We start from the raw sequence: 115,343 nt of genomic DNA on the forward strand, positions 1-115,343 counted from the left end.
TGACTAAAATAATAGTGTGATACATTGCGTTGTTTGGAGAAGCATCGCTCGACTCCTGCGGGAAAGCGAGACAGACGAGACCCCGCACGAAGCGAGCGGAATGCTTCGGAAAACAACAGTAGAGTCACAGTGCCAAATGAAAAAAGCGAGGTATTCAACGATTAAATCGTTGAATACCTCGCAATGTGAAAAGATATAGACTTTTTCAGTGCCCTCTAGATAAACAGATTTTATTTTTTAATCTGTCTACCTAATGGGGAGCATATCATAGTTGAGATGTCTTTTTGATTTTATTCATTATATGCGTTTAGCGTGAACACGAAGATACTTTTCGACATCATTGTAAAGTCCTGATTGATTTGCGTATTTCACATAGTTTTTGGCAGTCCGTAACCATTCTAATGTAGATGGCTGTATCTCTTCTAAAACGTGTAATAAATCATTAGTTGTGATAGGACGTTCATCACCAGTAGCTAAAATTTCAGCAAGTACATTTTCAGTAGCTAATTCAATCGTATTTTCAATGTCTGCACCTGAGAAAAACTCAGTTTGAGCAGCTAGTGTTTCGACATCTATTTCTTCAGCATATCTTCCTGCTAGCTTCAATTTAAAAATTTGCTCTCTCGCTTTTTTATCTGGTGGAGCGACAAAGATGAGACGATCGAATCGACCAGGGCGCTTTAAGGCACTATCGATATCCCAAGGGGTATTTGTAGCAGCCATAATAAGTACTTCATCTGTGCTTGTATCAATTCCCTCTAACTCTGTAAGGAATGTGTCGATGATTCCTCGAGTATATTCAGAAGCTTTAGACCGACTCATACCAATCGTGTCTACTTCATCAAAAAACATAATACTTGGCTTTTGAAAACGTGCTTTATCAAAAGCCGCTTTTAAATTTTGTTCACTTTCACCAATATAGCGATTTAATATGTCTGTAATATGAACAGGATAGAAATTAGCCTTACATTCACCAGCGGTTGCCTTGGCAATAAATGTTTTTCCACAACCAGGGGGACCATAGAGCAGTACACCGCCGCCTACTTTTTTTCGAAACTTAGCAAATAGACCTTTGTTATAAAATGGGCTAATAATACGTAAAGTAATGGTCTTTTTTAAGTCATCAAGCCCAGCAACATCCGTAAAAGTGATTTGTTCCTTACCTTTTTTTACTGTTTTAGGGGCTTTACCATCAATAATTTTTAACCTAGGTGTAAAATCTATTATTTGATCCGACTCGGTTTCTTCACTTTTGTCTTCTCTTTCAAGCAATGCTTCTGCTGAAGCGGCAATGTCTTCAGTAGTCTCAATCATTTCATCTGACTTCGTTTGCTGAATTTGCAAACTCGTTTTTGTTAATTCATTTATGATTTCCATACGTAGTGTATCATCTGTACAGAGAGAAATGCCTGTTGAATACGATTGTATAGCTTCTAGCCAACGATCGTTTTCAGCAAGCTCTTTTCCAAGCCAGTAATGTGCTTGAGGGTCAGTTGGGCTTTGTTCCACCATTTGCTGTAACCATTTAATTTTATCCATATCTATAACCCCTTATTTTTCTTAGTCCCTTTGCCAATGGAACTGATATCCATGTATAAAGTGCAAGGATTACATAGCATTTTAAAAACAGCATGGCTATACTATCAAACCCTAGTGCTAGTAATAAAAAGGTTAGCCCAATCCCTACAAGCCAAATGATAGATGGACCCCCTAAACGCTCTATAAAACGATTAGGCGCTAGCAGAGGGTGGGTTGTAATTTCCATCTCTTCTAATAGAGCTAGTAATGTTTGATCCTCAGGATTTAAAAGAAAGGCTTGTCTGTAATATTCTTTCGCTTCTTTTTCGTTATTTCGGAAGGAGGCATTTATTCCGAGGTGCAGCAATTTTGCCACTTCACTATCTGCTGAATTCATATATTGTTCTAATGCAAGGATTTGTTGTTCTTTACTTCCATGTACACCTTGTAAAATAAAGTTTCTCCGTAATACATATGAATTGTCCGGATCTAATTCTAATGCTTTATTGATTAATAACTTTGATTTATCACGATATCCTGTTTGTTTCATTAAAACAGCATAGCCTGCATGTGTTTCTGCATTATTTGGATTTAAGCGAAGTGATTCAAGAAAGGCTTCTTCTGCTTCTTGCCATCGCTCGGTCTCCATGTATAGATGGCCGAGAAAATAAAATATGATTTCCTCATCGAATCCCAATCTCATCGCTTCATGAAATTGTTCTTCAGCCTCACCAAATTCGTTTATTGCATAGTTACTGTAGGCTAACATATACCAAAGCCGGCTATTTTCACTATTGTCATGTAATTCCTCATTAATAAGCTCAATAACTTGGGGATATTTACCTATATTAAAATAATGCTCGATAACTTCAAAGGATGGTTTTTCATATTCATCATATTCTTCAAATTCACTCAAAATATATCTCCTTTCCTATAGTGCTAGTAAGAATAACGTAACCAAAGCATCGATTAAGCCAGAGAAGATGATTGCGATAAATCCTGGCTTCCATAATGATTCAGCACCACCATCTACTGCTAAATGTTCTTTATACGGCTTGTCTAAAAATGCGAAGAAAATGAAAAAACAGGCAACCCCAAATAGTCGACCAATAAATTTAATATATTTTTCATCTATGGGGATGAGTTGTTGACCAATTGCGTAAACGACTGCAAGCTTCGCAATAATAAGTACAATACTAATAATCGTTAACAACTGTATGTGTTTTTTCTCAATTTTTAGCCATTTAGCGTTTTGTATACCTAGTATGGTAATGGCAAAAATACCACCAAATGTAGCAACAAAAAATAGATTACCAATCTCATAGCTTCTTGTCCTGTCTACTTCATTGTTTGTTAAACTAGGTTCATATAGATTTTCCATAATTCCATCAAGCTCCTGTTTCCTATTAATATGGTCCATCATCAAAAGTTGTGGTTGAGCTTTTATTAAAACGTCTACTATGTTAATAGTTGCTTGGAGTAGAGACTGGGCGACTCCTCGGGGATCAGCGATAGAGGAACGAAGGCTAAAAGCATCACATCCTGTGATAACGCCTTCGTGACCAACATCGTGTTGGCCCGAGACCCTGCAGCGCAGCGGATGTTTTCTGTGCGAAAGCGTAGTTTTAAACGTAGCGGCAGCACCAAAAGCGGCTCATCGGACGCCCCCAGGAAGCTCTGCTCTGCGCGAAAGCGAAGCGTCAGCGGCAAAGCGCCCAGTCGGAACGGAAATCAACTACATGTTTTGGTGATGATCCATTAATATCCTGATAATAGTTGTATTATACATATATATCTTTAAACTGGAAACACCTTCTTTACAGGATTGTCATGCTCCTTCATTCTCATTACAAAAATACTTGCTATATTGTTCGGGTTAATTTTTTGAATCAAATTCTATAATCAAAAAAATATTATTTTTGTTATTGAAATAGGGAGAAAATGCACGTTTTAGAATTATTCAATAAAATGAAGAGAATTATTAAAAATGTAACCGATATAATTCAATAGATGATAGAGGAGGTATGTAAATTTGAATAAAAAATTATTTTTGACAGCAGCAGCTATCCCGGTAGCTCTTATTGTACCAACAGTTGCAGGAGCGGCAGCCAATACAGTTTCCGTCACAGGAAATAATATAGTAAATGAAACGTTAAAAGCTTCTATTGAAAACTTACCAGCAAATTCAATTGTTAATGGTTATCAGTGGTATTATGTAGATGGTTCTAACGATTCAACGAAAAAACCAATCTCTGGTGCTACAACTGCGTCATTTACAATACCAGTTGAAGCGGCAGGCAAAGCAGTTTTCGTGGAAGCGACTACAACAAATGGCGATAAGTATAAGAGTGAACCCCGTTCGATTAATGACCTCAAACTTTCAATAACTGCTCCAAGAATTGATAGTAGTTCAAATTATGCAGTACCAGGTGAATTGGTACAAGTCGCAGGTGCAATTGTAACCGATGATGCCGGAGCAAAGTTACAAAGCAGTCAGATTACATATAGCTATCAATGGTTTTATAAAGTTGGTGAATCCTTCACAATTATTGATGGAGCAACTAACGACACATACAGAATTCCTAAAGATGCTTTAGAAAAAGGCATGAAAGATATCATTGTTAAAGTAAAGGCAAAGGTAGGATCTTCTTTCGTGGAATCTGATGTTTCTGCTGTGAGGTCAGTATCGAATGAACCTTCTGATTCAATGGTTGAAGACATTAAAACTTTACTAATAAATGACAACAAATATAATATGACAAGTCTAGAATCTTTTAAGTCAGCTGTCACGGCATTGGAAAGTAAATATCAGGCACTATCAACTGCAGCAAAGGCGAATGTAACAAATTATGATGTATTAAAGAGAGCAGCTGCAGATGTTGAGTTAATTAGCAAGTTAAATGAGAAAGTAGATAAGGTAAAAGAGGTTAATGAAAAAGACCTACCAAAATATTTAAAAGAAATTGATGAGGCCTATGATAAGTTTGATTTATTACAACGTAGCTTAGATCTAAATGATGCGCTATACAATAGCATTAAAAACATTTTGAAAGATCCGGCAGATATCGAAGAATTTAAAGAAGTTAGAAGAATCAATCAGACAATTGTAGCATTATTAACATATGAAAATTCCTTTGCGAAGTATGTACCTACTAGCTTAGAATCTTTACAAGCGGCAGTTGAAACAATTGAAAAGGATAGAGCAAAATTATCTCAAAATTACCGAGCAACTGTTCAAAATCAAACAATTTTAAGTGATGCTAAAGCGGATATTAAAAAGATTGAACAATTTATTAAACTTTTCGATAAGCTGTCAGAAAAAGATTCACCTAGCAAACAGGTGACTACAGCAAAATCAATACGTACGTCTTATGAAAAGTTAACTTATAAACAACTTCAACTTGTACCAGCAAAATATATGCATACATTACTTCTAGCAGAAAACGCGGAAAACAATCAAATAGACAAATTAAATAGTGAGATCGACAGTTATGTAGGCGATGTGGTTGATAGTTACCCAATTGATCCGTCAGTAACTACTTGGCAAAGTCATGTTAATAATGTAAACCGTATTATCAATGAATATAAGGGCTTAACGAAAAATTCAGCGGCTAAAATTGTCGGATATGATAGCATTGTAACCTTGCAAAAAGATTTTAAAGCAGCTGAAAAAGTTGTTAAGGATATGGACGCCTATCAAAAACTTTCAGTAACGCCAGGTGTAGCTGAAAGTAAGTTAAAAACGAACTACACGAATGTATTGAACGCTTATAATAAGTTAACTAGTCTACAACAATCACTTGTTTATAATGCAAATGATTTTTTATTAAATACACCAACTATTACAGTTAATACAAATGGTAAGGAACCTGCTGATAAAGCTGCTGCATTGGCTTTAAAGGCTGATGTGGATAAGCTTGCTGATGTAACGAAATATACATTTGTACAATTTGAATCTGCTGTTAATGCAGCAACAACAAAATATAAAAACCTATCTTCCGCTGGACGAAAGTATGTAACAAACTATTATTTATTAACAGCGGCTAGTAAAGATCTTTCTGGTGTGAAATCATTCCATAAAAAAGTGCAAACCGCAAGAGAAGAAACGGATGCTACGAAACAAGCGAAAAAAATTCAAACAGTACAAACTGCTTATGCAAAACTACCTGCAAATCAACAGTTTCTTGCAAAACAGCAATATGAAGATTTGCTCAATAATCGTTTAGAAGATGGCAATGCACCAGATATCACTAAATTAAATAATGAAATTGCAAAAATTGTCTCAAATGATACGTATACAGTTTCAATGGAAAAAATTAATGAGCTTTCAAAGCAATATAATAAGCTAAGCTCTAGCGATAAAAAACGTATTACGAATGCTTCCATCTTAACAACGGCAGTTTCTGATGTAAAAAAAGTTGAATCATTTATGAAGACGTATGAAAAATCATTTAATAGTAACCCAACTACTGTCATCAAAGCTTTTGCTAAGCTTACATCAAAACAAATGAGTTTAGTAAGTCCAGAAATAAGACAATCTATTATTGATCAAGATAAAAATCAACAACAGTCTAATGAAATTGCTTTGAAATTAGTGGAATCCATTAATTCATTGCTTGTAAATGGTGAATATATTGATGACTTGGAGACGAAAGTAAAAGAAATTCGTACAGCATATGATGGTCTTAGTGCTTCCGAAAAAAGCGTCGTGAAAAACTATTCTAAGCTAACTCAGGCCGAGAGTGATTTGAAAAAGGTAGCAGAGGTTCATGCTCTTTACGTGCCAGCTACAAACGATAATGCAGCAGCTCGTAAAGCTTGGCAAACTGCATACGGTAAGCTCTCGAAGAAATTAGAAATTTTATATAAGAAGATGTATGCAAACGATTTATAAAAATAGTTTAAACCAAAACCCCGGATAAGAAATTTATTCGGGGTTTAAATGTGTGTACCTGGAATGAGGATGTTGATATAAATTAAAAGTTGGGTGATAAAACATCAAAGTGTTCCGATGAAGTTGGATGACATTATGTTAAAAAGTATATGTGGATAAGTGATTGGAGAGAGGAAAATGGTCAGGTAAAGCTTATATGGCGAAGGCTAGTATTTTCGATGATGTCGATTTCTATCTGTTATGACTTACACCTCTCTCGCAAACTATGCGGCTACTTTTAAGTTTACAGGGAAAAGTACACATGCAGCAGCTGCACCACATCTGGGAAGAAGTGTATGAGAAGCTGTTGAGTTAATGAATGGTAGGGTAAACTATTTACGTGAGCATATCATGCCAAAAGCGCGCGTGCATTATGCGGTACAACCATAGGAGGATCGTCTCCAAATGTCGTGCAACCATATGAAAAGGTGACAGAGCGCTTAAAAAACATCAAGTATAAAATTTATCAAAAATATAAGGCGCAATGACTGAAACATCGTTAGAAATCGCCTTTGTGAGGGCAGCGTCATATTTTATTCCAAATAAAACACTGTATGATGCGATGCAAAAACAAATACTTGATTGAGAAATGCAAACTTATGAAATAGACTGCTGTTGATTAAATTGAAATCCAGCACATATTGAAGAAGAAGGAACGTCTGAATGAGGAGACTTATGATTTGCTGATTCCAGAAGGCTAAGTATACAAAACTTTAAAAAGTATTTAAAAAGTTATACCAAATAGAGTCTTCGTAGGGTAAACTATGGAGACTCTGTTTTTGCCTATTATTAAGTTTTTTCTTAGTAAAGTGTATTTATTGAGTAGTTATGGCGTAAAAATGCCGTTTTTTTGAAAGGAGATCACAAAATGCCGACAGATCATATCAATCATCATAATCACCTTGCGGCAGAATGGGTGAAACAGTTTCGTCCTTATACGAAAGAGGGACAATGCGCAAGCTATATTCCCGCTTTAGCGGAAAAAGAGCCAAATCAATTAGCGATTTCGATTATCGGTACTAATAATGAGGAAATGAAAGCTGGAGACACAACTGAACTATTTACGCTGCAAAGTGTTTCAAAAGTCATTACATTTATATTAGCGTGTATGGAACGGGGATTACCTTATGTTTTAGAACGAGTAGATGTTGAACCTACAGGTGACACCTTCAATTCCATTATTCGACTAGAAAGCCATCAGCCTGGAAAACCTTTTAATCCAATGATTAATGCAGGAGCGATTACAGTATCCTCTATGCTTGACGGTAGTTCTCCACAAGAGAAGGTTTCGAAAATCCTTCAATTTTTAGAACAAATCGTTGGCAAGGAATTAAAGGTTAATGAAGAGGTCTATCAATCTGAGTGGCAAACTGCCAATCGAAACCGTTCATTAGCCTATTATTTAATGGATTCTGGCTTTTTAGACTGTCCTGTAGAAGAAGCATTAGAGGTTTATTTGAAACAATGTGCTATTGAAGTAAATGTTTCAGATTTAGCGATGATTGGTTTAGTCATTGCCAATGATGGTTATCATCCTTTATTAAAAACACAGCTATTTCCTAAACAAGTAGCAAAATTAGCGAAGGCGTTGATGGTTACTTGCGGGATGTATAATGCTTCTGGTAAATTTGCAGCATTTATCGGGTTACCTGCAAAAAGTGGTGTCTCTGGAGCAATTTTAGCGGCAGTGCCAAGTCACGCGGGCTTAGATTCACCTTTTCCTACTGGCTGTGGTATTGGCATTTACGGACCAGCAATTGATGACATCGGGAACAGTGTAGCTGGAGTGCATTTACTAAAGCATATTGCTACCGAGTGGAATATGAATATTTTTTAATCCATTCAAAAAGATGACTTCATAAATGGAGTCATCTTTTTTATGATGTTGATTATATTGTTAATTTGCAATGAAAAAATTACTTTCTTTTCATTTTATAAATAATCATTAGTAGAATAAACCAAATTGGTGTTAATAGTAATGCGGTACGTGTTGCCTCTGAAATGAACATGACTACTAATAAAAATGCAAAGAAGGCAAGTACTAAATAGTTCACGAACGGAGTAAAAGGTGCCTTGAAAATCGATGCTTCATGAAGTGCGCGATTTTTACGTTTATAAATGATATGAGAGATTAATATAATACTCCACACCCATATAAAGCAAATAGCACTAATCGTTGTCACAACACTAAAGGCATTTTCAGGCATTAATTTACTTAGTAATGCACCAGCGGAAACTACAATTGCAGAAACAACGAGTGCGTTACTTGGCACACTGTTTTTATTGAGCTTTGCAAACTTTGGCGAAGCTTGCTTGTTGTTTCCAAGATTAAAAAGCATGCGGCTAGTAGAAAATAAACCACTATTACCTGCTGAAGCAGCAGATGTAAGAACGACAAAATTAATAATACCTGCAGCAATTGGAATACCAGCTAGTGTAAATACTTGTACAAATGGGCTACTTGATGCAGACATTTCATACCAAGGATTAATGCATAAAATAACAAATAACGCTCCTACGTAGAATAATAAAATGCGTAATGGAATTTTATTAATGGCAGAAGGAATATTTTTTTTAGGGTTGGCCGTTTCTGCAGCAGAAACTCCTACTAATTCGACACCAACAAAGGCGAAAACAACCATTTGGAATGCCATTAGGAAACCGTATAGGCCGTTCGGGAATAAACCGCCATTTGTCCAAAGATTTTCAACTGTCACTGTGCCAGAGCTTGTTTGAAAGCCTGTAAATAACATGATTAGGCCAATAACAATCAGTGCCACAATGGTGATGACTTTTATAAGGGCAAACCAAAATTCTAGTTCGCCAAATAGTTTTACAGTTAACAAATTCAAAATTAGTAACAGTACTAAACACCCGATTGCAGGCACCCATTGAGGTATATCAAACCAATAATGTGTATAAACGCCGACTGCAATAATATCTGCCATAGCGGTCATGATCCAGCAGAACCAGTATGTCCAGCCAGTGATGTAACCTGCCAAAGGACCTATGTATTCGGATGCAAAATCGGTAAATGATGTATAGCCAGCATTCGATAATAATAATTCACCTAATGCCCGCATAACAAAAAATAAGGCGGTTCCGACAATGAGATAGGCAAAGATGATGGAAGGTCCCGCTAAAGCAATGGCTTTACCTGAACCTAAAAATAAACCAGTACCGATTGTTCCACCGATCGCTATGAGCTGCACATGGCGATTTTTTAATTCACGTTTTAATTGTTGTTGTTCCACGTTGATCCCCCTCAAAGATACGTAAAAACTATGACTGGAAAATAAAAAAGAGACTAGTAATGACACTAGTCTCGTAAACGACAGAATAACAAATACCGATTACGGATGTTGTATGTAAATACAGAAAAACATTCGTATGGTATAGCTTTCGTGTTGAAAGTTAATATTACTCCTCTGTCCTTTTGCCTGAGATAGTGAACCCTTCGGCGACGCAAAATGCGCTCTCTCCAGAACTGCTCCTGCTATAGTGTTATCCATAGCATTCATAGCTTATATTGTATGTCTGTATGACATTATTTTAAGATATTATAAATCCTATCAGTGCCTAGTTAATTATTCAAGGGTAAATTTCAAACATTTTCAGAAAAAAAGAAGAATGGAGTTCATCTAGGTAAATACTTTACGAAAAATAGTATTTTTAGACATACGTTAATTTAAGGATACTATTTAATTCGTAGTATAAAGTGGCGCATCTACGAAAATTATGAATGACATTTTATAAGTCGATTGGAGAGGAGACTAAAGCGACTTCTTGAGGATTAGCGGGTCATCGGACGCCCCTAGGAAAGGGCTGAGTCGGAACGAAAAAATCAACCACATGTTGATGATGGGAATGTGAATGTAATGAGTATATTACCTCACGTTGTTTTATCCTTTTCTGTAGAACTAACTTGTCAGACGTTAAACAATATATATAATATAGTAGAAACTCAGAATTTTTTGCAAAAAGAAACCATCTCATAGTCATCTGAGATGGTTTACATTTTGTTTAAAACAAAATTGATATAGGTAAATACAAATAAATTTACTTTGTTTCATGAGTAGATGTATTTATATTAGTCACTAATGTCTTATTGATTTGTTAATTTTGTTTTTTGGACTTTACTTTACCTGTCCAAGTACGGAAGCCGCCTTGAAGTTGGTAAATTTGGTTGTAGCCACGTTTTTTAAGAAATAGAGCAGCACGTGAGCTACGGCCTGTATTTTGACAGTATAAATATACTGGTAAATCTGGGCGAATTTCTTTGTGACGTTGACGTAGAGTAGTCGAAGGAACATTGCGTGCACCAAGGATGTGACCAGCATCAAATTCTTTTTGTTCACGTACGTCAATAAGCTGTGCTTTACGATAGCCTTCAATAAATTGTTCTTGTGTTAGGTTTGTTACGGCTTTTTTTAGTCGTAGGGCATTAATGCCGATATAAGCAATTACAACTACTAAAATAACACCGATTGTGATAAGTATGTTCAACAAAATTTCTTACCCCTTTCTATCTTCTTTATTATTATAAAAGATGCGCTAGCGATAGTCCAATGAGTTTGATAAAATAAATTACATTGTGGCTAGAATTAATCTATCTAAATTTCTGGATGTTATTAGTGGAATCATCCCACTACATTCATAGACTAGGGTGGACGATTACTTCAATAAAAAATAGAACTAAACGCAGAGTGTCAAAATTTTGAGAAGTATTGTTTTTTAATCATCACCTAGAGTAGGATGACATTTGTTAAAACGTATGCCATATTCAGGTTGATTGGAGTGAAGGCAGGGGGACTCCTTGAGGATCATAGCGTCACAGATGAGATCCTACAGCGAAGCGGATGTTTTCTGTGCTGAAGCGAAGCGACAGCAACAAATGTTTTAACTGTGCGAAAGCGAAGCGGCAGCAACAAAGCGACCAGCCGGAACGCCCACGTTATGGTGATGAGACTTATTTTTGTACACGTTGCTAATGTTCAATTAAATATTTGTAGGAGATGAAAATATGACAACTTGGTATTTTCTAAATTCAGGGAAATGTAGCCCTTCTTTTAATATGGCGTTAGATGAAGCATTACTTGATTGGCATAGTGAAGGTTTAATTCCACCAGTCATTCGTTTTTATGAGTGGGAGCCAGCAACACTTTCGATTGGCTATTTTCAGCAAGCAAACAGAGATATTAATCTAGAAGCGGTACGAGAACAAGGACTAGGCTTTGTTCGTCGTCCAACAGGTGGTAGAGCTGTTTTACATGAACATGAATTGACATATAGCGTCATTGTATCAGAAAGCTATCCAAATATGCCTGAAACAGTGACAGAGGCATATAGAGTGTTAAGTGAAGGTATATTGCAAGGTTTTCATAATCTAGGTATGGATGCTTATTTTAGTGTACCTGATACAGAAGAACAAAGAGCAGACTTAAAGAAACCAAAAAGCGCAGTTTGCTTTGATGCGCCAAGTTGGTATGAGCTTGTCGTGGAAGGTAAAAAAGTAGCTGGTAGTGCACAAACACGTCAAAAAGGTGTTATTTTACAGCATGGAGCTATTTTACTTGATTTAGATCAAGAAAAATTATTGTCTGTCTTCAATTTTTCAAGTGAAGAGGCGAAGGACCGTATGCGTAGAAAGATGCCAGAGAAGGCTGTTGCTATCAATAACCTTGTTAAAGAACCAGTGACAATAGAACAATGTGTGACAGCATTTAGAGATGGTTTTGCAAAATCGTTGCAAATTGATTTAAAACCATTTACACTTTCTGAGGAGCAATTAGAATATGTACATGCACTAGAAGAAAAAAAATATGCATGTGATGATTGGAACTTCAAAAAATAAAAAATGGTATAAGAAAAATATTTTTTTATCGTTCAATCCTTGTAATAACAAGCAGTTCGGGTTCTATTCGAAATTGCAAGAGTTGAATTGAAAAACTATATATAGTATCTTAATTAAAGAAATATACACAATATGTAGTGTTTAGCGACACATGATATTGTGTATTTATTTTGTAAGGTAGAGAATAAGGGAGGCAAAACGATGGTACTCACAAATCATCAACCCGAAGTAAACAAATTTAAACAGTTAAACAAAGACATTGAACAATTTCCACAGGTTCATCCTGTAACACCTGATATGCACATTACGCATAAAGGTGTATCAAGACTTGTAATGATCGATCGCTACTCGTTTAAGGATACGGAGAAGAAAACGTTAAAAGCCGGTGATTTTGTCGTATTAACAGTGAAGTCAGATCCGAAATTCCCTGCACGTGGTTTAGGGACAATTCAAAAGCTTGATATGTCTACGAAAACAGCAGAAATTTTGATTGAGGAAGATTACCGTAGTGCTTTAGATGATCCGAAAGAGCAAGAGACGGGTGTGATTACACGTTCAATTGACGTGCTAGAAAAGCCTCTTGAAATATTTTATGAACAAATCGCAAAACGAAATGCAACAGGACTTGCTGCTGTTGAAAAAACACCAGAGAAACGCCAAGAATGGTTTGAGAAGTTTTATGAGCAGTTAGTATCATTAAAATTCATTCCAGCTGGACGAGTTATTTATGGAGCAGGATCTGAAACAGATGTAACGTTCTTCAACTGTTACGTAATGCCATTTGTAGCAGATTCACGTGAAGGAATCAGTGATCATCGTAAGCAAGTAATGGAAATTATGAGCCGCGGTGGTGGTGTAGGGACGAATGGTTCGACATTGCGTCCACGTAACACTTTAGCACGTGGTGTAAATGGTAAATCATCCGGTTCCGTTTCATGGTTAGATGATATTGCGAAGCTGACTCATCTTGTCGAACAAGGTGGTTCCCGTTAACCGAAAACGGCGGGATTAAAATCTCGTGAATTGCTGGAACACCCTGAGAGCTTTTCTTGCTACAACGTAAACTGTGAAGTTAGGCGTGAATGCTTGAAAAAAGAAAAGATTGGGCAATCAGCAGCGAAGCATCTATGGAAACGTAGTTGAACGTTCAACGACTATTGAACCTTCCTAAACTTTGAACCACATCGGAGGTGGAAGCATGGAAGAAGTAAATCGTAATGTACGGAGACGTCCTTACGAGGCGCGAGACAAAGAACGATTGATTAAAGGAATTATTGAGTTGCATGAAAATGGTATGAGCCAAGTTGATATTGCAAAAACACTTAACATTGGAAGAGGAACAATCTTTAGATGGAATAAAGAGCTAGATCTTTTTAAAGCAAGAAAGCCTGGTCAAGCAGGAAAGCTGAAAAATAAGAAGTATCATTATGATGAACACTATTTTAAAAATATTGATACTGCAAATAAGGCTTATTTAGTAGGTTATATTACAGGTGATGGTACTATAAATGATCGTGGTAAATCGAAGCGGATTATTTTATCACTTGCTGAACAGGACCGGCAACTACTTGAAGATATCGCAAAAGAATTATCTATGCAAGAAGCGATTAAATTCCGTCAACGCTATGCACCGAATGAACAAAACAAATACTCTTTAACAATTAATTCAACAGAAATGTGCAATGATTTAATGAGGTTGGGTATTACACCTCGAAAAACAGGTTTTGAAAGTTGGATTGATTTTAAAAATGAGGATTTGCAATGGGCTTATTTAAGAGGGTTTTTTGATGCAGATGGCCATTTTTCCAAGCGTGGGAGAATAGGATTTACAGGTAATTGTCAAATGCTTTTATCATTACTCCAATTTTTGCATAATCAACAACTAGCTTTAACCATCCATAAAGTTTACCCAAAACAAGGATGCGTTGACTTATTCATTTATCGAAAAGCTGATGTGTTAAAGATTGTTCGAAAGTTATACGGTCATGGTTCCTTACAACTCAATAGAAAATATGAAAAAATCAAACCCTTCTTTGATGATATAGTCTGATCTTATGTGAAAGCATAAGAATGTGGCAGAAATGACCACATCGGAAAAGTATTTTAAAATATTTTTTTGTAACAAAAAGCGTGGGGCACAAATGATTATGCTGGCAGATTGGCATCCTGATATCGTGGAATTTATTATTTCAAAAATGCAAAATCCACGTATTCTACGATACCTAATCGAAAATACAACGGATAAAACAATTATTCGTCTAGCAAAAGAAAAATTAAACTTTAAGCCTCTTTCATTCCAAGAGGAAGCGATGTATCAAGGTATTGTTAACTATAAAGGTATCGAAGGCTTAGGTGGTTTTGATACGGCTATTATTCGTGAAGCGGAAAACAAACTGCGTGATGGTGGTACTTATACGGTTCACAATCCAGAGTTTTTAACTGGTGCAAATATTTCTGTAACATTAACAAAAGAATTTATGCAAGCTGTAGAAAATGACGCTGACTTTGAGCTTCGTTTCCCAGCTGTTGAAGAATATACAAAAGAAGAGATGGCTATTTACAACAGCGAATGGCATAAAGTTGGCGATGTGCGTGAATGGGAGAAAATGGGCTATAAAGTACGCACTTACCGTACTATTAAAGCGAAGGAATTATGGAATTTAATTAACGTTTGTGCAACATACTCTGCAGAGCCAGGTATTTTCTTCATCGACAACGCTAATGACATGACTAATGCAAAAGCTTATGGTCAAAGCGTTGTAGCAACAAACCCGTGTGGTGGACTTCGCCTCACGTTAAAAATTGCGGGATAAAGCGGGAAAGCTGAGATGCTAATCCGAACCGAAGGCTAAAGGTAAAACTTCAGTCAGGGGCAACGCATACCCGGTGATCCTACTTAGTAGACTATAACCCGGGCACGAGACCGCAACATTACACATAACATTAGACTGGCCTAATTAGAGAAAGGCTGTGATCAAATGAACAGAGGTTATGCAGGTTTTTATAAATCATATTATTTAAGAAGTTCATATGAGTATGCATATGCCAAATTTCTAGATTATCATTCAATTTCTTGGGGCTATGAAGACAAAGTATTTAATATTGGATTCAAATTTTATAAACCTGATTTTTTCTTCTATAATGATAACGGTGATATCATAAAGATTGTTGAAATTAAGTCTCGCGATATTACGGCGAAAGAAAAAGCTCTAGAAGCTTTAAAGGTTATTGAAACAACTTATGATATTAATTGCGAATTAATTTCTTATGAAGATTTGCTCGAAATGTATAAACTTGTACCATTTTCGTTAACTTCAACGATAACAGAATGGATAGAATCAAAAAATACAACAATAAACAAAGCTAATTATGGCAAGTTAAATGCTCATTTCAATCAACAACATAATGAGCATACTAAAAAAATAATTGGACAACATACAAAGCGATTGTGGGAATCTAATAGTCCGGCGAAAGCAAGAATGATTGAAGGTTTAAGAAAATCTGGCTTGGCTCAAAAGGGTAAGCAAAAGAAACCTAGGGAACAAAGAATCTGTAAAACTTGTGGGAGCAAGTTTGAAGTTATTGTTTCTTCATCCAAATGGTTTTGTACTCAATCATGCGCTGGAAGTTCAAATATTCAAGTTGCCACACAAACTTATGTTGAAAAGCGAGCAAAAGTTCATCAAGAAATTAAACAGACTGTAATTAAATGGGCAATCGACAATCAGAAAATTATTACTGCAACCCCCTTTAATCAAATAAAATCAACTCTCCAACCATTAATTGAAAGCATTTATCAAGAATTTGGAGTTAAAGATTTTAGAGTGATTTCGAAATCAATCTTTGGGGAAGATAGAGGAAGAAAAGAACTACTTAGGTTTATGAAAAAAATGTGTAATGAAAATGTATGCTGAGCTTACAGGAATTGAACTGTAAGAACTAGAGGATAAAAAGCCTTTAGGATAACAATAATTGGAACAACCACTTGCACCATATTCTGTGTGTAACTTAGCAGCTGTGAACTTAGCGCAGTTTGCAAATAAAGAAGATCAAACAATTGATTACGAAGCACTACGTGAAACAGTTCGTGTTGGTGTTCGTATGCAAGATAATGTTATTGATGCTACACCATACTTCTTAGAAGAAAACCGTGTACAAGCTCTTGGAGAGCGTCGTGTTGGCTTGGGCGTAATGGGCTTAGCGGACTTACTCATTTATTGTGAGAAAGAATATGGTTCAGAAGCTGGTAATGAGCTAGTCGATGAAATCTTTAAAACGATTGCTGAAACTGCGTATGAGGCGTCAACAGAGCTTGCAAAAGAACGCGGTAGCTTCCCATTCCTTGTAGGAGCAACAGAGGAAGAGACAGCACGTTTACGTAAAGCATTTACTGAAACAGGCTTCATGCAAAAAATGCCTGCACATATTAAAGAGCAAATTTTAGCAACTGGTATTCGCAACTCGCATTTACTAACAGTAGCTCCAACTGGTTCTACTGGGACGATGGTTGGCGTGGCAACTGGTCTTGAGCCATACTTCTCGTTCACATATTACCGCTCAGGTCGTCTAGGTAAATTCATCGAGGTAAAAGCAGAGATCGTACAAGAATATTTAGAACGTCATCCAGAAGTGAGTGAGAACGAACTTCCTGAATGGTTTGTGACGGCGATGGAGTTAAAACCAGAGGCGCATGCTGATGTACAATGTATCATCCAAAAATGGATTGATTCATCCATTTCAAAAACGGTAAACGCACCAAAAGGTTATACAGTACAACAAGTTGAAAAAGTGTACGAGCGTTTATATAAAGGTGGCGCTAAAGGTGGTACGGTCTATGTAGATGGTAGCCGTGATTCACAAGTACTGACACTAAAAGCTGAAGAAAATGATATGGATCAACTATCATTCGAGGAAGAATTAGTAGAAGTACCAACGAAGCGTCCGGTTGTATTAGTAGATACGATTCAAGCGTTAGAATCGACAACAGTTATCGGTTCGGATGTAGGGAATACTTGCCCTGTATGCCGTAAAGGAACTGTAGAGGAAATCGGTGGCTGTAATACTTGTACAAACTGTGCTGCACAGTTAAAATGTGGCCTATAAAATAATGAAAAAGTGTCTATCTCGTCAAAAAGACGGATAGGCACTTTTTTTATCTTCATTTATTTATCAAAAAATTAAATTTAGGAGGAATTAACTTGAAAAAATCTTATTCAGTACACTATTGTTACTTTCACTAGTTTTAGTAGCATTTTCTCCTTTAAAGGCTTTTGCATCAACTGACGTAATAGCAGAGCCGACATTAGGTGAAACTACTGATATAGTTCCTTTTGCCAAAACTAATGCAGTTGCTGGTTTAACTATTTATGCTAGTTCAGACGCAGATAATGGGAGCTCGATTCCAAGTACCTCTGGACAGGCATGGATAACAGTATCTAATTATAAATCAACTTCAATCAGTGTCGGCAAGCTTAGTGGTATAGCGCAATATAAATTAATATCTGTAGGGACATGGGAAATAAATCTGAACATACTGGTTTATGGTATGGATTAGAATCAAAATTTGTTTCTCAAGGAGCTTATTCAAATCGAGTATCTTTGAGTATGGATTTAACACAGGCTCAATTAGATACAATAAATTCAAAAATAATTAATGGAGATTCTTGGTCAACATTAAACAACTGCTCTAGCTTTGCTGTAGATGTATGGAATTCAGTTTCTTCTGTTAAACTAAGTGCAGGCTCAACAATAAAAACTCCTACAACTTTGGGAGATAGTATCAAGAGTAAAACAGGATATGTGAGTGGACTAGGTTTTACACATACGTATAAAGTCTATTATGCAAATGGGACAGGATCACCCTCACAAAGTACTCAGTGGAATTAAGTCTCTATTAAACTATAATAACAATTATAAATTTAGGGAAATCGAGGTGGGGATTGTATGAAAAAGGGCTTAATAATTACCTTAATAATAATTATTTTAGCTGTAGGAGGTATAGCCATGATTTTTTTTACGACAACGGTATCACCTGAAAGTATTGCAATAAGTGAAGTTAATATAGGAGATGAGAAAATTTTAATTAAAGGAAGTATTGCTGAAAGTGGTTCCTCTTATTCTGGTGAAAAAATATGGGAAAAAGATGGTGTAATCTATATTAATATTAAGTCTAAGTTGATAAATTTCGGTAACTCTCTTGATAATTTCAACATTTCACTAGAAAAGAGAGATTATGGGGATTTTTCAGAAGTAGTTTTAATAAAAGATGATAACAAAAGAACAATATGGTCAAAATAATTAATTGAGTTAATTTCATAATTTTAATCCCTTAAAATATCAAGGGTTCTAAAATAAGCGACCAAACTAAAACCATATTTTTTAATGAGGGGGATGCCCTAAGTTGTGGGGGCAAACAAAAAATTTGAATTTTTTAGTAGGATTTTCAGGAACTCTCTCGAAATATTTAAGTATAAGGGGGAGAGTGTATGTCTAGTTTACCAATTATAGTAGCTCCGATGTTTTTAGTTTCTAACCCTAAGATGGTTATTGAAGCTAGTAGAGCAGGGGCTATCGGTTCATTTCCATTATTAAATGCAAGACCCGCTTCAGCATGTGCTGAGTGGCTAGAAGAAATAAAAAAGGCGCTACCTACTGAGCAATGGGCAGTCAACTTTATATGTCACCCTGTAGCGAATCCACGTTTTGAGGAAGATTTACAGTTAATTGAACAATTCCAGCCACCAATTGTCATTACTTCATTAGGTAATCCTAAGAGAGTTATAGACATTGTTCACGGCTATGGAGGAAAGGTCTATGCAGATGTTGCGAACGTTAAACATGCCGAAAAATCTGCGGCAACAGGTGTAGACGGACTAATTCTTGTTTGTGCAGGTGCTGGTGGGCATGGCGGGCAACTGAACCCATTTGGCTTTGTATCTGCGGTTAAGAAATTCTTTACGGGAACGATCATTTTATCAGGCTCCATCTCTAGCGGTGCAGACGTATTAGCCGCTCAAATAATGGGAGCAGACTTTGCCTATATGGGTACTCGTTTTTTAGCTTGTGATGAAGGAAATGCGCCTGAGGAGTACAAAAATATGGTGATTGACAGTGATACCTCTGATATTTTATATACCGACGCCTTTAGCGGTGTCCATGTAAATGTGTTAATTCCATCCTTATTAAAGGAAGGCATTGATCCTGCAACATTGAAGCCGAGAGAGGACATTGATTTAACACATCTAGTAAATGTCAAGGCATGGCGAGATATTTGGTCTGCCGGACATGGCATCACAAACATTGTCAAACGCGAGTCCGTTCGTGAAATACTTAAAACTTTGGAAGTAGAGTACGAGAAAGCAAAGCAGCAAATAATTGCTGTACAGTCATTATAAAAACTATAAAAAGGGGCAAGTCCAACTAAATATGGACTTGCCCCTTTAACTTTAAGTGGATGTTCATTCATCCGCCTAAATAGTGGAACTCTGTGGCTAAGTGACCAATATTAGCTGGCCTAAAGCCTCCGACAGATGTCGGAATTATGCCGAGGCATAATTAATTAATCATGATTCAAAGTAGCGGCGATTTCTGGTTGCTGCTCAACTTGAAGCAGCATATTGAAGGAAGCGATAGCTACTTCTACTTGTTCATCCTTAGGCTCACGTGTTGTCAGTAATTGTAGCCATAAGCCTGGATAGCCAAGGAAGCGTAACACAGGAATATTACGGCATGCATTTGTCGCTTGAAGTACTTCAAATGATATACCAAGAACAACGGGAATTAAGAGAATACGGTCCAAAATGCGTAACCAAAGTGGATCAGTTGGTACGAAGAAATATAAAAACATGCCTACAAACACAGTGAACAGCATAAAACTACTACCGCAACGATAGTGTAAGCGTGATTGTGCTTGCACATTTTCCACTGTTACGTCCATACCAGCTTCATAGCAATTTATAACCTTATGTTCTGCACCGTGATATTGGAACACTCGTTTAATTAGCGGAGTTAAAGATATAAAATACAAATAGGTAAGTAGTAAAAATAGCTTAATGCCGCTTTCAAGTAAAATTTGACCGGTTTTGCCCTCTATCCATTTAGAGAAAAAATCTGCAATAAATACAGGAATTAATGTAAAGGCAAATTTACCAAATAAAAAGGAAAGGATACCTACAACTGCAACTCCTAAAATCATTTGAAGTCTCGAGCCTTCCTCTTTATGCTCTGCTTCTTCGCCAGGTGTAACGTCGTAACGGTCTCCTGAAAATTGCATATGGCGAGAGCCTAAACCGGCTGATTCAATCAGTGCGACAACGCCCCGTACCAATGGAATTTTTTTAAGCTTTTGTAAAATAGGGTTTTGAACTTTTTTAAAATGATAATAATCAATGGAATCATCGTTACGGCGAATAGCGGTAATCGTATGTTCCTTTCCTCCGAACATTACACCTTCTAACTGTGCTTGTCCCCCGTATACAGGTGAATTGCTCAAGGCTAACACCACTCTCTTTATATATTTCAACTGTACCATTGTACTAAATTTAGTGAAAAACCTCTAGAGTTACGCATAGTAAAATTTTTATATGGTTACACTAATCGTACAGTTTAGGAAATGATTAACGTTTGAACATATACTCGGGTACAAGTTAGGAGGATTTTACTTGAAAGTAGCTAGTATAACATCGCTCGTTAGCGCACTAGTTTTAGCATTGTGTTTAAAGGGACTTCAATACTTTCATCTTATTAAATGGAATCCAATAGGTTTTTATAAGAAGTGGGATATATTTGAAGGTAGCTCAAAACTATTTCAATGGAGCTTTCTCATCCTAGTCTTATTTTTGATTGGATTTTTATTATTTATTACATTGAGATATGTCTATATTATCCCAGCTGTGCTATCTTCTTTTTTACTTGGTCTTTTTTTGTCCATCACATTAGAATGGATTGTTCTGGATTTGCCTTTACAATCTTCTTCCTTTAAAAAACTCTCGATCCCTTTCATAGTCATTGTTATTTGTCTATTACGTTTCTTGCTTGAAACTGCGAATTTTCATCAAAAGGAGCACACAGCACAAAAAGGAAATTAGTTGCTGTATGCGCCTTGTATGATAAAATAATGGCAAGTACATAGAAAGAGGCGAATATGCGTGAAGTTATTATGTTTGAATGGACCTAATTTAAATCGACTAGGTAAACGAGAGCCACATATTTATGGTTACGAAACATTAGAAGATGTGAAAAACAATATTCAGAATCTTGCGGCGTCTTTAGGTGCCACTGTCGAGTTTCGTCAATCTAATCATGAAGGGGTACTTGTTGATTGGGTACATGAAGCAGAGGACGAAAAATATGATGGTATAATCTTTAATCCTGGTGCATATACCCATACAAGCATTGCGTTACATGATGCAATAGCAGGGATTTCTGTGCCGGTTATAGAAGTACATATTTCAAATATCCATAAACGTGAGGCTTTCCGTCATCATTCTTATCTCGCTCCGGCATGCCTTGGTCAAATCAGTGGACTAGGTACGAAAGGCTATGAACTGGCACTACGCACATTTATTGAGAGGGAGAATTGATTATGATGAAATTACAAAAGCTTCGTAAGGCACTTCAAGAACAAAATATTGACGGCATTTTAATTACAAACGAGTACAATCGTCGTTATATGACTGGTTTTACAGGAACAGCGGGCGTAGCGATTGTGTCTCAAAATGATGCTGTGTTTATCACGGATTTTCGTTATACAGAGCAAGCAGCTGCGCAAGTACAGGACTTCCGAATTGTAAAGCATGAGGCGACGATCATTGAAGAAATTGCAACACAAGTAAAAAATATGGGTATCAAATTATTGGGCTTTGAGAAAGATACTGTTAGCTATGGCACATATGAGCTGTATAAAAATAAAATTCAAGCTGATTTAGTGCCGATTTCTGGGCTAATTGAAAAAATTCGCTTGATTAAGACGCAACAAGAGATTAATATTATTAAGGTTGCGTGTGAAATTGCTGATCACGCATTTACACATATCTTAAACTTCATCAAGCCTGGTAAAACAGAGCTTGAAGTTTCGAATGAATTAGAATTTTTCATGCGTAAACAAGGAGCAACTCAATCCTCGTTTGATATAATTGTTGCGTCTGGTCTTCGCTCAGCTTTACCACATGGCGTTGCAACGAATAAAGTGATTGAAAAAGGCGACTTTGTCACATTAGACTATGGAGCATTGTACAATGGCTATATCTCGGATATTACACGTACTGTTGCAGTTGGCGAGCCATCTGAAAAATTAGTGGATATGTACAACGCAGTACTTGCTTCCCAGCTTTTAGCACTTGAAAAGGTTGGCCCTGGCTTCACAGGGATTCAAGCGGATGCGATTGCGCGTAACTACTTAACAGAAAAAGGATATGGCGCGGCATTTGGTCATTCATTAGGACACGGGATTGGTCTTGAAGTACATGAAGGCCCTGGCTTATCAATACGTTCAGAAGCGGTGCTAGAGCCAGGTATGGCCGTAACGATTGAACCAGGAGTTTATTTACCGGGAATCGGTGGTGTACGTATCGAGGACGATATTTTAATCACAGAGACAGGTAATGAACTGCTTACTCATTCGTCAAAAGAACTTATTATTTTATAAACTATGGAGGAACACAAATGATTTCAGTAAACGATTTCCGTACAGGTCTAACAATTATTGTAGATGGCCAATTATATCGCGTGTTAGATTTCCAACACGTTAAACCAGGTAAAGGTGCTGCGTTCGTACGCTCTAAATTACGTAACTTACGTAACGGTTCAGTAAATGAAAAAACTTTCCGTGCTGGTGAGAAAGTTGAAAAAGCACAAATCGATAACCGTAAAATGCAATACCTTTATGCACAAGGTGACGATCATGTTTTCATGGACTTAGAATCATATGAGCAAACTGAACTTTCTTCAGCTGCAATTGAATATGAATTGAAATTCCTAAAAGAAAACATGGAAGTTCATATTCAATCATACCAAAGTGAAATGCTAGGTGTTGAATTACCAAACACTGTTGAGCTAGAAGTAACAGAAACAGAGCCTGGTATCAAAGGTGATACAGCTTCTGGTGGTACAAAACCAGCAACTCTTGAAACTGGTCTTACTGTACAAGTGCCATTCTTCGTAAACCAAGGTGATAAGTTAATCATCAATACAGAAGAAGCTTCTTACGTTTCTCGTGCGTAATAAATAAAAGCATTCAGCCTACTCTTTTTTAACAAAAGGGTAGGTTTTTTTAACTTCTTACAGCGGGTGCCCCAAATATCCTTTGAAATAGAGGAAGTCAGTCACAACGGAAATCAACCACACATTTTGGTGATGATCCAGAAAAATAGCAACCTCTTTGTATAAAAAGAGTTTTTATTATTTGATATGTGGTCATATTTGGAAAAGTTGTTTACAATAATAGTAAGGAGTGAATGCTATGTTACAAACAATTTTTGAGACCACGTCTCCAATAATACAGGCTCCAATGGCCGGTGTAACAACGCCAAAATTTGTTGCTGCCTGTGCAGAGGAAGGGATTTTAGGTTCTATTGGAGCAGGCTATTTAGATGGGAAGCAAACAAAAAGTTTTATTCAGGAAGTTAAAAAGCTAACGAAAAAGCCATTTGCTGTTAATTTATTTGTACAGGAAGAGCCGCGTATTGATATCGATGTACTTCAAAAAGCTCGAATGGCTTTACAACCGTTTTATGATGAGCTTGGACTTTCACCTGTACAAAGTGTTGTGTCCAAGGAAGTATTTGCAGAACAAGTACAAGCTGTTCTTGATGAAAATGTCGCCATTTGTTCCTTTACGTTTGGCATTCCTTCAGCAGAAGTTATTCATCGTTTAAAGGATAACAATGTTTATGTTATTGGTACAGCTACTACATTAGAGGAAGCAAAGCGTGTAGAACAAGCAGGGATGCAAGCTGTTGTCCTTCAGGGTGGTGAAGCTGGTGGTCATCGGGGTTCTTTCACTGAACCAATGCAATTAATTGATTTGCATGATTTACTGCAGCAAGTAGTAGGACAAATTGCCATACCGATTATTGCTGCTGGGGGCGTTGTCACAAAGGAAGATGTAAGTAAAGCACTAGCAAGGGGTGCCCAAGCGGTTCAAATTGGTACAGCCTTATTAGTAGCGGATGAATGTGAAATTTCACCTCTTTATAAAAATGCCTTGCTTGAATCGACAGCGCAGCAGACGACAATTACTCGTGCTTTTTCTGGTAAACCAGCAAGAGGCTTAGCAAATGCTTTTACCGAACGTATGAAAGATGCTGTTGTAGCACCTTATCCATTGCAAAATGATTTAACTACTACTATTCGTAAAGAAAGTGCAAAACAGGGCAAAGCCGAATATTTATCGATGTGGATGGGTGAAAAGAGCTATTTAGTGAAACAACCCGGTACTGTGAAAAGCATTATTGCCAAGCTGCTGTAACTTCTTTCCGATTCCGGATGAAGTGATGCTGAGGCATCATTAATTTCATAAAAATACTAAGATCTCTATACGTATGTATGGAGGTCTTTTTTTGAGGGTAGCAACATATATTGCTGTACACGAGGGGGCGTATGAAATGGAATTACAAGACGTATTAAGAGTCGCTGGAGTGGGACTAGTAGTTGCGCTTCTTCATGTCTTCTTTGATCAAACAGGAAAAAAGGAATTTTCATTTTTCCTATTTTTCATTGCCTACTTATATATGACAGCGGAATTACTGCGATTTTTACGTCTATTTTTCAATGAAATTCTTACATTCTTTCAATGGCTAACCTCTTCCGGGTAGTGTAAATGGAAATTGTCATTGTTGCTGTTGTCATGCTGCTTTTATTATTGCTTATAAAAGAAGTCATAAAGCCACTCCATGCGCTGATTAGTGTAATGTTTTCGTTTTTGCTGTTTGGTATGTTGTTTTCTACACTCCTATTGCCATTCATCAAGCAATTGCTTGAGACATTAGCTTTTTTGCCATATGCAAAAGCAATTGTAGTAAGTGCTAGCCTTTTCTATGTAGGGCAATGGGTGTCTTTTTTACTTGTGGAACAAAGCTATAAAGTACTCGGGCATATTGTCTATGATGGGGTCAAGATTGTTATTTTGTTGTACTGGTTTAAGGAATTTTTGGCTGTTTTACAGGAGGTGTCGGCCATTTTACAACGGCTAAACTAAGGGGCGAAGACATTGCTAGAGCAAATAGTTTCGTTTTTAACTGATCCATTTTTCCTATTGCTGAAGATGACGCTTATTTTGTGTGGCTATGTCATTATTATTTTGATCGTAAATATGATTTTACCAGAATTTGAAAGAGGGACAAGGATACTTTTCTTTCTTATTGTACTGGCAACTATTGGACCAGTTGTTGTGAGTTCATTTAATTTAATAGACGAAATAGCACAGGGGCTTGCTCATATATTTACTGCATTTTATCCCATTCTTACTTCAAGTTTTCTTTTATCTAGCAGTATTACAGCGATTGCGTCTTGGCAGCCTTTTTTACTTTTCTTTGTACAAGTCTTAACGATTATTAGTAGTAAATGGCTTATTCCAGGAGTGCTTTTTGCCATTGTGTTTGATGTCTGCAGTGTCATTGTTAAAGAAATTTCGTTTACGAGAATTGCCGAATTGATTCGTTTTACCATAATGAGCATCGTCTCGGCATCTGTAATTTGTTACATCATTTTAATGTCTGCGAGTGGGGTGGCTGCATTTAGTGTCAGCGCAGCTGTTGCAGAGCCTGTGAAGAAATTAATAGAGGAAAATATTCCAGTTGTTGGTTCCTTTATAGTAGATAGTTTTTCGATGTTCCAGCATATGACACAATTTTCCTCTTCTATTACTAGTATTTCTGCTTTTATAGCGGTTATTACCGTGTCGTTCATTCCAACAGTTCAGCTTGTTATCAGTGCGTATTCATTGAAAATGTTAGCTGCTATTTTAGAACCAATTGCTTTTGATGATATTTGTAAACTACTTGATCATGTTAGTAAGTCTCTATTTACCTTATGTGCTGTATCATTTCTAATTGCTTTTTCATTTATGTTTTCTTGTTTATTCCTCATCGTTTTTGTGCAAGTTATGGCTGGGGGGAGATAGATTGATTCTTTTATTAGCGATGCTCTTTATCTGTCAGATATTTGTGTTTCTAACAGATGATAAAGAAATAATTTCACTTACAAAGCTTGTTATTACGTTAGTATTTTTGCAATTGCTATTAAAGATTCCATTTATCAATTCATAGGAGGAAACAAGCGTACATACACTTGAAAAAGAGAAGATGAAAGGAGGCAATGTACAAGTGATGTGGAAAAGAAACGAAAAAAAACAACGTCATTTATAGTCTTAATGCTTATTGCTGCCTCCGTGGGAATTTTCATCATTTTACCAATGTATCAAACGGGTACAACGAATGGGCAAGTAACATCGATGACCAATGAAGCAAAACTTGAGCAGACACTGAAGGCTATGAAAGGTGTTGGGGAGGTTAAAGTCTATTTTTATTACGGAGATATGACAGCTGAGAAGGATGACAATAAACTATTCAGTCAATATTTTCGAGGAACTGAACAAGGTACGAAAGAAGTAACAGGGATGCTAATTGTTTCAGAAGGAGCATCAGATATCTTTGTGAAAAATGAAATTCGTGCTGTTGTTAGTCAAGTAATGCAATTGCCGATTCATCGAATTATTATCGTTCCAATGGAAAATAAGGAGGAAAAGTAAATGCGCGTACGTAGAAGAACAGTTTGGTTTATGACATTATTAAGTCTAGTAGCGGTTATCTCAGTGTATTATTTGGTTGATCCAGCAAAACAATTTAATGGACTAACTATTTTCACAGATGACGCATTACAGCAAACTGCGGTAACGGGTGTGACTGATCAAGAAGCAACGAAAGAGGGAGAGACGAAGGAAGTATCTTCTCCAAGTCATTTATTTGAAGAAATGCGCATGCAAGTTAGTGATGAAAGAAGCCAGCTTCGTTTGCAATTAGAACAGAAGATCGGTTCAAAAGATTACACAGCAGAAGAAAAAAGTAAGGCGTATAATGACATGGATAACCTTATTAAACAAGAATCCTCTGAAGCAATGTTAGAAATGCTCATTAAATCTTTAGGTTACTCTGATGCGTTTGTACGAGCAGATAGTGGTAAAGTACAGGTAACTGTTATGGCGGAGGAGCTGTCAAAAGCTCAAGCAAATGAAATTATTTACTTGGTAAAAACAGAGATGGAAGGCGCAAATGACGTCCAAGTAAAATTCAGCGCGAATAACTATTAAAAAAATAGAAAGATAAATAGGAATTTTCCGTTTATTTGAAACTGTTGTTATATATCAGTATAATGAAAAGGCTTTCGTTTATTAAAGGAAAGCCTTTTATTTTGTTCATATTTACTTAATTTGCATTAAAGTATTTCAAATTGTTCGAAAAAAATATAAAATAGTGTTTGTAGTAGATTTTATTTCATAAGGAGAGTTAGAAATGTTCAAAATTCAAGAAATTCGCGAAATTATTAAATTAGTAGATTCTTCTTCGATTGACGAGTTCGTTTACGAAGTAGATGGCGCAAAAGTTAAATTAAAAAAGAATGTTGTTGTTGTTACTGATACTGTAGCACCTAAAAAAGAAGCAGTTGCACCTGTTATACAACAGCCTTCGCCTGTAGCAGCTCCTGTAGCACCAGCTACTCCAGCAAAAGCTGAAGAAGCACCAGCAGCAGCACAAGCAAATAACGACCCATCGTTACATAAAATTGTATCACCGATGGTTGGAACGTTTTATCAATCTCCAAATCCAGATTCACCAGCTTATGTTAAAATGGGGGACAAAGTTGGTAATGAAACAATCGTATGTATCGTAGAAGCTATGAAACTATTCAACGAAATTGAAGCAGAAGTTCAAGGGGAAATCGTTGAAGTACTGGTTAAAGACGGTGAATTAGTAGAATACGGTCAACCATTATTCCTTGTAAAAGCTGAGTAAGGAGTGCACAACCATGAAAAAAGTTTTAATTGCAAACCGCGGCGAAATCGCTGTGCGTATCATTCGTGCTTGTAAAGAGTTAGGCATTCAATCTGTTGCCGTATACTCAGAAGCAGACGCTGACGCATTACATGTGAAATTAGCAGACGAAGCATATTGTATCGGGCCAAAGCTATCAAAAGATTCATATCTTAGCTTCCCGGCTTTACTGAGCGTAGCAGAAAAAACGGGTGCAGACGGTATCCATCCAGGTTACGGTTTTGTATCTGAAAACGCTGACTTCGCTGAGGCTTGTGAAAACGCAGGCATTAAGTTCATTGGACCTTCATCTGATTCTATTAAAATTATGGGTATTAAAGACGTTGCACGTACAACAATGGAAGCAGCAGGTGTTCCACTTGTTCCGGGTACTGGTATTGTTCCAAATATCGAAACAGGTAAAGAATGGGCTGCTAAAATTGGTTACCCTGTGATCATCAAAGCAACTGCTGGTGGTGGCGGTAAAGGTATCCGTGTAGCTCGTACAGAAGAAGAACTTGTAAAAGGCATTGAAATTACGCAAAAAGAGGCTGCTGCAGCATTCGGTAACCCAGGCGTCTATTTAGAAAAATTCATCGAGTACTTCCGTCACTGTGAAATCCAAGTATTAGCGGATGGCTATGGTAACGTTGTGCATTTAGGTGAACGTGACTGTACCGTTCAACGCCGTATGCAGAAATTAGTAGAGGAAGCTCCATCTCCAGCGCTATCTTCTGAGCGTCGTGCTGAAATGGGTGCCGCTGCGGTTAAAGCTGCACAAGCTTGTAACTATGAAGGTGCCGGAACAATCGAGTTTATTTATGACTATCAAGAAGATAAATTCTACTTCATGGAAATGAATACTCGTATCCAAGTAGAACACCCAGTAACTGAAATGATTTCTGGTGTAGATCTTGTACAACAACAATTAAAAATTGCATCTGGTGAAAAACTTCCTTTCACTCAAGATGATATTCAATTAAATGGATGGGCAATTGAATGCCGTATTAACGCAGAAAATGCTTATAAAAACTTCATGCCATCAGCTGGTACTGTAGATACTTACGTAACTCCAGGTGGCTACGGTGTACGTATTGACTCTGCTGTATATGCTGGCTATACAATCCCTCCATACTATGACTCTATGGTTGCAAAACTAATTGTTCATGCCAATACACGTGAAGAAGCGATTGCGAAAATGAATCGTGCGCTTAGCGAATTTGAAGTATCTGGTCCTGGGATCAATACAACAATTCCATTCCACCAAGCATTGATGAACAATGACGTTTTCAAATCAGCACAATTCAATACGAAGTTCCTAGAAGAGAATGATGTTTTGGGGACAAGCAAGTAAGGTGTATCAGCGGCTTAACCGTCTCGGCTAATAGTCGGGAAGCTTGCGCAATAGTTATGCGATATTTGTCAGCAGAATAGTTGGCGGAATACAATTAGGAATAAAACAAAACGGAATATCCGATTTTTAGACCCTTTAACGAAACTGATGCGTTAGGGGGTCTTTTTTATGCGTAAAAATAGTCATCGTACCGGTATTTTCGATATAGAAAATATCTATTGAATGAAAAATGAGCCTAAAAATGAAAATAATAAACCGCTAATAACAGCGCCAACAATTATGATTGACGTTAATTTGGGTGTTTAAAGATAATCGTATTTGTGCATATTCGGCGCGCCAATCATCGTTAAAGAACAAATGCGCTTATCGGGCACGCAAACAAACGATTAAAGAATACGACTGATCGTTGCACCAACAATGGCCAATGAAAGCTAGGTGCGCCAAGCTTTTATTAGTTTTCGTTTGTTTAATAAAATTTTGAAACAGTCTTACAGTATTCTTCTAACTCACTCAATGTAAATAGTAATGTAATAGGGAAATCATTTGAAGTTTCTTTTGAATATGTTAAATGAACAACAGCATATTTGTTTAGCTTTTTAATCCAAAAAATAACATCATCATTATCTTCTCTTCTAGCCATTGCTACAGCTTTTTTTCCGTAGAGAATGTGTTTTAGTGAAAGTTCTTTCTCTAACTCTTTCGTTAAGGATTCAGACATACTTGTTGAAATCAACCACCAGGGATCGTTTATAAAACTTTTTAATTTTTCTTGCATTTTAGATGACCACTTCCAATTAATTAATTTTCTAAACTTAATTCAACGTTTTATTTTAATATTCCTTCTTGTGACTAAATAGTTGAATGCGGAAGATTTTTCAGAAGTAAGCCTTGAAGAACACACTAACAACACATCGATTTGCCTTTAAATGACCGCCTAAATCAATGGTAAGACAGCGTGGATCCATCGAGGGAAGTAGTTAAATGTTTTTACAGATATCTTGTCTGAAAACGGTATTATGCTCGGGTATAAGTAATGAGGAAGCATTACGCCTTTATTACGCCTTTATACGTAGTTAAAACCGGTTTTAAATCGCCAGTCGACGTATTTATCATCTTATGTGTTTCGACGCTTAAACAAACGGAATTATAAGGGGGATTAAATGGAATGAATATTGCAGTTAGTATTATTAATATCCAACGCAAACTACTCGAACGGACTGGGCGTAAAACAGACGTATATTACAGCGAAGGTCAAGGCGCTTTATATGTATTCATGGGAGAACCTTTAACGGTCAACAACGTAATTTACGCAGCGTCCGAAATCGAGCTAATGATGGACGTTATTTAAGATGGGAGTTGGCAATTTTTACGGAATCATTAACATGCACGAAAAGCAGCTCGGCGTTTTTGAAAATAACAATCGTTTTGGTTTAACGGACATCGTTGCCCGGTTACCTCTCGGATTTCGCCTTTTATGAAGTATGTTATTTGGATGTGTTATAATCAAAAATATGAAGCAATCTATACTAAACGTGCAGTGTTTAATGAAATAGGGGGCCAGATGATGGATAATCAATATGTCGTAGGCTGGGGTACATTAGCGTTGATCAATGCTGCACTTGCACAAGGAAAAAATAGAACGGGGTTTAATTGGTTTTTACTTTCTCTTGTGTTAGGTCCATTGGCAACACTAATTTTATTATTTGTTGATAAGAGACAGTAACACTACATAATTACAATAATTTATATAAGTTAATAAAGTGAGAATTGGGGTGTTTAATAAGTCGATTATTGATCGGCTTATTTTTTATATACTCAAGTAGTTATTAACGCTTGAATAAAATATTTTTTTGGAAAAATGATACAATGAATATAATTCAGGTCAACATCAAAATATGTGTACTTGCAATTTAATAGACTAAATATGGAGTGGAAGGTGGCGAGTTTTTGTACCGAAAGCAAAGTGGCAAGTACAGGAAAACTGTGCCTGCGGAAAGCATTCATCTGTAAAGGAATATACAGCCAAGCATACATTTTGGTGAAGAACTATAATTCAAAAACTAAATTGTTCCTTATTTCAAACAACGCGGTAAATACACGTGGAACAAAGTGAGAGTAAGGAAGGAGAAGAAAATGAAAACTCAAGTGTCAAACTATATAAAAATTGGCCCTTCAGAACAATATATCTCTATTTTTGGTGAAGATAACAATCTGCCGCTTTACCACTGATTTATAAATATAATTCCGAGCTTGGAAAAACTTTCTTTCCTATCCCCGCTGTAGTACACAGATGATCATAAGCATTTCGTATTTGGATTCCTCCACCTAATTTTGTCCAATTCCTTGCTCTTGCTAGTTCACCATGAAGATTCATTGATTTATCATGTGATTTTAATTGAATTAAATCTATATAATTATTTTGATTTAGGTATGATAAAATTGTTTGTTCTTCATCTGTTTTTAAATCTTCTACAGAAACAGTTATTTTTTTGTCAATCAAATCAAGGTCTGTAATTACAGATTTATCTTCAATTAACCCTTGAACAGCTAGTGCTACTTCGTCTTGAATTGTTCTAACTCATTAATACTATATTTTACTGATTCAAATTTAATTAAATTATCTTCATCTATAACCTGAAGAGAAGCCTTAAGAGTATTTAATTTTTCATCTGAAATGCCTGTTAATCCAATAATTATTTCACCATTATTTGATAGATATATAGTGCCTATATCGGAGAACGCTTCGTAACTTCCGAATACTTTGTCGAGAATATTAAAAACATCGTTCATTTCTGTTGCTTGTGTTACAAGTTTCTTTTGAACTTCTAAAGGGTATTGTTGGATAGTGTTTTTTGTACTTGTGTCTAACTTACTAAAGTTACTCAAATCTTCTAGCTTTTTTGCATAAGTAGAACTGACATTGGTGTTAAGTAACAATAAAGCAAAGACAAAAACTAAAGGTACAATAAAAACTTTGTATTTGGTTATCATTTTTAATTCCCACTCCCTTTTAGTAGTATTATCTTGAATTTAAACATAATTATTTAATATTGTAATCAATTAACGGAAAATTCTGTTAACTGATTAGGAGGAGTGGGAACTAAACAAAAAAATGAAAGGAATTTTCTTCTATCCTAATTGAAACTATTTATTTCTTTTTTGTTCATAATATTTTTGGGAAATATGATTCATGAAATTGATTCATATATAGTGAATTATAGCTTATTATGATTGTTTATTGAAATTAAAATGGAAAAAGATGAAATGTTTTGATGTATTATCGAAAGTCGTAAGTGATAAAATCAACGCTAGGTTTCCTGATGCAAAATGGCTAGTAGGGAGGATTCACTCTAATTAAATTTGGTTAATTTACTAAGAGGGAGGGTGAAAAATATATTTATGAGGTAGCGGCTGTTTTCACTTTTCGTTTTTATCGAGACGTTATTGAATTTATCAATGTTAACCTGTCCTAAATAAATTAAATCGGCTTTACGAAGCCAAACCTTCCTTTTTATAGTATAATAAGCGTAAGTACAGCATTTGTTTGTGATGTGTAAGGGAAAGGATGATATTTGTATGGCAGAGAAAGTAGGACAATCTTTCGTACAACCAACGCCTTCTGGAAAAGAAGAACTTGGGAAAATTGAAGTAGCAGCGGAAGTAATCGAGGTTGTTGCTGGAATAGCAGTGAACGAGGTAGAAGGAGTCGCGGCAACTCGTGGTAATATTGCTACTGGCGTAGTAGAACGCTTCGGTAAAAAAGTTCACAATAAGGGCATTAAATCGGGTGTTACTGAAACTGGTGAGATTGCCATTGATGTATTTTGCTCTGTAAAATACGGCTATACAATTCCGAAAGTGGCGAAGGAAGTACAAACTCAAATTCGCCAAGCGATTTATAATATGACAGCACTTGAAACAGCTGAAGTGAATGTACACATTACAGGTATTCACTTTGAAAAAGAAGAAGTAGCCGTACAAGAATAAAAAGAAGGGTTGCCTATAGGGCAATCCTTCTTTTTACGTTGTAACGGAAATTGATCAGCAGTGATTAGTATCGCTACTTTATTATATTTCAATTTGCTTTGGCTTTCTCCAGAACAAAGCAAGTATTACGCCGATTGTTATAACAATTGTCGCAAAGTAATATGGGTAGTTTAAATTTATATCGAACAATATCCCACCTAAAATAGGACCAAAGATATTCCCGAGACTTGTAAACATGGAGTTCATACCACCGACGAATCCTTGTTCATTACCAGCTATTTTCGATAAATAAGAGGTAACGGCAGGACGGATTAAATCGAAGCCGACGAAAATAAAGAATGTGACAAATAAAATTGCGAAATAGTGGCTAACAATGGTCATAGCAAATGTTAAAACAGCAGAAAGGATGAGTGAATAACGGATAAGATTAATTTCGCCCATTTTCTTTGTCAGCCAATCGAATAACATCAGCTGAGCAAGGGCCCCGACTACCCCACTCCCCGTAATAATAATCGCGATATCTGAAGGCGTAAATGCGAATTTATGATCCACAAATAGGCTAAATAACGATTCAAATGCAGCTAAACCAAAGGACAGTACGAAAATAAGGACGAATGGAATAAGGTATAGTGGGCTAAAAATACGTTTTACACTGCCTAAAATTGATGGAGCAGACTCTACATCATCTGAAGCACGTGTCGGCTCTTTTAGTAATAGTATTGACAAGATAGCTGCTAAAAATCCAAGTATACCTGCAGCGTAGAATGGTATGCGTGTTCCGATTTCTGCCAAAAATCCACCGATCCCAGGTCCGATAATAAAGCCAGTACTAATCGCTGCACTCATAAAGCCCAATGCCTTTGAACGTTGTGACAATGTTGTAATATCAGCAATATAGGCAGTCACCGCCGGCATGATAAAGGCAGCACTTACACCACCTAGCATACGCGAGATAAAGAGTATTTCAACTGTGCGTCCGAGCCCGAATAGTAGCTCTGAAAAACCGAATATAAAAAGACCTGCAACGATCATAATTTTTCGGCCAATAGTATCCACCATTTTACCAGCAATCGGTGAAACAATAAGTTGCGTAATAGCAAATGCTGCTACCATATAACCAACGACAGAGCCTGAAATTTTTAGCTCATTCATGAGTGTTGGTAGCACGGGTATAACTAAACCAATGCCTAAAAAGGCAATGAATAAATTCGATAATAAAATACTTAAGGTTAAAATTTGTTGCTTATTCATTTTGTTCTCCTTCAATCTTTCACGATACATGAATCTAAATCTACTAGAATATTTCCATGTAATACAATAAACCCTATAGTAACTATAGGGTCAAAAGATTTGTTTTATTTTTTCAGTTTTTTATAAGTGTGGAAGTATTAGTTCGCAGTTATACAGGTGGCACGATAAATTTTTGTTCATACTACGTTGTTGCTTCTATTAGTAATGGCTAAAGAAATTTCTTATGATATCAAAACGATTTTATTTACAATCCTCGCAGTAAAATAGGCAGGATTTGCGTTCTTTTTATTGCTTTATTTTGTTCCTCGCCTTCATATAGCTTGAAAGTTCTTTTACAGCTTGTACAAATAACTTCATAATGCATAATGAACACCTCGGAAAATGAGATTATTTTCCTTGATTATAACATTCTTGTTATTTAAACAATAATGATGGATTTTCATTTTTTAACATTAAATTTCATAAAGTTAATTGAAGGGTGTTAAAATAAGCAAAAACTTGCTTGAAAAAGGTATCAGATTATTGAAAACTTGCTTGAATTCGTGTTTCTCGTACGAATTTATGCTATTATAAACCTTAATGCCACTTAAGAAGGAGAGCTTTACATGAAACGACATGAGGCACGCGAAAAAGCGTTGCAAGTTTTGTTTCAGCTAGACAATACTGAACTAACAGTAGAAGAAGCAATGGGCCATATTAAAGGCCAACCAACAAATGTCTTCTACGAAAAGATTGTTACTGGAACAGTTGAACATTTAGAGGAAATCGATGCTACTATAGAGCAGCATCTTGAAAAGTGGTCACTTGCCCGTTTACCAAAAATTGAAAGAACGGTTTTACGTCTAGCTGTATACGAGATTTTATACATGCCAGAAACACCAAAAAGAGTAGTACTTAATGAAGCAATCGAGTTATGCAAAACATTTGGCGACGATGGCTCGTCGAAATTTGTTAATGGCGTACTTTCTAAATTTACAGAACAATAAAATGTGTTAAATTGGAAGGAGTAACTAAGGTCTATGTCAAGTGCAATTATTAATGGTAAAGAAATTGGTCAAGAAATTCGTAATTCAGTAGCAGAGCGAGTAACGCGTTTAAAAGAGCAAGGATTAACACCAGGCTTAGCGGTTGTTTTAGTAGGAGACAACCAAGCCTCGGCTACATATGTGAGAAATAAGCAAAAATCTTGTGAAGCCATTGGTATGTTTTCTGAGTTAATCAAACTGCCAGAAGAAACTACACAGGATGCACTATTAGCACAAATTGAATTACTAAATAATCGTGAAGATATTCATGGAATTTTAGTACAATTACCACTCCCTAAACATATTGATGAGGATACTGTTATTGCCACAATTGCTGTGGAAAAAGACGTTGATGGCTTCTCACCAGTAAGTGTTGGGAAAATGATGCTTGGCCAAGAAACATTTTTGCCTTGTACACCGTTTGGCGTAATGAAACTTCTTGAATATTCAGGAATTGAAATAGCAGGAAAGCACGCGGTCATCGTAGGTCGTAGTCATATCGTGGGGAAACCAATGGGACAACTACTACTACAAAAAGATGCAACCGTTACATATACGCATTCCAAAACACCAAATCTACCTTCATTCACTAAACAAGCAGATATATTAATTGCGGCAGTTGGACGTGCAAACTTTATTACGAAGGAACATGTTAAAGAAGGCGCAGTTGTTATAGATGTTGGCATTAATCGTGATGAAAACAACAAGCTTTGCGGTGACGTAAACTTTAGTGAGATCGATGGTATTGCTTCTCACATTACACCTGTACCAGGCGGTGTAGGACCAATGACAATTACTATGCTTCTATTCAACACAGTTCAAGCAGCAGAAAATAAGCTTGCACATACAGTTAAGTTATAATTTTGAATGACTCTTTATAAAAAGCTATCTCAATTTATTGAGGTAGCTTTTTGTATGGTTTATTTTCTGAGTATTTCAAGAACTTTCGCGTTGTTTTTAACGTCTAATATAACGTTTGGGCCATACATATGAATAGGGAGGTTTTTATGGAAAACATAGATTTAATACTGATCATTAAACATATTATTATCGGTCTTGTACAAGGGTTTACAGAGCCAATTCCTGTATCATCTAGCGGACATGTTATGATTGCAAGTGAAATTCTTGGTCTTGGTGAGCAAGGTTTTACTTTTGCTATTTTAACGAACACAGCTTCTTTACTGGCTATTGTCTATATTTATCGAGAGGATATTGTCCGACTCATTACGAATTTTTTCCTGTATCTGAAAACTGGACAGAATCGTTATAAAGCTGATTTTCGTTTCGCCATATTCATAGTAATTGGTTCTATTCCAGCGGGGGTTTTAGGTGTTTTGTTAAGCGATGTTATTGCGGATAATGTTAGTATGACGACGATAGCACTTATGCTATTTGTGACAGGGATTGCTCTATGGCTAATCCGTAATATGCGTGGTACGAAAAGGGATGCGGATTTGACTGCGAAAGACGCCATCATCGTAGGTCTTGGTCAAGCTGTAGCATTAACACCTGGTATTAGCCGTTCAGGAGCAACCATTATTTCAGCCATTGCAGTTGGTATGAAACAGGAAACCGCTTTGCGATTTTCCTTCATGCTCTATATTCCTGTAAGTCTTGGTGGAGTTGTCCTTGGGATTTCTGATTTTTTAGATGAGCCAAATAAAGGTGCATTAGTAATTCCTTATGCTGCGACATTTATTGTGACATTATTTATGACTTATTTTGCAATGCGTTGGTTTATGGGCATTATGAAAAGTGGCAAGCTTAGCTACTTTACATATTATTGCTTTCTTGTAGGGACGCTTCTATTAATATTTTATTAATGTAAAAGCCTCATAATTTTATTCAGTTGTGAGGTTTTCTTGTTTGTTAAGAAAATCAAATAGATCCGTCGTTTCGCTTTTATTCTGACTCTTTTATCAGCGATTCTGGCTCTTTCAAGTTTTAGCGGCGTTCCTTGCTTGGTTAGTGGCGGAATTTCGTGTTTTAGCGGCGTTCTTCCTTTGGTTAGCAGCGCAACTCACACTTTTAGCGGCGAATTCCAACATAAGCTGGACAGTTTGACAAAACTAAAGTCAGAGTTGAAGAACATTGTATAGAATTTTACACAATATTAAGGACTTGACTTTCATACCGTCGCTTCGGGGGTTCTTACCGTCACTTGGCCTGTTTTATCCGTCGTTCTGGCAGATCTATCCGTCGTTTCGCTTTCATTCTGCTCTTTTATCAGCGATTCTGGCTCTTTCAAGTTTTAGCGGCGCAACTCACACTTTTAGCGGCGAATTCCAACATAAGCTGCACAATTTGACAAAACTAAAATCATACCGTCGCTCCGGTGGTTCTTACCGTTACTTGGCCAGTTTTATCCGTCACTTCATTTTCATACCGTCGCTCTAGTGGTTCAATCAGCCACCTCCGTAGATAAATCAGCCACTCCGATTCTTCTATCCGCTCCCCCAGCAAAGCACTCAGTCAAAACGCAACTCCACCGTTTATTTCGCCGAAAAGACATATTTTATCTAATACGAAATCTTAAGATATGTTATAGTAAGATTTTCAATTCAATACAAGACAGTCGTTTTTTCAACCGAAACTGTATTTTGGCACGTCATGCGCAATAAAAAATGTTATGATAGGTGTAGTTTTGTGAAAAACTTGATTTTAGTAAAGGAGCCGGGAAAATGTCATCTGCTTCTTATTTAACTGTAAAAGCATTAACAAAATATATTAAACGGAAATTCGATGCTGATCCGCATTTACGTGAAGTCTATGTAAAGGGAGAGCTATCCAATGTCAAAATTCATCAATCAGGGCATATTTATTTTACATTAAAGGATGATGGAGCACGAATTGCGGCCACCATGTTTAAAACAGCAGCCACAAAATTAGCGTTTGAACCAAAGGAAGGTATGCAAGTATTTATCCGTGGAGATGTAAACGTTTATGAAGGCTACGGTACATATCAATTATATGTACAGGAAATGCAACCAGATGGAATAGGTAGTTTGTTTGTTGCTTTTAACCAACTGAAAGAGCAGTTACAACAAGAAGGGCTTTTTAAACCTGAGTGGAAACAACCAATTCCGAGGTTTCCAGAAAAAATCGGTGTTTTAACGTCGACAACAGGTGCTGCCATTCGAGATATCTGTACAACATTAAAGAGACGCTATCCACTTGCTGAAGTTTTTATTTATCCAACCCTTGTACAGGGAGCGCAAGCAGCGCCGAATATTGTTCACAACATTGAACGAGCAAATATCGATGGGAGTTGCGATGTACTGATTGTAGGGCGTGGCGGTGGATCGATTGAAGATTTATGGGCATTTAATGAGGAAGCTGTTGCACGAGCGATTTTTGGAAGCCGGATCCCTATTATTAGCGCAGTAGGTCATGAAACCGATACGACTATCGCGGATTATGTAGCTGATTTGCGCGCTCCGACACCAACTGCAGCGGCTGAAATGGCTGTACCTGATCAACAAGAATTATTTCAACGGGTGCTTACACAAAAATCACAACTGCATCAAATCGTAAGAGCGCAACTTATGGCAGAACGTCAGCGTCTAAATAAGCTCCAACAATCTTATCCGTTGTCAATGCCAGAACGCCTATATCGACCATTTACAGAAAGGCTAGCACAACTTGAAACGGGATTACAAAAAGCCATGCAGGTCGATTTGATGAAGAAAACAGCGCGGTTTCAACAATTACATAGTGCGGTAGAGCAGCACTCGCCAAAAAAGGCATTGGCTTTCCATCAACGAGAGCTAGAAACTCATGTCCAACAATTAACTCGTGCTGCAACTCATTATGTAACGAAACAAAAACAACAATTTGAAGCAACTGTCAGAACTTTAGAAGCATTAAATCCACTTGCCATTTTAACAAGGGGCTTCACGGTAGCTTATAAAGATAATCAAATGTTAAAATCATCAGTTGATGTAAAGCCACAGGATCAATTAACACTTTCCTTCCATGATGGAAAGGTTATTGCTGATGTGGTAAAGATCTTGCCGAAAAATGAGGGGGAATAATTGTGGCAGAGAAACAACAAACTTTCGCAGATGCAATGACGGCACTTGAGGAAATTGTCCGTCAGTTAGAGCAAGGTGATGTGCCTCTAGAAAACGCGATTGATTTATATAAACAAGGTATGGAGCTATCACAATTTTGCCATAGCAAACTGCAACATGCTGAGGAGCAGTTAATTTCTATTGTCCAAGAGACAGGTGAGACTACGGCATTTGATCCACTAAAGGGAGAGAACTAAAAAATGAACGAGCAATTAAAACATTTTATTGAAAGCAACATACCTCAAGTTGAAGCTGAAATGTTTGCACTAGTCGAGAAAATTGATGCACCAGCCAATTTAAAAGAATCAATGCTTTATTCATTAAAAGCTGGAGGTAAACGTATTCGCCCACTCTTCGTATTGGCTGTTCTTGAACTTTACAATAAGGGTTTGAAGGATGGTTTAACGGTAGGATCTGTAGTTGAAGTCATCCATACGTATTCATTAATCCATGATGATTTACCAAGTATGGATAATGATGATTTCCGTAGAGGGAAGCCAACAAATCATAAAGTTTATGGTGAAGCATTAGCGACACTTGCAGGCGATGCATTGAATACACTTGCGTTTGGCATTTTAGCACGCATGGATGTATCAGCTGAAAAACGCATTGAATTAGTCAATCTGTTAAGTAAAGCAGCTGGTGCAGAAGGTATGGTTGGGGGTCAAGTACTCGATATGGAAGGTGAGAAGCGTCAGTTAAACATAGCTGAGCTTGAGCATGTCCATATCAATAAAACGGGCGCTCTATTACGATTTAGTATTGAAGCGGGAGCCGTGTTAGCTGATGTAATGCAAGAAGAACGCGAAACTTTAAAGGAATATGCGCATCATATTGGTCTTGCCTTCCAAATTCAAGATGATATTTTAGATATTGAGGGTACTACAGAAGAACTAGGTAAAACTGCAGGTAAAGATGTAGCAAGTGACAAAAGCACATACCCAGCTCTATTATCTTTAGAAGGGGCAAAAGAAAAGCTTGCTGAGCATTATCAGCATGCCATTAACGCACTAGATAAATTGGAAGTAGATGCCAGCTTATTACGTGAGTTTGCAGCCTATATTGTACATCGTAAAAACTAGGGGAAAAACGAGGCGTTAAAGGCACATAATATGCTAGAATAGGTGAAGGCGTTTGCCAATGTGCAAACAATAAAGTGTTCGTACTTTTAGCATATTAATAACACTGTTATAATAGTGGAAACACAATTACGGTGAATAATTTATTGAAAAGGTGTGTGAGAAAGGTGGATTTTAATAATATAACTAGTCCAGCCTTTTTAAAAAGCTTAGATAAGAAGGGTCTTGAGCGACTTGCACAAGAAATTCGTACCTTCTTAATCGAAAAATGTTCTGTCACGGGTGGTCATATTGGACCGAACCTAGGTGTTGTGGAGCTAACGATTATGCTCCATAAAATGTTTGACAGTCCACAAGATAAGTTTTTATGGGATGTTGGCCACCAAGCTTACGTGCATAAAATTTTGACAGGTCGTGCAAATCAATTTGATACATTACGTCAGTTCAAAGGGCTTTGTGGTTTTCCAAAGCGTGTGGAGAGTGAACATGATGAGTGGGAGACAGGTCATAGCTCGACATCTTTGTCAGGAGCCATGGGTATGGCAGCAGCACGAGATATCAAAAAAGAAAAAAACTTCGTGATACCAATTATTGGAGATGGAGCTTTGACAGGCGGTATGGCGCTGGAGGCGTTAAACCATATCGGCCATGCTAAAACAAATATGATTGTCATTTTAAACGATAATGAAATGTCAATCGCTCCAAACGTCGGAGCGCTACACAGTGTACTAGGGCGTCTTCGTACAGCTAAAGAATATTCAAAAGCTAAAGAAGAGCTGGAATCGCTCATTAATAAGATCCCAGTGCTAGGCGGTAAGCTTGCTACAACTGCTGAGCGCTTAAAGGATAGCTTAAAATATTTAGTAGTATCAGGTGTGTTCTTTGAGGAGCTAGGCTTTAAATATCTTGGTCCGATTGATGGACATGATTTCGATGCTCTTGAGTCAACATTATCACAAGCTAAAAAAGTGAAAGGCCCAGTGCTCGTTCATGTCATTACGAAAAAAGGCAAAGGTTATAAACCTGCTGAAGATGATACAATTGGTAATTGGCATGGGACAGGTCCGTATAAAATTGAAAACGGTGCCTTTGTAAAGTCTGAGGTGAAAGGTCCAGCATGGAGTAGCTTGATTGCTGAGACTGTCCGCAAAATTGCTCATGAGGATAAACGCGTTGTCACGATTACCCCAGCAATGCCAGTAGGTTCAAAATTACAAGGGATTCAAACGGATTTCCCAGAACGTTTCTTTGATGTAGGGATTGCTGAACAACATGCAGCAACGATGGCGGCAGGTTTAGCGACACAAAACATGAAGCCGTTTTTAGCCATTTACTCAACATTCTTTCAACGTGCCTATGACCAAGTACTACATGATATCGCACGTCCAAATCTAAATGTCTTTATAGGAATTGACCGTGCAGGCTTAGTTGGCGCAGACGGTGAAACACATCAAGGCGTATTTGATATTGCATTCCTTCGTCATATACCAAATATGACAATTATGATGCCAAAAGATGAAAATGAAGGTCAGCATATGGTGAAAACAGCCATTGACTATGATGGCGGTCCAATTGCATTACGTTATCCTCGAGGCAATGGTATAGGCGTTCCGTTAGATGATGAGCTTATGGCGTTACCAATTGGTAGCTGGGAAGTGTTACGTGAAGGTAAGGATGCAACGATTTTAACCTTTGGTACGACGATTCCTATGGCAATGGCAGCAGCCAATATTTTAGCGCAGCAAGGTGTTGAGATAGAAGTAGTCAATGCACGATTCATTAAACCAATGGATGAGGATATACTTCACCGTATATTAACAAGCCGTAAACCAATTTTGACGATTGAAGAGGCGGTACTGCAAGGTGGTTTTGGTAGTGGTGTATTAGAATTTGCCCATGACCATGGCTATTTAAGTGCAATAATTGATCGTATGGGAATCCCTGATCATTTTATTGAGCATGGTAATGTAGATCAGCTTCTCGCTGAAATTCATATGACGGCTGAGGATACAGTGGCACGTCTGCATGTGTTACTTCAACAAAAACAACAAGTAGGTTTGAATAAATAATGACAAAACAACCAAAAGAACGTGTAGACATTTTACTTGTAGAGCGTGGGCTATGCGAAACGCGAGAAAAAGCAAAGCGCTCTATTATGGCAGGGCTTGTTTTTTCTAATGAAACTCGCATTGATAAGGCGGGAGAAAAAATTGCTATAGATGCACCACTACAAGTAAAAGGCTCTGATTTAAAATATGTTAGTCGTGGCGGCTTGAAACTTGAAAAGGCGCTACAAATTTTTGATATGTCTGTAGAGGGGAAGCTAATGCTTGATATTGGCTCCTCTACAGGAGGATTTACAGATTGCGCATTACAGCATGGTGCAAGACATTGCTATGCATTAGATGTTGGTTCTAACCAACTAGCATGGAAGATCCGTTCTGATGAACGTGTAACTGTTATGGAAAAAACAAATTTCCGTTATACGACAGCGCCAGATTTAACAGAGGGCTTGCCAGACTTTGCTACAATAGATGTTAGCTTTATTTCATTATCGCTTATTTTACCTGTCTTAAAAACATTGTTAATGCCAGGTGGCGATGTAATGGCATTGGTGAAGCCTCAGTTTGAAGCTGGGAAAGAGAATGTCGGTAAAAAAGGCATTGTTCGTGATAAAAAAGTACATTTAGCAGTTTTAGAAAAAACTGCTGCAATGGCGACAGAGGTTGGCTTTGTCGTTAAGGATGCTTCGTTTTCGCCAATTACAGGAGGCGAGGGAAATATTGAATTTTTATTCCATTTAGTGAATCCTATAGGTAATGAAGAAATTCCTGCGTATACAGCTTTTAATGCACTCGTTGAAGAAGCGCATAGTGCACTAAAATAACACGTGCTCATTTACAGAGCCGTGTTTTTTCTTGTGCTTTTATGTTTAAAATGGTAGTGTAAAAATACAAATATTCAACTATTTATAAGAGGTGACCGATATGAATAAAGGACAGAGGCATATACGAATTCGGGATATTATTGCCAATCATGAAATTGAAACACAAGATGATTTAGTCGATTTTTTAAAGGATGCAGGCTATAATGTGACACAAGCAACAGTATCACGTGATATTAAAGAGCTTCATCTTGTGAAAGTACCTTTACAGGATGGACGCTATAAATATAGCTTGCCCGCAGACCAACGTTTCAATCCAATACAAAAATTACACCGTGCGTTAGCCGATGCTTTTGTCAGCATTGATGGTGCATCACACTTTTTGGTAATGAAGGCTCTTCCTGGTAATGCCAATGCTATTGCATCACTACTTGACCATTTAGATTGGCCTGAAATTTTAGGTACTATTTCTGGAGACGATACTATTTTAATTATTTGTCGTAACGAAGATGAGCGTGAAAATACAAAAAATCGCTTATTAGACATGCTGTAAAATAGCAGGGTAATTTGATACAGAGGTGACAATTTGTGTTAAGAGAGCTTAGTATTCGAAACTTTGCCATCATTGAGGATTTAACAGTTAGTTTTTCAGATGGTTTAACAGTTTTAACAGGTGAAACGGGTGCAGGAAAATCAATTATTATCGATGCCGTGCACTTACTTGCTGGCGGCCGAGGGAATTCCGAATTTATTCGTCATGGAGCTAAAAAGGCAGAATTAGGTGGTTTATTTCAAATTTCAAGTTCTGGGCATCCTGTTTATAAGAAACTTGAAGAGGCAGGCATAGAAATAGAAGAAGATACCATTATTTTGCGCCGCGATTTAAATGATACTGGAAAAAGTGTTTGTCGAGTAAACGGAAAACTTGTGCCATTATCTGTACTACGTGATATTGGGTCTAGCCTCATCGATATTCATGGACAGCATGAAAATCAAGAGCTTATGGATGAGAAGCAGCATATCTATTTACTTGACCATTTTGCTGAGGAACAACTGACACCTATTCAAAATTTGTACAGTTCTAAATACGAAGAATATCGTTCATTAAAAAAAGAATTAGCTTCGATTTCGATTGACGAACAGTTAATGGCGCAACGTATTGATTTGTACCAATTCCAAATGAAAGAGCTGGAGGATGCCAATTTAAAACTTGGCGAGGAAGATGAGTTATTGGATGAACGTCGCCGTTTAATGAATTTCAATAAGATTTTCGAACGCTCGAGTGCTGCATATGAAGCTATTCAAGGTGATTCTAAAGGCCTTGACTGGATTGGCAATGCGATGGGTGCATTAGAGGATGCTGCGACAATTGACGAGCAATTTAAAGAAGCATCGGAAACTGTCACGACTGCATTTTATGCATTACAGGATGCTGCTTACCAGGTCAAAAATGTATTGGATGAATTAGAATTTGATCCGGCTCGATTAAATGAAGTTGAGCAACGTTTAGCCTTAATACAAAATTTGAAGCGCAAATATGGTTCAACAGTTGAAGAGATTTTAGCGTATTACGATAAAATTAAAACCGAGTTAAATGAGCTTTTAAATCGAGACGAAATTTTACAAGTAAAAGAACGAAAAGTATTGGAAATGGAAGCAGTATTAAATGAACTTGCTGCAGAACTTTCTACTGTTCGAAAGGACGCTGCACATAATTTAAGTGAAGCTATTATGGCCGAACTACGTGAATTACATATGGAAAAAGCAAAATTCATTGTTAATTTTGATGAATTGCCTTACTTTGATGCAAATGGGAAAGACCAAGTAATTTTTTATATTTCTACGAATGTAGGCGAGCCGCCAAAATCTTTACCGAAAATTGCTTCTGGTGGAGAATTATCGCGTATGATGCTTGCGTTAAAGACGATTTTTTCATCCTCAAATGGCATAACATCTATTATATTTGATGAGGTAGATACTGGTGTAAGTGGTCGTGTAGCACAAGCAATCGCAGAAAAAATTGCTGCAATATCTGTTAATTCTCAAGTTTTATGTATTTCGCATTTACCGCAAGTGGCTGCGATGGCCGATCATCACTATTTTATTAAAAAAGAAGTCGAGCATGATCGAACATTTACGTCATTGCTGGAAATAGATACGAATGCTCGTATTGAAGAAATCAGTCGCATGATATCTGGAGCGGAAATTACAGATTTAACTTTGCAACACGCCACAGAGCTTTTAAAAATGGCTAATGCACGAAAAAAACAAATGAGATAGCAAAAGAATCCAGAAACATTCGTTGTTTCTGGGTTTTTTCTTTTTGCGCAAATATTTACCGCTTATAAGAACGCCACAAAAACACATAGTAAAAAGACAAAAACAAAAAGGAGGTGTCGTATGTATCGTCGTTGGCGTCAATTTGTCATTTTGCCTATGCTCATCGTTTTATTATTCATGCCCGTAAAGGCTTTTGCCGCAAAAAAGCTAATTCCGATGGGCGAAGCAATTGGTATTCAACTTCAGCTTTCACATGTATTTGTAGCACATGATGTGCTGTTAGCTTCCAATCAGTGGATGAAAGGAGGCGCTGTAATTGAAAAAATTAATGATATTACAGTAAAAACACTTGTAGATGCCAAAAAAGCTGTTGCTCGGCAAGGACAACAGAAATGGACGATAAAAAGTGAAGGAAAAGAAATGACACTTGATTTACAGGAGCAAGAAGCAGAACATGTTATTTCCTTTCTAAAAGATGAAACAGATGGAGTAGGAACATTGACATACATTGATCCAGAGACAAAAAATTACGGTGCATTAGGCCACCAAATCGTTGATTCAACGTTACAAGAAGCCCCTATTTTCCATGCTGGTTCCATTTTTTTAGCTTCGATTCAACAAATTCGTAAAAGCATACCTGGTCAGCCTGGCTATAAAATATCCTCCATTGAAAAACACCATAATCGATTAGGGAGTATCGATAAAAATACGGTTTATGGAATTTTCGGCCGTTGGGAAGACGGTTATCAACAAAGTTTGCCAAAAGCAATTGAAATTATGCATGAAAAGGATATAAAAACAGGGAAGGCTGAAATCTATACTGCGATTGAGGGCAGTAAGGTAGAAACTTTTTCAATTGAAATTACCAAGGTTGAAAATGAACGCCTTGAATTCATAGTAACTGACAAAAAGCTCATTGAAAAAACAGGTGGTATTTTGCAGGGGATGAGTGGCAGTCCTATCATTCAAGACGGTCTTTTTGTAGGTGCAGTTACACATATGTTTGTGGAGGAGCCAAAAAAGGGAGCAGCGCTTACAGTAGCAGAAATGTTAAAAAAATCATCTTAAACGAAGGAGCTGCCAAAAAGGTAGCTCCATTCTTTCATAAAAATATCTTGTTCATCAAGTATTTCGTTTATTTATGAAGTGATTAGCGACACTTTAAAAAAACTGTAGTTTTATCTCCGTTTTTTCACTAAAATAAATGATATAAGCATTCGAAGCTTTGCAGGTATTTATCATAACTTGTCGATATAAAAAGAAAGTATCGGACTACATACTCATTTTTGGAAATTGAAAAGGTTTTTAAACCAAAAATGTCGAAAATTCCAAAGTGTGCAAAAATTGCATTAGGGGATAGGTGACGCTTTGGGGTAATTCAAAGCACAGTTCAAAAGGAGGAATTTAAATGACAAAGGTTAAAGTAGCGATTGCAGATGATAATCGTGAGTTGTTAAAAACGATGGAGCAGTATTTTCAAGGGCATCCTGAAATTGAAATAATTGCAACTGCTTCAAACGGGAAAGTTTGTTTACAAATGCTAGAAGAATTCACACCAGATATTTTGCTTCTAGATATTATAATGCCGCACCTTGATGGGTTAGCTGTTTTAGAGTCGATGTATCAAAATGAACGAATGTCATCAATTCAAGTTATAATGTTAACTGCTTTTGGCCAAGAAGATGTGATGAAACAGGCTGTAGACTTAGGTGCATCCTATTTCATGCTAAAGCCATTTGAATTTGATCAATTGGTTCAAAAGATCTTACATTGTGCTGGGCAGAAGGCTACACTTCCTAAAAAGACAAGTGTTTTACAACCAGCGGCACCTCAAAAATTAAATCAACATCAATTAGATAGCACGATTACAGCCATTATTAAAGAAATCGGCGTTCCTGCTCATATTAAAGGTTACTCTTATTTGCGAGAAGCTATCCAGATGGTGTTCGAAGATATCGAGTTATTAGGCTCTGTGACAAAAATTTTATATCCAGAAATTGCTAAAAAATTCAATACAACGCCATCACGAGTTGAACGTGCGATTCGTCATGCCATTGAAGTCGCGTGGAACCGTGGCAATTATGAATCGATTTCGTCGATGTTTGGTTATACGGTACATCATTTAAAATCGAAGCCGACAAATAGTGAATTCATCGCCATGATTGCAGACAAGATTCGCATCGACATGATGGCGAGTTAAGGTTAGAGCTACAAGGGATTACAGGACTTATAGTTGATATATTATAGATTTATTTACCGATAAATCACTTTTTGAGCCTTTAAATATAAGCGGGTAAGTATTAACGCACACTCATTTGTTGAGTTTACGGAAATTCGATTGATGGAGGTGTGTTTTTTTTGCGTAAGATCTATTTGATTACAGTTGGATCCCTTTATATTGCATTGTGAGCTAAACATCTTTCACCAAAAACCATTTTATGAACAGACCTTAATGCTATTCAGAAATTTCATGGTACAAGAGTTCAAAATTGAGGATGCAGGGAAGGTGAAATTTTCTCATGTTTGACAATACATCATTACTTCCGAGAGCGGGAAAGTACGCTGTTTCAAAAGCCTATGTAGGATACGACAATAGCGAATTATACAAGGATTTGAAAGTATTCTTTAACTTTTTGAAATCTTAACTTGAGATAACAGTTAATCCAATGTAAACAGTAGAACAGATTAAGCCAAAGCATAAACAGAAAAACTGCTTCCAAATTAAATTAATGCTTGGTGCTTACAATCTTACAAATTTCAAAACAAAATCTATTCTTGTCAAAAATACTAAGTAAGGACATAAATTAAAATATCAGTCGTTTTAAGACGTTGGATACAACTTTGAGATAGAAATTTCAAATTCATCATATCTATTTCCTACAAGCAGAGGAACAAGATTATATGTAATAATTTTGAAGCTACAGTGAGAGTTTAAGTGTTGGTTTATCTATTCATCCAAATTTAACTACGAAATAACGTCAAATGTTACCTCATTGAAGAAAATTGTGATTTTGTGTATATCGCAACCTAATTTTGAGCCAATTGTTAACTGAGTCAGTGAGCCACTTTACACTGTCTGTCTTTTCCGGAAGAACACCTCGGCTAGTGGCGGGCATGATACCCTGGTGCGGGCGTTAAATTACTGATACAACGGCTTTTAAGTGCGAATTATGCCCGTAGAGGCTCCATGTAAAGCCCACAGAAAAATATGCTGTGACATTTAACTTGTCCACTGAAATGGACTGACTGTTCAATTGTGAAGTGGCTCACTTTTCATTTACGAAATACAATTTTGCAACGTTGAGTAGAATTAGAAAGCTTTGAGATTGTGAAAACAGTTAAAATTGAAAGCGATAAAGTACAGGACAAAAAACTGTATAGATAACTCGACTAAGCGAGTATAAACAGGCATTAGGCTTAGTGCGTTCTCATATTGTCCTAGTGACGATGTGAGAAATTGCAATAGAAAATAATAGAAAATCATTGAATAAAAAAGTCGTTAGTGCAGGGAACACTAACGACTTTTAATAAATATAACTACTGTAAAGCAAAAAGCATACACACCAATGTAAAGCTATTTTCAGCATATTCGAAAAAAGATTCAATGTCTAGATTTATCTAAGTGTGCTTATTTTCGGTAGTCGAACGTGAAAGTCTAGTAACATGTTTTCAAACTAAACTTGACAGGTTTGTACGATAGCTTAAGTAATAATTATCGTTTGGACTCTATGTAAGCGTTCCTTGTTTCGCTTTGAGTGAATTGGTGGTGACTCCGTTAAAGGTCAGGAGTGGAAGGTCTGAGTGGCTAAGCTACGCTACGCAGAACACATCATACAATATAATTTAAATATGTTCCATAAAATAGTGGGATAAGTATTTATGGCGCTTGTCAGGCTAGCTAATTGGAATTATCGGGGGCAGAAGCGGATAGTAGATGTGTAGAACTGAAGTTCAGGTTTAAACAGGGTAAAAGTAAAAGATACGGGTTCAACGAATGAGGATTAATGGAGCTATGAAGTGTGTCTGTCTTTTTCCTTGAAGTTATTTGAAAACAAGGCAGTTACTTTTGAACGATTGACAAGCATTAAATGCTCTTAGGGCGTAAATGTGTACTAAATTGGTACAGTATTTAGACCCTAGTCTATAAGAAATGTACCAATTCGGAACAGTTTTTAGATAAGAGTGTCTAAAAAGTATACTTAATTGGGACACATTATAACAAGTTTAAAGAAAGAAACTATTGTAAAGAAATAAATAGGGTTAAAGAAAAAACTATTGACGGGCTTGCGTCCTAGTTTACTTGCATAGATTAATTTTGATTGAACAAATGAGTTTTATGGATTTCCAAAATATATTCTTTATTACAAGACGACAAAGACGAGATTAAGTCAGAAGGAGAGCAGTTAATTCTAGTGATTTGATGGCGAGGATGAGTACCATTCTCTCGGGGGAAGTAGTGTATGTACCTATTTTTTGTAGATGTTTTTTTATGAAAAAAGTATTACTAATATTTTTGTGATGATAATATTTCGATAATTAATTTCGGGAAAAGAGTTGGTGAAATAATATATAATGAGAACTAGAGAACAATAATTACGATAAATTAAAAGGAGCATTTTTAATGGATTTAAAACAAAAAATAGAACAACACAAATTAGGCAAATATGACTTAGCAACAGAGCTGATAAGCATGGGCGCAAATATTAAATATGATTTGTCCTTTCATTTGGTGACAAAGTATATGTACAGTTACATGAAGACGAAACGAAAAGCAAAGGCAGAAGTTGCAGAGGATTATATAGCAATCTATATCAATTCGCTACAACAACGATACGCAAAGTATGTGTACAAAAAGTATCTGTCAAATATTGAGAGAACACATGATGACATGAAAGCCACAGACTATATTTATTACTATTTGTCACAGATTGGCGAGTATTATCACGTTGATGACTTTGATAAGATACCTGATAAATTGTTGAAGCAAGTAGAACATGAAGAGTTTTATGAGTGCTTTAACGACATATTAAGGGTATTACCGTATGTCAAAAAAGAAAAAGCTGAAAAGATTGCTGAGACAGTTGAGCCTTTAAAAAGAGTGTTAAATGAAATTATCCCTAAAGTCGATACAACGAAAACGGACAAAGAGATTGTAAAGTATATCAATCATGGTATTAACAAAAAAATATATCGTGAGATTGCTAAAGCAACAGGTACTAGAGAGTTTAATATAGATGGAGAACGTTATTTTATCAATCAAAGTGATATGAAGTTACTCAAAAATCAAACAAACTTTCGTAAGATATTTAAGTTTGATTTCTTAAATTTGTCGGAAAGGCAAAAGGAATTTACAAATAGGTTGCTAAATCACTTGCAACTGGCTTTGGACAGCAAGCTAACAGATGTATTTACATTTAACCAAAATGGCGAAATTATCGACTTTAACAAACGCCACTTTGCTAGATTGATGGGGCTGGAGGAAAGCAACTTCAAAAAAAGATTAAAGCGTGTTCAGGATAAGTATGACTCTTGGAGATGACCTGAATTCAAAAGTCACACTTTTCGCGTACAAACTGTTCCTTATAAGAGGATAATTTTCCTCTTGAATTTTTGATTTGTTGAGGTTTTACTAGAGCCTTAATATAATTTCAGAAATAATCAAAAAATTGATAACTACTGAACGTATTTATCACCATTGTTTGAGGGCTACTAATTGTAGTCCTTTTTTTATTGGTCATTATTCAAATCTTTAACTGAGCATGTTCATATTATCTATTGAATGAGTGACAGCTTGGAACACGACCTGTGAAGTCTTATGAGCGCAAATAATTCAATCTGCTGATTCAGATGGAGATTTTTATGAGTGGTTTACTCATAACGCTCAATATGACGTTCTAAGGGTCTATATGGAGTGATGGACAATTAAGCCATGAGCAGTTGCTTATTGGCTTTTTTAGTTTGTAGAAATACGGAAAATATCAAATCAGAAGGAGATTATTAATGGAAAATTTACAAACAGCAGAAGCCATTGAAAGAGAATCTATTGAGGTTACTGAGGAAGTTGAAGTAACTGAACAGGAACAGAATGTAAATCCGTTGGAACAAGAAAAGCAGGAGCTACAAAAAGAAACCAAGCGTTTAGAGCGAGAAAAAATTGAATTAGAAAATCTAAGATTACAGCTACAGCTTGAAGAACGAGGGTTTGGTTTTGCAAAGGAATTTGTAGAGACGTTTGGTCTTGCTAAAACGCCAATAGAAAAAGTTGACGCTCTAACAGAGTTAATAAATGAAGTAAAACTTGATATGGGCTTTAAGCCTAAGGAAGTTGCTAAGCAAGATGACTATACAGCTCACAAGAAAAATGGTGACGCTAAAGGCATGATTGCTAGTAAGTTCACAAAAATATTTAAGTAAAACAAATTAACGGGAAGAAGGAAATTATTAATGTTTAAATCACAATCATTTACAGAATCAGAACGCGTTTCATTAGCAAATGAGATTGCAGTAATTGGGGTTCAGGCAACACCCTTTACATCATTACTTATGGCTAAAGGCAATATTGAAAAAGCACTTAGCACTGTGTACTCCTGGCGAGAAAACTCACTATCTAATGATGAAGATATTTCAGCGGTTGAAGGAGCAGACACAACAGTATTCTATGAATCTGCTAGAGCGGAACTAAGTAATATCCTTGAGATTTTCAAGAAGGGTGTTCAGGTATCAGGTACAGCAGAAGCAATGCAATCAACTCAGTTCTCAGCAGAAGTTGCTGACCGTTTACTAGAGTTAAAAGTTAACATGGAAAAGAAATTTATTAATGGTCTTAGAGCAGATGGTTCAAAAACACCGTTTAAACGCCAATTATCAGGTCTAATTGAAATGGCTGATGCTACTAATGCTGTAACAGCTCCGATTGATGAAAATGCAATTAAGCAAGTTATGCGTAATCTTTGGAATCAGGATTTAGCAGAAGGTCAAGTATATGCCTTTGTAAATGCTGATATTAAAGAAAAAATTGACGCTATCTATAAGGATAACTACTCTTACAACCATGTGACAACATCATTTGGCTTACTAGTAGATGAAATTAACACTAATTATGGTTCAGTAAAATTTGTTTTATCAAAACATGTTCCTGCTGACAAAGTTGTGTTCTTCAATGACACTTATGTTGATGTAGCATATTTGCGTGAGCCACACTTTGAACCACTTGCAAAAACAGGTGATTCAGTGAAAGGTCAAGTAATTGCAGAAGCAACTTTAAAGGTTGGTTCAAAGAAAGCAATTGCAGTATTAACACAGGGTTAATAATCCCTTAGACACTCTCAGAAATGGGAGTGTCTTTTTCAATTCATTTCATGAAAATTTTTAACTAGAAGAAAGGAAGTAAGACCTTGACACAAATAGAGCTGTTCTTAATGCGTAGACGGAAGCAAATTAGGCTATCTGATATTGCTAGGCACATTGGTTGCTCAATCGCTTTGCTCTCAAAATATGAGAATAACAAAGTAGCTATGGAAGCAAACAAAGTACAGAAATACAAAGAATTTATTCTGAAAAACTAAGTGTTCAAATAAGCAGATAGGAGTTTATAAAATGACAAACTTAACTGAAAAAGACTTTTTCTTTTGCTTCACAAAGAAACTTTCAATCTATCTAAAAGAAGAAGGAATTTCTTATATCATAAAAGCTAGAAGCATTAAGGATAATGCGATTTACACAGTATATCAGAAAACTGATGAACTACAGCGAGCATTAGATAAATATAAGAAAATTAACTAGGTAGTTACCAAGAAGGTGACTTCTTTTTTATAATAAAAATACAATCACACAGGAGTTTTTACATGATGGAATTTATTATGATTAACAATCAACTTATTTCAGATGGAAATGAGTTTCAACTAACACCGCAGGAGCTATATGTCTATTCGTTACTTTCAATAAGTAGGGACTATAGAGAGGATATTTATATTTCAGCTTCATTGCTTCATGCCAAAGGACAAATTGAACTTGCAAGCAACAAAAAGCGAGCAGTTAAAGCAATCAAAGATACTCTTATTTCTTTGAGAGATAAGAAGGTCATTAGATTTACTAGTATTGATGGTGAGCTTGTGGGTGAATTTAATGCTAATGACATTCTTATTGCTGAATTAGTGGAATTTGAAGATATAAGCCATACACAACTTAAATTTGATGTGTTCAATGAACTTACAGACATTCGCCAATTATATGTATATCTTACTACCTATAGATGGGCAAACAGTGAGAATGGTATTTTTACTTGTTCTAAATCACGTTGGGCGATGATTTTAAATTGTTCAGAGTCAACAGCAGTCCAAGCTGTAAATGAAACAATTGAAGCAGGTCTAATTCACAAGAATATTGGTGATTACAACGATACAGGTAAGCAAAACACCAACCAATATAGAACAACACCTTTTGAAGATGATGAAATTACACATCATTCGTTTAAGAAAAAGTATGCTGAAAAAGTAGTTGAAGAAGAAACAGACCTAGAGCATATCACTGTAGAACAGTTGAAGGAAACAGAGCAGCGATTCAACAAATTTAAAGATGAAAATGGTGAAGATGTATTCCCTATTGAACAGGATTATGTTGCTGTTTTAGACCTGCGAAAACAAAAAAGAGAAGTAGGTTTAACTGACATTGAAAAAAGAGTCTTGAGAGCAGGGGAAAACCGCATTAAGAAACTGAAAAAACAAGACTATTTAATAGATGAGTATGGCAATGAGTTTAAAATTGTTGATAGACATATTGAAAATGCAAAACTTTACATCCAAAACAGGGATGAAATGAACACTGAATATCACTAAAAGAGAGGACTGATATTTATGGATATTTACAAAGCACTTGAAGCAGTTCCATACAAGAAAAGGGAATACTTTAAATGGAGGTTTGACCTATATGTTAATCGCACTGAAGAACTCTCAGAAGAAGCATTGTGTCAAAAATTAGATGTGAAAACATTGAACCACATGAAGAAGTGGGAGAAATCTTCTGAGTATCTGATGTTGACTAATTTGTATCTTGAATCACGCATGGCGAATGATTTAGAGCAAATTTATCAAGTCACAGCAGAAAGAGCCACTGAAGGTGATGAAAAGGCTATTAAGCTTTTATTAGACCTTCAAAAGCAGGTCAGAGCATTTAATAAAGAGTTTAAGGCTACTCAGGTCTATGTGCCACAAGAAAGCAATGCTTATGATGAATTGGTGATGTAGCACATGGCAACTAAATCAAATAAACTTGAAAAAGTTCTTAGTGAGTTCCCACTTTTTGCTAAGAACTTTATTTTTATTACAGACAACGAAAATCAGGTCATTAAATTTGAAATCAATGAAGCACAGCAAGAAATTGAAAATCTTATGCTAGGGAATCGCTTTGTTGTGATTGGTAAAGCAAGGCAAGCAGGTATTTCAACATTTGTGCTAGCTAGGGCATTATGGAGAGCATTAACCAAGCCTAACGAAAATATCTTAATTGTGAGTTATAAGGGTGATTCAGCAAAAGCGCTTTTTGAAAAGTTGAAGCAAATGAATGACGCTGTTCCAAGAGAAAAATTCCCTAATGTATTCCCGAAGGTTCGCAGGGATAACAGAAGCGAGCTATTGTTCACTAATGGTTCAAGAATATCAAGTGTTACAGCGGGGAACAAAGATATTGGGCGTGGTTCAACATACACCTATGTTCATTTATCTGAGTTTGCTTTTTATGCGTCACAGGAAACTCAACTACTCTCGGTTGAACAATCCCTTGCAAAAGGGGCTGAGAGCCAATTAACAATTGAAACAACCTCCAATGGTACAAGCAACCATTTCTACCGCCTGTATATGCAAGCCCTCAAAGGTAAGTCTAAGTATGTTCCTTATTTCATTCCTTTTTACCACAAGCTATACAAAAAGCAATTTGCCCATGACTATGATGAAGCTGAGCGTTGGTATAAAGCGACCAATGGTGGCAAGCGTCTTGCTTCTGAAGGCTTAGAAGAAGATGAAGTAGCCCTATATACAGCGGGGGCAACCTTAAGGCAATTAATGTGGAGAAGATGGAAGGTTCAGGACATGGAAAATGAACAGCAGTTTATGCAAGAGTACCCCTCAAATCCCTTTGATTCTTTTGTTTCTACAGGTAGAAGTGTATTTGATCAACATAAGGTATTAACTAGGCTTTCTTATGCAATTGAGCCGTTACCTAAAAATGAGGTGCTGTCAGAAATACCTGAGAGCGTTCGAAAATACATTGGTAAAGGCTTAGACCTTTTCAAATATCCTGAGCGCAATATGAAATATTATTTTGGAGTCGATACAGCGAGTGGCTCAGGAAATGACTACTCAACAATTACTGCATTTGATTCAGAAGGACATCAAGTCATAAGTTTTTACCATAATAAGATTGCAGTCTATGAATTTGCTCAGGTTATCTATGACTTGGGGATTTTTTATAACTATGCCTTTTTGACAGTGGAACGCAATTCATATGGTTTACCTGTTATTGAACGCCTACGCAAAGAGCGTGGCTATCTTAATATGTATAAGATGAAAACCTTTGATGAACGAGGAAAGAAGAAGTTGCAAATAGGCTTTATCACTTCTGAAAAAACAAAGGCGATAATGATAAGTGATATGAAAGAGCAATTTGAGCTTGGACTTATCAATATCGAATGTAAGACAACCTTACAGCAAATGCAGATGTTCGTTGAAACAAATGGTCGCTTAGGAAATAAGCGAGGAAATAGTGAATTGCACCACGATGATAGCGTTATTTCAACAGCATTGGCTATTCAAGGCATGAAAATAAATAAATGGTATGTATAGGAGAATCGCAAAATGGAAGCATTTAAAAAGTATCGTGATAGTTTAAACAAGCATAATTGAGCAACGGTTGTCCAATGAAAAGAATAAGTTAGGTTTTGAGAATGAATCTCATAGAAGGCGATTAAAAGAGTGTTAGAAGGAGATTGCTTTTTCTTTAAGTGCAATGTACCTAAAAGAGATTCCTTTTGTTCCTGTTGAAACTATTGAATATAAGCGGAAGCAATTGGCTCAACTAGAGAAAGCTATTCGATAGTATTCAAATCCTTTTGATTTAAATTATTCTATACCATTTGCTATTAAGGTAAAGAGAAAATGATATATGAAACAAATTTTGGTTAGAAGGATTCACAATAAAAATATAATTGTATTAGGTACTGATAAGATGAACAACAATAAAGAATTAGTTTTAGATTGCATTAAGATATTTCTTTCAATAGTGAGGATATAATTAAGTACCAATTGGTAAATGTATAATTTAGATGAAGATGTTTGAGAAGTAATATTATACGCTAAGCATATAAGAGCGCAGACAGAACAGGGATTTTTATCAAACTTAAAGTGTATCAAGACAGAGATTGGTACGAGAGATAGTAGTTTCAGTCATACTCATTCAGGGTGTGGCATTTTATTTTTAATAAGAAAGGAAAAAGAAGATGGACTTATATAGATTTTTACAATTAAAGCACAAAGGTAATCCCACTTGGTTCTTAGAGGAAATAAACTCTTATGACAACCAAGTGCGTTTGCAGGATGTGTTTAGTAAGAAAAAATATTTAGATGGTCAGCACAAGATACTACAACGTGATTCATTTAAGTACAATGGTCAGTTAATTGAGCCACGCAAGATTGTGATTCAGTTGGCTAAGACTATTTTGAACTTCCAAACGCAATACCTGTTGAAGAACAGTGTTAATATCATTGGAGTTGAGAAAATGGTTGAGCAATTTTTGAAAGTAAATAAGCTAGGTCGCTTTGATGATAAGAATGTTATTATCCTAAACAAATTAATCAAGTTTGGTCAGGTAGCTGAATACCTTTTCATTAATGCTAAAGGGAGAATTGATTCAAAAATTATTGACGCAGAGGATGGTACACCTGTGTTCAATCATCATGGGGAAATGATTGCCTTTGTTGAGCATTATGTCTTTGATGGTATTGCTTATTATACAATTTATACTGATAAGTTAGTCCAAGAATGGTCAAATGAAGGTGGAGAATTAAAGCTAGTTGCTCAGTATGCTAATCTAAGTGGCTTACCTGTCCTATACAAGACTAACAATGAATTTAGTGATACAGAAGGTCGCTCAGAGTTAGATGATTATATGGGGATATTGGATAACATGGAGGATGTATTATCTAAGTATGTTGACAGCATGTATAAGTTTATGAATCCTATTCCTGTTGTGGTTGGTCAGCAACTTAAAGACTCGTTGCCTACTAATATTGTTGGTGGAGGCTTAAACCTTGATGATGGTGCTGACTTCAAAATGGTAACTAACCAATTAGATTCAAAGTCTTTTGAATTAGTCTACAAGACGCTACAACAGGCTTTATTAGATGTAAGTTCAACGCCTGCTGTTTCCATGAACAAAACTGATGTAAGCAATCTATCCGAGGTGAGTATTAAGTTGCTGTTCTCATTAGCAGATACGAAAGCAGGATTAAATGAAACATACTTAAAGCAGGGCTTTTATGAGCGTTGGGAAAAGGTTTGTAAGCTGTTGAGTTACAAAGGGGTTCATATTTCAGAAGATGATTTTATGACGCTTGAGTTTAACTTCCAATACAACACTCCATCTAACCATGCTGAGATTATTGATAATATGAGTAAGCAACATGCAATGGGCGCTTTAAGCGCTGAAACAGTTCTTGAGCAGTCACCTTACGTGAATGATGTTGCACTTGAGATGAATCGAATACAAGATGTGAAACCATTTGAACAGGTAGAACACAGTAATCATGATGGCTCAAGTCACCTTGCTGAAAAGGTATCATAAAGATGGATAAAACAGGTGTCTATATTTAAAGGAAATCATAAAGATTTTTATTGTATGTAGGCGTTTTTATTTTGGTGAAAAATAGTGTTTTTTCGGGTGTGGAGAGTTGGAGAGAGTATGTCCAAATTTTCACGCCTGTTACAACAATTGTATTGGAGGTGAATGAACAATGGAGAAAATGAGTTTATTCACTATCCTAGCATTGACAGTAACATCATTATCCTTCCTTATTGGTGGGTGGCATGTATCATTGACTGTTCTTGTTGCGTTTATGGTCATTGATATTGTTACAGGCGTAATGGTGTCATTTGTGCAAAAACGTCTATCCTCAAAGGTTGCTTTTGTCGGCTTCTTGAAGAAAGCCACTATTATGATTGTAATAGTCTTAGCGAACCTATTAGACGTACTTACAGCGTCAGGTGTGCCAGTCTTTAGAACAATGGCTATTTACTTCTATATCGGCATGGAAGGGTTGTCTATAACTGAGAATCTAGTTAGGATAGGTGTACCGTTGCCTAAAGGGATAAAGGAACGGCTGATGCAGTTAGCGAATGAGGAAAATGAACAAAAATATTAATATATTAAATCGTTGTTTTTTATGCAAGATTTTCAATAGCCTTACAGATATGTAGATGGAAGAAACCTTGATGTATCAATGTCGAATAAATAGCATTTCTGTAAAATTTAAAGAATGTTGTTGTATCAGTGTTTATTACTTATTCCAGTTTACATAACTAAGGTTATTGGAAGTTGAAATTGAATATAAAATGAATTAATTGGAGTGATTATCGAAAATGAACAATTTACAGCGCTTACAGTTGGAAACAAAAGGTATAGACCTTGAGCAGAATGAGTTGATGATGTATCTTGCTGAAAACGGTCTTGATGCTTATTCAGAGTACAATTCGCAGTCTATGACAGACAAGAAGGCAATCTATTCTACTGCTCTCGGTATGCTTGAATCAGTAGCTAACAATCCAACACTGATGAAAGCCGTAAAAATAGATGATATGACAGTCAGTGAGTTCCACGAGAACCTAATGAAGCGTATTGACCAATTAAATTATAAGGTTAGAACCATGAGAACTGAAAATAATAACTCAGATGTGTTCATGCTGTATGTGTAGGTGGTGGGTAAGATGAAACTATTTGATGCTGAGACACTCACAGAAACGTTTTCAAGGCTTGTTCAACCATACATGAAGAATGAGTTGACTGTTACTCCAAGCACAATAGAGGGCTTTATGTCAAATGCTACGCTGTCAACTAACAGCACGTTTTACTTTCATTCCTTGAACGAATTCAAGCGTGGCGATTACTTTACTATTAACGATAGTTACTATCTTGTGACAGGTGATGTAGTAGTTCAGAGAGGGTTCAAATATAAAGCCCTAGTGGAATATTGCAACTATGTCATTGAGCCAACTACTACTGTAAAAATCAAAGTAGGAACTGACGCTATGGGTAGACCAATCTACAAAACAGAAACAGTTATAGATCGCTCTGAGCCTGCTGTGATTAGCTATAAGGAAATGACAGTGGATGAAGATTCCATTGTAATGGCTACTAAAACGCTTGTTATCAATGTGCAAGATAACGCTAAGAACCGAGAGGGATTCCAAGTGAATAGTACACTAGCAATTCATGGGCGAATATATAAAGTAATTAACGCTGAGATTGTAAAGGTTGGGCTGATAGAGTTAAAGGTTCAGTCAGAAGATGTATTGCTTCCACTTTTAGATGGTAAATAACGATACCCTTATTTGAGTTTCTTCTATATATCCCTTACCAATTTTTACACGCATATAAAAAAATATGAAATATTATTCTGTAATTATGTATATTATGGTAATATATAGTTCTATAATATATTTAGGAGTGGTAGTTTTGGAAGAAAAAGAAATAGTTCAGAAGTCACTAGAGGAAAGATTCAATGAACAGAATAAGAATAAACAATCAAAAGCACCATATACGCTTTTTAGTGTTATAGGTTTTATTGGCGCTATCGTATCAATTAGCATGGGCTTTTATAAATTGTGTATTTATGAAAACAATGATAGTTTTAGAAGCTCTAGTAAAAATGTCTACGTTGGCGGTGATGCCTATAACTACATTATCAACGGTACATATGCAACAAGTTATTTTGTGTTAGCGGTAGTATGTATGGTATTTGCTTGTTCAATGTTAATCTTAAAGAGTATTAATCAGAATAAATAGGAGTTTAACTTTAATGAAGAAAATTACTGTAGGTTTTTTATTAGTGATTACAGCTATTTTTATTAGCGCCTGTGGAAATAAAAGCAATGCACCTGAAAATGTACGTGAGGATGTATGGAATAATGGAATACAATTTGCTATCTTTATGAAAGATACGATTAATGAAGAAAAAAATATCGAAGGATTCCATGAAGCTTTCGAAGATTACTTTACAACTTATAAAGAAGATGCAACAGAAGAAGAAAAAAAAATATTAGATGCTTTGAAAGCTACACAGCTTATTTATGGTGTGACTAAGGCGATTCAAAGTGGAGGTGGTTTTGCCACTGATGAAGGATTTAATGAAATGTATAAACATGTAGAAGAAGCGATAGGGGTTTCAAATTTAGAACATAAGAATTATGATAAAGAAGCAATGAAAAAGACGCTTTCAAAATACGAATAGATATTTAATTAAGAACATTAAAAAGGTAGGGCAATTGCTCTGCTTTTTTTTTGGAGAATTTTATCTTAAGGGTAGTAATTAATTTGGTAGGAGTAGTGGTATTAAAATTTATATAGAAGATAGTATATAATGTGAAACTATTTAACTACCAATAAATAAATGAAACTTTAGTTAAATAAAGTGTTCGAAAACCTAGATATATCAACATTTCAATTTTAAATTTGTATTATCCCTTAAGACAAATAGTGAATTCATCGCCATGATTGCAGACAAGATTCGCATCGACATGATGGCGAGTTAAGGTTAGAGCTACAAGGGATTATAGGACTTATTTAGAGAGAATTCATTGGATTTATACCGACTAATTACTGAGATCATATAACTTAATGTTAATTAATTGAATTAAACTATGAAACACATTCATTTATGGGGAATTCCCATTCATGGAAGTGTTTTTTTGGAGTTCTATATTATTTTTGGGGGTATTCATACAATTACACGCATAAAAAAAGCACAGATTCACTGATTTATATATACTTGAATTGTCGAGAAACAAGAATAGGAAGGTGAACTGTGCAAATGAATTTTAACATGAATATCCCACGATTAAAAAGAATGTAGAGATTACCAAAAGTGACGAAACGGAATGCATATGGCTTTCGACGCTGCGATCACTTTTTAAATTTGAAGTATAAAAAAATCGGAGTTCATTTGGGTTAGTGTGCTAAAAGATGACACCCCGACATTTGACTAAGAACCAATTTAATTTGCGAAGAGGAGCGATAATTTATGGATTATTTTTTAGGAATAGTAAAGGAATTTGATATACCTACAATTACAAATGAAACTTTATTGACTAATGGAAAAACAGCTTCAACCTTTTTATTGCATACAAAAACTTCGGAAAAATATATTTTGAAATCCGTTGATACGAAAGAGCAGGCTTATTTTGAATATAAACTTATACAACATATTAGAACAAAAAATAAAAACATTGTGAGTGAGATTTTAACTTCAAAGTTTGATGAGCCATTTACTCAAATAGATAAAATTTTATTTCAAATACAGATTTACGTACCTTCAGTAAACGAAAAAGCTCCTTTGCAAAAGGTTTTAAATACTTATCAGATGTTACAAGAATATTTAAGGGATTTTCATTATGAACCAGCGCGTCATAATCGTTTTGCATTAGATAGGTTATGGATAGATACAAAAGAACTTTTACATGAAAACTTACCAAAAATTTATGATGAACTATGCCCATCAATTGAAAAATTAATGGTGTTGGATCATAATCAGACGAATTGGATTCATGGAGATTTAGGTACGTGGAATATTTTATTAACTGCTGAACGTAATGTTTGCTTCATCGATTTTAGTGAGGCACGGAAAGGACCTAGATATTTTGATTTAGTAGCAATTTTTGCGTCATATTTACCTCAGAATTTAGAGGAAATTGATACATACACTCAAGTATTTTTAGCAGAATATGAAGTTTCGGTTAATTTGAATGAGTTCTACCAAACGTTAGAACTTTGGTATGTTAAAGGAATTTTAAGTTTATTGAAAGTCGATACTCAATCAACTAAAGAGCACATCCTTTATTTTTATAAAATTATTAAATATATAAGAAGCTTATAGCAGTTCTGACTACAGCGGATTAGATTCTGTGTCATATACCGGTTACTCAGCGCTTTTCCGCAAAGGCGAACGCGTTTTAACTGCGCGTGAGAATCGGGAATACTCGGAGGGGAAAGGTGGAAACGGCTTTGGCAGAGGAATAGTTATCTCCGGCAATCAGTTCACCGTCCGTGAAGAAGTTGACATCGAAAAGATTGCGTATCAACTAGCGAAATTAATCGAAAGGCAGGCGACACAAGTTGGATAAAAACCGTATTGAGTTTTGGTTAAAGGATTGCAATGAGTTTTGGTAGATGAAACCATATTTTTTCGATTTCATGTATAATTAAACATAAGATATTTTAAGTAAATAAGGAAAGTAAAGGTGATTAGGGGTGATCTAGATGGTTAGTTTGTTTGCGTTTATTTGTATTGTTGTAATGCCGTTCTTAGGGATTGTTTTTTGTTTAAATCTTGTAAATATAATTAGAAAAATTAAGAATGATAAAGAAACTAAAGTAAACACTTTTTTTCTTACCCTCTCATTCGTTCTTATCATATGGTCTATATCAGTAATGATTATTGTGTAATATAACGGGCAGGTATTTGCTTTTATAGCGGTGCTTGCCCTCTTTTTAAAGAAGGTGATTAGGTGATACTCGGAAAATGATTCTAGAAACCGTATGTGGTATCAGTAACGTAGCGAAAATTTTAACGCCTTTTTTAGACAGTTTGCGCCGACTGTTTAAGAGGGCGTATTTTTAATGTCTAAAAATCAAAATTGAACGTATATGTGGGATTGTTCTGTAAAAATCTAAATGTACTTACTTTTTTAAGCTGCCTAACCTGACGTTTTATGCTAATACACGTAGGTAAAGGTTAACTGCAGCAGATTTACATTGAATTTATGGAAAAATAATCTCATATTTTAAATGAAGAATGGACATTTGGAGGAGGAATTAAAATGGGTTTATTTGATGGGATAATAGGTAATGCAAGTGAAGTAAATCTAGAAAAATTACGGGAAGAAGTTAAAGATTTATTAACACCTCACGAAACAATTAAACATGCCTATAAAATTATAAGAGACACTTTTATTTTTACGGATAAAAGACTTATCTTAATCGATAAACAAGGAGTAACTGGGAAGAAAACGCAATATCATTCAATTCCATATAAGAGTATTCTTCATTTTTCAGTCGAAACTGCGGGAACGTTTGATTTAGATGCAGAGTTGAAAATTTGGGTTTCAGGTAGTGAATTACCGATTCAGAAAAACTTTAATAAATCAACTAACATCTATAAAATTCAAAGTGTGTTAGCGGAATATGTATTAGGAAAGTGATAAATATAACTTCTTTCAGCAAAAGTCTCACATCTATTGGTGGTGAGATGAATGTTTAGTTACTTTTCAGCGGGTATCCACCTGTACCTGTCGCTACCAAAACACTTGCTGAAAGAAGTAAAGCCTCCGGCGGATGCCATGGAATCGGAAAGTAGTTCTTGGTGAAGCATCGATTCCAGACGCAATTATGCCGAAGCATAATTGATCGGTCAACAATACTGTGGATCGTTTATCTTTGCTTGAACGTATATAATTATATTGGGTGATAACATATGAAAAGTGTAAACTTACAGCTTGACGAAAATAACTCGTTAGAAATAACGCAGATAGAAGAAAATTTATTTGAGATGCGACTTGGAATTAATGGAAGCATTAGTGTGTACTATATGACACGTGAACAGCTCCTGAATTTCGATCAACTTGGCGCTCATATTCGCATTGAGGCTTTTCTAGAGAATGACTCGTAGCTATATTTTAACTCAATTCGAAGCCTATATGAGTAGTTGATAAATGGTTTTCAAGACATATTCATTTAGTATTGAAGGCCTAATGTAGGTTTATGAAAATTAAGACAGATACATTAGTATTATTTCAATTTATTAAAGATTTTGTGAATTTCCTGATTATTAACGGTGGGATTTATTCAATTCGTGAAAGGGAATTTTTGAATTTGAGTAAAAACATACCTTTTTATAGTATAAACCGACTAATTTTGATATAAAAATTAAAGGTATATATAAATACATTGCTTACAAAGTATGGGTAAAATCTTTCTTGGTAGTGACAATTGTCTCTAAACAAATGTAATTAGATTGTATATACTTACTGTTAGAGGGAAGGAGGAGGTAACTTGATACTAGTTCGAAATGATAAATTCGAAATATCCGAGGAAAATGGTAAGGTCTATATGATTACTTACAGTGCTGGCTATCCATTAAAAGAATTTGATAGTATTTTACGTAGTCATCCCCGACTTAAATTATCAAATTTTTCAATATTAAAAAATGTCTTAGCAACAGAAAACACTAGCCCTGTTGAAATTGGACGCTGGCTTCCTAATGTTGAAGCAGAAATTGCACGAGATAAAATGTCTGCCTCAATATTTGTATATGAAACACATGATTATATACAAGAGAATAAAGAGAAATTAACTCAACAAATTCTGGAAACAATTGAGAGCGAAGGAATTGTTTATGGAATATTAGATTTTGATATTTCTAAAATTGATCCAGGAAAAGCATTTTTAATTGCACAAGGCACACCACCTGTAGCAGGAACAGATGCACAAATTACATACTTACCTAAACCAGAGAGAAAGCCAGTAATTCGCGAAGATGGGAAAGCTGATTATTATGACATGAACTTTATTTCTGAAATTTCAGAAGGTTCTTGGCTAGGTGAAAAAATCCCTGCAACATTAGGTAAACCAGGGAAAAATGTACTAGGAGAAATTATGGCTGCTGTACCAGGTCGTGATTTTCCTATACGATACGATAAAAAATCGGCTTATGAAGTAGAAGAGGATGGGAAAACTGTCATCCGTTCTAAAATAGCTGGTGTATTAGATGATGTCAAAGGTATGATCGGCGTTAATAGACATTTGCCGATTAATGGAGACGTTGGCGTTGAAACAGGGAATATCGAATTTAATGGCTCTTTAAGTATAAAAGGAACAGTTACATCAGGCTATACAGTCATTGCTACTGGAGATATTTCCATCGAGGGTGCTGAAAGTGTAAGCGGTGCCAAAGTTATTAAATCCATTGAAGGAGACGTTTATATTCGTGGAGGGATTTTTGGTTTAGGCTCAACTATTGTAGAGGCAGGCGGAAATATTTTCGTTAAGCATGTCAATGAAGCAAATCTCGTTGCAGCTGACAGCATTCATATAGGATTTTACGCATTAGGATCACAACTCACTGCGCATTCAATTTTTGTGGACGAACGGAAAGGGAAAATTATTGGGGGCCGTGCGGTAGCTAAGAATACAATCGTCACTGCCATCTCAGGAAATCGTTTAGAGCGTCGGACGGACTTAATCATTGAAAGCGTTAATAAACAAGAAAGATACTCTATTATGCAAGAGAGGGCTACACAGCTTAAGTCGCTACAATCAGAAATCTCTGAGCGAGAGGGGAAAATTAAAAGCTTACTGCCTTTCCTTGATAAAATGTCTAAGGAACAAATAGCTACATTTGAAGAAACAAAACAAAGCTTAACAAAATTGAAAGCGGATGCAGTAACAATCGATCATGAGGTTAAGCTCATAATGGATGAGATGCGTCATGCTGGAAAAGAAGAAATTATTGTGACGAAGGAAGCTCATCCTGGTACCTATATTCAAATTGGCAAAAAATCATCCTTATTAAGTAAGGTGACAAATGGTAAATTTCTTCTTGAATATGGTGAGTTAAATGTCTAGGGAATCATTCATTCCTGTATTTGCACATCGAGGGGCTTCAGCGTATACACTTGAAAATACTTTGAAGGCTTTTGAAAAGGCTTTAGAGCTTGGTGCAGATGGAATTGAATTAGATATCCAGCTTTCAAAAGAAGGTATTCCAGTTGTGTATCATGATCCACAGCTGTCAAGATTGGTTGGCATCAATAAGCATGTGAACGAATGTACGATAGAAGAGCTAGTAAGCTTTAAACTTGGGAAGCCTTGGAGGCGGTTGTTTTCAACGTTTAAAATCCCGACGTTTGATGTAGTTTTAGCTTGGGCAAATTCACAACAGCTACCCCTTAATATCGAATTAAAATCTACAATTCTTAATAATAAAAGCGCACTTATTCAAATGCTTCATGGGCTTACTTTGCCAGTTGGCAGTCATTTTTCATCGTTTCACTATGAGCTACTGGAGATTGTGAAACAATATAAGCCAAACTATGAAACAGCACTTATAGCAACAAAAAAATTAAAGTGGGATTTGCTTAGTGATTACAAAGCTATTGACAGTGTTCATATGCATAAAAGGTACTATAAGCCAAGATATTTGGAGGCTTGTGTAGCGAGTAATAAAGCATGTCGTTATTATGCAATCGATGGGGATGAAACATTTTTATTGAATCCGCATCCTTCTGTGATTGGTTGGATTACTGATTTTCCTGATAAAGTAATTGCGAAACAGCAACGTTAATCATTCTGATGAATGAAGATAAAAATAGCTATCCAATAAGTCTTTTGAACTTAAAAGGATAGCTATTTTTATTTTTTTTGGAAGCGCGGAGCCACTTTTCCATTTTTTCGATCGCGGTGGAGTAAGAATCCTGCGAAAAAGCCAAAGCCTATAACAAAGAGAATAATGCCAACGACGAATTGTAGCCATAAAAATGGGAAAGGTGAAATGAGCTTACCAAATAATGTATCACGCATAAATTTAATGCCACCTGCAGCCATAAGACCTGGAATAAGCATTACAATAAATGCAGCTAAACGAGCCATGCATGTCCCCCCTTATTCCTAATTTTAATTGTACCTGTGGATATTGGAATGTCAAGGAAGCTATGTTACTGATATACCCAAAAACTAGTAAAGACATAATAGAATAGATGTAACTGAATGTTTAGAAAATTCTTACTTAAACAAGAAAATGTAATAATAGTTGATAAATTGCGAAATTGTGAGTATTGTAAAAATAAATGGAGCATTATTATCCATTGTTAAACAATTTTAAATTCTTTCAGCTGGTGTTCAAATACTAGCTGAAAGAATTTAAAGCCTCCGGCGGATGTCATGGAATCGGAAAGAAATTCTTTGTACAGGCACAAAGCCGTTTCCGGACGCAATTATGCCGAGGCATAATTGATACACTTATTATACTGAATTGGAATGGGCATTTGGGGATGCACTTTCAAAAGCAAAGGGGCGAGTTTTCATGGAAATCTTCAAGTATATGGAAAAGTATGATTATGAACAATTGGTATTTTGCCAAGATGAAGCATCAGGGTTAAAAGCGATTATCGCTATCCATGACACAACACTTGGGCCAGCACTAGGCGGGGCACGTATGTGGACATATGCATCAGAAGAAAATGCGATCGAGGATGCATTACGTTTAGCACGAGGGATGACCTATAAAAATGCTGCAGCTGGTTTAAACCTTGGCGGAGGAAAAACGGTTATTATCGGTGACCCATTTAAAGATAAAAATGAAGAAATGTTCCGTGCACTAGGACGTTTCATCCAAGGGCTTAATGGTCGCTATATTACGGCAGAAGACGTTGGTACAACAGTGACAGATATGGATTTAATGCATGAGGAAACAAATTATGTAACGGGAATTTCCCCTGCTTTTGGTTCATCAGGAAACCCATCTCCAGTAACTGCTTACGGAGTATACCGTGGTATAAAAGCAGCGGCAAAAGAAGCATTTGGATCTGATTCACTAGAGGAGCGTACTATTTCTGTACAAGGTTTAGGCAATGTAGCCTACAAGCTTTGCGAATATTTACATAATGAAGGTGCAAAACTTGTTGTTACAGATATTAATCAAGCGGCAATTGATCGAGTTGTGAATGATTTTGGTGCGACTGCTGTGGCACCAGAGGAAATCTATTCACAGGAAGTTGATATTTTCTCACCTTGTGCATTAGGAGCGATTTTAAATGATGAAACGATTCCGCAACTAAAAGCAAAGGTTATCGCAGGTTCTGCCAATAATCAGCTACAAGATTCTCGCCATGGTGATTATTTACATGAATTAGGGATAGTGTACGCACCTGATTATGTGATTAATGCGGGTGGAGTAATAAATGTAGCTGATGAATTATATGGATATAACCGTGAGCGTGCGATGAAGCGTGTTGAAGGTATTTATGATAGTATCGAAAAAATCTTCGAGATTTCTAAACGTGATGGCATTCCGACATATGTTGCGGCTAATCGTTTAGCAGAAGAACGTATCGCTCGAGTATCGAAGTCTCGTAGCCAATTTTTAAAAAATGAAAAAAATATTTTACACGGTCGTTAAAAACCGTTTATTCGTTTAAAGAAGTCGCATTGTCGACTTCTTCTAACTTTATAGTAGCTTAGTAGATTTAATCGTTTAAATGAATTTAAACTGCAAGGTCAGATCATTTTTCTTAGTACCAAAGGAACAAGAGTTTTCTCAAAAGGGGGAATCCATATGGCTCAAAATTATGATGTTGTCATTTTAGGCGGAGGTACAGGTGGCTATGTTGCAGCAATTCGAGCTGCACAGCTGGGCTTAAAAACAGCTATTGTTGAACGTGAGCGCCTAGGCGGAACATGCTTGCACAAAGGCTGTATACCGAGTAAGGCCTTACTTCGAAGCGCAGAAGTGTATCGTATGGCAAATAAAACAGCTGCTGAATATGGTGTTGATATTGAAGGCGTTACATTGCAATTTGACAAAGTGCAGGTAAGAAAGCAAACGATTGTTGAGCAATTGAGCCAAGGTGTGAATACACTTATGAAAAAAGGCAAAATAGACGTTTATCAGGGAACAGGTCGAATTTTAGGACCTTCCATTTTTTCACCAATGCCTGGCACTATTTCAGTTGAAATGAATAATGGCGATGAAAATGAAATGCTAGTTCCAACAAATGTGGTCATTGCCACCGGATCAAAGCCAAGAGGAATGGCAGGACTAACAATTGACGGTCAATATGTGATGAACTCTGATCATGCACTGGAAATGGAAAATTTGCCAAAGTCATTATTAATTGTTGGCGGAGGCGTTATTGGAATTGAATGGGCCTCTATGCTTTGTGATTTTGGGGTTTACGTAACGGTCATTGAATATGGGCCATCCATTTTACCTGCAGAGGATACGGATATTGTAAAAGAGGTAACTAAGCAGCTTGAAAAAAGAGGCGTCCGAATTGTGACTAACGCTCGCCTAGATACAGGGACCTTTAAAATTGAAAATGATAACGTTTTCATTTCTGCGAAAGTCGATGATAAGGATGAATTATTTGAGGCAGATAAAGTATTGCTTTGTGTTGGGCGTGAAGCAAATACACAAGATATTGGATTAGAAAATACAGAAATAGAAGTTGAAAATGGGTTTATCAAAGTTAATAATTCGTATCAAACGCAGGAATCACATATGTATGCCATTGGGGATGTTATCGGTGGCTTACAATTAGCTCATGTTGCTTCGCATGAAGGGGTATCTGCGATTGAGCATATTGCAACGGGGGAAACAGAGGCGCTAAATGTTCTAAATGTACCAAAATGCGTTTATTCTTACCCTGAAGTTGCAAGTATTGGCTTAACAGAGAGGGCTGCTCGAGAGCAAGGTTATTCATTGAAAGTCGGTAAATTTCCTTTCAAGGCGATTGGAAAAGCGCTAGTTAATGGAGAGACAGATGGCTTTGTGAAAATGATTGCCGATGAAGAAACGAATGATATTTTAGGTATTCATATGGTAGGACCACATGTGACAGATTTAATTGGAGAAGCATCACTTGCTAAATTATTGGACGCAACGCCTTGGGAAATTAGTCAGGCTATTCATCCACATCCGTCACTAAATGAGGTACTAGCGGAATCAGCATTAGCAGTGGATAATCGCGCCATTCATTTTTAATTTCTTTTTTTGTAGCGAAAGTGAAACGTCGGGAAGGGGTGTTCGTATGCAAAGTGTTCAAATTAAGTACGAGGATTTAGGTTTATCAAAAGAAGATGTACTTGCAATGTTCGAAACGATGTTAATGGCGAGAAGACTAGATGAACGCATGTGGTTATTAAACCGTTCTGGTAAAATTCCATTTGTTGTTTCTTGTCAGGGACAGGAGGCAGCACAAGTAGGGGCAGCCTTTGCTCTTGATAATAATAGAGATTATATTGCACCCTACTATCGAGATATGGGCGTTGTTTTACATTTTGGCATGACACCAAGAGATTTGATGTTATCCGCATTTGCTAAAGCAGAGGATCCAAACTCGGGTGGGCGTCAAATGCCAGGTCACTTCGGGCATAAGAAAAATCGTATTCTAACAGGCTCTTCTCCAGTTACTACACAAGTTCCGCACGCGGTGGGAGTTGCTCTAGCAGGCCGTCTACAAAAAGAAGATTTTATTGCTTTTGTTACGCTAGGTGAAGGCTCTTCAAACCAAGGTGATTTCCATGAAGGTGCGAATTTCGCAGGAGTCCATAAGCTGCCAGTAATTATAATGGTAGAAAATAATCAATACGCAATTTCTGTGCCTGTAGAACGTCAATTAGGCTGTGCAAAAGTATCAGATCGCGGTATTGGCTATGGTATGCCAGGTGTTACTGTTGACGGGAAAAATCCGTTACAAGTTTATAAGGTTGTGAAAGAAGCAGCTGATCGCGCGCGTAGTGGTGATGGACCGAGTTTAATAGAAACAGTGACTTATCGCTTAACGGCTCATTCTTCGGATGATGATGATCGTCAATATCGAACAGCCGAGGATATAGCAGAAGGAAAGGCAAATGATCCAATTCTGTTGTTTGAAAAGTACCTAACGGATGCAGGAGTTATGACAGAAACACTACGTGCTGAAATAGAAGAACGTGTCATGGCAGAGGTGAATGAAGCAACAGATTATGCAGAAGCTGCTCCGTATGCAACACCAGAGCATGCTTTGAAATATGTATATGCACCAGCGGACGGAGGTGATGTGTAATGGCAGTGATGTCTTATATTGATGCGATTACATTAGCGATGAAGGAAGAGATGGAACGTGATGAGCGTGTTTTTATTTTAGGAGAAGACGTTGGCCGCAAAGGCGGAGTTTTCAAAGCAACAGCAGGTCTTTACGAGCAATTTGGTGAACATCGTGTACTTGACACGCCTCTTGCCGAGAGTGCAATTGCAGGGGTTGGTATCGGTGCTGCGATGTATGGGATGCGCCCGATTGCCGAGATGCAATTCGCTGATTTCATCATGCCTGCCGTTAATCAAATTGTTTCTGAAGCAGCAAAAATCCGCTATCGTTCAAATAATGATTGGTCTTGCCCAATGGTTATACGTGCACCATTTGGCGGCGGGATTCATGGAGCGCTCTATCATTCGCAGTCTGTAGAGGCACTTTTTGCAGGAACACCAGGCTTGAAAATTGTTATACCATCAACACCTTATGATGCAAAAGGCTTGTTAAAAGCAGCAATCCGCGATGAGGATCCAGTACTGTTTTTTGAGCATAAGCGTGCATATCGACTCATTAAAGGTGAAGTACCTGTCGACGATTATACATTGCCCATTGGTAAGGCAGATGTTAAGCGGGAAGGGGAAGACGTTACTGTCATTACGTATGGTTTAGCTGTCCATTTTGCATTACAAGCGGCAGAGCGCCTAGCAGCAGATGGTATTTCAGCGCATATTCTTGACCTACGCACGGTATATCCACTTGATAAAGAAGCGATCATTGAGGCGGCAAGTAAAACAGGTAAAGTTTTACTTGTTACTGAAGATAATAAAGAAGGTAGCATTATGAGTGAGGTTGCAGCAATTATTGCAGAGCATTGTTTATTTGAGCTCGATGCACCAATTCAGCGCCTTGCAGGACCAGATGTTCCAGCTATGCCTTATGCACCAACGATGGAAAAATATTTTATGATCAATCCTGATAAAGTAGAGCGTGCGATGCGAGAACTTGCAGCATTCTAATATAAAAAGTTCTATTTCTGATATCCACTCATGTGGTAAATAGAAGCTTTAAAAAGCTAAAATAAATGTGATTGTTTAACTATGCGGCCATAGATAATGTCACAGGTATTTTAAGGCACTTCATCAAAAGTTCGGGATGACATTTCTTAATTCGTTATGTCATGTATATAAGTTGATTGGAGTGGAGACTGGGCGACTCCTTGGGGATTAGCGATAGGGGAACGAAGGCTAAAGCCATCACATCCTGTGATAACGCCTTCGTGACCAACATCGTGTTGGCCCGAGACCCTGGAGCGAGCAACGCGAGTGAAGCGGCTCATCGGACGCCCCCAGGAAGCTCTGCGCGAAAGCGAAGCGTCAGCGGCAAAGCGCCCAGTCGGAACGGAAATCAACCCCCACTTTATGGTGATGAGTATTTTATAAATATGATAGTAATTTGATAGATCCAATTACACCTAGGCATAATATTGATGGGAGGAATAGATGATGGCTATTCAAAATATTACAATGCCACAGCTCGGCGAAAGTGTAACAGAAGGTACGATTGAAAAATGGCTTGTTAAGCCAGGTGATACGGTAAAAAAATATGATCCATTAGCAGAAGTTGTAACAGATAAAGTAAATGCAGAAATCCCGTCTTCTTTTGAAGGAGTCATTACAGAGCTACTTGTAGAGGAAGGGCAAACGTTACCAGTTGGTGCAGTCGTTTGTTCCATTGAAATAGCAGGTGACAGTGAGTTACCTCCTTCTCCTCCTCCGAAAAAATCAGCGGTAAGTACGGCAATTTTAAATGCAGGTGTACAAAAGAAACAGGAGACACAGCAGCCAACTACAGCTACAAGAGCATCGCAAAAAACAGTTCGACAGGATAAAGTGCGTTATTCACCAGCTGTTCTTCGACTTGCACAAGAGTATGAAATTGCCCTTGATAAAATCACAGGTACTGGTGAAGGGGGACGTATAACAAGAAAAGACCTAATGCAACTGATTGAGGCAGGAAATGTGCCAACTTCTCTAGTGGAAACACCTCCTGCAATCGATTCGGCCGTACCACAGTCAGTACCTTTTGAAGCATCAGCATCACAGGAGAATAAGAAACCAGCCACATCTGTACAACCAATTCAAGTGGGTGATATTGAAATTCCGGTAACAAAGGTGCGCCGTGCGATCGCCAATAATATGGTACGGAGCGTTCATGAAGTGCCACATGCATGGATGATGATGGAAGTAGATGTTACGGATTTAGTAGCATATCGTGATAACATCAAGACAGAGTTTAAGCAAAAAGAAGGCTTTAATATTACGTATTTTGCTTTCTTCGTAAAAGCAGTTGCTCAAGCTCTAAAGGAATTCCCAATGATGAATTCCATGTGGGCAGAAGACAAAATCATCCAAAAACATGACATAAATATTTCCATTGCAGTCGCAACAGATGATGCATTATTTGTTCCTGTTATAAAACACGCTGATGAAAAATCAATTAAAGGTATTGCTAAAGAAATTAATGAGCTTGCAGTGAAAGTTCGTGCAGGAAAACTGACGATGGATGATATACAAGGTGGTACATTTACGGTCAATAATACGGGTGCATTCGGCTCTGTACAGTCGATGGGCATCATTAATTATCCACAAGCGGCTATTTTGCAAGTGGAAAGTATTGTAAAAAAACCGGTTGTTTTACCTGGTGGAATGTTCGCTGCACGAGATATTGTGAATTTATGTTTATCTTTAGATCATCGCGTTCTTGATGGACTTGTCTGTGGTAAATTCCTAAATAGAGTAAAAGAAATACTCGAAAATACAAATAAATCTTCAATATCAGTCTACTGATGACTTCTCGGAAACCTGTTATATAACGGTTTCCGATTTTTTTTTGCTTTCCGAGTCGCAATTTGTCATGTAGAATAACAAATAGAAACTACTAAGGGGGGAAGCTGATTAAGCGTCCGCATGTCAAACAACATGAAAAATATTGAATTTGAAAAGCCGTCCTATTCAGAATGGCAAGATGCAGCAATCAAGGCTTTAAAAGGGAAACCATTCGAGTCTCTTTTAACGAAAACGAGTGAAGGTATTACATTAGAACCTCTTTACACCCAAGAAAGTTTAGTAGCAAAACTTGGTGAAGAACTTGATAAACAAGTTGCTACAATCCGTTCCCTACAAAATAACGAAGCATTTCAAGTGGCACAACAAATATATGCTGATACTAGTGAAGCATTTTTTGCACAGCTTGATGATAGCTTAGCTCGAGGCAATGAAGTAGTAACAATTGATAGCCGTGTAAATTTCGAATGGACTGAAGAAGTATTGGTACAATTAGGGACTTATTTCTCAGAATATTCGTTTAAAATTGTGGTTGAAAATTCAAATGATCCATTATTAGCAGTGTTCGACAAAATAGCAGTTAATCAGCGAGAAACTGTCAAAGGTTTCATCGTATCTAAAAATCCTATCTCTTTAAATAATTTCCCGAGCGTGCGCTCAATCGGTGCGGATACGACGATTTATCATAATAAAGGAGCAAATGCTGTGCAAGAGTTAGCATATGCACTTGCATTAGCCGCAAAATACGCAAAACAAGAAGAAAGCTTTGAAGCGTTCGCGAAGAAATTTTATGTATCTTTTGCAGTGGATACACCGTTCTTTACAGAGATTGCAAAACTCCGTGCTTTTAAAGTACTTTGGAAAGCGTTCTCATCCGCTTATGGAGTATCTAATAGCGTAAAAGTTCCAACTATTGCTGAAACATCATTAAGAAGCTTCTCTAAGCTGGATGTTTATGTAAACTTATTACGTTCAGCGAATGAAGCTCTTTCTGGCTTAATTGGCGGTGCGGATGTCTTTACAGTTCACCCTCATGATGCATTAACGAAGCCAACCGATCAATCGGTTCGTATTGCACGGAATGTATCGTTAATCTTAAAAGAAGAAACAAATGTTTTAAAAGTTATAGACCCAGCTGGTGGCTCTTACTTTATTGAGTCATTAACAGCAGATTTTGTGAAAGAAGCTTGGGCATTATTCTTAGAAATTGAAGCAGCTGAAGGTATTGACGCTTACATTGCATCTGGAAAGCTTACGGAGGAACTAGAAAAATCCTATCAAGCTCGTATAAAAGCGGTACAAACGCGTAAGCAATCATTAATAGGTACAAATATTTATGCTAATCCAGCAGATGTACTTGAAAGCGCAACAAACCCAATGTTTGCAGAAATTAAGCGAATTGCTATACCTTTTGAGCAATTACGTGCGGTAATGACTACGTCAAATGTGAAAACTGGAATCTTATCATTAGGCACACTTAAAAGTTCAAAACCACGTGCTGATTTCGTGTCAGGTTTCTTAAACACTGTAGGTCTAGTACCAGAAAAAAGCGAACCAGTTGCTACAGCTGAAGAAGCATTAGCTTGGTTAAACGCTACAGAAGCAACATATGTGGTAATTGCAGGTAATGATGACGATACAAAAGAATTAGTACCAGCAATTTTAGCAGGCAAACCAGCTAACGTAATTGTTGACGTTGCCGGCAAATTTAAAGACGAAGAAGAAGCTTGGTTAGCAAATGGCTTAAACGGCTTTATTTTCGCAGGACAGAACATCATCGAAAAATTAGACTCAGTGTTCGCTAGCATGAAGGAGGTCCAACGATGAGCAAGCCAAATTTTAGTGCAGTTGAAATCGAAAAAATTTTAGCAGTCGAAGCTCCTCAAGCGTCAGAAGAAAAATTTATGACTAATGAAGGTATCGAGATTAAAGATGTATACACAAAAGAAGATATTAAAGAGGCAAAACATTTAAACGATGTAGCGGGTATAGCGCCAAATACGCGCGGTCCATACCCTACTATGTATGTTGCTCGTCCTTGGACTGTTCGCCAATATGCTGGTTTCTCAACAGCTGAAGAATCAAATGCATTCTACAAACGTAATCTAGCAATGGGTCAAAAAGGTCTTTCTGTTGCCTTTGACTTAGCAACTCACCGTGGCTATGACTCAGATCATCCTCGTGTAACAGGGGATGTTGGTAAAGCTGGTGTTGCGATTGACTCTGTAGAAGATATGAAGATTTTATTTGATCAAATTCCTTTGGATCAAATGTCAGTTTCTATGACAATGAATGGTGCTGTATTACCAGTTCTTGCATTCTATATCGTTGCTGCTGAAGAGCAAGGCGTTACACCAGACCAATTAGCGGGTACAATCCAAAACGACATTTTAAAAGAATACATGGTTCGTAACACATATATTTATCCACCAGCGATGTCTATAAAAATTATTGCAGATATTTTTGAATATACAGCGAAATTTATGCCGAAATTTAACTCAATTTCAATCTCTGGTTACCATATTCAAGAAGCGGGGGCAACAAATGACATCGAACTTGCTTATACACTAGCAGATGGTCTTGAATATGTTCGTACAGGGCTAAAAGCTGGAATCGATATTGATGCCTTTGCTCCTCGTCTATCATTCTTCTGGGCAATTGGTATGAACTATTATATGGAGGTTGCAAAAATGCGTGCTGCACGTCGAATTTGGGCACAAATGATGTCAACGTTTAATCCGAAAAACCCTAAGACATTAGCACTTCGTACACACTCACAAACATCTGGTTGGTCTTTAACAGAGCAAGATCCATTTAATAATGTGGCACGTACACTAATTGAAGCGAATGCGTCTTCAATGGGGCATACGCAATCTCTTCACACAAATGCACTTGATGAAGCGATTGCTCTACCAACTGATTTCTCTGCACGTATTGCACGTAATACCCAGCTGTTCCTACAAGAAGAAACGGCAATGACAAAGGTTATTGATCCTTGGGGCGGTTCATACTATGTGGAAAAATTAACAGACGAAATTACAAAATCTGCGTGGACATTAATTGAAGAAATCGAAGAACTAGGCGGTATGGCGAAAGCGATTGAAACAGGTCTTCCAAAAATGAAAGTCGAAGAGGCTGCGGCAAAACGTCAAGCGAAAATCGACTCTAAAACAGAAACAATCGTAGGTGTAAATAAATATCGTCTAGAAAAAGAAGAACCTATCGAAATTCTTGACATTGATAATACATTAGTTCGTCAAAAGCAAATTGAACGTTTAGAAGCAATGAAGGCAGCTCGTGATGAAGCAGAAGTACAAAAGCATCTAGCTCGATTAACGAAAGCTGCGCAAGATGGTGAAGAAAACTTATTAGCGATAGCTGTAGATGCAGCGCGTGCTCGTGCTTCTTTAGGTGAAATTTCTGATGCAATCGAAGTTGTTTCAGGTCGCCATAAAGCAGTAATTCGTTCAATCTCTGGCGTTTACTCTGCAAACTTCTCAGATGAGGAGCAAATTGCTGAAATGAAGCAAATGACAGAGGAGTTCCTTGAAAACGAAGGTCGTCGCCCACGTATTTTAGTAGCGAAAATGGGACAAGATGGACATGACCGTGGTGCGAAGGTTGTGGCAACAGGGTATGCTGACTTAGGCTTTGATGTAGATATTTCACCACTATTTATGACACCTGCTGAAGCAGCTCAAATGGCTGTAGAAAACGATGTTCATGTCATTGGTGTATCTTCATTAGCAGCTGGTCATAAAACGCTTGTTCCTGAATTAGTAGCAGAGTTAGAAAAACTGGGCCGTGAAGATATCATTATTATTGTTGGAGGTGTTATTCCAGCACAAGATTATGAATTCCTTTATGAAGCTGGCGCGGTAGCGATATTTGGACCTGGTACAGTTATTCCTGTATCGGCACAAAAGATTATTGAAGAGATTTATAAACGTTTAGGCTATGAGGAAGTGTCTGAATAATGGACAAAAATAAAGGAATGCCTGAAAGTGCGCTATTTGTTATGGACGGAGTAGAGGCAACTCACGACGGAATGCAATATGGTACACCGAAAAAATTCCGAAAGAAAAAAGCAGACAATTTAAACATTCAGGAGCTTGCACAAGAAGTACGTGCAAGCTCTCGTACACACTTGTCAAAAGCTATTACTCTCATTGAAAGTTCAAATGCTACACATAAAGTGCAAGCACAAGAACTTCTTCAAGAGCTTCTACCACATACAGGAAACAGTGTCCGTATTGGGATCACAGGCGTTCCTGGTGCTGGAAAGAGTTCGTTTATTGAGGCTTTCGGAACGATGCTTTGTGAGATGGAGAAAAAAGTGGCAGTTCTTGCGATTGATCCAAGCTCTTCTTTATCGGGAGGAAGTATATTAGGCGATAAGACTCGAATGGAGGAGCTCGTGAAAAAGCCTAATGCATTTGTTCGTCCCTCTCCATCAGCTGGTACCCTAGGGGGTGTTCATAAGAAGACACGTGAAACGATGCTTGTTTGTGAAGCGGCTGGCTACGATGTCATTTTAATAGAAACAGTCGGTGTTGGACAAAGTGAAACATATGTCCGCGGTATGGTTGATTTCTTCTTGCTGTTAGTTTTAACAGGTGCCGGGGACGAGCTACAAGGCATGAAAAAGGGCATTATGGAGTTAGCGGATGCCATTGTTGTTCATAAGGCTGATGGTGATAATGTTCGTCTTGCTAAAAAAACGGTATCTGAGTATAAGCAAATTTTACATTTCTTACAGCCTGCAACCCCAGGGTGGATGTCCACAGCAATGCCGGTAAGCTCGTGGGAAAAACGTGGTCTCGACAAAGTCTGGAGTACAATAGGGGAGTTCAGACAAATTGTTGAGGCAAATAATTACTGGTCAATTAGACGCCAAAATCAGACGAGAGATTGGTTCCAATCGATGATTACCGACCATTTAATCGATATGTTTTATGGTAATCCAGAACGTAAAGCACAGGTACAACTTTTAGAACGTCAAATTTTAAATGGACAGTTGACAGTCACACAAGGTGTAGATCGTTTGTTTAGCGATGAACAATCACAGAAATAATATTACCTTTGTTATGAGCAACTAGGTGCACAAATTCGTCGCTAACTGCTATGATAGGAGATGAAATGTGCGTCCAATATCTAAAGCTATTAGTTTAAGATGGCGCGAACTTGAAAGGAGCTTATCGCTATATGAATATGGATTACGATTTATTTATGCAAGAAATTTTAAAAACAGCACGTGCAGAAATTGAGGGTGCTGGTTATGAGCAGCTTCGCACGCCAGAAGCTGTTGAAGAGGCATTTGCCCGTCCAGGTACAACTTTAGTCATGGTAAACTCTGTATGTGGCTGTGCAGGAGGTATCGCACGTCCAGCAGCAGCACAAAGCGTACATTACGATAAACGTCCAGACCATCTTGTAACAGTATTTGCTGGTCAAGATAAAGAAGCAACTGCAGCTGCTCGTTATCACTTCGGTGAAGATCATTTACCATCTTCCCCATCATTTGTGTTATTAAAGGATGGACAAGTAGTAGCAGAAGTTGGACGCTATGAAATTGAGGGACATGACCCAATGTCAGTAGTAACAAACTTACAAGCAAACTTTGAGGAATATTGCGACGAACTTTAATTTTATTCTTAGAAGTTAAAAGAGAAGCTATTCTATAAGTATGTTGCCCCGCAGCTACAAAATATCTGCGGTGGCTTACTACTTGGCCATGCTAATTGATCCTCGATTAGCATGGTGTTATAGCTTCCTTTTATTTTTCAATATACCTGGCCAATTGACGTTCGAAATATTTGTAATATTGGCTAAATGAATAATCTGAAATTCGAAATCAATAAAATTAACAGGTGTGTTGATAAGCAATATTGGGCATTATTTGTGGTGAAATCCTTTATTTTTCTTGGACTACTTCAATTGTCGCTCGTCGCCAAAAGTTATTGATGACATTTGTAAAACGTATTCAATGAATATTGTTGATTGTAGTGGAGGATGGGCGACTCCTTGGGGATCAGCGTCACAGATGAGACCCTGGAGCGAGCAACGCGAGTGAAGCGGCTCATCGGACGCCCCTAGGAAAGCGCCCAGCCGGAACGGAAATCAACCACACATTATGGTTTGAGCCTATGTTTGTGAAATAAGGCTAATCAACACGTATGTAAAATTAGAGTACTAAAAGATAGGAGGCAGTCGACTTGAAGAAGTTTTCAATCGGCTATCGTACATTAAAAACGGCCTTTGGTGCAGCAATCGCTATTGCCATTGCCCAATACTTTGAATTAGCTTCTTATGCATCTGCTGGTATTCTAACAATATTATGTGTACAGCCAACGAAGAAAAAATCTCTTCATGCTGCTTATACACGATTCGTCGCAAGTATTATCGGTATGCTTTATGCATTTTTGAGCTTTGAGCTATTTTCCTATCATCCGCTTACATTTGCAGGTATGCTGATCGTATTCATACCAACAATTGTATCTTTGAAGGTTGCAGATGGTTTTGTCTCTAGTGCAGTAATTATCATGCATATTTATGCAGCTAAAAGCTTTTCATTGGCACTAGTTTCTAATGAATTCGCATTAATGGCAATTGGATATGGTACGGGAATAGCTATAAATATGTATATGCCAGACATTCAAAAGGAATTAAATTACTATAGAGTTAAAATTGAGGAACTTTACAGTAAGATTTTTTTAGAAATCGCCAACTATTTAAGAGAAGGCGATACATTGTGGGATGGGCAGGAAATTATTGACGCCATTAAAGCATTAAATAGTGCGAAATCCCTAGCATTTAAAGATGTTGAAAATCATTTTACGAGACGTGAAAATGACTACTACGTATATTTTGATATGCGTGAACAGCAACTAGAAATTATCGATAGGGTTCTTCCGAAAATAACGGCACTTCCTGTTATAGTACAAGAGGCGGTGATCGTCGCTGACTTTTTACAAGACCTCGGTGAGCATGTTCATTCAGGAAATACGGCTAGTCATTTTAGGGGGAAGTTAGAGCAGGTAAAGTTAGATTTCGCCCAATTACCTTTACCAAAAAATCATGAGCAATTTTTAGCACAAGCGGCTCTCTATCAATTTATTGAGGAAATGGATCGATATTTAGAAATTAAGCAGTCTTTTAAGGGCTTAAAGGTAAAGAAAAAGCGCCCGCAGTAATGCGGACGCCTAGCTTTCCATTACACTAGCATTGATAAGCCGAATGCTAGAGATGAAATTACCATGATTGCTATCATCGTATAAACGACAATTTTTTGAAATTTTTTATTACTCATATGCTCGTTCGCTCCTTCTTTTCATATAAATAGTTTAGCAAATCTGAAAAATTTCTCAAGTAGTAGAGTTTTTACGAAAAAGTCTGTAAAATAGATTATGTACCATAACAGAAGGAGATGTCACCATGGAGAGAGTAGATCATATTGGGATTGCAGTCCGCGATCTTAATGAACGCATTACATATTATACAGAAACTTTAGGCCTAAAGCTGCTGAAAGTGGAAGAAGTAGAATCTCAACAGGTTCGTGTTGCATTCATTGATGCGGGTAATGTAAAAATTGAGTTATTAGAACCGATGAGTGAAAAAAGTACTATTCACGGATACATCGAAAAACGTGGAGAAGGTATCCATCATGTAGCTTTCGGTGTAACAGGTATTCGTGAGCGTATGGCTGAGCTTCGTGAAAAAGGCGTCCGTCTTTTATCTGAAGAGCCAGGACCAGGTGCTGGTGGTGCAGAAGTTGCTTTTATGCATCCGAAATCATCTTTCGGTGTGTTATATGAATTATGCGATAAAAGTGGAAAAGGGGATAAGTGATCAGTATGGATATGTTCGATAAAATTAATGACTTGTATGACCGTAAGACAGTAATTGAACTTGGTGGCGGCTATGAGCGCATCGAGAAGCAGCATGATAAAGGCAAATTAACTGCTCGTGAGCGTATTGAATTATTACTAGACGAAGGTACATTTTTCGAGATCAACCCATTCATTACACACCGTACAGTAGACTTTGGCATGGACAAGATGGAAGGTCCTGGGGATGGTGTAGTAACTGGTTTCGGTAAAATTAATGGACGTTCAGTATACTTATTCTCTCAAGATTTCACAGTATTTGGGGGAGCACTTGGTGAAATGCACGCAAAAAAAATGGCAACAGTAATGGATTTAGCTGCAAAAAATGGTACACCATTTATCGGTATTAATGATTCAGGTGGCGCTCGTATTCAAGAGGGTGTACTTTCACTTGATGGTTATGGTCATATTTTCTATCGTAATGCAATCTACTCTGGGGTAATTCCTCAAATCTCAGTTATCATGGGACCATGTGCTGGTGGGGCGGTATATTCTCCAGCAATTACAGACTTCATTCTAATGGTTGATAAGACATCTCAAATGTTTATTACAGGACCGAAAGTTATTGAAACAGTAACAGGTGAAAAAATTTCTGCTGAAGATTTAGGTGGTTCAAAAGTAAACAACGCTGTAAGTGGTAATGCACACTTCCGCGCACCATCTGAAGAAGAAGCTATTGATCAAATTAAGAAACTATTAAGCTACTTACCACAAAATAATAAAGAAAAAGCTCCTCGTCAGGCACGTCCAGAGGGTGATGACTATCGTCCGGAAATCGTGGATACTGTACCGATTGAAACAACTCGTCCTTATGATGTACGAAAAGTAGTCGAGCAAATAGTGGACGAAGGCTCATTTATGGAAGTTCATGCAGAATTTGCGAAAAACGTTGTAGTTGGTTTTGCGCGTATTGCTGGTGAATCGGTTGGTCTTGTATGTAACCAACCTAAAGTATTAGCTGGTGGATTAGATATTGACTCTTCAGACAAGGCTGCTCGTTTTATTCGTACTTGTGATGCTTATAATATACCAATCATCACATTTGAAGACGTTTCTGGTTTCTTCCCAGGCGTTAAACAAGAGCATGGCGGTATCATTCGTCACGGAGCGAAAATCCTTTATGCATACTCAGAAGCAACTGTACCAAAAATTACAGTGATTCTGCGTAAAGCATATGGTGGTGCGTATGTTGCCCTTAACTCTAAATCAATTGGAGCAGACTTAGTATTTGCTTGGCCTAACGCAGAAATTGCTGTTATGGGTGCGGCAGGTGCAGCTAACATTATCTTCGCGCGTGAAATTGCAAAATCGGAAGATCCAGAAGCAACACGTGCAGCGAAAATTGAAGAATATAAAGATAAATTCGCAAATCCATACGTGGCGGCATCTCGCGGTATGGTAGACGATGTTATCGACCCACGTGATACACGTATTAAGCTAATTCAAGGGCTAGATATGTTATCAAACAAACATGAAACACGTCCAGAGAAAAAGCACGGAAACATTCCTCTATAAAAATTGTACAAGCTTAGTATCCTTTGGGGTTACTAGGCTTTCTTTTTACGAACATTTGATAATAAAAGATCTATTGGAAATAACAGATAATTGAAACATTTCCTATTTTCATTCGTACATATATATAAGAGGAGTTGAGATGGATGGAATGGAAACAATTACAAAAAGAGCAAGAAATGATTCATGCACAATTAAGAACTGCTAGTAGGTTAAGTGAACAAAAGGATTTAATTGAAAGGCAAATCGAGCGTGCACAACAGGAAATTTACAAACATTCTAAAGCACTCAATCAAATTCGTTTGAAACTCGATAAGTTAGAAGGTTTTTCTTTTATGAATACGATTCGTACGTGGGCAGGGCAACAAGATGAGCTACGTGCAGAAAAAATTGATGAAGCAGCTATTCTTGAATTAAAAATAAATGAAGCAAAGAAGATGGAACTTGATTTGACAGATGATTTACGGCAAATAAACACTAAACTTACTCAAATTAACGAACAAGAGTTGCATGAAGTTTTAAAGCAATTAAATGCTAAAAAGAAAGGCTATTTACAAATACATGAGCCTGAACAGGCAAAAAGGCTTGAACAATTAGCGCACGAAGAAATGTTAACGAAACAACTTATTATAGAGATAGGGGAAGCAGAAGAAGCTGGTGAAGCAGCACTTACTAAGCTTGGACAAGCTGCAGAGTCCTTGCATTCTGCAAGTGGTTACTCAGCATGGGATACGTTTTTTGGTGGGGGTCTCATTGCTACACATTTAAAGCATGATGCACTTGATGAGTCCGAAAATTATCTTCATAATGCTCAAATTGCATTACAGCGCTTCCAAAACGAACTACTGGATGTACAAGATATGTCTACGAAATCGTTAGCAGTTGAAACAGATGGATTTGTAAAATTTGCGGACTATTTCTTTGATGATATTTTTTCAGCTTGGTCTGTCCATTCTAAAATATCTACCGCCAGAGAGCAGGTTTCCCGTGTACAAGATGATGTACATAATACGATTTTGCGTCTACAGGATAAACATAATAAGGCAGATGGCTATTTGCAGTCTCTACATAAAGAAAAAGAAGCGATCTTTCAAAAGTAATCTGTGAAAAGACTTTCCCTTTAACGGTAAATTAGTAATAACATAAAAAGCAGAAAAAAACGCTCAATAATCTGAGCGTTTTTTTGTGTAAAGCCCCTGTTTGACTGACGAAGGTTATTAAGTATCACCGTAGTATTCTGCAAAATGCAAAAATCCAAATTTCCTCACAAGAAAGTTTCTTAATTCGCCATGAGTAGCTTTTTCTATTGGAGGATTTGTTAGGGTGTATGCTTTGGCATTTAATTCAGCAAATTTATCTTTATCTACTGCATTATGTTCTTTATCTTCAATAATCCCTGAAGAAATTGCGGCTTTTGGATAACCCATTAAAAATATATGTGTTCTTAATGCCATACTTGGTGTTGAATGCAACAATATAATTACAACCAATAAGGAAACAATAATTATAACTTTTTTCTTCAAGTCACCGCTCCCCAAAAATTGACGTGAATAATCTATAAAATATTTTAACATAAATTTTCCATTTATCTTCAAAAAAGTAGTTCGCTAAAAGAAGCACTTTTACCCGTCTATAATTTGCGAATTGAATTGAATTGAAGAGGATAATTATAGCCCAATTGAAAAACAATGTAATCGTTTTATTTTACCAAACGCAGCAGTATGCTAAAATATAGAAGATAACTATGACGTGGATAACACGTAAACTAAGGGAGTCCTACAACATGACAAGTCGTTTAGTAGAAGAGTTTTTTGAGCTCGTACAAATCGATTCAGAAACAAAACATGAAGAAGTGATTGCGCCGATTTTAATCGACAAATTAACAGCACTTGGTTTTACAGTAGAACAAGATGATGCACATACTCGTAACGGGCATGGAGCAGGTAATATACTTGCTACGCTAAAGGGTTCATTAGATATTGACCCAATTTATTTTACTTCTCATATGGATACAGTTGTCCCAGGTAAAGGGATTAAACCATCTCTTCGTGAAGATGGCTATATCGTTTCAGATGGTACAACTATTTTAGGTGCTGATGACAAAGCAGGTCTTGCCGCATTATTTGAAATGGCTAAACGCTTAAAAGAGCAAAATATTGAACATGGTGATATTGAATTTATTATTACAGCTGGCGAGGAAAGTGGGCTCGTTGGCGCTAAAGAGTTAGATCCATCTAAAATTAAAGCGAAATACGGCTTTGCTGTAGACAGTGATGGCAAAGTAGGAGGAATTGTAACAGCGGCTCCATTCCAAGCAAAAATTTCTGTTAAAATAATTGGGAAAACAGCACACGCTGGTGTCGCTCCAGAAAAAGGAGTGTCTGCGATTACGGTTGCTTCCAAATGTATTGCACAAATGAAGCTAGGTCGATTAGATGAAGAAACAACAGCTAATATTGGTCGCTTTGAGGGTGGGCAGGCAACAAATATTGTATGTGACGAAGTAACAATTCTTGCGGAGGCTCGTTCGATCGACAAAGCGAAGCTAGATGCCCAAACGAAGCATATGCAGGAGACGTTCGAGCAAGTAGCTGCTTCGTTAGGTGCGAAGGCTGAAGTTGAAGTGAAGCTAATGTATCCTGGATTCCGTGTAACAGAATCAGATAAAGTTGTGCAAGTGGCAATGGCAGCTGTACACAACATCGATCGTACACCAAAGCTTGGTATTTCAGGCGGAGGTTCCGATGCTAATGTAATTGCGGGCTTTGGCATCCCTACAGTAAATCTTTCTGTTGGATACGAGGACATTCATACAACAAATGAAAAAATCCCAGTCGAAGAATTAGAAAAATTAGCGGATTTACTTGTTGAAATCATTAAAGAGTCTGCGAAAAAATAACTACAAAAATCGAGGATGTGACCGCATGGAAAGTGTAAAGGCAGTAGTTTTTGCTTGTGGTACAGAGGAATATGCAGTACCTGTAGAACAAGCGATTTCGATTGAAAAGTTAGAGCAAGTAACACCGATTCCTCACTTGCCTAATTATCTTCTAGGCTTCACAAGAATTCGTGGCGAGCTTGTCCCTGTGCTTGATTTTGAGCGTATTCTTTATAATCGTTCTTCTAATGCTGCAACAGCACGGATTATAGTATTGAACACGGATGTTGTGAATTATGGATTACTTGTAACAGAAGCTCGTGAAATTCTTGATTTTGATGAGTCGGTATTAAAGCAGATGGGACTTGTTAATTATTCAAAAACACGCTATTTTACAGCTGTGGCTAATCTTGAAAATCGTATGATCACATACGTTGACCCGAAGATACTTGTGAATTCATTAGAAGGTATACGTGAAATAATTAATTATTTACACAAAATGCTTGAAAATGAAAAAGAAAACGTAGAGGCATAAGTCTTTGTATGATTAAATCATTCAATACAATATTTCATAGATAATATTTGAGACAGAATTACAAATGTGTGATTCTGTCTTTCTTTTTAAGTAGCTTTATTAAAAGGAAACTGAATACCTATGTCGAATATTAAGCTTATCACTAAAACGTGTCGTTGATTTTCGTTCCGACTAGTAGCTTTCATTGGGACGTCCAATGAGCTGCAAAACAAATAAGTAAATAATTCTTTTTTGAGGAGGTATTTGTCATATGAATACAGAGAAAAAGCAAATACCTGAAGAAAAAAGAGAACACTTAAGGCAAAGTGAATTAAAAAACAATCCTACTGGCTCTTTAAACGATGGAATAAATAGGGGAACTAGCGGAAATTTAAATGGTATGGGTTGGAAAGAGACGTTAATATTAGTTTTAGTGTTATTCATAGGCTACATTATATACAAAATATTTTTCAATTAAAGATATGAAAGGAATCGATATATCTCCATAATCTTCTATCCATGATTTTTCAATCGCTACAAGTTATCAACATAATTACTTATTTCTAACATAGTAAAAATAACCTGTGTTCATATGCACATATTTGAAAGTTAACAATAAAATTATGCGATTTACCTACTGACATATCCATACTAACATCGTATTATGTATGGTAAGAAAACTACTGTAAAAGGCAAACTTCACCGAAAGGGAAGGACGCAAAGCCATGAGTCTAAACACTATTTTAGTGCATGATTGTCAGGTTGCCAGGTTCTATTCTATGAGCCTCGGCCAATAGAATGGAGATGTAATATATGGGAAGTCGTTCACTATCAAAAGCGATCATTGTTTTTATAGTAGCAATTGTAAGTACGCTAGGATTAACAATGGGAAAGGTAGACGCAATGGCCATGCAGGATAGGGCTACTTGGTTATGGGACACGACAAAGATTGTTGAAGATGAATCAGGAGTACTTTCATTTTTAGAAAGCAAACAAGTTAATAAATTATATTTACAAATTAATAGTGATATAGCAAGTAATTTTTACAAAAGTTTTATCGATAAAGCAACGGCAAAAGGGATAAAAGTATATGCGTTAGATGGTTCTGCAAGTTGGGTTTCAACAGAAGGCTATAAAATGCAGGATCAGCTATTTGATTGGTTACAAACATATAATGGAAATGCAGCAGCAACAGAGCAATTTTCTGGCGTTCATCTTGATGTAGAGCCCTATTTAAATAGTGGCTGGAGCTCGAACCAAGCGAAAACGATTGAATCCTATCAAGCGCTTCTTACTAGAGCGAAAGGGGATACCGACCGATTACTATTGCCATTGGAAGTTGATATGCCATTTTGGTTTGACGAAATTACTTACAAAAACCAATTATTAGCTGACTGGGTAATTGACCAAGTGGAAAGTGTTTCAATAATGGCTTATCGAGATGCTGCTAAAGACATTATTAATATCGTTGAACATGAAATAAATTATGCAAAAAAAGTAAAAAAGTCAATTGTTATTGGTGTGGAAACAGGAGCCACTGATGAAGGGAATACTATTACCTTCTATGATGATGGAGAAGCCTATATGAACAAACAGTTAGCACAAGTTCATCAATATTATGCCAATAAAAAAAGTTATAATGGTTTTGCCATTCATGATGTTGATAGTTGGATGAATATGCAGCCGTAAAAAATCCTCTCCAGCATTAAGTTGGAGAGGATTTTCTTTGCCTTATGAAAGTCGGCCGCTATAGTCTTCGAATTTAAATTCACGAATGACTTTAATGCCTTCTTCATCGTTATAAGAAACGATTGATGGAAGATTTACGCCATTAAACATATGATTTTTCACCATTGAGTAATGTGCCATATCTGTAAATACTAGACGATCGCCTGATTGTAAAGATTGTTCAAATGAATAATCACCAATTACATCACCAGCCAGACAAGTAAGCCCGCCTAGACGATACGTGTAAGCTAGCTCATTTGGTTGACCAGAACCAATAATCATTGGGCGGTATGGCATTTCTAGAACATCTGGCATATGGCAAGTTGCCGATGTATCTAAAATTGCTAGGTCCATACCGTTTTTCTGTACATCGAGAACAGTTGCTACTAAATAACCTGTATTAAGTGCAACAGCTTCACCTGGCTCTAAATAGACGAGAAGGTTATACTTGTCTTGAATGTAATTAATGATATTCACAAGCTTTTCTACATCATAATCCTCACGAGTAATATGGTGACCTCCACCAAAGTTTAACCATTTCATTTGATGTAAAACATCACCAAATTTTTCTTCGACAACTTGTATAATACGCTCTAACGTATCGGAGTTTTGCTCACACATTGCATGGAAGTGTAAGCCATCAATACCGTCAAGCTGTGACTTGTCGAAGTTGGCTAATGTTGTGCCAAGACGAGAATTCGTGTAGCAAGGGTCGTAAAGTGCTGTTTCAATTTCAGAGTACTCAGGATTGATACGAATACCACATTCAATTGTTTTACCAGCGGATTTTACTTTGTCCTTATATTGATTCCATTGGTTAAATGAATTAAATACAATATGATCAACGTAGCCAAGAAGCTCGTCCATTTCATGTTCGACGTAAGCTGGTGCATAGACATGAACTTCCTTGCCCATTTTTTCATAGCCTAGTCGAGCTTCAAATAATGAGCTGGACGTAATCCCTGCTAAATATTCACCCACTAAAGGGAATGTTGAATGCATTGAAAACCCTTTTAAGGCAAGTAAAATACGGCAGCCTGTGCGATCTTGAATCGATTTTAAAAGTTCTAGATTTTTTGTTAATAATCGTTCATCCACTACGTAAGAAGGGGATGGAACTTTTGAGAAATCAATTGGCTTCATCGATTTAATTCCTTTACATCTAACTCAAGGTCAAGTAATTCTGGATTATGGCTTTCTTGCCATGGTAGACCCCATTTATTTAGTGCATTCATGAATGGATCTGGATTGAAATCTTCGACATTCCAAACGCCAGGTTTACGCCATTGACCGTTCATCACAAGCATTGCACCAATCATTGCTGGTACACCTGTTGTGTAGGAAATTGCCTGTGAACCAACTTCGTTATAGCATTCCTCGTGGTCACACACATTGTAGACATAATAAGTTTTTTCCTTACCATCTTTTAGACCACGAATAATACAACCGATATTAGTTTTTCCTTTTGTACGTGGTCCAAGTGATGCTGGATCAGGCAGTACAGCTTTAAGGAAGTGAATTGGTTGAATCATTTGTCCTTCAAATTCAATCGGCTCAATAGAAGTCATACCAACATTCTCTAATACTTTTAAATGTGTTAAGTATTTTTCAGAGAATGTCATCCAGAAGCGGATTTGCTTTAAACCTTTAATGTTTTTAGCAAGTGATTCTAGTTCTTCATGGTATAAAAGGTAAATATCTTTTGGTCCGATTTCTGGTAAGTTATAAATCTCTTTTTTCTCAAGTGGTGCAGTTTCAACCCACTGACCTTCTTTCCAGTAACGACCATTCGCAGTAATTTCACGAATGTTGATTTCTGGGTTGAAGTTTGTAGCGAAATGGTAACCGTGATCACCAGCATTTGCATCCACAATATCTATGTAGTGGATTTCATCAAATTCATGTTTTTGTGCATGAGCTGTGAAAACGCCCGTTACACCTGGATCAAAACCGCTACCAAGTAAAGCAGTTAAACCAGCTTTTTCGAACTTCTCTTTATAAGCCCATTGCCATTTATATTCAAATTTTGCCGTTTCAGGTGGCTCGTAGTTTGCAGTATCCACATAGTGTACACCTGTCGCTAAGCAAGCATCCATAATCGTTAAGTCTTGATAAGGTAGTGCTACATTAATAACAACTTGTGGTCCGAAGGCTTTAATTAGCTCAATAACCTCTTCCGTATTGTCTGCGTCTACCTGTGCGGTATGAATCTTTGTTTTTCCGCCATCTAGTTTTTCTTTTAGAGCGTCACATTTTGAAACAGTTCTACTTGCGATACAAATCTCCTCAAACACGTCCGAATTTTGAACACACTTGTGTACCACAACACTGGCTACTCCGCCAGCTCCTATAATCAATGCTTTACCCAATTGTCTACCCCCAAATTCATATAAGTATTGTCAAACAAGCTGATTATACAGAAAATTGAATTACTACTCAATCATTCTTTTTAAATTTTCTACAAAATTTTTTATTTTTCAACAATAATGTAGCGTATTCAGAGGGGAATGCCACGAAAAAAGAAGCATTTCGTGAAAAAAATTCCCTTAACTCTGATGTAGAAAAGAGAAAATCATTTATTGTTCAATGGCAGCGTTTGGGGAAATCTGGGGTGACTTCAAAACTGTAGTCTGAAACCACCCGAGTTATTTAAAAAAACGATTCGATATTTGTTGTTTTTCATCCCCCCATAAATAAAAAAAGATCAGTAGTAATGTGCTTAAAAACCCCATCACAAGGGCATATGTGCTGAGGGCCACATCTACTTGACTTTGCATAGCGTAAATGAAAATAGCTCCTAGTGTTAACAAATTTCCAATAATAAGCGATACAAAATGAAATCGTCTATTCATAGCACAAGCCCTCCAATATACATGTTCTCAAAAAAAGAAAATTCACTTCAATTATCTCACAATTCAGAACTTTGTCCAATGTTTTTTATCTGGGGATTGACTTAGCGGCGGAAAGCATGTCCAAGCAGTGGAAGGTCATGACCAAGCGGCGAAACCCCGTGCCGAGTAACGCGAGTATCGGACACCCTCGAGAAAACGCCCAGTCGAAACGGAAATCAACCCTCGTTATGTGATGAACTATAATGTGGTCTACTGATTCAATATTAAATTAAAAGAATTGTAGAAAAATTATTTCTATTTAGTTTGTTTTAGATTTAAAGATGGTAAAATACCTATAATACTTTTCTTTTGGTGAAGGTGAGGATTTTAATAGTGATTAAACAGTTTGGTGAGCAAGTACAACAGATAAATGAATTATTTTTAAATGGTCATGTGAAAGAGAGCTATCAATTAGCCAAAGCATTGTTAGCTAATAGTGCGTTTACAGAACATGAATCTTTTCCAACAATTCAACAGCACGTCGCATTGTTGGAAGCGAACGGTTATGCAAATATGCCTATTCCTTCTGCTGAAAAAGTGAAGCAAAGTGTTGAACGAACAGATGGCTCCTACCCAGAGCGTGATGTACTCGCTGCATATATAGGAAGTGAGGATGAACAGCAATTCGGTAAAGTAGTAGATGAATTATTAGCTGGATCGGTCGAGGCACAAGCGAATGCTTACTATACAATGGCTGAATATTTTGCTCTTGCTAAGGAGCATGATAAAGCACTTGTACAATATGCAGAAGCGATAAAACTACAGCCAAATAAAGCTCTTTACTGGGGAGCATTCGCACAGTTTTTGAGTCGAAATGAAGGCAGTCCGTATTTGGCACTTCGTCTTATTGAAGAAGCTATTCAGTTAGATGGCATGAACCCTCGCTGGTATTACATTCAAGGAAATATTTTTTTACAGCTAGTCGCTACTACAAAAAATTTAAGCTATTTACCTGCTCTAGAAGAAGCATGGGAAAAGGCTAAAAAGCGTTGCTCTGCCAAGCAAGTGGGATTAAAGGTGGACATTGCGAAATCTAATGACGTGCTAGCGCAATGGAAAAAGCAAATGCTGTAATCACGTTTTTAGTAGAAAAAAGCTCAGATAAGAATATAAAAACTTGAATAACAAATAAGAATAGGTGCCGCAATAATATCATACAAATAAATTAGTAAAGCATCCGCATACAAAAATGAATATTTATTAGAAAAAATGACCTTTTGTGTATTTTTATGCTATTATACAATTATAAACGGACGTATGAAACCTATCTTATTGCATGAAAGAAGTGTTTAGTTGAGTCTATATGTAGCGTATGTATTGGTAGGACTTGCGATTGCCATGCCTGTTGGGGCTATTACAGTAGAAATGACAAAGCAAGGACTAAAAAATGGCTTTATGCATGGTTGGGCTGTCGGTCTTGGTGGTATGACAATTGATTTTGTATTAGTTTTTGCATTGTATATGGGACTAGCTTCCATTTTAGCAATGCCTATCATTCAAATTCCTATGTGGATTATAGGAGCGGGCTTTTTATTCCTTTTAGGGCTGGACTCTATAAAAAATGCTGATCATGGTATTACGCTTGCAGGAGAGAAAGTGACAAAATCATTTTTTACTTCTTATCGTAATGGTTTACTAGTTGCAATTTCACCTGGAAATTTAGTATTCTGGGTAAATGTTTTCGGTGTTGTACTAGCTAAATCATATGGGCAAGGACAGACAGCAAACTTTTTAGTGATTGCGGCAGGGGTTCTGAGTGGTATATTGTTGCATGATATTGGCTTGATGACCATTGTTTCAGTTACCCGTAAAGCGATGAGTCGTAAGGTCATTAAGTCACTCACGATGGTTGCGGGCGTTTTATTAATAGGCTTTGCCGGGTATTTTATTTATGAATTTATACAAGCTATTAAGAGTTATATATGAAAAGTGCGATCCAATACGATCGCACTTTTTCAATGATCCTGTATTGCTGGTCAGTAAAGATGATAGTCTCACTATGCTGAAATCTCGGTATTTTCATGGATACAAACTAAAATTTCTTCTGCTACTTGATGTGCTAAAGAAAGCTCAGAAGTGAAGCCTACACATGAACAATTCATTTCCCCTAAAATATAGCAATCTTCGCCAGCTTCGTTTGTATCAAGCATGAAATCGGCAGTCCATATAAGTGGTAAAGCATAATTGCCCAGTAAACTAGTTACGCGTGGTAGCTGAGTTAAAAAGTTTTGGACAAGCTCTTCCCAATCCTCTGGTGCATCATAGCGATATTGCGCACCCGAGAACAGTGTCGCACTAAATGCGTCCTCGGAATTTGCCGGTTTTTTATGAACTACGTTAATTGGTTTATTTCGTAACATAAATAAGCGGATTTCGCCCTCAATAATATGAGGAAGGAAGCGCATATCAATTAGCATGCCATTTGGACCAGTAATATATTGCTCACAGAACGTCATGAAATCGCTTAGTTTCCAATATTCCACATGATTATCCCGTGCTTCTGTACATTTAATCTCCGCATCAAGTGGTACTTCTGTAATTCCCTCAGCAAGAAGTTCAACCAGTTTTACTCGCCATATACCTTCTCCCGTCGATCCACGATTTTGTTTTAGGACGCGTTCAGTAATAGCAAGAGAGGTAGGGAACTGCGCTTTAAATGCTTCAATTGTATAATATGCAAATGTATCATCAGGCACTAAATTCGTTGAGGACAGTTTTGATAATGCATCTTTAGAACCATAACTAATCATTGCATCAGGGTGTGGTATACCGATAACACCTGTCTGACAAAGTTCACGCAACATATCGAAGTACTCTTGTTCATGCTGTGAGTTTCCTGGATTAATACGTGATACATAGGCAATACCATGCTCTTTGACGTAATTAAAAATTTCCTCTTTTTTTGATACATCAAAGAAAATGACTTCTGCATCCTGTCCACGTTGTTTTAGTGCATTCACCATTGGCATTGTATCTTGTCGGTAGCCGTCAGGGCCTTTATCTGTGCCACCACGGACCTCGAAAAAAATAACCTTTTTATCCATAAAAATACCCCCTTGAATGATGATATTTTCAGTATAATAAACAGCGAAGGAAAAAAGATATATATAATATGTAAATTTTATGTGGAAATTCATAGTTTATAAAATTGTATAGGGATTTATGACTGATTATTTCGAAATTATCCTAAATTGGTTAAGGCTTCCGGACGATTCTTTTTCTGAAAAACTGTAAGATATAAGATCATGCAGAGAATCAGCATTGTCCCAATAAACTGAAAGCTCCCAAAGGCAATTTTAAGCCAGAAAACACTTGTAATAACGGCTGTTAGAGGTTCAAGACTACCAAGTAAACTAGTTTCTTTTGGCGATAAATAATGCAAACTTGCAATATAAAACCAAAATGCCAACATTGTCCCGAAAATTACGATAAACAGAAAGTAAGCGATTGTCGAAAATGCCCAGTTTGACAGATCAATTTGCCATGGCTGATGGAAAAGACTCATTACAATCCCGCCAATAAGCATTGACCAGCCTACAACTAACAATGAATGAAACTGCTGTAAAAGCGAAACGGCATATAGCGTATAAAAAGCAGCCGATAGACCAGATAATATCCCCCAAAATACGGCCATCGTTGGAACAGAAAGTGTAGACAACGAGCCATTTGTTAGTAATAAAAAAGTACCAATAAGTGTTACCGTCACAGCTATTCCATCCTGCCTTGTCAATTGACTGTGCTTCGTGATTAAATAATAGGCCATAATAAAAAGCGGTGCTAAGTATTGCAATAATGTTGCTACAGCAGAGTTGCCTATAGCTATGGACATCATATACGTATATTGAACGGCCAGCATTCCAAGTAAACTAAATAAAATTTGCCTAAAAGCATTGCTCTTTGTTCGCCACATCACAAAAATAGACTCTTTACGATGCGTAATTTTATAGGCAGTTATGAGTAAAAGGCCAGCTAAAAGAAGACGACTAGAAACAAGCCAGCCAACCTCTATATTTTCCTGCTGAAATAGCTTTTGTGCGACGGTACCCCCAATACCCCAAAAACTTGCCCCTAGAATGACAAGAATAAAACCAAGAGTACGATTTTTCTGTGCAGATTGATTCATCTTAAAACATCTCCTAAACTATCAATATAAAGAAATTATAAGGAATATTTAACACAAGAAATATCGATTTATTGAATTAAAAATATCAATATATTGAGGTGAACAAAGTAATGGTGTTAACACATATCAAAATTGCTAAAGATTTACAAGAACTAACGTTACATGGGACGAAGGAATTTCCAGTTGCCTTATACGAGACGGTTTTGCGATTAGATAGTCTGGATTTTTTACCGTTGCATTGGCATAAGGAAATTCAATTTGTCTATGTGAAAAGCGGTTGTGTGGAATACCGAGTAGGAGCAGATGTCTTTGTACTTGAGGAGGGTGAGGGACTATTTGTCAATGCATCAGGTTTACACGAAGCAAAGCCGTTTCAAATAGAGCGGGCTACAATTTTCTGTATTAATGTGGACCCATTGCTATTAGGCGGACACAAGAGCAGTATTTTTACTACTAAATATGTACTGCCGTATATAACGAGCAATAGACTGCCCTATGTAAAGCTATCAGACCAATTGGCGCAAAAAGTTGAAATTGTGGCGAAATTACTGCAAGAGCAAGCCGTATTTTATGAGCTAAAGGTATGGAGAGAGTTATTAGCCATTTGGGAAACTATTTTGTCACAATCAATGCTAACAGAAGAAATACTTGACCCAGCAATTATTGTCCAGCATGAACGAGCGAAGGATATGCTTGATTATATACATGCTCATTATCAGGAGAAAATTTCTTTGGAAAATTTAGCTGCACATGTGTTTTTAAGTCGTGCAGAATGTAGCCGTTTTTTCAAAAAAATGGTCGGCATGACACCATTCACATATTTACTACACTATCGTCTTCGCAAAAGTATGGAGCTATTACGTGATAGTGAGGAATCTATCACCACAATTGCTACAACAACAGGCTTTAGTACAGTAAGTTACTATATTGATAAATTTAAGAAATATACAGGATACTCCCCACATGTTTATCGTAAACAATTTTTTGATAAAGGATAGCAGAGTATAAACGTGCGAGCGAAGCAAGAGGATATCCGCGGGAGAGAAGCGAATACCGCGAATGAGAAGTGAAGATGTGATAAATTCTTGAAAATTATCGGAATAGACTATACTGTTTATATCTAGAATTATTGACAATGATAACCATTTAAAATAAAGTAAAGTTAATAATAAAGTTACCTTTACTATTAACTTTACTTAAAAGATGGATTGAATGATGACAAAGGATAAAGAACTTATATATATGCTTGTGGAGGAAATAAATGAAGCTATTTATTCAATGGATAGCCATTTCATCAAGTTACATCACTCGGCAAATAAGCAGGTCTTTTTCGCATAAAAGGCCCTCCAATCACATTACTGCCATTGGAAGGCCCTTAAAAGCGCGCAGTTAATCGCCTGCCAAATAAATTAATGATTTAGCAGTAAGATTAATTTAAACTATCGGCCGATAGTGTGGTAAAAGATAATTCTATTGTTAGAGATTGCTTCACATTTGCCTGAAATTTGGATATCGGTATAAAGAAACATATTCCCTGTCCACCAAAGGATTAACCGTTCTTCCTATTTTAGATGGAATGTATAATTGGGGTAAAGTATTTGATAGTTAATGATATTTAACTGCTATTTTTTAATACAATATTTTCCTTGAAATGTTCTTTTTATACTATCAGCATAAAAGAGGGACTAATGTTATTCTGCTAACCAGTTATCATTACATTTTTGTAATCATCACTCGTGGGAGGGTGGTGAGAGAAATTGTTGTTTTCGCCCGCCAAGGGAAATTGCATTGTGGATGGCATCCTCGAAATCCATACTTTCAAGAAAAGCGACAATCGCTTGGGGCAGTGTCTTGATAGCTTTTATTAAAAGTATTATCGCTTGTACATATCCATGTCCATTTGATTTCTTATTCGGGTTAACCTCTCTTGGAAATCTTTTTTGTAGTCATCTATAAGCGTATCAGTATCTAAATTTGAAGCCTGGGCCTTTTGATATAGTTCGTCGATAGGCCCTAATGTTATGTTTTCATATAAGTCATAGCACTCGATCATTTTTAAATCACTACCCGCAGCTTTCGATATAGTTATTTTAAGCACTTCTGAGGTGGTTGTTTTGTTTGTATTTTGTTCAACATATAATTCATTATTATAAAACCAGCTTCTCTCGACACGGAGATACATAAGGATTTCCGTTTCGCTTTCCACCCATTTTTCTGTCAAGGAAGGCGTTACAGAAATTTGATAATCTCTGTATGTGTATCCAAGTGTTTTGTTTTGCATTTGTCCAAGTTCAATTTTTGCATTAAGTAATTTTATCGTATCATTCGATACTTCCTTTGAAAAATCGTTGTTTTCTCCAAGGTCTTTGTTCTTGTAATACTTCTCAACGATGTCTTTCGCAAAAGTCATATAACCATCGTTTGTAATTGGTGTTTGATTATTAGATGAACTCGTTAAAGTGGTATTTTTGATAATTTCATTATTCATTACATAAGTATCATCAATATAATCAAAATTTATCTCTTTATTGTATCCCAGATTGTCTGCAACAGAACTACTTTTTGTTAAAGGTTCTGCATTTGAAACGTCTATTCTAGCCAAAACTGCGATACTCGTTATAACAGTAATTATTGTAATTAAAATAACCCAAATTGTAGGTTTTTTAAAACTGAACAAATTTATTACTAGAGACTTAACGTTAATGTTAGAACCCATTTTATTGCCTCCTCAAACACTGTGTAGCATCCGATTTAAGGGCTGCCTTGTATTTTAGCAGGACAGCTATTACTAAGTATTAGTAAGTTCCTTCTAAGTGCAGCAGCCTTTGCGTGTTATAGATTTTAGTTGCTGGTACATTGTTATTATTGGTATTTGGATTAGTTCTACCTGTGACTAATAAATCCGGGTATTGGTAAGCAGTTATTACAGTAGAATGTCTCCATATACTACCGTTATGAGCTTGAACGATATCGCCTCTAAATCCATTCGCCCACGTGAGTGCCTTTTCTGTTACATATGGTCCGATATTACTGGTACCAGGATTACTCCTTGTTAAGAATGAATACAATTCGTTTACTCCAGCCCACGACTTCCAACCTGAGAAATCGCTGCTACAGTATCTGTTCCAAAAAACGAAAGTGAATTGGTGCTTGAACTCTGACTCCATGACTTTTCATGTATCCATTTTGTCCCGCTTTTCCGCTCAAGCGTGAAGGTCGCAGCAATCTTTGTAGTACCGGATAATGCCCTTATTTTGCACATCCTTTCAAGATTTAGTAGGGCTTCACTTAACCGCCCTCACTATATAAACGCACGAAAGAACATTTTCCCTACAAGAAAAATATAAAAAAAATAATATTGCTTTTGTTAATAATTACTAATCCACGGATTGCGCAATTTTTATAAGTTCATCTTTAGATAACTTGCTCCAGAGGCTTAAGGTATAACCCTCCATGCTCCATATAACTCCATTTTCAAATTCTTCGCTGGTTGCCTTTATGATATATGTCTTCTGCCCATTAATGGTTTTGCTTTCTATTTCATGGTTTTCGTTATCAACAGAAGTATTTGTATCGTTTTCTTCCGGTCTGTATGAAAGATAAACTATATTACCTTGAGGATCTACATATTCAATATTCGTTGATTTTCCGAGCTTTTCAACAATATTTTCATGATATCCAGTTGGTAAATACTCCGGTCGCCATTCATTCTTTTTATTTGTGTCGGAAGCTTCACTCTGAAAAATAAACGAAGTGAATTTAATACCACTCAACAACCGTGTTTTTAACAGCCGCCCTGACTTCAGGATTGAAGAGCCGCATACCAAATATTTTAGTAGTTGTTATGACAAAAACCGCAGCTACTCGCTTACTATAAAATAAGACTTTTTTATAGTAGCCCTTTCGCTTCTCGCGAGCGAATAATCTTTTCATCCTTAACTCAAATTCAGGAGAGAATGATATAGTTTTTATCAGTTCCTCTTTTGGCGGGATTGAATCAATTTCTTCATTAAACTCATCTATAATGGCTTGGCGAAACAACGCTTCAAATACGGAGTCATTGATCTTATTCATCTTTATTTGTTCTCATCCCTTTAATAATGTCGTTTTTAGAACTCTCGTTTTCCACAAGTCTTCTTACCTTTTCTTTGGCTCTAAAAATCCTTGTGTCAACATGTTTAGGCGTCATACTCTGCGTTTCACCGATTTCCTTATATGACATGCCAAGAACATATTTCATTAAGAGCACCTGTTTGCTGATTTCATCAATGCTTGACATATGCCTTCGAATAGCGGCATATTCCGATGAAATAATAACCTGCTCATCTATCGGTTTCTCTTTTGACTCAAGAAAAATTTCTAACTCGTCCATGGGAATATCCACATACCTCCTCTCTTTCCTCAGCAAATCAATACACTTATTCTTCACAATAATAACGGCTAAGTAACGAAAATCCCTACTGTCTAAATGAAAATATTTTTCTTTTTCATTTATTATGGAGATAAAAGCATTATGTACAGCCTCTTCAGCCATCTCTTGATTATGACTTGTTATTTTCAAAGCATACTTAAGAAGAGAGTGTCTATGCTCTTCATATATCTCGGCCATTTTGTCTCGCTCTTGCTCGGTTTCAAGCATACTAATATAAAAAGCTAACAACCTATCCACTCCCTTTCAAATATCTTTAAATGTGGTCTAAAAAATCGGCTCCATGCGCGGAATACGATATGTAACGCCCATCAAGTTGGATATAGTGCATTTGATGCGGCCACTCGGCGTTCTTGTTTGGATCAGGATACGGGAATCAAATCCCGTACTCCCAACTTGGGAAGCTGGTATTCTGCCACTGAACCAATTCTACATACGCCTACAGAATAGAATAAAAAAACTTGATGTAATCTTTTATACAGTTACCGACCGTTTGTCAAGCATTTTTCCCTGCGTAATCCCGCGAAATCGCCGCGCCGATGTTGAAAGAGCCGGTGCGCAATAGCATCGAGGAGACGACCAATCCCCGACCAACGCTACGAAGTACGAGCGCACAGAAGGGAGGCAGGGTTACCGTTCTGGGCAAGGATAAGGCTACTTTCCCGAATCAATTTAGCTGATTATTTCATGTTTCCGCTAACTGGCAAGCAGGGCAAGTGTCTTGACACTTGCACATTTTTTGTATCTTTTGAAAACCCCTTGCTATGCGAGGGGTTCTAAAGAGCTTCTAGCTATGGACAAGAAAAAAACCCCAGTCGTACAATGAATTCAGGTCTGGTCAACCGACTTCGTACGAAAGGGGATCCAAATGGATAATAAAAGTTTAGCACACACAACATGGAATTGTAAGTATCACATCGTCTTTGCGCCAAAATATAGAAGGCAAATTATTTATGGGCAAATCAAAGTAGATGTAGGTAGAATTCTTTGCCAGTTATGTGAAAGAAAAGGAGTAGAAATTATTGAAGCAACAGCATGTCCTGATCATATTCATATGTTGGTAAGTATTCCACCAAAATTAAGTGTTTCATCGTTTGTGGGTTATTTGAAAGGGAAAAGTAGTTTAATGATATTTGATCGACATGCGAACCTGAAATACAAATATGGAAACAGGAAGTTTTGGTGTCGCGGATATTATGTAGATACAGTAGGAAGAAACAGAAAAATCATTCAGGAATATATATAAAATCAATTACAAGAGGATATTCTTGAGGATCAAATGACCATGAAAGAATTCATTGATCCATTTACAGGAGAAGAAATAAAAGCAAAAAAGCGAAGATAATAAAACCACTTTAGTGGTAACGTGAAAACGGAGTGCGGTTGGCGGACCTTTCAGTGTGTCTTTAGACATGGGTCAGTACCCTAGCGTTTCACGCGTAGAGCAAACCACCAGTTAGACTGGTGGGTTCTGATTGCAAGGCAAACATCAATCTGCGCTTTTAATTTCTCTTGAAATGTCGGCAGTTTATTCCCGCCAAACTATTCCCCGTAATGCTTGAATTTTCCCTTGCTGTGGAGCTTCGGATTGGTAATAATAGATAGCCCGTTTTCAAGGCAAATGCGGTCAGAGAGCCGCCGCACTGCACAGGCTGAACCGATAAAATTCCGGAATTTCCGTGTAAAGTCCAGCGAGGTTTAGTTGTAGTAAATATGGCAATGGGGGTGGGGGCGGTCTGCATGGGAAACCACAAAAAAGGCGTGTCGGCCTTTCGTCCAGCGCATGGCAAGGTCATAGCTTATTTTGAGGGCGGTTTCCGGGTCTGTTTCGCCGGGCCGGAACGCCTGCCGGATTTGGTAATACAGCACATCATTATCCCGTTTTTGTTCTCGGCCCGTGATGGCCTTGTACTTTGCTTTTGAGAGTAAAAATTCCACGTCAGCCGTGGCCGGGTCACATTCATAGGCAAGAGTCAAATCACCATTGCGGGTCTTATTGGGATTTTTCCCGTAGTCAAAACCGTCCTTCAAGGTTACCGTAATGGTCATGCCGCTTCCTGTATGACAGGTCATAAGGCGAGTGGTTGCGGGAATGTCCATGGGTTTAGGTGCTTCCGGCCCGTCCTTATCGGATTCATGCGGGGCGGCTCCGTCCTCATGGGAAAGTGTCGCTGTTTCCTCGGCGGTCTTTTCTGGGGCCGGAGCTTCGCCGCCAATCTCCGACATGGGCACGGGAGTGGTTTTTGCTTCTGCTGTGGCTTCCTGTGCCGGGGCAGTTTTTTCTTCGTCCGGCTTGTTTGGCTGATTTTTTGCCATGCGCTTTACCTCCTGTTCGTTTTATGGCATGAAAAAAGGGCCTGATTTTTCAATCAGACCCTACGGGATATTTGCAATCCCTCCTTTCGACTTCGGGCCAACTTGTCCCGAAGTTCCGCTATCCACGCAAAAACGCCGCCCATAGTCCCACTAAGGCGGCGCTTAGTTGTAGGTTAGCTCTCTATTTTCGGTTTTTATTTTATGTTGTACATTGTAAAAGGAAGGAATTATCCATGAAATAAATAATAAGGGAGAGATTTAACATGGTTGCATTAAAGAAAAAGCAAAATATATGGCTAGCATTTTTGTTACTCGTACTTGCCAGCAATTACACGCTTTATAACACTGAACTTGGTTTATCGATTTTACCAACTGAAACAAATGGAGTTGTTATTGGCTCATTAATTGATTTTGTTCTTGTTATCCCTGTTTTATTTCTGCTGTATAAAGGAAAGTTTTCTATAAAACAAGCGGTTATTTTAGCAGCAGCTGGTTGTATTGCGGCCCGATTTATTATTCCGATAGAACATCTGCAGCCATTTGTAGCAGTGACTTGGACTGGGTTTGCGATTGAAGGTACACTTATATTATTAGAAATTTTACTAGTTGCAACGCTTGTTCGTTATATGCCAAGAATTCTAGCGGATGTACGATCAACTACTATACCCGATTTGTTTTCATTTCCAAAAGCAGTTGAAAAACATGCACCGAAGCATCCTATTATCCAGATGTTTTGCGCAGATTTTGTAGTATTTTACTACGCTTTTGCAAGTTGGAAAAGAAAAGAGCGACCTGGTTTAACCTTGCATAAAAACTCGAGCTATATTGCATTTATCATTATGCTAATCCATGGGACAGTCATTGAAACAATAGGGATTCATTGGTGGCTACATGAAAAATCACTAGTTCTTTCGATTTTATTACTTATTTTAAATGTATACACTGTTCTATTTTTTATAGCGGATATGCAGGCCATTCGTTTAAACCCTGTCCATGTAACATCTGAAAAATTGTATTTGTCTTTAGGATTGATGAAACGAGCAGAAATTCGCTTTGAGCAGATTGAAGAACTTATTGAGGATAAGGAACAATTGGAAAGAAAATTATCCAAAGATACAATTGATTTTATAGCACGTGATTTTGCAGAGGCATATCCACAGTTTATTTTAAAAATGAAGGAGCCTGTGGAAGTGACTTTCATGTTTGGCCTGAAAAAACGTTATAACAATGTAGCCATTAAAGCTGACCAAGCACAGGAATTTAGAAAAATGCTTATCCAAGGAATTGAAAATAATAAATAATAAACAACGGGTGCTAGCAAACAAAGCTGGCACCTGAGCACCTTGCGCTTTTAATTCTTCTAAAATCATTAAGAGCCAGCTTGCGCATTGCCTGTGTATCTAACCCCATAAATGGTCGATCTAAAATATAGGTAGAATGCTTGTCGAGAAATGCTAAAATAGAATATCGTTTAGCGTTTACTGATAGGGGATATTCCGGTGGCTAAAGAGAAATAGAAATAGAAGTTTTTGCAATAACCCACCTACTTAATCTAGGTGGGCTATTGCATTTAATATGTCTTCACACACCGCATCCCAAAATTGTTGCTGTACAGAATCGCAATACACATATAGCTCTTTATTTAGGACATGCTCATATAGTTCAGAAATCGCTTCTTTATGAAAATGGAGTCGATGATTTAATGCATCTCGTTCTTCCTCAATACAAAACGATTTATACATATCTCCGAGACGTTTAAGCTTTGCTAATTTTTGTTTCGTTCCTTCGTATTGTGTTTGATGAAATCGTCCTGCTGCGGTAGTCATAGAGATCTTTGCCCGATGCTCGGTATTTAACGTTCGCAATTCTTCCTGACGAATAGCCACACGATACCAAAACTCATAGCGAATAGGTAAGTCTTTTAGCTCGTATGTGAGCAAGGATTTTAAAATAAAACTAACATGCTCATAAGAGTCTATAGTCTTTTCTGATTCTTTAAACATACCAAACATACAGCCACCCCCGTTTAGTTTAATACTACGAATGAAGAGTAAAACCCTTTAAATTTCCTGTAATATTCAGGGAAGTAATGAAACAATAAAAATCCCTGGATATTAATAGAAAACCAGCTAAAATACAAGCTTAAAAGAGTGTTTATAAAAAAATAAATCTTGCTACATTTACTTATGTAACAAGACTTTAAAAGTTGAATTATAAAATTAAATTAAGTTTATATTTTGAGGTTTACTTTTTTTTATTATTCCCACTACTAACAAAATCCATAGAAAACTATTTCCAACAGAATGGGTTACAAAAGAGGCCCATGTTGAATTAGTAAACTGGGCGATCCATGGAGCAATAAGCATGCTAGGAAGCATATTGATAAAATGCAACTTCAGACAAGCATGAATAACCCATGCCCAAAGTAATCCATTTACTACCCAAGCCCAGTTTCCGAAAATCTCTTGTTGAATAGGAAGGAAAAAACCTCTCCACATTATTTCTTCACTAAGCATAGCAAAAAGGTGTAACGGAATAAATATGGTTATCATTTTTTTGTTAAAACGTCTACTATGTAAATAGTTGATTGGAGTGGAGACTGGGCGACTCCTTCGTGACCAACCTCGTGTTGGCCCGAGACCCTGCAGCGAAGCGGCTCATCGGATGCCCCCAGGAAAGCGCCCAGTCGGAACGGAAATCAACCGCACGTTTTGGTGATGATTCAAAATATTTTGCCATGTCCAAGTAGTATTTCCCTCTAAATGATACAGTAGTAATGATACTGGAAATAAACTTATTACAGGAAACCATAGAAAGAACCAAAAAGCATAAATTAATGGTACACCCTTTTTAATTAATAGTGGTGTTCCGTAATAAACACCATAGTATACTAACGAACCTGTTATGCCGAAAATGAGTAACTGCAAAAGATAGGACATGTGAAGTCTCCTTCTTAAAGAGGATATATTTACAAATAACATATAAACATAAATTGTTATATTTTTCTATATGTATTTTTTTGTCATAGTTACATCTAATATACATTTACCAGCACTAGATTTTGCCACACGGTAAGAATCTAGTGTTTTTTATGATGAAAAAACGGATGAGTTATCACAAAATTCTCTATCTTTTGCATAGAAAAGGGCTGTTTTTGAAGAAATATGGAAATAGCATTTACAAAATAAAAATAAATGTGTTAACTTTAAAAATGTAAACGGTTAACTTAAAAGAGGGGGAGAGTTAACGATGCAACATTTTTGGGTTGTTGGAACGGACACAGATGTCGGTAAAACGGTTATCACTACATTACTGATGCGTCAATTACAAAAGCATGATTTACAAGTCACACCTTATAAGCCCGTGCAAACTGGCGAAATTAATGAGAATGGGCATTGCTATTACTACGATACAGCAATGTATGAAAAGTATTCATTACAAAAACTAAAGCAAGAAAATTTAAATGGCTATTCGTTTAAGGAAGCTGCATCACCACATTTTGCTGCACAACTGGAGGATCAGCAAATAAATGTGGAGCATTTATTACAGCAAATGCAGTTGTTACAGCAAACATACGATGTCGTGATTTGTGAAGGAGCAGGTGGACTTTATGTCCCATTAGATACATATGGAGAAAATACGCTTCTTGATGTTATCGTTCAAAGTAAGCTTCCAGTCGTACTTGTCACGCGAACAACACTAGGAACGATTAACCATACATTGCTTACACTCGAGGCGTTACATGCTCGTAATGTTGAAGTTCTTGGCATTGTATTTAATGGAGACACAGGTAGTCAGATGGAACAAGATAATGTGAATACAATTCTACAACATCATGAATTGCCATATGCGACGATCCCAAAGCTTGGGGATATTTCACTGATTGTTGACTACTCTATTTCACACACTTCTTTGTTTGAAAGGTTGGTCAAATATGAAACAAGCATTAACTGAATTACAGATGAGAGATTTACAGCATGTTTGGCATCCGTGCTCACAAATGAAGGACTATGAGCAATTCCCGCCAATTGTTATTCAAAAAGGACAAGGGGTATGGCTTTACGATGAAAATAATAATCGCTATTTAGACGCCGTATCTTCCTGGTGGGTCAATTTATTTGGACATGCGAATCCGCGTATAAGTCAAGCATTAAGCGATCAAGCGTTTACATTAGAGCATACAATTTTTGCGAATTTTTCACATGAACCTGCCATTAAGGTGGCAGAAAAATTAGTCGCTTTAACGCCAGATGGTTTAAATAAAGTATTTTTTGCAGATAACGGCTCTTCTGCAATAGAAGTCGCATTAAAAATGAGTTTTCAATTTCATATGCAGACGGGAAAAACGACGAAAAAGCGTTTTTTGGCGTTAACAGATGCTTATCACGGTGAAACACTTGGTGCCTTATCTGTTGGTGGAGTAGGGCTGTATAACGAAGTGTATCAGCCGCTTTTATTGGATACAGTACGTGCACAAGGACCGAATTGCTTCCGATGTCCTTTTCAAGAGAATCCAGGAAGCTGTCAAGCCCAATGTATACAGTTTGTTGAAGAGGAGCTTAGTCAGCACCATGAAGATATTACAGCTATTATTATTGAGCCACTCATTCAAGCAGCTGCAGGCATGAAAATGTATCCCCCACTATATTTGAAGCGATTACGAGAGCTTTGTACAAAATACGATGTGCATTTTATTGCAGATGAAATTGCAGTTGGGTTTGGACGAACAGGTACATTATTTGCCTGCGAGCAAGCGGATATTGCTCCAGATTTTATGTGCTTATCAAAAGGTTTAACGGGTGGTTATTTGCCACTATCTGCAGTTTTAACGACTGATAATGTATTCAACGCTTTTTATGATGATTACGGTACAATGAAAGCGTTTTTACACTCTCATAGCTATTCCGGTAATACACTTGCTTGTCGTGTAGCCTTAGAAGTTTTGACAATGTTTGAAGAGGAACATGTGATCGATATGATACAAAACAAGGGTGAACGTATGCGAGAGTTAGCTATGAATGCATTTGGGGAGTTGCCGTTTGTTGGGGAATATCGACAAGTAGGACTAGTTGGTGCAATAGAATTAGTCGCCAATCGTGAAACAAAGGAGCCGCTACATAGTGAGGAACGAATCGGTTATCAAATCTATAAATGTGCCTTAGCAAAGGGCTTACTCATTCGTCCTCTCGGAAATATATTATATTTCATGCCTCCATACATTATATCTGATGATGAAATGAGTTTTATGATTGATACAACAAAAGAGACGATCATGCAATTTTTTAAGGAGCGGGAGGGAGTAAGTTGTTCAAACGACAATCAACACTGTCACTTGTGATGATTGCGATGTTTGCCGCTTTAACCGCAATCGGTGCATTTATTAAAATACCGCTACCAGTAGTGCCTTTTACATTACAAATAGTTTTTGTATTTTTAGCAGGCAGTTTGCTCGGCAGTCGCAATGGATTGCAAAGTCAGCTTGTCTATATAGGGGTTGGTTTAGTTGGTCTGCCAGTTTTTACGCAAGGTGGAGGCATCACTTATGTATTGCAACCAACATTTGGCTTCCTTATCGGTTTTGCACTAGCCGCTTTAGTAATTGGTTTCATGATTGAAAGAGTGGATACGCCAACAAAAAAACATTTTATCGGTGCAAATATTATCGGGCTTTTTATTATTTATGCGGTAGCAGTTCCATATTTATATGTGTCATTGAATTTTTGGTTACATATGAAAACGAGCTGGTCACATATTTTCGTAGTTGGCTTTTTAAACAGTATTGGTGCAGATTTTTGCTTAGCGATCGCTTCTGCATTTTTGGCCGAGCGACTTTACAAAGTATTTAATTCAGCAAGATCAATTACTTCTTTCAGCAGTAATCTCCCACCTCTATAGATGTGAGAGGAATGCAGATTTAAGTTATTTTCAGCAGATATCAAACATCAGCTGATATAGCCTCAGGAGGATTTCACGCAATTATACCGAGGCATAATTGATAAATTATACAAGTAGAGAGGGAGAATGTTAAATGAATTGGTTACAGTTAGCAGAGGAAGTTATTGCAGGGAAAATCATTAGCAATGAGGAGGCTCTTGCCATTTTAAATAGTAATGATGATGAACTTTTAAAGGTAATGGACGGTGCCTTTACTATTCGTAAGCATTATTATGGGAAAAAAGTAAAATTAAATATGATTATGAATGCTAAGAGCGGTTATTGTCCAGAGGATTGTGGCTATTGTTCACAGTCATCTAAATCAACTGCACCGATTGAAAAATATCCATTCATTACGAAAGAGGAAATTTTAGCAGGGGCAAAACGAGCATTTGACAATAAAATTGGCACTTATTGCATCGTGGCAAGTGGTCGTGGGCCAACTCGAAAGGATGTCAATGTTGTAAGTGAAGCTGTTACAGAAATTAAAGAGAAGTATGGTTTAAAAGTATGTGCCTGTCTTGGCTTATTAAAAGAAGAACAGGCACAGCAATTAAAAGAGGCAGGGGTGGATCGTTACAATCATAACTTAAATACATCTGAACGACATCATTCCTATATTACTTCGTCTCATACGTATGAAGATCGTGTTAATACGGTTGAAATTGCGAAAAAGCATGGAATATCACCTTGCTCAGGTGCCATTATCGGTATGAAGGAAACAAAGGAGGATGTCGTGAATATTGCGCGTGCACTTCATCAGTTAGACGCGGATTCCATCCCGGTTAACTTCTTAAATGCGATTGATGGCACGAAACTAGAAGGGATCAAGGAATTAAATCCACGCTATTGTTTAAAGGTATTAGCGTTGTTCCGTTATATGAATCCAACAAAGGAAATTCGTATTTCTGGTGGTCGTGAAGTCAATCTTGGGTCACTTCAGCCACTAGGCTTATATGCAGCAAACAGTATCTTTGTTGGGGATTATTTAACAACTGAAGGACAAGAAGCAAACAGTGATTATCGTATGCTTGAGGATTTAGGCTTTGAAATTGAATTAACGGAAAAGCAAGCAGCAATTTGCTAAATAAAAACTTATGGAATAAAATCTACTACTACTTAATTATCATCGAATTGGAAAGTCGTATGTGCGTCGTGGAAAAGGCGTACATACGGCTTTTTCTGTTGGACGGATAACAACGAGAAATGCTCAGGTAGGGTAATGTGCTCAGGTTCGTCGTGGGAACGCTCATGTAGGCGAGAAAAATGCCCGGGTTCATCATGGAAACGCTTATGTAGTAAGAAAAGTGCTCAGATCCGTCGAAAACCCACGATTGGCATATAAGAGATAAAGTTAGGCTAAAACGAAAAGAACTGTTTTTATGCCTTAAAAAATCTGGTTTTCACAAATTGTTCAATGAAAGCGTTTTGAAATTGAACAGTTTGTGAAGGGCTTCACATAATACTTTATTTTTGAAAAAAACGGCGTAAAATAAGAATCAAGTAAGAGAATGTTATAAAACAGTTTGAAAAAGTATCACGGTTTTTAGTGGTTGTTATATTACAAAAACGAATTAGAAGGGAGAATTTAGCATGTGGGTTATTACAGTTTTTGATAAAAAGGACGTTCGAATTTTTGAGTATACAAACAAAGATGAGGCGACAAAAGCTTTAGCGAAATTTAAGAAAAATGCAGTTTTAACGTATACAAAATAATTTTAGATGAAAATAAAGCAACCCTTTTCGACGCTATAGCGCACGAAGCGGGTTGCTTTTTACGTTATATAGATTAACCTTTTAATGAACGAGAATCGAAATCGCACTATTCACTAATAAAAGAGCCATCAAAACCAATTAGAGCCAGCCGATTATGATGATGTTCATAATAATGTAGTTTCAATAATATAATCATCGTCATGTTTTACGTTCTGTGAATAATTTTCTGTCAAAGACTAAAGATGGCTTTGAACATACATGTGCATTATTTAAATTTCCTCGCCTGCGTGAAAAAATGGTTATTGCTTTGATGAAATATTTCGAGTCAAGTTGTCATTTATCTGTTGGGAAAGAAGTTAATATGATGAGAAATAAGAAAAGATGGTGTGAAAATTTCACACCATCTCTTATCAATAACTTTTAAACGACTTTATAAAATGCTACCTAAGCGTTTAATACCTTCTCGGATGACTTCAGGTGTTGCATTCGTATAATTTAGGCGCATTGTATTAACATCAGTTTTTGATGTATAGAATGGATCGCCAGGTACGAAGGCTACTTTTTGTTCCATCGCTTTATGGAAGACATCTACTGACGAAGTTCCATTGTTCATTGTAGCCCAAATGAACATTCCACCGTCTGGTCGTGTGTAGTCCACATGTGCTGGGAAAAACTCTTCCATTGCATTTAGCATAGCATCTGCTTGATTTTTATATAACGCTATAATTTTTTGAACGTGTTCCATATAGTCATTGTTTGCTAGATAATCATAAATGACATATTGAGCGAAAATATTTGTGTGCAGGTCAGTTGCTTGCTTCGCTGTTTCGATATGCTGCAGTAATTCTTTATTTTTTGTAATGATAAAGCCAAGACGCATTCCTGGTGTGACCGTTTTAGAGAAAGAACCTAGCAAAATACTATTTTCTAATTTACCAGCACCAATGTACGGTAGTGGCTCACCTTGGAAGCGTAATTCTCCATACGGATCATCCTCAATTAACGCTACATCCTTATATTTTGCCATGATTTCGCAAATTTGCTGACGTTTTTCTTTAGAATACGTAAGGCCTGTTGGGTTTTGGAAATTTGGAACTGTATACACGAATTTTACATTTGGTTGTTGTAGTGCATTCTCTAACTCTTCTAAGTTTAATCCATCATTTTCGAGTGTTACACCATAGAAAGTTGGCTCACTTAATGTGAAGGCTTGAATGGCACCTAAATAACCGGGCTCCTCGATGACGATACCATCACCTTTGTTAATAAGTACTTTCCCAATTAATTCAAGAGCTTGCTGTGATCCAGTTGTAATAAATACATCGTCAGCATGGATATCTAGTCCGTGCACACGTTGATATTTTGCAGCAATGTACTCACGTAAAGGCGCATACCCTTGTGTAGAAGAATATTGGAATAGACGACTACCATTTTCCGTAATGGCATGGTTCGCAGATGCCTTTAATGCTTCAATTGGGAAAGAGATTGGGTTTGGAAGCCCCCCTGCAAAAGAAATGACATCCTCAGATTCAGTTACTTTCAAAATATTTCGGATGAATGAGGACGGGGTATTTAAAATCTTTTCTGAAAATTTCATAATTTTTCATTCCTTTTTTCTGATTTTTTAAAAATTATATCATTGCCATCATATGCATACAATATTATCATTGTATGCAAGACAATTAAATATTGTATGCAAAAATTGAGAGAGAAGGAGCTTAGCTTAGAATATGCCAGTTAATTCGTTTGAAGAATATCCAATGAGTTGGAAACCGGACATTAGTAAAAGTTCGGCTCCATTATATATAGCAATAGCTGAACGGCTGGAACAAGATATAAAGGATGGGAAATTATCGCCAGGCACCAAACTACCTCCTCAACGTGAGTTAGCTGATTTTTTAGATGTTAATTTAAGCACGATCACGAGGGCTTTTAAACTTTGTGGCCAGAAGGGGCTTATTTATGCTTCTATCGGAAATGGTACATTCGTTTCATCTGATGCAGCGACAAACAAAATGTTATTACCAACAAATAAATCTTCTCAGATGATTGAAATGGGCCCTGTATTGCCAGAAAATCATGCGAATGAGGATATTACACGTTATATGAAAAAGATGATGAATGATCCTCATTTTAGTAAATTATTTCAGTACGGACGACCGGAAGGAAATGTGTGGCAAACGGAAGCGGCAATGAAGCTTTTGGAAAAGGTCAATTTTCAAACAGATCAACCTGTATTGCTTGGAGCGGGGGGACAAAATGCCATTGTTGGCACGTTAGCTGCGTTGTTTCAGCCAGGAGATCGAATTGGTACAGATCCCATTACATATGCAGGTATAAAAACAGCTGCAAATCTGCTTGGTATTCAATTAGTGGCAATCCAACAAAAAAACGGTGAAATGACAAGAGAGGGGTTATTATACGCTTGTAAAAATGAGTATATAAAAGGTCTTTATGTTATTCCTGATTTTCATAATCCAACTACCCATACAATGTCAATGGAGACAAGAAAAATGATTGCGGAGGTTGCGAGGCGGAAAGGCTTAATCGTCATTGAGGATGCGATTTATAGTTTTCTTAAGGAGAAGCCGCTTGCACCAATAGCGTCCTATGCTCCTGAAAAGGTTATTTATATTGCTAGTGTATCAAAAACCATCTCACCTGGCTTACGACTATCCTATATCGTTACACCGCCAGCGCTACGAAAAAAAATAATGGAAACACTGTATAATATAAATATTTCAGTGTCTCTCATGATGGTGGAGCTTACAGCAAGGATGATTCACGATGGCGTTGCACAGACAATTTTAGAGAAGCACCGGTTGTATGCCAAGCAACAAAATGCCCTTGTCGATCAATATTTAGGGGAATATAACATTTTAGGAGAAGAAGAATGTATTTTCAGATGGCTTATACTCCCCGAAAAATTCACCAGCGTTCAGTTTGAATTACTAGCAGCAAAAGCTGGTGTGCAAGTGTATGCTGCCGAACGTTTTGCCGTAGGAAATGCGAAGCTAGTTAATGCAGTTCGTTTGGCTATCACTGCACCTGAAAATCAGCTTGAACAAGCACTTATCATTTTGAGGGAATTACTTGAAAGTGATGGTGACTATACATTTGTTGATTAATGTAAGGAAAGCTTATAATAAAAGTATGTAAAGAAAATTGTCATACAATAGCGCATAAAGGACGTAAATGAATAGTTTTTATGTGTCAATGAGTAGGCGCATGACCCTAGTCTAAAAGGTAAGCCAAAGTAAATGAGGAGATAGAACATGAATAAAGGAAGAATCATTTTACATATCGACCTTAATTGCTTTTATGCCTCTGTTGAACAAATATATGATCCCTCATTAAAAGGGAAACCCGTAGCCATCGCAGGTAATCCTAAAGAGCGTAGAGGTATTATTATTACGTGTAGTTACGAAGCAAGAGCAAGTGGTGTTTATACAACTATGAATGTCGGAGAGGCGCGGCGAAAGTGCCCAGAGTTAATAATACTTCCTCCTAATTTCGAACGGTATAGAGCTGCGTCCAAATCATTTTTTAATTTGTTGAAAGAGTATAGCGACATTCTCCAACCAGTTTCGATCGATGAAGGATATTTGCAACTTCCGATAGTAGAAGGCCAAAATGTACTGCAGCACGTACAAAATATGCAAAATAGAATCTGGAACGAATTGCAACTCCCTTGTTCAATTGGTATTGCACCGAATAAATTTTTGGCGAAAATGGCAAGTGATATGAAAAAGCCAATGGGTATTACAATACTCCGAAAGCGTGATGTTCCGACAATATTGTGGCCGATGAATGTCATTGAGATGCATGGGGTTGGCAAAAGTACAGCGGAGAAATTGGAGAATTTAGGTATCCGAACAATTGGAGAACTAGCTACAGCTGATGAATATGTATTAAAGCAAAACTTCGGCATTAATGGTTTACGGATGAAGCAAAAGGCAAATGGTGAAGATGATAGGCCTGTTGATCCAGAAGCTATATATGATACGAAAAGTGTAGGGAATTCAACAACACTTTCTCATGATACAACAGATAGAGATGAACTATATAAAGTAATTGCAACACTTTCTGAAAAGGTAGCGGACAGATTAAAGGCCAAGAAACTTGCTGGCGTTACAGTAAGTATCATGATCCGTTCAGCAGATTGGGAAACTTGTACACGAAGTAAGTCCATCAATAACGCAATTCATTCAAAAGAGGATATCGTTGAGCATGCCTGGTATTTATTTAATAAGCATTGGGATGA

111 protein-coding genes, 4 pseudogenes and 2 riboswitches (1 of these 117 running past the window's edge) are annotated in these 115,343 nt (G+C 37.0%); of the genes and pseudogenes, 87 read left to right on the forward strand and 28 right to left on the reverse strand.

All coding sequences use genetic code 11. The features are described 5' to 3' along the window. Positions 1-297: 297 nt before the first annotated feature. From ACIPKN_RS12750 to ACIPKN_RS12760, 3 genes are read right to left on the reverse strand one after another with little or no spacing between them, the layout of a single operon-like run. Complete coding sequence (locus tag ACIPKN_RS12750) at positions 298-1,539, reverse strand: AAA family ATPase (protein WP_400936518.1); 1,242 nt, start codon at positions 1,537-1,539, stop codon at positions 298-300. Beyond that, positions 1,532-2,434, reverse strand: coding sequence for a tetratricopeptide repeat protein (locus ACIPKN_RS12755; RefSeq protein WP_400936520.1), 903 nt, complete (start codon positions 2,432-2,434; stop codon positions 1,532-1,534). The genes ACIPKN_RS12750 and ACIPKN_RS12755 overlap by 8 nt, the downstream gene beginning before the upstream one ends. Positions 2,435-2,449: 15 nt before the next feature. Next, on the reverse strand, positions 2,450-2,899 hold the full coding sequence (locus ACIPKN_RS12760; RefSeq protein WP_400936522.1) for a hypothetical protein: 450 nt from the start codon (positions 2,897-2,899) through the stop codon (positions 2,450-2,452). Between the two features lie 651 nt (positions 2,900-3,550). On the opposite strand from ACIPKN_RS12760, the gene ACIPKN_RS12765 reads away from it, so the two are divergent. Both ACIPKN_RS12765 and ACIPKN_RS12770 read left to right on the forward strand, forming a co-directional pair. After that, a complete protein-coding gene (locus tag ACIPKN_RS12765) occupies positions 3,551-6,412 on the forward strand; it encodes a hypothetical protein (RefSeq protein ID WP_400936524.1) in 2,862 nt (953 codons plus the stop codon). A gap of 907 nt (positions 6,413-7,319) precedes the next feature. Continuing rightward, positions 7,320-8,288, forward strand: coding sequence for a glutaminase (locus tag ACIPKN_RS12770; RefSeq protein WP_400936526.1), 969 nt, complete (start codon positions 7,320-7,322; stop codon positions 8,286-8,288). 79 nt (positions 8,289-8,367) lie between these two features. Here the strand turns inward: ACIPKN_RS12770 and ACIPKN_RS12775 are convergent, their stop codons facing one another. Both ACIPKN_RS12775 and ACIPKN_RS12780 read right to left on the reverse strand, forming a co-directional pair. Next, positions 8,368-9,705 (reverse strand): amino acid permease, encoded by a 1,338-nt coding sequence (locus ACIPKN_RS12775; RefSeq protein ID WP_400936529.1) that lies wholly within the window; start codon positions 9,703-9,705, stop codon positions 8,368-8,370. Positions 9,706-9,869: 164 nt separating this feature from the next. After that, positions 9,870-9,946, reverse strand: a riboswitch (glycine riboswitch). 621 nt (positions 9,947-10,567) lie between these two features. Continuing rightward, complete coding sequence (locus ACIPKN_RS12780; RefSeq protein ID WP_400936849.1) at positions 10,568-10,957, reverse strand: rhodanese-like domain-containing protein; 390 nt, start codon at positions 10,955-10,957, stop codon at positions 10,568-10,570. Between the two features lie 517 nt (positions 10,958-11,474). On the opposite strand from ACIPKN_RS12780, the gene ACIPKN_RS12785 reads away from it, so the two are divergent. The 10 genes and pseudogenes from ACIPKN_RS12785 (at position 11,475) to ACIPKN_RS12830 (ending at position 19,699) form a co-directional block, all read left to right on the forward strand. Further along, positions 11,475-12,305, forward strand: a complete 831-nt coding sequence (locus ACIPKN_RS12785) for a lipoate--protein ligase family protein (protein ID WP_185903368.1) — start codon at positions 11,475-11,477, stop codon at positions 12,303-12,305. Between the two features lie 201 nt (positions 12,306-12,506). Next, positions 12,507-13,295: pseudogene (locus ACIPKN_RS12790) on the forward strand (ribonucleotide reductase N-terminal alpha domain-containing protein); the annotation flags it as partial. Between the two features lie 208 nt (positions 13,296-13,503). Then, the gene (locus tag ACIPKN_RS12795; RefSeq protein ID WP_400936531.1) at positions 13,504-14,355 is read left to right on the forward strand and encodes a helix-turn-helix domain-containing protein; all 852 of its coding nucleotides are present in this window, start codon (positions 13,504-13,506) and stop codon (positions 14,353-14,355) included. 76 nt (positions 14,356-14,431) lie between these two features. Next, positions 14,432-15,085 (forward strand): annotated as a pseudogene (locus ACIPKN_RS12800) (vitamin B12-dependent ribonucleotide reductase); the annotation flags it as partial. A 198-nt stretch (positions 15,086-15,283) separates the two neighbouring features. After that, positions 15,284-16,219 carry a restriction endonuclease gene (locus tag ACIPKN_RS12805; protein WP_400936533.1) on the forward strand — a complete coding sequence of 312 codons (936 nt, stop codon included), beginning with the start codon at positions 15,284-15,286 and terminating at the stop codon, positions 16,217-16,219. A 61-nt stretch (positions 16,220-16,280) separates the two neighbouring features. Beyond that, positions 16,281-17,408 (forward strand): annotated as a pseudogene (locus tag ACIPKN_RS12810) (ribonucleoside-diphosphate reductase); the annotation flags it as partial. 121 nt (positions 17,409-17,529) lie between these two features. Then, positions 17,530-17,859, forward strand: coding sequence for a hypothetical protein (locus tag ACIPKN_RS12815; RefSeq protein WP_400936535.1), 330 nt, complete (start codon positions 17,530-17,532; stop codon positions 17,857-17,859). Positions 17,860-17,909: 50 nt separating this feature from the next. After that, positions 17,910-18,191 (forward strand): hypothetical protein, encoded by a 282-nt coding sequence (locus ACIPKN_RS12820; RefSeq protein ID WP_400936537.1) that lies wholly within the window; start codon positions 17,910-17,912, stop codon positions 18,189-18,191. 57 nt (positions 18,192-18,248) lie between these two features. Continuing rightward, entirely contained in the window at positions 18,249-18,602 is a 354-nt protein-coding gene (locus ACIPKN_RS12825; protein WP_400936539.1) for a hypothetical protein, read from the forward strand. Between the two features lie 188 nt (positions 18,603-18,790). Continuing rightward, complete coding sequence (locus ACIPKN_RS12830) at positions 18,791-19,699, forward strand: NAD(P)H-dependent flavin oxidoreductase (protein WP_274068888.1); 909 nt, start codon at positions 18,791-18,793, stop codon at positions 19,697-19,699. Positions 19,700-19,863: 164 nt separating this feature from the next. On the opposite strand, the gene ACIPKN_RS12835 is transcribed toward ACIPKN_RS12830, so the two are convergent. Beyond that, positions 19,864-20,835 carry a DUF1385 domain-containing protein gene (locus ACIPKN_RS12835; RefSeq protein ID WP_400936541.1) on the reverse strand — a complete coding sequence of 324 codons (972 nt, stop codon included), beginning with the start codon at positions 20,833-20,835 and terminating at the stop codon, positions 19,864-19,866. A gap of 130 nt (positions 20,836-20,965) precedes the next feature. Between ACIPKN_RS12835 and ACIPKN_RS12840 the strand changes: the two genes are divergently transcribed. The 13 genes from ACIPKN_RS12840 to accC all read left to right on the forward strand — a co-directional run bounded on the left by ACIPKN_RS12840 (position 20,966) and on the right by accC (position 29,684). Then, positions 20,966-21,391: a hypothetical protein gene (locus tag ACIPKN_RS12840; RefSeq protein ID WP_400936543.1), complete on the forward strand. Its 426-nt coding sequence runs from the start codon at positions 20,966-20,968 to the stop codon at positions 21,389-21,391. 60 nt (positions 21,392-21,451) lie between these two features. Next, a complete protein-coding gene (gene aroQ, locus ACIPKN_RS12845) occupies positions 21,452-21,886 on the forward strand; it encodes a type II 3-dehydroquinate dehydratase (RefSeq protein WP_142507187.1) in 435 nt (144 codons plus the stop codon). A 2-nt stretch (positions 21,887-21,888) separates the two neighbouring features. Beyond that, on the forward strand, positions 21,889-22,950 hold the full coding sequence (locus ACIPKN_RS12850) for a M24 family metallopeptidase (protein ID WP_132356678.1): 1,062 nt from the start codon (positions 21,889-21,891) through the stop codon (positions 22,948-22,950). Between the two features lie 17 nt (positions 22,951-22,967). Continuing rightward, a complete protein-coding gene (gene efp, locus ACIPKN_RS12855) occupies positions 22,968-23,525 on the forward strand; it encodes an elongation factor P (protein WP_142507186.1) in 558 nt (185 codons plus the stop codon). A 238-nt stretch (positions 23,526-23,763) separates the two neighbouring features. Continuing rightward, positions 23,764-24,771 (forward strand): NAD(P)H-dependent flavin oxidoreductase, encoded by a 1,008-nt coding sequence (locus ACIPKN_RS12860; protein WP_400936547.1) that lies wholly within the window; start codon positions 23,764-23,766, stop codon positions 24,769-24,771. A gap of 136 nt (positions 24,772-24,907) precedes the next feature. Then, on the forward strand, positions 24,908-25,117 hold the full coding sequence (locus ACIPKN_RS12865; RefSeq protein ID WP_012295089.1) for a hypothetical protein: 210 nt from the start codon (positions 24,908-24,910) through the stop codon (positions 25,115-25,117). Between the two features lie 5 nt (positions 25,118-25,122). Further along, complete coding sequence (locus tag ACIPKN_RS12870; RefSeq protein WP_248716406.1) at positions 25,123-25,500, forward strand: hypothetical protein; 378 nt, start codon at positions 25,123-25,125, stop codon at positions 25,498-25,500. A gap of 12 nt (positions 25,501-25,512) precedes the next feature. Next, on the forward strand, positions 25,513-26,424 hold the full coding sequence (locus ACIPKN_RS12875) for a stage III sporulation protein AE (RefSeq protein WP_400936549.1): 912 nt from the start codon (positions 25,513-25,515) through the stop codon (positions 26,422-26,424). Between the two features lies 1 nt (position 26,425). Continuing rightward, the gene (locus tag ACIPKN_RS12880; protein ID WP_166672062.1) at positions 26,426-26,569 is read left to right on the forward strand and encodes a hypothetical protein; all 144 of its coding nucleotides are present in this window, start codon (positions 26,426-26,428) and stop codon (positions 26,567-26,569) included. Positions 26,570-26,631: 62 nt separating this feature from the next. Beyond that, complete coding sequence (locus ACIPKN_RS12885; RefSeq protein ID WP_142507182.1) at positions 26,632-27,051, forward strand: hypothetical protein; 420 nt, start codon at positions 26,632-26,634, stop codon at positions 27,049-27,051. Beyond that, positions 27,052-27,609: a SpoIIIAH-like family protein gene (locus ACIPKN_RS12890; RefSeq protein WP_142507181.1), complete on the forward strand. Its 558-nt coding sequence runs from the start codon at positions 27,052-27,054 to the stop codon at positions 27,607-27,609. It begins immediately after the preceding gene. A 202-nt stretch (positions 27,610-27,811) separates the two neighbouring features. Beyond that, positions 27,812-28,312 carry an acetyl-CoA carboxylase biotin carboxyl carrier protein gene (accB, locus tag ACIPKN_RS12895; protein WP_400936552.1) on the forward strand — a complete coding sequence of 167 codons (501 nt, stop codon included), beginning with the start codon at positions 27,812-27,814 and terminating at the stop codon, positions 28,310-28,312. Positions 28,313-28,325: 13 nt separating this feature from the next. After that, positions 28,326-29,684 (forward strand): acetyl-CoA carboxylase biotin carboxylase subunit, encoded by a 1,359-nt coding sequence (gene accC, locus ACIPKN_RS12900; RefSeq protein ID WP_400936554.1) that lies wholly within the window; start codon positions 28,326-28,328, stop codon positions 29,682-29,684. Positions 29,685-30,150: 466 nt separating this feature from the next. Here accC and ACIPKN_RS12905 read toward each other — a convergent pair whose 3' ends face one another. Then, positions 30,151-30,459, reverse strand: coding sequence for a hypothetical protein (locus ACIPKN_RS12905; RefSeq protein WP_400936556.1), 309 nt, complete (start codon positions 30,457-30,459; stop codon positions 30,151-30,153). A 390-nt stretch (positions 30,460-30,849) separates the two neighbouring features. On the opposite strand from ACIPKN_RS12905, the gene ACIPKN_RS12910 reads away from it, so the two are divergent. Together ACIPKN_RS12910 and ACIPKN_RS12915 are read left to right on the forward strand one after the other, a co-directional pair. Then, positions 30,850-31,032: a hypothetical protein gene (locus tag ACIPKN_RS12910; protein WP_400936558.1), complete on the forward strand. Its 183-nt coding sequence runs from the start codon at positions 30,850-30,852 to the stop codon at positions 31,030-31,032. A 126-nt stretch (positions 31,033-31,158) separates the two neighbouring features. Continuing rightward, positions 31,159-31,407: a hypothetical protein gene (locus tag ACIPKN_RS12915; protein ID WP_400936861.1), complete on the forward strand. Its 249-nt coding sequence runs from the start codon at positions 31,159-31,161 to the stop codon at positions 31,405-31,407. 507 nt (positions 31,408-31,914) lie between these two features. On the opposite strand, the gene ACIPKN_RS12920 is transcribed toward ACIPKN_RS12915, so the two are convergent. Next, complete coding sequence (locus tag ACIPKN_RS12920; RefSeq protein ID WP_400936560.1) at positions 31,915-32,184, reverse strand: hypothetical protein; 270 nt, start codon at positions 32,182-32,184, stop codon at positions 31,915-31,917. A 53-nt stretch (positions 32,185-32,237) separates the two neighbouring features. Next, complete coding sequence (locus ACIPKN_RS12925; protein ID WP_400936562.1) at positions 32,238-32,675, reverse strand: hypothetical protein; 438 nt, start codon at positions 32,673-32,675, stop codon at positions 32,238-32,240. Positions 32,676-33,260: 585 nt separating this feature from the next. On the opposite strand from ACIPKN_RS12925, the gene ACIPKN_RS12930 reads away from it, so the two are divergent. After that, on the forward strand, positions 33,261-33,671 hold the full coding sequence (locus ACIPKN_RS12930) for an Asp23/Gls24 family envelope stress response protein (RefSeq protein WP_132356667.1): 411 nt from the start codon (positions 33,261-33,263) through the stop codon (positions 33,669-33,671). Between the two features lie 81 nt (positions 33,672-33,752). Here ACIPKN_RS12930 and ACIPKN_RS12935 read toward each other — a convergent pair whose 3' ends face one another. After that, positions 33,753-34,922: an MFS transporter gene (locus tag ACIPKN_RS12935; protein ID WP_400936565.1), complete on the reverse strand. Its 1,170-nt coding sequence runs from the start codon at positions 34,920-34,922 to the stop codon at positions 33,753-33,755. Positions 34,923-35,527: 605 nt separating this feature from the next. Here ACIPKN_RS12935 and nusB point away from each other — a divergent pair. From nusB to ACIPKN_RS13085, 30 genes are all read left to right on the forward strand, one after another. Next, positions 35,528-35,908 (forward strand): transcription antitermination factor NusB, encoded by a 381-nt coding sequence (nusB, locus tag ACIPKN_RS12940; RefSeq protein WP_142507174.1) that lies wholly within the window; start codon positions 35,528-35,530, stop codon positions 35,906-35,908. A 33-nt stretch (positions 35,909-35,941) separates the two neighbouring features. After that, positions 35,942-36,808: a bifunctional methylenetetrahydrofolate dehydrogenase/methenyltetrahydrofolate cyclohydrolase FolD gene (gene folD, locus ACIPKN_RS12945; RefSeq protein ID WP_274068878.1), complete on the forward strand. Its 867-nt coding sequence runs from the start codon at positions 35,942-35,944 to the stop codon at positions 36,806-36,808. Between the two features lie 146 nt (positions 36,809-36,954). Further along, entirely contained in the window at positions 36,955-37,770 is an 816-nt protein-coding gene (locus ACIPKN_RS12950) for an undecaprenyl-diphosphate phosphatase (RefSeq protein ID WP_400936568.1), read from the forward strand. A gap of 858 nt (positions 37,771-38,628) precedes the next feature. Then, the gene (gene xseA / locus ACIPKN_RS12955) at positions 38,629-39,981 is read left to right on the forward strand and encodes an exodeoxyribonuclease VII large subunit (RefSeq protein WP_142507171.1); all 1,353 of its coding nucleotides are present in this window, start codon (positions 38,629-38,631) and stop codon (positions 39,979-39,981) included. 2 nt (positions 39,982-39,983) lie between these two features. Continuing rightward, a complete protein-coding gene (gene xseB, locus ACIPKN_RS12960; RefSeq protein WP_053483717.1) occupies positions 39,984-40,217 on the forward strand; it encodes an exodeoxyribonuclease VII small subunit in 234 nt (77 codons plus the stop codon). Between the two features lie 3 nt (positions 40,218-40,220). Next, positions 40,221-41,102, forward strand: coding sequence for a polyprenyl synthetase family protein (locus ACIPKN_RS12965; RefSeq protein WP_400936571.1), 882 nt, complete (start codon positions 40,221-40,223; stop codon positions 41,100-41,102). Between the two features lie 164 nt (positions 41,103-41,266). Next, positions 41,267-43,168 (forward strand): 1-deoxy-D-xylulose-5-phosphate synthase, encoded by a 1,902-nt coding sequence (gene dxs / locus ACIPKN_RS12970; protein WP_400936573.1) that lies wholly within the window; start codon positions 41,267-41,269, stop codon positions 43,166-43,168. Continuing rightward, complete coding sequence (locus ACIPKN_RS12975; RefSeq protein WP_400936575.1) at positions 43,168-43,986, forward strand: TlyA family RNA methyltransferase; 819 nt, start codon at positions 43,168-43,170, stop codon at positions 43,984-43,986. The genes dxs and ACIPKN_RS12975 overlap by 1 nt, the downstream gene beginning before the upstream one ends. A 100-nt stretch (positions 43,987-44,086) precedes the next feature. Then, positions 44,087-44,536 carry a transcriptional regulator AhrC/ArgR gene (gene ahrC / locus ACIPKN_RS12980; protein WP_053483721.1) on the forward strand — a complete coding sequence of 150 codons (450 nt, stop codon included), beginning with the start codon at positions 44,087-44,089 and terminating at the stop codon, positions 44,534-44,536. Positions 44,537-44,571: 35 nt separating this feature from the next. Then, positions 44,572-46,263: a DNA repair protein RecN gene (gene recN, locus ACIPKN_RS12985; protein WP_400936577.1), complete on the forward strand. Its 1,692-nt coding sequence runs from the start codon at positions 44,572-44,574 to the stop codon at positions 46,261-46,263. A gap of 120 nt (positions 46,264-46,383) precedes the next feature. Continuing rightward, entirely contained in the window at positions 46,384-47,331 is a 948-nt protein-coding gene (locus ACIPKN_RS12990) for a SpoIVB peptidase S55 domain-containing protein (protein WP_142507166.1), read from the forward strand. 340 nt (positions 47,332-47,671) lie between these two features. Further along, positions 47,672-48,463 (forward strand): sporulation transcription factor Spo0A, encoded by a 792-nt coding sequence (gene spo0A / locus ACIPKN_RS12995; RefSeq protein WP_053483724.1) that lies wholly within the window; start codon positions 47,672-47,674, stop codon positions 48,461-48,463. A gap of 2,421 nt (positions 48,464-50,884) precedes the next feature. Continuing rightward, positions 50,885-51,802, forward strand: coding sequence for a hypothetical protein (locus ACIPKN_RS13000; RefSeq protein WP_400936579.1), 918 nt, complete (start codon positions 50,885-50,887; stop codon positions 51,800-51,802). 461 nt (positions 51,803-52,263) lie between these two features. Further along, positions 52,264-52,677 carry a hypothetical protein gene (locus ACIPKN_RS13005; RefSeq protein WP_400936581.1) on the forward strand — a complete coding sequence of 138 codons (414 nt, stop codon included), beginning with the start codon at positions 52,264-52,266 and terminating at the stop codon, positions 52,675-52,677. A 30-nt stretch (positions 52,678-52,707) separates the two neighbouring features. Further along, positions 52,708-53,571, forward strand: coding sequence for an SU10 major capsid protein (locus ACIPKN_RS13010; protein ID WP_248716386.1), 864 nt, complete (start codon positions 52,708-52,710; stop codon positions 53,569-53,571). Between the two features lie 288 nt (positions 53,572-53,859). Next, the gene (locus tag ACIPKN_RS13015; RefSeq protein WP_132356652.1) at positions 53,860-54,045 is read left to right on the forward strand and encodes a DUF5659 domain-containing protein; all 186 of its coding nucleotides are present in this window, start codon (positions 53,860-53,862) and stop codon (positions 54,043-54,045) included. Positions 54,046-54,107: 62 nt separating this feature from the next. After that, a complete protein-coding gene (locus tag ACIPKN_RS13020; RefSeq protein WP_400936584.1) occupies positions 54,108-55,097 on the forward strand; it encodes a hypothetical protein in 990 nt (329 codons plus the stop codon). Positions 55,098-55,115: 18 nt separating this feature from the next. Continuing rightward, positions 55,116-55,505 carry a hypothetical protein gene (locus ACIPKN_RS13025; protein WP_248716384.1) on the forward strand — a complete coding sequence of 130 codons (390 nt, stop codon included), beginning with the start codon at positions 55,116-55,118 and terminating at the stop codon, positions 55,503-55,505. A gap of 3 nt (positions 55,506-55,508) precedes the next feature. Further along, entirely contained in the window at positions 55,509-57,098 is a 1,590-nt protein-coding gene (locus ACIPKN_RS13030) for a terminase large subunit domain-containing protein (RefSeq protein ID WP_400936586.1), read from the forward strand. A gap of 653 nt (positions 57,099-57,751) precedes the next feature. Continuing rightward, positions 57,752-59,095 carry a phage portal protein gene (locus ACIPKN_RS13035; protein ID WP_400936588.1) on the forward strand — a complete coding sequence of 448 codons (1,344 nt, stop codon included), beginning with the start codon at positions 57,752-57,754 and terminating at the stop codon, positions 59,093-59,095. A gap of 169 nt (positions 59,096-59,264) precedes the next feature. After that, positions 59,265-59,672 (forward strand): phage holin family protein, encoded by a 408-nt coding sequence (locus ACIPKN_RS13040; RefSeq protein WP_132356647.1) that lies wholly within the window; start codon positions 59,265-59,267, stop codon positions 59,670-59,672. Between the two features lie 217 nt (positions 59,673-59,889). After that, positions 59,890-60,222: a hypothetical protein gene (locus tag ACIPKN_RS13045; RefSeq protein WP_400936591.1), complete on the forward strand. Its 333-nt coding sequence runs from the start codon at positions 59,890-59,892 to the stop codon at positions 60,220-60,222. Between the two features lie 12 nt (positions 60,223-60,234). After that, complete coding sequence (locus ACIPKN_RS13050; RefSeq protein ID WP_400936593.1) at positions 60,235-60,846, forward strand: hypothetical protein; 612 nt, start codon at positions 60,235-60,237, stop codon at positions 60,844-60,846. A 136-nt stretch (positions 60,847-60,982) separates the two neighbouring features. Further along, on the forward strand, positions 60,983-61,312 hold the full coding sequence (locus ACIPKN_RS13055; protein WP_323655084.1) for a hypothetical protein: 330 nt from the start codon (positions 60,983-60,985) through the stop codon (positions 61,310-61,312). A 13-nt stretch (positions 61,313-61,325) separates the two neighbouring features. After that, positions 61,326-61,757 carry a hypothetical protein gene (locus ACIPKN_RS13060; protein WP_400936595.1) on the forward strand — a complete coding sequence of 144 codons (432 nt, stop codon included), beginning with the start codon at positions 61,326-61,328 and terminating at the stop codon, positions 61,755-61,757. Between the two features lie 789 nt (positions 61,758-62,546). After that, the gene (locus tag ACIPKN_RS13065; protein WP_400936597.1) at positions 62,547-63,398 is read left to right on the forward strand and encodes an aminoglycoside phosphotransferase family protein; all 852 of its coding nucleotides are present in this window, start codon (positions 62,547-62,549) and stop codon (positions 63,396-63,398) included. Between the two features lie 943 nt (positions 63,399-64,341). Continuing rightward, the gene (locus ACIPKN_RS13070) at positions 64,342-64,722 is read left to right on the forward strand and encodes a PH domain-containing protein (protein ID WP_132356642.1); all 381 of its coding nucleotides are present in this window, start codon (positions 64,342-64,344) and stop codon (positions 64,720-64,722) included. A 272-nt stretch (positions 64,723-64,994) separates the two neighbouring features. Further along, positions 64,995-65,189 carry a hypothetical protein gene (locus ACIPKN_RS13075; RefSeq protein WP_400936599.1) on the forward strand — a complete coding sequence of 65 codons (195 nt, stop codon included), beginning with the start codon at positions 64,995-64,997 and terminating at the stop codon, positions 65,187-65,189. 383 nt (positions 65,190-65,572) lie between these two features. Continuing rightward, positions 65,573-67,144 (forward strand): flagellar assembly protein A, encoded by a 1,572-nt coding sequence (locus ACIPKN_RS13080; RefSeq protein WP_400936601.1) that lies wholly within the window; start codon positions 65,573-65,575, stop codon positions 67,142-67,144. Further along, a complete protein-coding gene (locus ACIPKN_RS13085; protein WP_274068519.1) occupies positions 67,137-67,862 on the forward strand; it encodes a glycerophosphodiester phosphodiesterase in 726 nt (241 codons plus the stop codon). The genes ACIPKN_RS13080 and ACIPKN_RS13085 overlap by 8 nt, the downstream gene beginning before the upstream one ends. A 68-nt stretch (positions 67,863-67,930) precedes the next feature. Here the strand turns inward: ACIPKN_RS13085 and ACIPKN_RS13090 are convergent, their stop codons facing one another. Continuing rightward, complete coding sequence (locus tag ACIPKN_RS13090) at positions 67,931-68,167, reverse strand: DUF2627 domain-containing protein (RefSeq protein WP_132356638.1); 237 nt, start codon at positions 68,165-68,167, stop codon at positions 67,931-67,933. A 433-nt stretch (positions 68,168-68,600) separates the two neighbouring features. Between ACIPKN_RS13090 and ACIPKN_RS13095 the strand changes: the two genes are divergently transcribed. The 10 genes from ACIPKN_RS13095 (at position 68,601) to ACIPKN_RS13140 (ending at position 82,345) form a co-directional block, all read left to right on the forward strand. Next, on the forward strand, positions 68,601-69,695 hold the full coding sequence (locus tag ACIPKN_RS13095; protein WP_132356637.1) for a Leu/Phe/Val dehydrogenase: 1,095 nt from the start codon (positions 68,601-68,603) through the stop codon (positions 69,693-69,695). A 156-nt stretch (positions 69,696-69,851) separates the two neighbouring features. Then, complete coding sequence (gene lpdA / locus ACIPKN_RS13100) at positions 69,852-71,279, forward strand: dihydrolipoyl dehydrogenase (RefSeq protein WP_400936602.1); 1,428 nt, start codon at positions 69,852-69,854, stop codon at positions 71,277-71,279. A 46-nt stretch (positions 71,280-71,325) separates the two neighbouring features. After that, complete coding sequence (locus ACIPKN_RS13105) at positions 71,326-72,342, forward strand: thiamine pyrophosphate-dependent dehydrogenase E1 component subunit alpha (RefSeq protein ID WP_400936604.1); 1,017 nt, start codon at positions 71,326-71,328, stop codon at positions 72,340-72,342. Next, on the forward strand, positions 72,342-73,325 hold the full coding sequence (locus ACIPKN_RS13110; protein ID WP_142507157.1) for an alpha-ketoacid dehydrogenase subunit beta: 984 nt from the start codon (positions 72,342-72,344) through the stop codon (positions 73,323-73,325). Before ACIPKN_RS13105 ends, ACIPKN_RS13110 begins: the two co-directional genes overlap by 1 nt. Before the next feature lie 486 nt (positions 73,326-73,811). After that, positions 73,812-75,155 (forward strand): dihydrolipoamide acetyltransferase family protein, encoded by a 1,344-nt coding sequence (locus ACIPKN_RS13115; protein ID WP_400936852.1) that lies wholly within the window; start codon positions 73,812-73,814, stop codon positions 75,153-75,155. Positions 75,156-75,287: 132 nt separating this feature from the next. After that, positions 75,288-76,979 carry a methylmalonyl-CoA mutase family protein gene (locus tag ACIPKN_RS13120; protein ID WP_400936606.1) on the forward strand — a complete coding sequence of 564 codons (1,692 nt, stop codon included), beginning with the start codon at positions 75,288-75,290 and terminating at the stop codon, positions 76,977-76,979. After that, positions 76,976-79,129 carry a methylmalonyl-CoA mutase gene (gene scpA / locus ACIPKN_RS13125; RefSeq protein ID WP_400936608.1) on the forward strand — a complete coding sequence of 718 codons (2,154 nt, stop codon included), beginning with the start codon at positions 76,976-76,978 and terminating at the stop codon, positions 79,127-79,129. Before ACIPKN_RS13120 ends, scpA begins: the two co-directional genes overlap by 4 nt. Next, complete coding sequence (gene meaB, locus ACIPKN_RS13130; RefSeq protein WP_400936610.1) at positions 79,129-80,226, forward strand: methylmalonyl Co-A mutase-associated GTPase MeaB; 1,098 nt, start codon at positions 79,129-79,131, stop codon at positions 80,224-80,226. Before scpA ends, meaB begins: the two co-directional genes overlap by 1 nt. Positions 80,227-80,357: 131 nt before the next feature. Next, positions 80,358-80,798 carry a BrxA/BrxB family bacilliredoxin gene (locus ACIPKN_RS13135; RefSeq protein WP_370081645.1) on the forward strand — a complete coding sequence of 147 codons (441 nt, stop codon included), beginning with the start codon at positions 80,358-80,360 and terminating at the stop codon, positions 80,796-80,798. Between the two features lie 569 nt (positions 80,799-81,367). Then, positions 81,368-82,345 (forward strand): aromatic acid exporter family protein, encoded by a 978-nt coding sequence (locus ACIPKN_RS13140; RefSeq protein ID WP_400936613.1) that lies wholly within the window; start codon positions 81,368-81,370, stop codon positions 82,343-82,345. Positions 82,346-82,365: 20 nt separating this feature from the next. Here the strand turns inward: ACIPKN_RS13140 and prli42 are convergent, their stop codons facing one another. Continuing rightward, complete coding sequence (gene prli42, locus ACIPKN_RS13145) at positions 82,366-82,461, reverse strand: stressosome-associated protein Prli42 (RefSeq protein ID WP_156304613.1); 96 nt, start codon at positions 82,459-82,461, stop codon at positions 82,366-82,368. 125 nt (positions 82,462-82,586) lie between these two features. Here prli42 and mce point away from each other — a divergent pair, with 125 nt between their 5' ends. The 3 genes from mce (at position 82,587) to ACIPKN_RS13160 (ending at position 85,650) form a co-directional block, all read left to right on the forward strand. Next, positions 82,587-83,000 carry a methylmalonyl-CoA epimerase gene (mce, locus tag ACIPKN_RS13150; protein WP_132356629.1) on the forward strand — a complete coding sequence of 138 codons (414 nt, stop codon included), beginning with the start codon at positions 82,587-82,589 and terminating at the stop codon, positions 82,998-83,000. Between the two features lie 5 nt (positions 83,001-83,005). Then, positions 83,006-84,553 carry an acyl-CoA carboxylase subunit beta gene (locus ACIPKN_RS13155; RefSeq protein ID WP_400936615.1) on the forward strand — a complete coding sequence of 516 codons (1,548 nt, stop codon included), beginning with the start codon at positions 83,006-83,008 and terminating at the stop codon, positions 84,551-84,553. 143 nt (positions 84,554-84,696) lie between these two features. After that, entirely contained in the window at positions 84,697-85,650 is a 954-nt protein-coding gene (locus ACIPKN_RS13160; protein WP_400936617.1) for a hypothetical protein, read from the forward strand. 117 nt (positions 85,651-85,767) lie between these two features. Here ACIPKN_RS13160 and ACIPKN_RS13165 read toward each other — a convergent pair whose 3' ends face one another. Beyond that, complete coding sequence (locus ACIPKN_RS13165; RefSeq protein ID WP_400936619.1) at positions 85,768-86,073, reverse strand: hypothetical protein; 306 nt, start codon at positions 86,071-86,073, stop codon at positions 85,768-85,770. A 260-nt stretch (positions 86,074-86,333) separates the two neighbouring features. Between ACIPKN_RS13165 and ACIPKN_RS13170 the strand changes: the two genes are divergently transcribed. The 4 genes from ACIPKN_RS13170 to ACIPKN_RS13185 all read left to right on the forward strand — a co-directional run bounded on the left by ACIPKN_RS13170 (position 86,334) and on the right by ACIPKN_RS13185 (position 89,631). Beyond that, a complete protein-coding gene (locus ACIPKN_RS13170) occupies positions 86,334-87,449 on the forward strand; it encodes a M20/M25/M40 family metallo-hydrolase (RefSeq protein WP_400936621.1) in 1,116 nt (371 codons plus the stop codon). 25 nt (positions 87,450-87,474) lie between these two features. Continuing rightward, positions 87,475-87,963 carry a chemotaxis protein CheW gene (locus ACIPKN_RS13175; protein ID WP_053483746.1) on the forward strand — a complete coding sequence of 163 codons (489 nt, stop codon included), beginning with the start codon at positions 87,475-87,477 and terminating at the stop codon, positions 87,961-87,963. 250 nt (positions 87,964-88,213) lie between these two features. After that, positions 88,214-88,420 carry a DUF6366 family protein gene (locus ACIPKN_RS13180; protein WP_400936623.1) on the forward strand — a complete coding sequence of 69 codons (207 nt, stop codon included), beginning with the start codon at positions 88,214-88,216 and terminating at the stop codon, positions 88,418-88,420. 203 nt (positions 88,421-88,623) lie between these two features. Next, positions 88,624-88,712, forward strand: a riboswitch (cyclic di-GMP riboswitch). 43 nt (positions 88,713-88,755) lie between these two features. Beyond that, complete coding sequence (locus ACIPKN_RS13185; protein ID WP_400936625.1) at positions 88,756-89,631, forward strand: amidase; 876 nt, start codon at positions 88,756-88,758, stop codon at positions 89,629-89,631. Between the two features lie 42 nt (positions 89,632-89,673). On the opposite strand, the gene nspC is transcribed toward ACIPKN_RS13185, so the two are convergent. The 3 genes from nspC to ACIPKN_RS13200 all read right to left on the reverse strand — a co-directional run bounded on the left by nspC (position 89,674) and on the right by ACIPKN_RS13200 (position 92,522). After that, a complete protein-coding gene (gene nspC, locus ACIPKN_RS13190; protein ID WP_400936627.1) occupies positions 89,674-90,813 on the reverse strand; it encodes a carboxynorspermidine decarboxylase in 1,140 nt (379 codons plus the stop codon). After that, the gene (locus ACIPKN_RS13195; RefSeq protein WP_400936629.1) at positions 90,810-92,039 is read right to left on the reverse strand and encodes a saccharopine dehydrogenase family protein; all 1,230 of its coding nucleotides are present in this window, start codon (positions 92,037-92,039) and stop codon (positions 90,810-90,812) included. The genes nspC and ACIPKN_RS13195 overlap by 4 nt, the downstream gene beginning before the upstream one ends. Positions 92,040-92,315: 276 nt before the next feature. Beyond that, positions 92,316-92,522, reverse strand: coding sequence for a hypothetical protein (locus ACIPKN_RS13200; RefSeq protein WP_400936631.1), 207 nt, complete (start codon positions 92,520-92,522; stop codon positions 92,316-92,318). A 372-nt stretch (positions 92,523-92,894) separates the two neighbouring features. Between ACIPKN_RS13200 and ACIPKN_RS13205 the strand changes: the two genes are divergently transcribed. Both ACIPKN_RS13205 and ACIPKN_RS13210 read left to right on the forward strand, forming a co-directional pair. Further along, on the forward strand, positions 92,895-93,635 hold the full coding sequence (locus ACIPKN_RS13205; RefSeq protein ID WP_400936633.1) for a tetratricopeptide repeat protein: 741 nt from the start codon (positions 92,895-92,897) through the stop codon (positions 93,633-93,635). A gap of 219 nt (positions 93,636-93,854) precedes the next feature. Continuing rightward, positions 93,855-94,487, forward strand: coding sequence for a LysE family transporter (locus ACIPKN_RS13210; RefSeq protein ID WP_400936635.1), 633 nt, complete (start codon positions 93,855-93,857; stop codon positions 94,485-94,487). Positions 94,488-94,558: 71 nt separating this feature from the next. Here the strand turns inward: ACIPKN_RS13210 and ACIPKN_RS13215 are convergent, their stop codons facing one another. Both ACIPKN_RS13215 and ACIPKN_RS13220 read right to left on the reverse strand, forming a co-directional pair. Next, the gene (locus tag ACIPKN_RS13215; RefSeq protein ID WP_400936637.1) at positions 94,559-95,605 is read right to left on the reverse strand and encodes a Cj0069 family protein; all 1,047 of its coding nucleotides are present in this window, start codon (positions 95,603-95,605) and stop codon (positions 94,559-94,561) included. A gap of 137 nt (positions 95,606-95,742) precedes the next feature. After that, complete coding sequence (locus ACIPKN_RS13220; protein WP_400936639.1) at positions 95,743-96,684, reverse strand: DMT family transporter; 942 nt, start codon at positions 96,682-96,684, stop codon at positions 95,743-95,745. A 110-nt stretch (positions 96,685-96,794) separates the two neighbouring features. Here ACIPKN_RS13220 and ACIPKN_RS13225 point away from each other — a divergent pair, with 110 nt between their 5' ends. Beyond that, positions 96,795-97,682, forward strand: a complete 888-nt coding sequence (locus ACIPKN_RS13225) for an AraC family transcriptional regulator (protein WP_400936641.1) — start codon at positions 96,795-96,797, stop codon at positions 97,680-97,682. 875 nt (positions 97,683-98,557) lie between these two features. Here ACIPKN_RS13225 and ACIPKN_RS13230 read toward each other — a convergent pair. The 5 genes from ACIPKN_RS13230 to ACIPKN_RS13250 form a co-directional block, all read right to left on the reverse strand. After that, on the reverse strand, positions 98,558-99,400 hold the full coding sequence (locus ACIPKN_RS13230) for a hypothetical protein (protein ID WP_400936643.1): 843 nt from the start codon (positions 99,398-99,400) through the stop codon (positions 98,558-98,560). Positions 99,401-99,479: 79 nt separating this feature from the next. After that, positions 99,480-99,851 (reverse strand): amidase domain-containing protein, encoded by a 372-nt coding sequence (locus ACIPKN_RS13235; protein ID WP_400936645.1) that lies wholly within the window; start codon positions 99,849-99,851, stop codon positions 99,480-99,482. Between the two features lie 210 nt (positions 99,852-100,061). Further along, positions 100,062-100,457, reverse strand: a complete 396-nt coding sequence (locus tag ACIPKN_RS13240; protein ID WP_400936647.1) for a DUF4367 domain-containing protein — start codon at positions 100,455-100,457, stop codon at positions 100,062-100,064. After that, the gene (locus tag ACIPKN_RS13245; RefSeq protein ID WP_400936649.1) at positions 100,444-100,758 is read right to left on the reverse strand and encodes a hypothetical protein; all 315 of its coding nucleotides are present in this window, start codon (positions 100,756-100,758) and stop codon (positions 100,444-100,446) included. The genes ACIPKN_RS13240 and ACIPKN_RS13245 overlap by 14 nt, the downstream gene beginning before the upstream one ends. Next, on the reverse strand, positions 100,751-101,344 hold the full coding sequence (locus ACIPKN_RS13250) for an RNA polymerase sigma factor (RefSeq protein ID WP_400936651.1): 594 nt from the start codon (positions 101,342-101,344) through the stop codon (positions 100,751-100,753). Before ACIPKN_RS13250 ends, ACIPKN_RS13245 begins: the two co-directional genes overlap by 8 nt. A gap of 637 nt (positions 101,345-101,981) precedes the next feature. On the opposite strand from ACIPKN_RS13250, the pseudogene tnpA reads away from it, so the two are divergent. Beyond that, positions 101,982-102,458 (forward strand): annotated as a pseudogene (gene tnpA / locus ACIPKN_RS13255) (IS200/IS605 family transposase). 353 nt (positions 102,459-102,811) lie between these two features. On the opposite strand, the gene ACIPKN_RS13260 reads toward tnpA, so the two are convergent. Beyond that, entirely contained in the window at positions 102,812-103,429 is a 618-nt protein-coding gene (locus ACIPKN_RS13260) for a relaxase/mobilization nuclease domain-containing protein (protein WP_400936653.1), read from the reverse strand. Between the two features lie 263 nt (positions 103,430-103,692). On the opposite strand from ACIPKN_RS13260, the gene ACIPKN_RS13265 reads away from it, so the two are divergent. After that, complete coding sequence (locus ACIPKN_RS13265) at positions 103,693-104,730, forward strand: beta-carotene 15,15'-monooxygenase (protein ID WP_400936655.1); 1,038 nt, start codon at positions 103,693-103,695, stop codon at positions 104,728-104,730. 246 nt (positions 104,731-104,976) lie between these two features. On the opposite strand, the gene ACIPKN_RS13270 is transcribed toward ACIPKN_RS13265, so the two are convergent. The 3 genes from ACIPKN_RS13270 to ACIPKN_RS13280 all read right to left on the reverse strand — a co-directional run bounded on the left by ACIPKN_RS13270 (position 104,977) and on the right by ACIPKN_RS13280 (position 106,368). After that, the gene (locus ACIPKN_RS13270) at positions 104,977-105,441 is read right to left on the reverse strand and encodes a hypothetical protein (protein WP_400936657.1); all 465 of its coding nucleotides are present in this window, start codon (positions 105,439-105,441) and stop codon (positions 104,977-104,979) included. A 207-nt stretch (positions 105,442-105,648) separates the two neighbouring features. Continuing rightward, positions 105,649-105,981, reverse strand: a complete 333-nt coding sequence (locus ACIPKN_RS13275) for a CPBP family glutamic-type intramembrane protease (protein ID WP_400936659.1) — start codon at positions 105,979-105,981, stop codon at positions 105,649-105,651. A 105-nt stretch (positions 105,982-106,086) separates the two neighbouring features. Continuing rightward, entirely contained in the window at positions 106,087-106,368 is a 282-nt protein-coding gene (locus ACIPKN_RS13280; protein ID WP_400936661.1) for a hypothetical protein, read from the reverse strand. 310 nt (positions 106,369-106,678) lie between these two features. On the opposite strand from ACIPKN_RS13280, the gene bioD reads away from it, so the two are divergent. The 5 genes from bioD (at position 106,679) to ACIPKN_RS13305 (ending at position 111,079) form a co-directional block, all read left to right on the forward strand. Next, complete coding sequence (bioD, locus tag ACIPKN_RS13285; RefSeq protein WP_400936663.1) at positions 106,679-107,383, forward strand: dethiobiotin synthase; 705 nt, start codon at positions 106,679-106,681, stop codon at positions 107,381-107,383. Then, entirely contained in the window at positions 107,364-108,767 is a 1,404-nt protein-coding gene (bioA, locus tag ACIPKN_RS13290; protein ID WP_400936665.1) for an adenosylmethionine--8-amino-7-oxononanoate transaminase, read from the forward strand. Before bioD ends, bioA begins: the two co-directional genes overlap by 20 nt. After that, positions 108,734-109,324, forward strand: coding sequence for a biotin transporter BioY (locus ACIPKN_RS13295; protein ID WP_400936667.1), 591 nt, complete (start codon positions 108,734-108,736; stop codon positions 109,322-109,324). The genes bioA and ACIPKN_RS13295 overlap by 34 nt, the downstream gene beginning before the upstream one ends. A gap of 133 nt (positions 109,325-109,457) precedes the next feature. Continuing rightward, a complete protein-coding gene (bioB, locus tag ACIPKN_RS13300; protein WP_400936669.1) occupies positions 109,458-110,450 on the forward strand; it encodes a biotin synthase BioB in 993 nt (330 codons plus the stop codon). A 506-nt stretch (positions 110,451-110,956) separates the two neighbouring features. Then, a complete protein-coding gene (locus ACIPKN_RS13305; protein ID WP_323656811.1) occupies positions 110,957-111,079 on the forward strand; it encodes a hypothetical protein in 123 nt (40 codons plus the stop codon). Positions 111,080-111,509: 430 nt separating this feature from the next. Here the strand turns inward: ACIPKN_RS13305 and ACIPKN_RS13310 are convergent, their stop codons facing one another. After that, positions 111,510-112,676 (reverse strand): aminotransferase-like domain-containing protein, encoded by a 1,167-nt coding sequence (locus ACIPKN_RS13310; protein WP_400936671.1) that lies wholly within the window; start codon positions 112,674-112,676, stop codon positions 111,510-111,512. Between the two features lie 133 nt (positions 112,677-112,809). Between ACIPKN_RS13310 and ACIPKN_RS13315 the strand changes: the two genes are divergently transcribed. Then, the gene (locus ACIPKN_RS13315) at positions 112,810-114,207 is read left to right on the forward strand and encodes an aminotransferase-like domain-containing protein (protein ID WP_400936673.1); all 1,398 of its coding nucleotides are present in this window, start codon (positions 112,810-112,812) and stop codon (positions 114,205-114,207) included. 147 nt (positions 114,208-114,354) lie between these two features. Further along, positions 114,355-115,343, forward strand: partial view of a DNA polymerase IV gene (locus ACIPKN_RS13320; protein WP_400936675.1) — the 5' portion only. Its footprint extends 247 nt past the window's final position; the window shows 989 of its 1,236 coding nt (coding positions 1-989); it begins with the start codon at positions 114,355-114,357; its stop codon lies off the right edge, out of view.

The sequence above is a fragment of the Lysinibacillus sp. NPDC086135 genome (assembly GCF_044746345.1).
Classification (GTDB): Bacteria; Bacillota; Bacilli; order Bacillales_A; family Planococcaceae; genus Lysinibacillus.

Bases quoted from the DNA above. Each gene is read 5' to 3' on its own strand.
- bioB (WP_400936669.1), top strand. From the start codon at position 109,458: ATGAATTGGTTACAGTTAGCAGAGGAAGTTATTGCAGGGAAAATCATT.
- prli42 (WP_156304613.1), bottom strand. From the start codon at position 82,461: ATGAGTAATAAAAAATTTCAAAAAATTGTCGTTTATACGATGATAGCA.
- ACIPKN_RS13005 (WP_400936581.1), top strand. From the start codon at position 52,264: ATGGAAAATTTACAAACAGCAGAAGCCATTGAAAGAGAATCTATTGAG.
- ACIPKN_RS13060 (WP_400936595.1), top strand. From the start codon at position 61,326: ATGAAGAAAATTACTGTAGGTTTTTTATTAGTGATTACAGCTATTTTT.
- ACIPKN_RS12935 (WP_400936565.1), bottom strand. From the start codon at position 34,922: ATGAATAAGCAACAAATTTTAACCTTAAGTATTTTATTATCGAATTTA.
- ACIPKN_RS13070 (WP_132356642.1), top strand. From the start codon at position 64,342: ATGGGTTTATTTGATGGGATAATAGGTAATGCAAGTGAAGTAAATCTA.
- ACIPKN_RS13225 (WP_400936641.1), top strand. From the start codon at position 96,795: ATGGTGTTAACACATATCAAAATTGCTAAAGATTTACAAGAACTAACG.
- ACIPKN_RS12830 (WP_274068888.1), top strand. From the start codon at position 18,791: ATGTCTAGTTTACCAATTATAGTAGCTCCGATGTTTTTAGTTTCTAAC.
- ACIPKN_RS13045 (WP_400936591.1), top strand. From the start codon at position 59,890: ATGAACAATTTACAGCGCTTACAGTTGGAAACAAAAGGTATAGACCTT.
- ACIPKN_RS12760 (WP_400936522.1), bottom strand. From the start codon at position 2,899: ATGGAAAATCTATATGAACCTAGTTTAACAAACAATGAAGTAGACAGG.
- ACIPKN_RS13170 (WP_400936621.1), top strand. From the start codon at position 86,334: ATGACAAGTCGTTTAGTAGAAGAGTTTTTTGAGCTCGTACAAATCGAT.
- ACIPKN_RS12820 (WP_400936537.1), top strand. From the start codon at position 17,910: ATGGATTTAACACAGGCTCAATTAGATACAATAAATTCAAAAATAATT.
- mce (WP_132356629.1), top strand. From the start codon at position 82,587: ATGGAGAGAGTAGATCATATTGGGATTGCAGTCCGCGATCTTAATGAA.
- ACIPKN_RS13075 (WP_400936599.1), top strand. From the start codon at position 64,995: ATGAAAAGTGTAAACTTACAGCTTGACGAAAATAACTCGTTAGAAATA.
- ACIPKN_RS13175 (WP_053483746.1), top strand. From the start codon at position 87,475: ATGGAAAGTGTAAAGGCAGTAGTTTTTGCTTGTGGTACAGAGGAATAT.
- ACIPKN_RS13245 (WP_400936649.1), bottom strand. From the start codon at position 100,758: ATGAATAAGATCAATGACTCCGTATTTGAAGCGTTGTTTCGCCAAGCC.
- ACIPKN_RS13305 (WP_323656811.1), top strand. From the start codon at position 110,957: ATGTGGGTTATTACAGTTTTTGATAAAAAGGACGTTCGAATTTTTGAG.
- ACIPKN_RS13000 (WP_400936579.1), top strand. From the start codon at position 50,885: ATGGATTTAAAACAAAAAATAGAACAACACAAATTAGGCAAATATGAC.
- ACIPKN_RS12925 (WP_400936562.1), bottom strand. From the start codon at position 32,675: ATGATAACCAAATACAAAGTTTTTATTGTACCTTTAGTTTTTGTCTTT.
- ACIPKN_RS12805 (WP_400936533.1), top strand. From the start codon at position 15,284: ATGAACAGAGGTTATGCAGGTTTTTATAAATCATATTATTTAAGAAGT.
- spo0A (WP_053483724.1), top strand. From the start codon at position 47,672: ATGACAAAGGTTAAAGTAGCGATTGCAGATGATAATCGTGAGTTGTTA.
- ACIPKN_RS13220 (WP_400936639.1), bottom strand. From the start codon at position 96,684: ATGAATCAATCTGCACAGAAAAATCGTACTCTTGGTTTTATTCTTGTC.
- ACIPKN_RS13155 (WP_400936615.1), top strand. From the start codon at position 83,006: ATGGATATGTTCGATAAAATTAATGACTTGTATGACCGTAAGACAGTA.
- nspC (WP_400936627.1), bottom strand. From the start codon at position 90,813: ATGAAGCCAATTGATTTCTCAAAAGTTCCATCCCCTTCTTACGTAGTG.
- ACIPKN_RS12750 (WP_400936518.1), bottom strand. From the start codon at position 1,539: ATGGATAAAATTAAATGGTTACAGCAAATGGTGGAACAAAGCCCAACT.
- ACIPKN_RS13310 (WP_400936671.1), bottom strand. From the start codon at position 112,676: ATGAAATTTTCAGAAAAGATTTTAAATACCCCGTCCTCATTCATCCGA.
- folD (WP_274068878.1), top strand. From the start codon at position 35,942: ATGTCAAGTGCAATTATTAATGGTAAAGAAATTGGTCAAGAAATTCGT.
- ACIPKN_RS13230 (WP_400936643.1), bottom strand. From the start codon at position 99,400: ATGGGTTCTAACATTAACGTTAAGTCTCTAGTAATAAATTTGTTCAGT.
- ACIPKN_RS13215 (WP_400936637.1), bottom strand. From the start codon at position 95,605: ATGGATAAAAAGGTTATTTTTTTCGAGGTCCGTGGTGGCACAGATAAA.
- ACIPKN_RS13090 (WP_132356638.1), bottom strand. From the start codon at position 68,167: ATGGCTCGTTTAGCTGCATTTATTGTAATGCTTATTCCAGGTCTTATG.
- ACIPKN_RS12825 (WP_400936539.1), top strand. From the start codon at position 18,249: ATGAAAAAGGGCTTAATAATTACCTTAATAATAATTATTTTAGCTGTA.
- ACIPKN_RS12990 (WP_142507166.1), top strand. From the start codon at position 46,384: ATGTATCGTCGTTGGCGTCAATTTGTCATTTTGCCTATGCTCATCGTT.
- ACIPKN_RS12950 (WP_400936568.1), top strand. From the start codon at position 36,955: ATGGAAAACATAGATTTAATACTGATCATTAAACATATTATTATCGGT.
- lpdA (WP_400936602.1), top strand. From the start codon at position 69,852: ATGGCTCAAAATTATGATGTTGTCATTTTAGGCGGAGGTACAGGTGGC.
- ACIPKN_RS12850 (WP_132356678.1), top strand. From the start codon at position 21,889: ATGATGAAATTACAAAAGCTTCGTAAGGCACTTCAAGAACAAAATATT.
- ACIPKN_RS12770 (WP_400936526.1), top strand. From the start codon at position 7,320: ATGCCGACAGATCATATCAATCATCATAATCACCTTGCGGCAGAATGG.
- ACIPKN_RS13085 (WP_274068519.1), top strand. From the start codon at position 67,137: ATGTCTAGGGAATCATTCATTCCTGTATTTGCACATCGAGGGGCTTCA.
- ACIPKN_RS13235 (WP_400936645.1), bottom strand. From the start codon at position 99,851: ATGGAGTCAGAGTTCAAGCACCAATTCACTTTCGTTTTTTGGAACAGA.
- ACIPKN_RS13040 (WP_132356647.1), top strand. From the start codon at position 59,265: ATGGAGAAAATGAGTTTATTCACTATCCTAGCATTGACAGTAACATCA.
- meaB (WP_400936610.1), top strand. From the start codon at position 79,129: ATGGACAAAAATAAAGGAATGCCTGAAAGTGCGCTATTTGTTATGGAC.
- accB (WP_400936552.1), top strand. From the start codon at position 27,812: ATGTTCAAAATTCAAGAAATTCGCGAAATTATTAAATTAGTAGATTCT.
- ACIPKN_RS12890 (WP_142507181.1), top strand. From the start codon at position 27,052: ATGCGCGTACGTAGAAGAACAGTTTGGTTTATGACATTATTAAGTCTA.
- nusB (WP_142507174.1), top strand. From the start codon at position 35,528: ATGAAACGACATGAGGCACGCGAAAAAGCGTTGCAAGTTTTGTTTCAG.
- ACIPKN_RS13270 (WP_400936657.1), bottom strand. From the start codon at position 105,441: ATGTTTGGTATGTTTAAAGAATCAGAAAAGACTATAGACTCTTATGAG.
- xseA (WP_142507171.1), top strand. From the start codon at position 38,629: ATGTCATCTGCTTCTTATTTAACTGTAAAAGCATTAACAAAATATATT.
- ACIPKN_RS12860 (WP_400936547.1), top strand. From the start codon at position 23,764: ATGTTACAAACAATTTTTGAGACCACGTCTCCAATAATACAGGCTCCA.
- ACIPKN_RS12965 (WP_400936571.1), top strand. From the start codon at position 40,221: ATGAACGAGCAATTAAAACATTTTATTGAAAGCAACATACCTCAAGTT.
- ACIPKN_RS13095 (WP_132356637.1), top strand. From the start codon at position 68,601: ATGGAAATCTTCAAGTATATGGAAAAGTATGATTATGAACAATTGGTA.
- ACIPKN_RS12785 (WP_185903368.1), top strand. From the start codon at position 11,475: ATGACAACTTGGTATTTTCTAAATTCAGGGAAATGTAGCCCTTCTTTT.
- ACIPKN_RS12865 (WP_012295089.1), top strand. From the start codon at position 24,908: ATGGAATTACAAGACGTATTAAGAGTCGCTGGAGTGGGACTAGTAGTT.
- ACIPKN_RS12870 (WP_248716406.1), top strand. From the start codon at position 25,123: ATGGAAATTGTCATTGTTGCTGTTGTCATGCTGCTTTTATTATTGCTT.
- ahrC (WP_053483721.1), top strand. From the start codon at position 44,087: ATGAATAAAGGACAGAGGCATATACGAATTCGGGATATTATTGCCAAT.
- bioA (WP_400936665.1), top strand. From the start codon at position 107,364: ATGAAACAAGCATTAACTGAATTACAGATGAGAGATTTACAGCATGTT.
- ACIPKN_RS12795 (WP_400936531.1), top strand. From the start codon at position 13,504: ATGGAAGAAGTAAATCGTAATGTACGGAGACGTCCTTACGAGGCGCGA.
- ACIPKN_RS13015 (WP_132356652.1), top strand. From the start codon at position 53,860: ATGACAAACTTAACTGAAAAAGACTTTTTCTTTTGCTTCACAAAGAAA.
- ACIPKN_RS13265 (WP_400936655.1), top strand. From the start codon at position 103,693: ATGGTTGCATTAAAGAAAAAGCAAAATATATGGCTAGCATTTTTGTTA.
- ACIPKN_RS12975 (WP_400936575.1), top strand. From the start codon at position 43,168: ATGACAAAACAACCAAAAGAACGTGTAGACATTTTACTTGTAGAGCGT.
- ACIPKN_RS13275 (WP_400936659.1), bottom strand. From the start codon at position 105,981: ATGATAACCATATTTATTCCGTTACACCTTTTTGCTATGCTTAGTGAA.
- ACIPKN_RS13135 (WP_370081645.1), top strand. From the start codon at position 80,358: ATGAATATGGATTACGATTTATTTATGCAAGAAATTTTAAAAACAGCA.
- ACIPKN_RS13020 (WP_400936584.1), top strand. From the start codon at position 54,108: ATGATGGAATTTATTATGATTAACAATCAACTTATTTCAGATGGAAAT.
- accC (WP_400936554.1), top strand. From the start codon at position 28,326: ATGAAAAAAGTTTTAATTGCAAACCGCGGCGAAATCGCTGTGCGTATC.
- ACIPKN_RS13185 (WP_400936625.1), top strand. From the start codon at position 88,756: ATGGGAAGTCGTTCACTATCAAAAGCGATCATTGTTTTTATAGTAGCA.
- ACIPKN_RS13315 (WP_400936673.1), top strand. From the start codon at position 112,810: ATGCCAGTTAATTCGTTTGAAGAATATCCAATGAGTTGGAAACCGGAC.
- bioD (WP_400936663.1), top strand. From the start codon at position 106,679: ATGCAACATTTTTGGGTTGTTGGAACGGACACAGATGTCGGTAAAACG.
- ACIPKN_RS13115 (WP_400936852.1), top strand. From the start codon at position 73,812: ATGGCTATTCAAAATATTACAATGCCACAGCTCGGCGAAAGTGTAACA.
- ACIPKN_RS13200 (WP_400936631.1), bottom strand. From the start codon at position 92,522: ATGAATAGACGATTTCATTTTGTATCGCTTATTATTGGAAATTTGTTA.
- ACIPKN_RS13065 (WP_400936597.1), top strand. From the start codon at position 62,547: ATGGATTATTTTTTAGGAATAGTAAAGGAATTTGATATACCTACAATT.
- ACIPKN_RS13035 (WP_400936588.1), top strand. From the start codon at position 57,752: ATGGACTTATATAGATTTTTACAATTAAAGCACAAAGGTAATCCCACT.
- scpA (WP_400936608.1), top strand. From the start codon at position 76,976: ATGAGCAAGCCAAATTTTAGTGCAGTTGAAATCGAAAAAATTTTAGCA.
- ACIPKN_RS12915 (WP_400936861.1), top strand. From the start codon at position 31,159: ATGAAGTATGTTATTTGGATGTGTTATAATCAAAAATATGAAGCAATC.
- efp (WP_142507186.1), top strand. From the start codon at position 22,968: ATGATTTCAGTAAACGATTTCCGTACAGGTCTAACAATTATTGTAGAT.
- ACIPKN_RS13010 (WP_248716386.1), top strand. From the start codon at position 52,708: ATGTTTAAATCACAATCATTTACAGAATCAGAACGCGTTTCATTAGCA.
- ACIPKN_RS13030 (WP_400936586.1), top strand. From the start codon at position 55,509: ATGGCAACTAAATCAAATAAACTTGAAAAAGTTCTTAGTGAGTTCCCA.
- ACIPKN_RS12905 (WP_400936556.1), bottom strand. From the start codon at position 30,459: ATGCAAGAAAAATTAAAAAGTTTTATAAACGATCCCTGGTGGTTGATT.
- ACIPKN_RS12910 (WP_400936558.1), top strand. From the start codon at position 30,850: ATGAATATTGCAGTTAGTATTATTAATATCCAACGCAAACTACTCGAA.
- ACIPKN_RS13180 (WP_400936623.1), top strand. From the start codon at position 88,214: ATGAATACAGAGAAAAAGCAAATACCTGAAGAAAAAAGAGAACACTTA.
- ACIPKN_RS12930 (WP_132356667.1), top strand. From the start codon at position 33,261: ATGGCAGAGAAAGTAGGACAATCTTTCGTACAACCAACGCCTTCTGGA.
- ACIPKN_RS13260 (WP_400936653.1), bottom strand. From the start codon at position 103,429: ATGGCAAAAAATCAGCCAAACAAGCCGGACGAAGAAAAAACTGCCCCG.
- ACIPKN_RS13105 (WP_400936604.1), top strand. From the start codon at position 71,326: ATGCAAAGTGTTCAAATTAAGTACGAGGATTTAGGTTTATCAAAAGAA.
- ACIPKN_RS13110 (WP_142507157.1), top strand. From the start codon at position 72,342: ATGGCAGTGATGTCTTATATTGATGCGATTACATTAGCGATGAAGGAA.
- ACIPKN_RS13280 (WP_400936661.1), bottom strand. From the start codon at position 106,368: ATGTCCTATCTTTTGCAGTTACTCATTTTCGGCATAACAGGTTCGTTA.
- ACIPKN_RS12835 (WP_400936541.1), bottom strand. From the start codon at position 20,835: ATGGTACAGTTGAAATATATAAAGAGAGTGGTGTTAGCCTTGAGCAAT.
- ACIPKN_RS13025 (WP_248716384.1), top strand. From the start codon at position 55,116: ATGGATATTTACAAAGCACTTGAAGCAGTTCCATACAAGAAAAGGGAA.
- ACIPKN_RS13160 (WP_400936617.1), top strand. From the start codon at position 84,697: ATGGAATGGAAACAATTACAAAAAGAGCAAGAAATGATTCATGCACAA.
- ACIPKN_RS13120 (WP_400936606.1), top strand. From the start codon at position 75,288: ATGAAAAATATTGAATTTGAAAAGCCGTCCTATTCAGAATGGCAAGAT.
- ACIPKN_RS13050 (WP_400936593.1), top strand. From the start codon at position 60,235: ATGAAACTATTTGATGCTGAGACACTCACAGAAACGTTTTCAAGGCTT.